The 88,569-nt window shown below is 73.5% G+C and carries 77 protein-coding genes, 2 pseudogenes and 1 riboswitch; of the genes and pseudogenes, 19 read left to right on the top strand and 60 right to left on the bottom strand.

Annotation, left to right across the window (positions count from 1 at the left end; translation table 11 throughout):
- From KM933_RS24640 to KM933_RS24625, 4 genes are all read right to left on the bottom strand, one after another.
- A partial coding sequence (locus KM933_RS24640) for a coiled-coil domain-containing protein (protein ID WP_488269386.1) occupies positions 1–2,853 on the bottom strand: 2,853 nt, incomplete at its 3' end.
- A 74-nt stretch (positions 2,854–2,927) separates the two neighbouring features.
- Positions 2,928–3,806, bottom strand: a complete 879-nt coding sequence (locus KM933_RS24635) for a hypothetical protein (protein WP_221355750.1) — start codon at positions 3,804–3,806, stop codon at positions 2,928–2,930.
- A 139-nt stretch (positions 3,807–3,945) separates the two neighbouring features.
- Positions 3,946–5,472: a hypothetical protein gene (locus KM933_RS24630; protein ID WP_221355748.1), complete on the bottom strand. Its 1,527-nt coding sequence runs from the start codon at positions 5,470–5,472 to the stop codon at positions 3,946–3,948.
- A 171-nt stretch (positions 5,473–5,643) separates the two neighbouring features.
- Positions 5,644–6,336 carry a GntR family transcriptional regulator gene (locus KM933_RS24625; protein ID WP_221355746.1) on the bottom strand — a complete coding sequence of 231 codons (693 nt, stop codon included), beginning with the start codon at positions 6,334–6,336 and terminating at the stop codon, positions 5,644–5,646.
- 254 nt (positions 6,337–6,590) lie between these two features.
- On the opposite strand from KM933_RS24625, the gene KM933_RS24620 reads away from it, so the two are divergent.
- Genes KM933_RS24620 through KM933_RS24600 form a run of 5 tightly spaced genes read left to right on the top strand, consistent with a single transcriptional unit; the run spans position 6,591 to position 11,066 of the window.
- Complete coding sequence (locus KM933_RS24620; RefSeq protein WP_221355744.1) at positions 6,591–7,910, top strand: MFS transporter; 1,320 nt, start codon at positions 6,591–6,593, stop codon at positions 7,908–7,910.
- A 35-nt stretch (positions 7,911–7,945) separates the two neighbouring features.
- Entirely contained in the window at positions 7,946–8,776 is an 831-nt protein-coding gene (locus tag KM933_RS24615) for a putative hydro-lyase (protein WP_221355765.1), read from the top strand.
- Positions 8,777–8,806: 30 nt separating this feature from the next.
- Positions 8,807–9,577, top strand: a complete 771-nt coding sequence (locus KM933_RS24610; RefSeq protein WP_221355742.1) for a LamB/YcsF family protein — start codon at positions 8,807–8,809, stop codon at positions 9,575–9,577.
- A complete protein-coding gene (locus KM933_RS24605) occupies positions 9,574–10,188 on the top strand; it encodes a 5-oxoprolinase subunit B family protein (RefSeq protein ID WP_221355741.1) in 615 nt (204 codons plus the stop codon). Before KM933_RS24610 ends, KM933_RS24605 begins: the two co-directional genes overlap by 4 nt.
- Complete coding sequence (locus tag KM933_RS24600) at positions 10,188–11,066, top strand: 5-oxoprolinase subunit C family protein (RefSeq protein ID WP_221355739.1); 879 nt, start codon at positions 10,188–10,190, stop codon at positions 11,064–11,066. Before KM933_RS24605 ends, KM933_RS24600 begins: the two co-directional genes overlap by 1 nt.
- 75 nt (positions 11,067–11,141) lie before the next feature.
- Here KM933_RS24600 and KM933_RS24595 read toward each other — a convergent pair whose 3' ends face one another.
- From KM933_RS24595 to KM933_RS24580, 4 genes are all read right to left on the bottom strand, one after another.
- Positions 11,142–12,425 (bottom strand): glycosyltransferase, encoded by a 1,284-nt coding sequence (locus KM933_RS24595; RefSeq protein ID WP_221355737.1) that lies wholly within the window; start codon positions 12,423–12,425, stop codon positions 11,142–11,144.
- Complete coding sequence (locus KM933_RS24590) at positions 12,422–13,546, bottom strand: glycosyltransferase family 4 protein (protein WP_221355735.1); 1,125 nt, start codon at positions 13,544–13,546, stop codon at positions 12,422–12,424. Before KM933_RS24590 ends, KM933_RS24595 begins: the two co-directional genes overlap by 4 nt.
- 252 nt (positions 13,547–13,798) lie before the next feature.
- Positions 13,799–15,217: a HEAT repeat domain-containing protein gene (locus tag KM933_RS24585; RefSeq protein WP_221355733.1), complete on the bottom strand. Its 1,419-nt coding sequence runs from the start codon at positions 15,215–15,217 to the stop codon at positions 13,799–13,801.
- Between the two features lie 311 nt (positions 15,218–15,528).
- Entirely contained in the window at positions 15,529–15,921 is a 393-nt protein-coding gene (locus KM933_RS24580; RefSeq protein WP_221355730.1) for an ankyrin repeat domain-containing protein, read from the bottom strand.
- Positions 15,922–16,263: 342 nt separating this feature from the next.
- Between KM933_RS24580 and KM933_RS24575 the strand changes: the two genes are divergently transcribed.
- Positions 16,264–16,458 carry a hypothetical protein gene (locus tag KM933_RS24575; RefSeq protein ID WP_221355728.1) on the top strand — a complete coding sequence of 65 codons (195 nt, stop codon included), beginning with the start codon at positions 16,264–16,266 and terminating at the stop codon, positions 16,456–16,458.
- A gap of 36 nt (positions 16,459–16,494) precedes the next feature.
- Complete coding sequence (locus tag KM933_RS24570; RefSeq protein ID WP_221355727.1) at positions 16,495–18,111, top strand: P-loop NTPase family protein; 1,617 nt, start codon at positions 16,495–16,497, stop codon at positions 18,109–18,111.
- A 70-nt stretch (positions 18,112–18,181) separates the two neighbouring features.
- Here the strand turns inward: KM933_RS24570 and KM933_RS24565 are convergent, their stop codons facing one another.
- Complete coding sequence (locus tag KM933_RS24565) at positions 18,182–19,681, bottom strand: SCO1417 family PLP biosynthesis transcription factor (RefSeq protein ID WP_221355725.1); 1,500 nt, start codon at positions 19,679–19,681, stop codon at positions 18,182–18,184.
- 107 nt (positions 19,682–19,788) lie between these two features.
- Here KM933_RS24565 and yczE point away from each other — a divergent pair, with 107 nt between their 5' ends.
- The 3 genes from yczE to KM933_RS24550 all read left to right on the top strand — a co-directional run bounded on the left by yczE (position 19,789) and on the right by KM933_RS24550 (position 22,029).
- Entirely contained in the window at positions 19,789–20,469 is a 681-nt protein-coding gene (gene yczE, locus KM933_RS24560; protein WP_221355723.1) for a membrane protein YczE, read from the top strand.
- The gene (locus KM933_RS24555; protein WP_221355721.1) at positions 20,466–21,233 is read left to right on the top strand and encodes a glycerophosphodiester phosphodiesterase family protein; all 768 of its coding nucleotides are present in this window, start codon (positions 20,466–20,468) and stop codon (positions 21,231–21,233) included. The genes yczE and KM933_RS24555 overlap by 4 nt, the downstream gene beginning before the upstream one ends.
- 421 nt (positions 21,234–21,654) lie before the next feature.
- Entirely contained in the window at positions 21,655–22,029 is a 375-nt protein-coding gene (locus KM933_RS24550; protein ID WP_003977404.1) for an RNA polymerase-binding protein RbpA, read from the top strand.
- A 180-nt stretch (positions 22,030–22,209) separates the two neighbouring features.
- Here KM933_RS24550 and fxsA read toward each other — a convergent pair whose 3' ends face one another.
- The 4 genes from fxsA to KM933_RS24530 all read right to left on the bottom strand — a co-directional run bounded on the left by fxsA (position 22,210) and on the right by KM933_RS24530 (position 26,354).
- The gene (gene fxsA / locus KM933_RS24545) at positions 22,210–22,794 is read right to left on the bottom strand and encodes an FxsA family membrane protein (RefSeq protein WP_221355719.1); all 585 of its coding nucleotides are present in this window, start codon (positions 22,792–22,794) and stop codon (positions 22,210–22,212) included.
- A gap of 56 nt (positions 22,795–22,850) precedes the next feature.
- Positions 22,851–23,618: a polyprenol monophosphomannose synthase gene (locus KM933_RS24540; RefSeq protein WP_221355717.1), complete on the bottom strand. Its 768-nt coding sequence runs from the start codon at positions 23,616–23,618 to the stop codon at positions 22,851–22,853.
- Positions 23,619–24,157: 539 nt separating this feature from the next.
- Positions 24,158–25,846: an amidohydrolase gene (locus KM933_RS24535; protein WP_221355715.1), complete on the bottom strand. Its 1,689-nt coding sequence runs from the start codon at positions 25,844–25,846 to the stop codon at positions 24,158–24,160.
- A gap of 67 nt (positions 25,847–25,913) precedes the next feature.
- Complete coding sequence (locus tag KM933_RS24530; protein ID WP_221355713.1) at positions 25,914–26,354, bottom strand: Lrp/AsnC family transcriptional regulator; 441 nt, start codon at positions 26,352–26,354, stop codon at positions 25,914–25,916.
- Between the two features lie 265 nt (positions 26,355–26,619).
- Here KM933_RS24530 and KM933_RS24525 point away from each other — a divergent pair, with 265 nt between their 5' ends.
- Both KM933_RS24525 and KM933_RS24520 read left to right on the top strand, forming a co-directional pair.
- Entirely contained in the window at positions 26,620–27,057 is a 438-nt protein-coding gene (locus KM933_RS24525) for a hypothetical protein (protein WP_221355711.1), read from the top strand.
- A gap of 292 nt (positions 27,058–27,349) precedes the next feature.
- On the top strand, positions 27,350–27,718 hold the full coding sequence (locus KM933_RS24520) for a hypothetical protein (RefSeq protein ID WP_221355767.1): 369 nt from the start codon (positions 27,350–27,352) through the stop codon (positions 27,716–27,718).
- Here the strand turns inward: KM933_RS24520 and KM933_RS24515 are convergent.
- The 3 genes from KM933_RS24515 to KM933_RS24505 all read right to left on the bottom strand — a co-directional run bounded on the left by KM933_RS24515 (position 27,681) and on the right by KM933_RS24505 (position 30,776).
- Positions 27,681–28,892, bottom strand: coding sequence for an acyl-CoA dehydrogenase family protein (locus tag KM933_RS24515; RefSeq protein ID WP_221355764.1), 1,212 nt, complete (start codon positions 28,890–28,892; stop codon positions 27,681–27,683). The genes KM933_RS24520 and KM933_RS24515 overlap by 38 nt on opposite strands.
- Before the next feature lie 224 nt (positions 28,893–29,116).
- Entirely contained in the window at positions 29,117–29,269 is a 153-nt protein-coding gene (locus KM933_RS24510) for an SCO1431 family membrane protein (protein ID WP_221355709.1), read from the bottom strand.
- A 106-nt stretch (positions 29,270–29,375) separates the two neighbouring features.
- A complete protein-coding gene (locus KM933_RS24505) occupies positions 29,376–30,776 on the bottom strand; it encodes a C39 family peptidase (protein WP_221355707.1) in 1,401 nt (466 codons plus the stop codon).
- A gap of 203 nt (positions 30,777–30,979) precedes the next feature.
- Here KM933_RS24505 and KM933_RS24500 point away from each other — a divergent pair, with 203 nt between their 5' ends.
- Together KM933_RS24500 and KM933_RS24495 are read left to right on the top strand one after the other, a co-directional pair.
- Positions 30,980–31,654: a uridine kinase family protein gene (locus KM933_RS24500; protein WP_308013531.1), complete on the top strand. Its 675-nt coding sequence runs from the start codon at positions 30,980–30,982 to the stop codon at positions 31,652–31,654.
- A 433-nt stretch (positions 31,655–32,087) separates the two neighbouring features.
- Positions 32,088–33,956, top strand: a complete 1,869-nt coding sequence (locus KM933_RS24495; protein WP_221355705.1) for an AAA family ATPase — start codon at positions 32,088–32,090, stop codon at positions 33,954–33,956.
- Positions 33,957–34,026: 70 nt separating this feature from the next.
- On the opposite strand, the gene KM933_RS24490 is transcribed toward KM933_RS24495, so the two are convergent.
- The 10 genes from KM933_RS24490 to KM933_RS24445 all read right to left on the bottom strand — a co-directional run bounded on the left by KM933_RS24490 (position 34,027) and on the right by KM933_RS24445 (position 43,466).
- Positions 34,027–35,118, bottom strand: coding sequence for a hemolysin family protein (locus KM933_RS24490; RefSeq protein ID WP_221355703.1), 1,092 nt, complete (start codon positions 35,116–35,118; stop codon positions 34,027–34,029).
- Positions 35,115–36,509, bottom strand: a complete 1,395-nt coding sequence (locus KM933_RS24485; protein WP_221355701.1) for a hemolysin family protein — start codon at positions 36,507–36,509, stop codon at positions 35,115–35,117. Before KM933_RS24485 ends, KM933_RS24490 begins: the two co-directional genes overlap by 4 nt.
- Before the next feature lie 196 nt (positions 36,510–36,705).
- Entirely contained in the window at positions 36,706–37,182 is a 477-nt protein-coding gene (locus KM933_RS24480) for a PH domain-containing protein (protein ID WP_221355699.1), read from the bottom strand.
- Between the two features lie 37 nt (positions 37,183–37,219).
- A complete protein-coding gene (gene hisG, locus KM933_RS24475) occupies positions 37,220–38,077 on the bottom strand; it encodes an ATP phosphoribosyltransferase (protein WP_221355697.1) in 858 nt (285 codons plus the stop codon).
- 116 nt (positions 38,078–38,193) lie between these two features.
- Positions 38,194–38,466, bottom strand: a complete 273-nt coding sequence (locus tag KM933_RS24470) for a phosphoribosyl-ATP diphosphatase (RefSeq protein WP_221355695.1) — start codon at positions 38,464–38,466, stop codon at positions 38,194–38,196.
- Between the two features lie 34 nt (positions 38,467–38,500).
- On the bottom strand, positions 38,501–38,986 hold the full coding sequence (gene ribH, locus KM933_RS24465) for a 6,7-dimethyl-8-ribityllumazine synthase (RefSeq protein WP_221355693.1): 486 nt from the start codon (positions 38,984–38,986) through the stop codon (positions 38,501–38,503).
- Between the two features lie 23 nt (positions 38,987–39,009).
- The gene (locus KM933_RS24460) at positions 39,010–40,308 is read right to left on the bottom strand and encodes a bifunctional 3,4-dihydroxy-2-butanone-4-phosphate synthase/GTP cyclohydrolase II (RefSeq protein ID WP_221355688.1); all 1,299 of its coding nucleotides are present in this window, start codon (positions 40,306–40,308) and stop codon (positions 39,010–39,012) included.
- A complete protein-coding gene (locus KM933_RS24455) occupies positions 40,305–40,949 on the bottom strand; it encodes a nicotinamide mononucleotide transporter family protein (RefSeq protein ID WP_221355686.1) in 645 nt (214 codons plus the stop codon). The genes KM933_RS24460 and KM933_RS24455 overlap by 4 nt, the downstream gene beginning before the upstream one ends.
- The gene (locus KM933_RS24450; protein WP_308013530.1) at positions 40,946–41,629 is read right to left on the bottom strand and encodes a riboflavin synthase; all 684 of its coding nucleotides are present in this window, start codon (positions 41,627–41,629) and stop codon (positions 40,946–40,948) included. The genes KM933_RS24455 and KM933_RS24450 overlap by 4 nt, the downstream gene beginning before the upstream one ends.
- Positions 41,630–41,782: 153 nt before the next feature.
- A riboswitch (FMN riboswitch) is annotated at positions 41,783–41,913 on the bottom strand.
- A 332-nt stretch (positions 41,914–42,245) separates the two neighbouring features.
- Entirely contained in the window at positions 42,246–43,466 is a 1,221-nt protein-coding gene (locus KM933_RS24445; protein WP_221355684.1) for an ROK family transcriptional regulator, read from the bottom strand.
- Positions 43,467–43,631: 165 nt separating this feature from the next.
- On the opposite strand from KM933_RS24445, the gene KM933_RS24440 reads away from it, so the two are divergent.
- The 3 genes and pseudogenes from KM933_RS24440 (at position 43,632) to KM933_RS24430 (ending at position 47,384) form a co-directional block, all read left to right on the top strand.
- Entirely contained in the window at positions 43,632–44,861 is a 1,230-nt protein-coding gene (locus KM933_RS24440; RefSeq protein WP_221355682.1) for an MFS transporter, read from the top strand.
- Positions 44,862–44,957: 96 nt separating this feature from the next.
- Positions 44,958–46,418 (top strand): uracil-xanthine permease family protein, encoded by a 1,461-nt coding sequence (locus KM933_RS24435; protein ID WP_221355680.1) that lies wholly within the window; start codon positions 44,958–44,960, stop codon positions 46,416–46,418.
- Positions 46,419–46,584: 166 nt separating this feature from the next.
- Positions 46,585–47,384, top strand: a pseudogene (locus KM933_RS24430) (DUF5995 family protein).
- 108 nt (positions 47,385–47,492) lie between these two features.
- On the opposite strand, the gene KM933_RS24425 reads toward KM933_RS24430, so the two are convergent.
- The 9 genes and pseudogenes from KM933_RS24425 to fmt all read right to left on the bottom strand — a co-directional run bounded on the left by KM933_RS24425 (position 47,493) and on the right by fmt (position 58,600).
- Positions 47,493–49,184, bottom strand: coding sequence for a flavin monoamine oxidase family protein (locus tag KM933_RS24425; protein WP_221355678.1), 1,692 nt, complete (start codon positions 49,182–49,184; stop codon positions 47,493–47,495).
- A gap of 74 nt (positions 49,185–49,258) precedes the next feature.
- A pseudogene (locus tag KM933_RS24420) lies at positions 49,259–50,044 on the bottom strand (carbon-nitrogen hydrolase family protein); the annotation flags it as partial.
- 157 nt (positions 50,045–50,201) lie between these two features.
- On the bottom strand, positions 50,202–51,449 hold the full coding sequence (locus tag KM933_RS24415; RefSeq protein ID WP_221355674.1) for an MFS transporter: 1,248 nt from the start codon (positions 51,447–51,449) through the stop codon (positions 50,202–50,204).
- A gap of 247 nt (positions 51,450–51,696) precedes the next feature.
- Complete coding sequence (locus KM933_RS24410; RefSeq protein ID WP_221355672.1) at positions 51,697–52,149, bottom strand: Lrp/AsnC family transcriptional regulator; 453 nt, start codon at positions 52,147–52,149, stop codon at positions 51,697–51,699.
- Between the two features lie 128 nt (positions 52,150–52,277).
- On the bottom strand, positions 52,278–53,720 hold the full coding sequence (locus KM933_RS24405) for a GuaB1 family IMP dehydrogenase-related protein (protein ID WP_221355760.1): 1,443 nt from the start codon (positions 53,718–53,720) through the stop codon (positions 52,278–52,280).
- A 252-nt stretch (positions 53,721–53,972) separates the two neighbouring features.
- Entirely contained in the window at positions 53,973–55,016 is a 1,044-nt protein-coding gene (locus KM933_RS24400; RefSeq protein WP_221355670.1) for a sugar-binding transcriptional regulator, read from the bottom strand.
- Between the two features lie 78 nt (positions 55,017–55,094).
- Positions 55,095–55,781: a ribulose-phosphate 3-epimerase gene (gene rpe / locus KM933_RS24395; RefSeq protein WP_221355668.1), complete on the bottom strand. Its 687-nt coding sequence runs from the start codon at positions 55,779–55,781 to the stop codon at positions 55,095–55,097.
- 348 nt (positions 55,782–56,129) lie between these two features.
- Positions 56,130–57,554 (bottom strand): RsmB/NOP family class I SAM-dependent RNA methyltransferase, encoded by a 1,425-nt coding sequence (locus KM933_RS24390; protein ID WP_221355666.1) that lies wholly within the window; start codon positions 57,552–57,554, stop codon positions 56,130–56,132.
- Positions 57,555–57,667: 113 nt separating this feature from the next.
- Positions 57,668–58,600, bottom strand: a complete 933-nt coding sequence (gene fmt, locus KM933_RS24385) for a methionyl-tRNA formyltransferase (RefSeq protein ID WP_221355664.1) — start codon at positions 58,598–58,600, stop codon at positions 57,668–57,670.
- 467 nt (positions 58,601–59,067) lie between these two features.
- On the opposite strand from fmt, the gene KM933_RS24380 reads away from it, so the two are divergent.
- Entirely contained in the window at positions 59,068–59,619 is a 552-nt protein-coding gene (locus tag KM933_RS24380) for a hypothetical protein (protein WP_221355662.1), read from the top strand.
- Positions 59,620–59,754: 135 nt separating this feature from the next.
- Here the strand turns inward: KM933_RS24380 and KM933_RS24375 are convergent, their stop codons facing one another.
- The 14 genes from KM933_RS24375 to pyrR all read right to left on the bottom strand — a co-directional run bounded on the left by KM933_RS24375 (position 59,755) and on the right by pyrR (position 76,590).
- Positions 59,755–61,965 carry a primosomal protein N' gene (locus tag KM933_RS24375; protein ID WP_221355660.1) on the bottom strand — a complete coding sequence of 737 codons (2,211 nt, stop codon included), beginning with the start codon at positions 61,963–61,965 and terminating at the stop codon, positions 59,755–59,757.
- A gap of 115 nt (positions 61,966–62,080) precedes the next feature.
- Positions 62,081–63,298, bottom strand: coding sequence for a methionine adenosyltransferase (metK, locus tag KM933_RS24370; RefSeq protein WP_221355658.1), 1,218 nt, complete (start codon positions 63,296–63,298; stop codon positions 62,081–62,083).
- A 250-nt stretch (positions 63,299–63,548) separates the two neighbouring features.
- Entirely contained in the window at positions 63,549–64,751 is a 1,203-nt protein-coding gene (gene coaBC / locus KM933_RS24365) for a bifunctional phosphopantothenoylcysteine decarboxylase/phosphopantothenate--cysteine ligase CoaBC (RefSeq protein ID WP_221355656.1), read from the bottom strand.
- A gap of 110 nt (positions 64,752–64,861) precedes the next feature.
- Positions 64,862–65,134 (bottom strand): DNA-directed RNA polymerase subunit omega, encoded by a 273-nt coding sequence (gene rpoZ / locus KM933_RS24360; RefSeq protein ID WP_005319902.1) that lies wholly within the window; start codon positions 65,132–65,134, stop codon positions 64,862–64,864.
- A gap of 85 nt (positions 65,135–65,219) precedes the next feature.
- On the bottom strand, positions 65,220–65,813 hold the full coding sequence (gene gmk, locus KM933_RS24355) for a guanylate kinase (RefSeq protein ID WP_221355654.1): 594 nt from the start codon (positions 65,811–65,813) through the stop codon (positions 65,220–65,222).
- Positions 65,814–65,851: 38 nt separating this feature from the next.
- Positions 65,852–66,175: an integration host factor gene (locus tag KM933_RS24350; protein WP_005319887.1), complete on the bottom strand. Its 324-nt coding sequence runs from the start codon at positions 66,173–66,175 to the stop codon at positions 65,852–65,854.
- A 255-nt stretch (positions 66,176–66,430) separates the two neighbouring features.
- Complete coding sequence (pyrF, locus tag KM933_RS24345) at positions 66,431–67,378, bottom strand: orotidine-5'-phosphate decarboxylase (protein ID WP_430727360.1); 948 nt, start codon at positions 67,376–67,378, stop codon at positions 66,431–66,433.
- Positions 67,375–68,484: a quinone-dependent dihydroorotate dehydrogenase gene (locus tag KM933_RS24340; RefSeq protein ID WP_221355756.1), complete on the bottom strand. Its 1,110-nt coding sequence runs from the start codon at positions 68,482–68,484 to the stop codon at positions 67,375–67,377. The genes pyrF and KM933_RS24340 overlap by 4 nt, the downstream gene beginning before the upstream one ends.
- Before the next feature lie 67 nt (positions 68,485–68,551).
- Positions 68,552–71,860 carry a carbamoyl-phosphate synthase large subunit gene (gene carB, locus KM933_RS24335; RefSeq protein ID WP_221355652.1) on the bottom strand — a complete coding sequence of 1,103 codons (3,309 nt, stop codon included), beginning with the start codon at positions 71,858–71,860 and terminating at the stop codon, positions 68,552–68,554.
- Complete coding sequence (gene carA, locus KM933_RS24330) at positions 71,853–73,010, bottom strand: glutamine-hydrolyzing carbamoyl-phosphate synthase small subunit (protein ID WP_221355650.1); 1,158 nt, start codon at positions 73,008–73,010, stop codon at positions 71,853–71,855. Before carA ends, carB begins: the two co-directional genes overlap by 8 nt.
- On the bottom strand, positions 73,007–73,612 hold the full coding sequence (locus tag KM933_RS24325; protein ID WP_308013529.1) for a PH-like domain-containing protein: 606 nt from the start codon (positions 73,610–73,612) through the stop codon (positions 73,007–73,009). Before KM933_RS24325 ends, carA begins: the two co-directional genes overlap by 4 nt.
- Positions 73,609–74,895 carry a dihydroorotase gene (locus KM933_RS24320; protein ID WP_221355648.1) on the bottom strand — a complete coding sequence of 429 codons (1,287 nt, stop codon included), beginning with the start codon at positions 74,893–74,895 and terminating at the stop codon, positions 73,609–73,611. The genes KM933_RS24325 and KM933_RS24320 overlap by 4 nt, the downstream gene beginning before the upstream one ends.
- Positions 74,896–74,900: 5 nt before the next feature.
- Positions 74,901–75,878: an aspartate carbamoyltransferase catalytic subunit gene (locus KM933_RS24315; RefSeq protein ID WP_221355646.1), complete on the bottom strand. Its 978-nt coding sequence runs from the start codon at positions 75,876–75,878 to the stop codon at positions 74,901–74,903.
- 121 nt (positions 75,879–75,999) lie between these two features.
- Complete coding sequence (pyrR, locus tag KM933_RS24310; RefSeq protein ID WP_221355644.1) at positions 76,000–76,590, bottom strand: bifunctional pyr operon transcriptional regulator/uracil phosphoribosyltransferase PyrR; 591 nt, start codon at positions 76,588–76,590, stop codon at positions 76,000–76,002.
- A 244-nt stretch (positions 76,591–76,834) separates the two neighbouring features.
- Between pyrR and bldD the strand changes: the two genes are divergently transcribed.
- Positions 76,835–77,335: a transcriptional regulator BldD gene (gene bldD, locus KM933_RS24305; RefSeq protein WP_006379429.1), complete on the top strand. Its 501-nt coding sequence runs from the start codon at positions 76,835–76,837 to the stop codon at positions 77,333–77,335.
- Between the two features lie 218 nt (positions 77,336–77,553).
- Here the strand turns inward: bldD and nusB are convergent, their stop codons facing one another.
- The 11 genes from nusB to KM933_RS24250 all read right to left on the bottom strand — a co-directional run.
- Positions 77,554–77,988, bottom strand: coding sequence for a transcription antitermination factor NusB (gene nusB / locus KM933_RS24300; protein WP_221355642.1), 435 nt, complete (start codon positions 77,986–77,988; stop codon positions 77,554–77,556).
- A gap of 2 nt (positions 77,989–77,990) precedes the next feature.
- On the bottom strand, positions 77,991–78,557 hold the full coding sequence (gene efp / locus KM933_RS24295) for an elongation factor P (RefSeq protein WP_149510572.1): 567 nt from the start codon (positions 78,555–78,557) through the stop codon (positions 77,991–77,993).
- A gap of 104 nt (positions 78,558–78,661) precedes the next feature.
- Positions 78,662–79,780: an aminopeptidase P family protein gene (locus tag KM933_RS24290; RefSeq protein ID WP_221355640.1), complete on the bottom strand. Its 1,119-nt coding sequence runs from the start codon at positions 79,778–79,780 to the stop codon at positions 78,662–78,664.
- 188 nt (positions 79,781–79,968) lie between these two features.
- Positions 79,969–80,841 (bottom strand): Pro-rich N-terminal domain-containing protein, encoded by an 873-nt coding sequence (locus KM933_RS24285; RefSeq protein ID WP_221355638.1) that lies wholly within the window; start codon positions 80,839–80,841, stop codon positions 79,969–79,971.
- Between the two features lie 165 nt (positions 80,842–81,006).
- The gene (gene aroB / locus KM933_RS24280; protein WP_221355636.1) at positions 81,007–82,137 is read right to left on the bottom strand and encodes a 3-dehydroquinate synthase; all 1,131 of its coding nucleotides are present in this window, start codon (positions 82,135–82,137) and stop codon (positions 81,007–81,009) included.
- Positions 82,122–82,658 (bottom strand): shikimate kinase, encoded by a 537-nt coding sequence (locus KM933_RS24275; RefSeq protein ID WP_221355753.1) that lies wholly within the window; start codon positions 82,656–82,658, stop codon positions 82,122–82,124. The genes aroB and KM933_RS24275 overlap by 16 nt, the downstream gene beginning before the upstream one ends.
- Before the next feature lie 29 nt (positions 82,659–82,687).
- Positions 82,688–83,872, bottom strand: a complete 1,185-nt coding sequence (gene aroC / locus KM933_RS24270) for a chorismate synthase (protein ID WP_221355634.1) — start codon at positions 83,870–83,872, stop codon at positions 82,688–82,690.
- Positions 83,873–84,088: 216 nt separating this feature from the next.
- The gene (locus KM933_RS24265; protein WP_221355632.1) at positions 84,089–84,961 is read right to left on the bottom strand and encodes a shikimate dehydrogenase; all 873 of its coding nucleotides are present in this window, start codon (positions 84,959–84,961) and stop codon (positions 84,089–84,091) included.
- A complete protein-coding gene (gene mltG / locus KM933_RS24260) occupies positions 84,939–86,759 on the bottom strand; it encodes an endolytic transglycosylase MltG (protein WP_221355630.1) in 1,821 nt (606 codons plus the stop codon). Before mltG ends, KM933_RS24265 begins: the two co-directional genes overlap by 23 nt.
- 121 nt (positions 86,760–86,880) lie before the next feature.
- Positions 86,881–87,345, bottom strand: a complete 465-nt coding sequence (ruvX, locus tag KM933_RS24255; protein WP_221355751.1) for a Holliday junction resolvase RuvX — start codon at positions 87,343–87,345, stop codon at positions 86,881–86,883.
- A gap of 17 nt (positions 87,346–87,362) precedes the next feature.
- Positions 87,363–88,569 (bottom strand): alanine--tRNA ligase-related protein (locus KM933_RS24250; protein ID WP_260334097.1); only part of this gene is annotated, 1,207 nt, incomplete at its 5' end.

Raw genomic sequence — 88,569 nt, 5'->3', positions numbered from 1 at the left:
CCGCTCCAGACAGGACTGGGCGCGGGCCTCCGACTCGGCGGCCTCGTCGGCGAGTTCGCGCAGCTTGACCTGCCAGCCGGCTCGTTCGCGCAGCCGGAAGGCGAGGCCGGCGAGCGCGTCGGCGGCCCGCCGGGCGCGCTGTGCGGCCTCCTGCCGCTCGTCCCGCACGAGGGCCGCCTCGGCCGCCGCCTCGTCGGCCTCGGCGCGCACCGCACGGGCCTCGGCGAGTTCGGCCTCGGTCTCCTCGGCGAACGCGCGCGCCTCCCCGGCCGCGGTCGCGAGCTCGGTGAGCCGTCCCGCGGGGCAGCCGGCCCGCCAGGAGGCGAGCCGTGCGGCGAGTTCCCGGTCCTTGGCGAGCCGGGCCGCCAGCGCGCGGATCTCGTCGTCCCGGTGGGCGGCCCGCGTGCGCAGCGCCTGCCGCTCCTCGTCGGCGGCGTGCTCGTCGTGCATGGCCGGGTTCGGCGGCACGAGGAACACATCGGTACGGCCCCCGCCGTCCGCGTCGGGGGCCGGGGTCGGGGCGAGGAGCGCGGCGGCCGTGCCGACGGCCACGGTGGAGCGCGGCAGCAGCGCGGCGTCGGTGAGGGCCTCCCGGGCCCGCGCGTGCGTGTCCGGGTCCGTGATGATCACGCCGTCGACCAGTTCGGGCCGGGCGGCCAGTACGCGTGCGTGGTCGACGGGGTCGACGGCCTGCGCGAGGTAGCGCCAGCCGGGCAGCGCGGGGATGCCGTGCTCGCCCAGGTACTCGACGGTGGCCAGCACGTCGGGGCCGGGCGGCAGCAGTCCGCCGTCGCCGAGGGCGCCGAGGATCCGGGCGTCGTCGGCCGCGGCGGTCCGCAGGTCGAAGAGGTGTCGTTCCGCGGCGGCGACCCCGTCGTCGAGCAGCTGCCGCAGCTCGTCCGCCCAGTGGTCCAGCTGCCGCGGGGTGAGGGGGGCGCCGGACCCGGAGTCGTCGGGGTCCGCGCCCTCCGGGGCACCCGTGCGGCCGGTGCCGTCCGGTGCGGCGGCCGCCGGCAGGCTCAGCAGTTCGGCCAGCCGCTCCTCCCCCGCCAGTGCCTGCGCGGTACGCCGTTCCGCGTCGTACGCGCGCTCGGCCGCCGTCGCCGCGTCGGCCGCGCGGGCCGCCGTGAGTTCGGCGCGGGACTCGGCGGACGCGGCCTCGCGGGCCTGGTCCGTGGTGCGGCGGGCTGCCTCGCGCGCGGTGTCCCAGGCGGCGACGGCGGTCTTCTCGGCGTCGCTGGCGGCGAGCGCGGCGCGGGCCGGGTCGGCGTCGGGGGCCGTGTCGTCGAGCCAGCCGGCGCGGACCGCCTCGGCCGTCTCCTGCTCGACCTCCCCCAGGCGCTGACGCAGATGGCCGATCTCGCTGCGGGCGCGCTGCGCCTCGGTGGCGGCGGACGTGGCGTCCCGGTGGGCGGCCTCGCCGACCTCCTGCAGTGCGGCGGAGCGCTCCTCCTCCTCGTTGGCCGCCGCCTCGGCCCCTTCGGCGGCCGCGTGCAGGGCCCGTACGAGGTCGGCGGCGGCCCGGGACCGGGCGGCGAGCGCGGGCGCGGCGTCCCGCTCGGCCTCCAGGATCGCGGCCGCCACGCGCGCGGAGCGGTCGGCTGCGGCACGGTGCCGCAGCACGGCCTCCGCCGCCTGCCACGCGGAGTGCAGGGTGCGCGCGTCGGCGAGTTCCCTCTTCTGCGCGGCCGCCTGCTTCTCCGCCCCGGCGAGCGCCAGCGAGGCGTGTCGGTAGGCCAGCTCGGCCGCGATCAGCGCGCTGCGCTCCCTGGCGTCCTCGGCCTCGGTGACCCGGTGGGCGGCGGCGGTGACCTGCCGGGTGAGGTCGCCGGTGCGGGCCCGCTCCAGCACGGCGCGCGCGGAGAGCCGCCGGGCCAGTGTGCGCGTACGCCGCTCGGCGGCCGTGTGGATCTCCCGTGCGCGCGAGCGCGCACCGGCGGCCTCGACGATCCGGCCGAGCAGGTCCGCCGATCCGGCGGTGAAGTCGCGCTCGGCCATGAGTTCGGCCCGCCGCCCGAGCTTGTTGCCGAATCCGCTCACCAGGTCGGCGAGGCCGTCGGTGTCCCGGGTGTCGGTGACCGCGCGCAGCAGCAGGTCGGTGAAGTCGGAGTCCTTCTTGACGGCGAAGAGACCGGCGGCCTCGCCCTCGTCGGCGTTCATCTCGCGCTGGTAGCGGAAGAGCTCGGGGTCCAGGCCCAGGTCACCGAGGTGTTCGATCCACCGGTCGTGGATCTCCTCCCAGTGCACCTCCAGGTGCGGGTATGCCTTGCCCGCCTCGGTGAGCGCGTCCCGGAAGCCCTTCATGGTGCGGCGCCGGCCCCGCGCGCCCGACACGCCCTCGACGGGCGGCCGTACGGCGGTGGCCTCGGCGACCGGCAGGTTGTCCAGACTCAGGCCGGGCCCGGGCCGGAAGGAGTACCAGGCTTCGGCGAACTTCCGGGGGTCGTTGGAGACCTGCCGTCCGCGCCACTCGCTGACCTTGCCGACCACGACGCACTCGCCGGTGAGCGTGTGCTGCCACTCCAGCGCCACGTGCCCGCAGTCGTCGGCGAGCAGGAACTTGCGCAGCACGCCGGAGCTCGCGCCGCCCAGGGTGTTGCGGTGGCCGGGCAGCATCACCGAGAAGATCAGTTTCAGCAGGACGGACTTGCCGCCGCCGTTCTCCAGGAAGAGCACCCCGGCGGGCGCCGGGCGGCGCGGCGGCCCGACGGGCTCCTCCGCGAAGAACTCCGCCTGCGTGGGCGCGGGGTCGGGCACGGGCCCGCCGACCCCCCGCAGGTCCAGCACGGTGTCGGCGTAGCGCGCACCGGCAGGCCCGATGGAGTAGAGGCGGACCCGGGACAGCTCGTACATGGCGGCGGACTCTCGTAGTCGTGAGGGAAGGGTCGTCGGTCAGCGGGGAGGGAGGGGGAGGTGGGACGGGCCGGTCACGAGTGGAACGGCAGCCCCGCGTCGGCGACCAGCTCCAGGTCGTCGGCATCCTCGGCGGGCAGCAGGCTCGCGGTGCCGTCGGTCACCGGTACGACGCCCAGCTCCAGCAGCTCGGTCAGGGCGGCACCGCCCGCCATGTCCCGGACCTGGAGCTGGTAGCGGGCGGTCGTGCGGTACGTCCCCCCGGCGTCGTCCCCGGTGCGCTGCAGGAAACCGGAGTCGGTGAGGAACGCGGCCGCCTTGCCGACGATGCCGGTGGTCGAACCGGCGAGTCTGCGGGCGTCCTTGGTGGCTCCGGCGGAGCTGCGCCGCGCCCAGATCCGCCAGGCCGCCTCCAGTCCCGGCGCGTCCGTCGCCGGGTCGGTGTTCTCCCCCTGCTCCTCGGCCCGCTCCTCCAGGCGCCGGCATGCCTGCCGGACGAACGCGTCGACGCCGTTGACCGACACGCGTCCGATGTACCCGTCGTCCGCGAGGTCCTCCGGCCGCGGGAAGGCCAGGGCGGCGATGGCGAGATGGGCGAGCCCGTGCAGGAACCGGTCGCCCGAGTCGGCGGACGCCCGCCGCGCGTAGTCGCCCATGCGCACGGCGAACACCGAGTCCTCGGCGGCGGTCACGGCCATCCCGGCCCGCGGGGACACCTCCAGCACGACCAGCCCGAGCCCGGTGGCCACGGCGTCGGCGAGCCGCGCGAAGGGCGGGTCCTCGCGGTAGCGCCGCAGCAGCTCGGTGTACTCCTGGTCCCGCGCGGGCTGCAGCTTGGGCTGCAGCCCGAACGCGACGAGCCGCGCGGCGTCGGCGGTGTCGGCGGGGGTGACGGGGGCGCTCACCGCCGCGGCGGCCGCCTCCGGCTCGGTCCACTCGACCTGCTCGCTCATCACCATGGCAACTCCTTCGATTCATCGGCGGGGCTGGGGACAAGCGCTCCCTCAGGGGCGCGAGGAACTGCGCGATCGGTCCCGACCGACCCGCAGGTCACGACCCACCCGCGCACCTCCGCCTCTGCCGAAGACCCGTTCACGCCACCTCCGTCCGGCCGGCCGCCATCCCGGCGACGTCCAGCAGGGCCATCCCCACGATCAGGTCGGCCCCGCCGAACTCCGGGTCGTCCAGCTCGACCCCGTCGTCCACGGCGAACAGCAGCCTCTCCTCCCCCTGCCGGTACGCGGTGCCGACCGGCGGACTGGCCGCGTGCACCGCCAGCAGGGCGATCAGGTACGGCAGCTCGGGGTCCTGCCGCCGGGCGTCCGCGAGCAGCCCGGACAGCCGCCGCGGCGCGTCGGCCGGCAGGTCGAGCAGCTCCATGGCCGCGGCGAGCTGCCCCTCGCTGAACCGGCTGTCGTCCGGTGTGGCGATCAGGTCGGGTTCGGGCATCTCCGCGCCCAGGTGCTCCCGCTCCACCGGCGGTGTCAGCAGCAGGTCGACCAGGTCGCCGACCCGGACGGACGCGGGGGTCCGAAGTCCCGTCCCGTGCGCGAAGAAGGCATCGGTCGCCCGCAGCGCCTGCTCCATCGGCAGGGGCAGCAGGGGGGCGAGGAGATGGCCGTAGAGGTCCGTGCCGGAGGTCGTCATCGGGGTCGCGAACGCCTGCCGGTCCTGCTCAGCGCGGAACAGCGGCCCGGCCTCCAGGAGCCGGGACTGCAGCTGGGTGTGGCGCCGGATGCAGTCCTTGACGATGTCGACGAGCTCGGCGGCCCGGCGCTTCTGCCCGGGGTCCTCCGACTCGTCGCGTGCCTTGCGGATGTTGGTCAGGATCGCGTTCTCGTGGCGGTAGCGGTCGGCCACGTGGTCGAGGGCCTCGGCGATCATGTCGGGCACGGCCCGCAGCCAGTCCACCGCGCGGACGTTGCGCCGGGTCGCGTCCAGGGCCCTGCGGAGGGTCTCCGAGTACTGCACGGTCCGGTAGCGGGCCTGCTCGGCGGCGAGCTGGGCGTCCGCGAGGCGACCCCGGCTGATCAGCACCTCCAGCTTGACCTCGGCGGCGATCTGCGCGCTGGTGACGTCGGTGTCGAGGGCGCCCACGAGGACGTTGACCGCCTCGTCCGTCGTACGGAGGTAGACGCTTCCCCCGTGCCCGGGCACCTCCTCGATCAGTTTGAAGTCGTAGTCGCGGCGCACGTACGAACCGTCGGGCGCGAACGTGCCGTACACGGCGCGGAAGCCGCGGTCGACGCTGCCGACGTTGATCAGGTTCTCCAGGACCCAGCGGGCCACCCGCTCGTGCTCGGCGACGGGCCGGCGCGGGGCCTGGGCCGCGATGCGCGGGATGAGTCTGGCCACTATCTGGTCGTGGTCCGCGCCCGTGTCGAAGTCCATGTTCAGGGTGATGAGGTCGATGGCGGCGAGGGCCACCTCCGCCATCCCGTACACCGAGTACTCGCCCGCGAGGTTCGCCTTGCGCACGTCGAGGTCGTGCAGGGGGGCGGTGCAGGCCAGCGCGCGCAGGCGGCGCGCCAGGCCCTCGTCGGCGGCCGGGCCCGGTGCGGGGCGCGGCGCCGCGCTGAGCTGGGGCGGAGCGGGGTCCGTCGGTGCGGGCGAAGTCACGGTGCACACATTAGGTGGTGGGTCCGACAACCGCCCAAATCGCTCCGCGGGGGGGGAAGGAGGGAGGGGGGAAGGGGGGAGGGGGGAGAGAGGGGGTGCTTGCGGTCGGATGTCCGGTGCGGGCCGGACGGGGCCGGTCGCGCGGTTCCCCGCGCCCCTGAAGGGGCTCCCCTAGAGGGGCTCCGTCACCTGGCGGCTGTACACCTCCACCACCCTTCTGCGGGAGTCGTCCAGGTAGACCGCGAGCAGGTTCTCCGCCTCTCCCCGGTCGCCGTTCCGGAGGGCCTGGAGGATCTGGCCGTTGCGGGCCAGGTAGGGCTCATGGAGGCGCTTCGGGTCGTCCACCAGGTGGAAGGCGAGCCGCAGCTCGGCGAAGACGCTGCGCATCAGCTCGTCGGTGCGGGCGCTGCCGGCGAGCGCCACCAGTTCCCGGTGGAAGTGGATGTTGGCCGTCCCCAGGCCCTTCCAGTCGCTCTCGCGGGTCGCCCGCCGCCCGCCCTCGACCGCCCCGGCCAGGCCGTCCACCGCGTAGGGCGGGTCGCCGAGGCCGCGGACGACGGCGCATTCGACGAGGGCGCGGGTGCGGTAGATGTCCTCGACGTCCTCGACGGTCAGGACCCGCACGAACACGCCCCGGTTGAGCTGGTGGACCAGCAGCCGTTCGTGCGTGAGCAGCCGGAACGCCTCGCGCAGCGTGTTGCGCGAGACCCCGAGCGCGCCGCCGATGCTGTCCTCGGACAGGCGTGTGCCGGGCGGGAAGAACCCCTCGGCTATCCGGCTCCTGAGGATGTCCGAGACCCGCTCGGCGGTGCTGGTGCGGCCCAGCAGCGCCCGGTCGTCCGCCAGTGCGTTCAGTTCGGCCACGCCCGGATTCAACCGCAGATACCAGAACGAGACAACACGGGTATTGAGGGATCGTTCAACGATCCTCTACCTTGCTAGTCAGGCACCGGCCGCTCCACCGGACCGGGGCCGACCGCTTCCGCACGGCACCGCACGGCGCGACACGAAACGGCACGGCACGGCACGGCACAGCACCGCTTAGCACGGCTCAGCACGGCTCAGCACGGCACGGTCAGGTCCGAAGCACCCTCCCGTCCCTCATCTGCGAGGTGCCCATGAGCACGACCCCTCCACCGCAGGCCCCGCCCGGCACGGCGCGCCCGGGAGCGGGTGAGCCCGTCGCCGACGAGGGCGCGTTCGCGTGGCTGCGCGCGCTCGGGCCGCGGGGCCGCCGCGCCTTCGGCGGCGCGTTCGGCGGCTACGCGCTGGACTCGTACGACTACTTCACGCTGCCGCTGAGCATGGTGGCCCTGGCGGCGTACTTCGGTCTCGACAGCGGCCAGACCGGGCTGTTCACGACCGTCACGCTGGTGGTGTCCGCGATCGGCGGCGCGGCCGCGGGGGTCATCGCGGACCGGATCGGGCGTGTCAAGGCGCTGATGATCACCGTAGTCACCTACGCGGTCTTCACCGTGGCCTGCGGTTTCGCGCCCAACTACGAGACCCTGCTGGTCTTCCGCGCCCTCCAGGGTCTCGGTTTCGGCGGCGAGTGGGCGGTCGGCGCGATCCTGGTCGCCGAGTACGCGAGCCCCAAGCACCGGGGGCGCACGCTCGGCGCGATCCAGAGCTCCTGGGCCGTCGGCTGGGGGCTCGCCGTGATCGTCTACACGCTGGTCTTCCAGTTCCTCGACGACGACATCGCCTGGCGCGTGATGTTCTGGACCGGTGCGCTGCCGGCCCTGCTGGTCGTCTGGGTGCGCCGGCGGGTGCAGGACGCCCCGGAGGCGGCCGAGCGCCGCAGGGAGAGCCCCGAGAAGGGCTCCTTCGCCGCGATCTTCAAGCCGGGCACGGCCGCCGCGCCCGGGCTGCTGAGGACGACGCTCTTCGCCGTGCTGCTCTCCACGGGCGTCCAGGGCGGCTACTACACACTGGCCACCTGGGTCCCCACGTACCTCAAGACGGACCGCGGGCTGTCCGTCGTCGGCACCGGCGGCTACCTCGCGTTCCTGATCTCGGGAGCCTTCGCCGGTTACCTGACCGGCGGCCTCCTCACCGACAAGCTGGGCCGCAAGCGCAACATCCTGCTCTTCGCGGTCCTCTCGGCGGTCTGCATCCTGGCCTACGCGAACATCCCCGGCGGCGCCGACACCCTCGTCCTGGTGCTCGGGTTCCCGCTCGGGTTCTGCATGTCGGCGATCTTCAGCGGCTTCGGCTCGTTCCTCAGCGAGCTGTACCCGACGGCCGTACGCGGCACGGGGCAGGGTTTCACGTACAACACCGGCCGTGCCGTGGGCGCGGTCTTCCCGACGCTGGTCGGTTTCCTGGCCGACAGCTGGGGCGTCGGCGGCGCGCTGGTCTTCGGCGCCATCGGATACGGTCTCGCGGCGCTGGCCCTGACCGGTCTGCCCGAGACCCGTGGGAAGGAGCTCCTGTGAACCGGTCACCGAGCACGCACCACCGCCCGGCCGTCCTGCCCGGCGGCCCCGAGCGCGGGCGGCGGCACCACGACGACACGCACGGGCACGCGCACGCGTGGAGCCCGGCGCAGGCGCGCGCCCGGTTCCGCGCGGGTCTTTCGGGTCCCACGGCGGGCTGCGCGGCGGGCCACACCCAGGCGAACCTGATCTCGGTGCCGGCCGACTGGGCGTACGACATGCTGCTGTTCTGCCAGCGCAACCCGAAGCCGTGCCCCGTGCTCGACGTCACCGACGCCGGTTCCTGGACGACCGTCCTGGCGGAGGGCGCCGATCTGCGCACCGATCTGCCGCGCTACCGGGTGTGGGCCGACGGCGAGCTGGTGGAGGAGCCCACGGACGTGGTGGCGCACTGGCGCGACGACCTGGTGTCGTTCCTCATCGGGTGCAGCTTCACCTTCGAGTGGGCGCTGGCCGAGGCGGGTGTGCCGATGCGCCACATCGAGCAGGGACGCAACGTCTCCATGTACGTGACCGGCCGCCGGTGCCGTCCCGCCGGGCGGCTGCACGGGCCCATGGTGGTGTCCATGCGCCCGGTGCCGCCCGAGCACCTGCCCGCGGCGATCCGGGAGACCAGCCTGCTGCCCTCGGTGCACGGCAGTCCGGTGTACTGCGGCGACCCGGCCGCCCTCGGCATCGAGGACCTGGGCCGTCCCGACTTCGGGGACCCGGTGGACGCCGCCCCGGACGACATCCCGGTGTTCTGGGCCTGCGGTGTGACGCCGCAGGCCGTGGTGATGGCCTCGCGCCCGCCGTTCGCGATCACCCACGCGCCGGGGCAGATGTTCGTCACCGACGCCCGCGACGAGCAGTACCGCGTCGCCTGACCCGGGACCCGACCCGAGAACGGACCCTTCATGACCCCGATCACGACCTCGATCGATCTCAACGCCGATCTCGGCGAGGGCTTCGGCCGCTGGCGGCTGACCGACGACGAACGGCTGCTGTCCGTCGTCACCAGTGCCAACGTGGCCTGCGGCTTCCACGCCGGGGACGCCTCCACGATGCGGCGGGTGTGCGACCTGGCCGCCGGGCGCGGCGTACGGATCGGCGCCCAGGTCTCCTACCGGGACCTGGCGGGCTTCGGGCGGCGCGCGATGGACGTGCCGCCGGACGAGCTGGCGGCCGAGGTGGCGTACCAGATCGGCGCCCTGGAGGTCTTCGCCCGTGCGGCGGGCGCGCGCGTGGCGTACGTGAAACCGCACGGCGCGCTCTACAACCGGATCGTGCACGACGAGGAGCAGGCCGGGGCGGTCGTGGCCGGGGTGCTTCTCGCCGGCGCCACGCTCCCGGTGCTCGGCCTGCCGGGTTCGCGGTTCCTCGGCGCGGCCGCGGAGGCGGGGCTGCCGGTCGTCACCGAGGCGTTCGCGGACCGGGCGTACACCGACGGGGGCACGCTCGTGCCGCGCGGCCGGGACGGCGCGGTGATCACGGAACCCGATGCCGTCGTGGAACGCTCGCTGGACCTCGCGCGTTCCGGTGTCGTGAGGGCGCATTCGGGGCGTGACATCCAGGTGCGGGCCCGTTCCCTGTGCCTGCACGGCGACACGCCCGGCGCGGTGGACCTGGCCCGCCGGGTCCGGGCACGGCTGGAGGAGTCGGGCGTGCGCGTGGAGGCGTTCGCATGAGGGCACTGCCGGTCGGCGACCGCGCCCTGCTCGTCGAGGTGGCCACGGACGAGGAGGCGCAGGCCCTGCACGCCGAGCTGCTGCGCCGGCGCGCGGAGGGTTCCCTCCGCGCGCGCGAGATCGTCCCCGCGGCCCGCACGGTCCTCCTCGACGGCCTGGACGAGCCGGCCCGGCTGGCCGCGTGGCTGGCCGGGGCGCGGCTGCCGCCCGTCCCGCCCCCTTCGAAGGACGTGGTGGAGATCCCCGTGCGCTACGACGGGCCGGACCTGGCGGACGTCGCCCGGCGCTGGGGCGTGTCCCCGGGCGAGGCGGCGCGCCTCCACGCGGCGGCCGGGTTCCGGGTCGCCTTCTGCGGCTTCGCGCCCGGCTTCGGCTATCTCACCGGCCTTCCGGGCCGCTACGCCGTGCCCCGGCACGCGACGCCCCGCACGGCCGTCCCGGCGGGTTCCGTGGGCCTGGCGGGCCCTTACACGGGCGTGTACCCGCGCTCCTCGCCGGGCGGCTGGCGGCTGATCGGCACGACGGACGCCGTCCTGTGGGACCACACGCGCGTACCGGCCGCGCTGCTGTCCCCGGGCACACCGGTGCGCTTCGTGCCGGTGGGCCCCTGATGACCGACCGCGCACTGGTCGTCGTACGGGCCGGGGCGCTGACCACGGTGCAGGACCGGGGGCGTCCGGGCCACGCCCACCTCGGCGTACCGCGCTCCGGCGCGCTGGACGGGCCCGCCGCCGCCCTGATGAACCGGCTCGTCGGCAACCCGCCCGACGCGGCCCTCCTGGAGACGACGCTCGACGGGTGCGACCTGCGGCCGCGTTCGGCGGTCACGGTGGCCGTGGGGGGCGCCCCCTGCCCCGTCTCGGTGAACGGCCGCCCGGCCGCCTGGGGGGCCCCGGTGCACGTGCCCGCCGGGGCCCTGCTGTCGGTGGGGGCGGCGGTCTCCGGAGTACGCGCCTACGTGGCCGTGTCCGGCGGTGTGACCGTCGAGCCGGTGCTGGGCAGCCGGTCGACGGACCTGCTGTCGGGTCTCGGCCCGCCGCCCCTGGCCGCCGGGGCGGTGCTCCCCCTGGGCAGGCCGGGCGGCGTCCACGCGCGCGTGGACGCCGCCCCGCAGCCGTCCCCGCCGGCGGAACTCGTCCTGCGGGTGACGCCCGGCCCGCGCGACGACTGGTTCACGGCGACGGCCCTGCGCACCTTCGCCACGCACACCTACCGGGTGTCCCCGGCGAGCAACCGCATCGGCCTGCGCACGGAGGGGCCCGCCCTGGAGCGGGCGGTCGAGGGCGAACTGCCGAGCGAGGGCATGGTCCTGGGCGCGGTCCAGGTCCCCCCGGACGGCAGCCCGGTGATCTTCCTGGCGGACCACCCGACCACGGGCGGCTACCCGGTGATCGCGGTGGTCCGCCCCGCCGACCTCCCGGCGGCGGCCCAGGCGGTCCCGGGCACACCGGTACGTTTCGTGCTTTCGGGCTCACGGAGGACGCCGTAGTCCTCCGGCCGTTCCAGGGCACGGGGAGCGCGCGCTCCTCCGGTCGCTCCGGGGCCTCCGGTCGCTCCGGGGCCGCTAGCCGCTCCGGGGCCGCGGCACACCGGGCAGAAGCCGCCGACCGGGAGGAAGGGGCGGGTCGGGAAGGAGAGGAAGGCCGGGAAGGAGGGTGCGGTCGGGCGCGGGCACCTGCGGCCGCTGCCCCGCGCGGGCGGGCGCGTCGTGCGCGGCGAGGAACGCCTCCACGGCGGCGGACCACCCGAAACACTCGGCACGCGCGCGTGCCGCCGCCCGCCGCTCGCCCTCGGGCCGGTCCATGAGCATCCGCACGGCCGCGCCGAACGCCTCCCCGGTGTCCGCCGCGGTGGCCCCGGCGGAGCCGACGACCTCGGGAAGCGCGGACGAAACACTGACCACGACGGGCGTGCCGCAGGCCATCGCCTCCAGGGCGGCCAGCCCGAAGGTCTCGGCGGGACCGGGCGCGAGGCACACGTCGGCGGATGCCTGCAGGACGCCGAGGTGCGCGCGGTCGGCGACGTGCCCGAGGAACGTGACGGGCAGCCCCCGCTCGCGCGCCCGCCGCACGAGACGGGCCCGCAGCGGCCCGTCCCCGGCCACCACGAGCGCCGCGCGCCGCCCGCCGCGCAGCAGCGCCTCCAGCGCGTCCAGGGCAGCACCGGGCCGCTTCTCGACCGACAGCCGGGAGCACATCACCAGCAGGACCTCGTCCGGACGCGCGTACCGGGCCCGGACCGCCGCATCCCGCAGCCCGGGACGCCGCCCGTCCAGGTCGACGCCCAGGGGGGCGCGTACGACGTTGCGGGCGCCGATGCGGACGAACTCGCGCTCCGCGAACTCCGTCGTGCACACCACGCGCGCGTAGTGGTGCGCGGTACGCAGGTTGAAGGCGTCGGAGGTCCGCCGGGCCAGACCCGGCGGCACGCCCCAGGTGCGCAGCACGCCGTCGGCGGTCTCGTGGGACACCATCACCGCGGGCACCCGGGCGCGCCGCGCCCAGACCCCGGTCCAGCGCAGCGTCGTACGGTCGGAGACCTCCAGCCGGTCGGGGACGAGCGTCTCCAGGAGCGCCGCCACCCGCCGTCTGTCGGTGAGGACGCGGTAGCCGCCGGTGCCGGGCAGCACCGGGCCCGGCAGGGTGATGACGCGTCCCTGCCCGGTCTCGCGGTCCGAGAAGCGCTCGCCGGGCACGATCAGTACGGGCCGGTGCCCGGCCGCGAGGTAGCCGGCGCCCAGTTCGCGCAGCGCGGTCCGCAGCCCCCCGGAGGCCGGGGCGACGAAGTTGGCGAGGCGAACGATGGTCAGGGGATTCAGGGGGTTCAGGGGGTTCAGGGGCTTGTTCATGCCGCCAGCACCGCCCGTCCGGCCAGGACGTCCGTGTAGTGCTCGACGAGCGCGTCCCCGACGACGGCCCAGGTGCGGCCCTCGACCCTGCGCCGCGCCTCGGCGCCGTACGCGGCCCGCAGCGCGGGGTCGGCGGCGAGCGACCACACGGCGTCGCGGACGGCGGCCCCGTCGCCCGGCGGGACGAGCAGCCCGGTGCGCCCGTGCGCGACCAGGTCCAGCGGGCCGCCCGCGGCGGGGGCGACGACCGGGACGCCGCTCGCCATGGCCTCCTGGACGGTCTGGCAGAAGGTCTCGAACGGGCCGGTGTGCGCGAAGACGTCCAGGGAGGCGAAGATCCGCGCGAGTTCGCCGCCGGTGCGGCGGCCCAGGAAGACGGCGCCCGGCAGCGCCTGCTCCAGGCCGGGCCGGCTCGGCCCGTCGCCCACGACGACCACGCGTACGCCGTCCAGGGCGCAGACCCCGGCGAGCAGTTCGACCTGCTTCTCGGGAGCGAGCCGGCCCACGTAGCCGACGATCAGCTCGCCGTTCGGCGCGAGTTCACGGCGGAGGGCGTCGTCCCGGTGCTCCGGCCGGAAGCGGACGGTGTCGACGCCGCGCGGCCACAGCCGCACCCGGGGCACCCCGTGCGCCTCCAGGTCGTGCAGGGCCGCGCCGGACGGGGCGAGCGTGCGGTCGGCGGCGGCGTGGACGGAGCGGATACGGCGCCAGGCGGCGGCCTCGCCCGCGCCCATGTACGTACGGGCGTAGCCGGCGAGGTCGGTCTGGTAGACGGCCACGGCGGGGATGCCGAGCCGGCCGGCGGCGGCCATGCCCCGGACGCCGAGGACGAAGGGGCCGGCCAGGTGGACGATGTCCGCGCGGTGGGCGGTGATCGCGGCGGCGACGCGGCGGCTGGGGAGGGCGACGCGGACCTGGGAGTAGCCGGGCAGCGGCAGGGAGGGGACGCGGACGACGGGGCAGGGGGCGGTGGCGTCGGTCCCGCTCCCGGGGGAGGTGGCCGGGGCGACGACGAGGGGGGTGTGACCGCGCTCGACGAGGTGCCGGGCGGTCTGGAGCGCGCAGTGGGCCACGCCGTTCACATCGGGTGGGAAGGACTCGGTCACGATGACGACACGCATACGGGTGTTGTCGTCGCGCCGGACGTGGACGCGTCGACGTGGATCTTTCCGGGCGGGGAACGTCCCGTGGCCGTTGCGCTCCGGGCCCCTCACGTCACGGACCGGTCACGCCCCGGCGTCCGGATCCGTACCGGCGGGCCACCGGCGGGGTACGGGCCGCCGACGGGACACACACGCCGCTCCCGCGCACGGACCCCGGCCGGCCGTCGGCCGGTCCCGCGCGACTGCTCCGCGCGACTGCTCCGGGCGGTCTCACACGGCGGACGCGTCCGGGCCGATCCGGCTGCGGACCGCGGTCTGCACATCGGCCTCCTCGGCCGGGTCGGCGGCGAGCCGGCGGAGCCGCTCGACCACCCGGGCGTCCCCGGTCTCGGCGTGCCGTGCGGCCACCTCGCGGGTGGTCTCCTCGCAGTCCCAGAGGCACTCGACGGCGAATCCGGCGGCGAAGGAGGGATCGGTGGCGGCCAGCGCGCGGGCCGCGCGCCCGCGCAGATGGGACGAGGCGGTCTCGCGGTAGACGTGCCGCAGGACGGGGGCGGCGCCCGCGATGCCGAGCCGTCCGGCGCCGTCGACGAGGGTCCACAGGGTCTGCGCGTCGGGCCCCTCGCCGCGTACGGCCTCGCGCAGGGCGTCCAGGACGAGTTCGCTGTCCTGTGTGCCGCCCCGGCAGGCCAGGACGCGTCCGGCGGCCTCGCCCAGGGCGTCGGGCCGACGGGCCCAGCGGCGGGCCCGCCGCACCGCGGCGACGCTGCGCATCCGTTCGAAGGCGTCCACGGCGGCGTCCACCACGAGCCGTGAACCGGAGCCCTGGGCGGCCTCGACCAGATCCAGTGCGTCGGGATCGTGGCTGTCGGCGAGATAGCGCAGGGCGGTGCACCGGGCGCCGTCGTCCCCGGCGCGGGCGGCTTCGAGGATCTCGGGGCGGTCCTCTGGCCCGGCGACGGCCGTGAGGCAGCGCGCGGCGGGCACGTGGAGGGCGGCCCCGCGCTCGATGCCCTGCTGCGCCCACTCGAAGACGGCCCGCACGCTCCATCCGGGGCGGGGTCCCGACGGGCGCATCTGCTGCTGCCACCGGTCGAAGGAACCGGCCTCCCGGGCACTGCGCACGCGCGCGGCGACGGACCCGCGGGGGTCGTCGGCCCACAGCCGCCAGGGCCGCGGCTCGAACGAGTCCCGTACGACCGCCGCCAGCTCGGCGTCCCCCTCGGGGCCGGCCGGGAACCGGGCGAGGACGGGGACCGCGAGGGCGCGCAGACCGGCGTCGTCGTCGCGCAGCGCGAGTTCGTCGAGGGCCCAGGTCCAGTTCGTGCCGTGGGCGGCGTAGCGGCGCAGCAGCTCCAGGGCGTCCCGCCTCCCGTACGAGGCGAGGTGTCCGAGGACGGCGAGCGCGAGGCCGGTACGGGACTCGTCGGTGTCGAGCGCGTCCGCGGCGTCGAAGAGGTGCGCCTCGATCTCGTCGAGGCATCCTCCCAGGTCGAGGTGGAGGCGGGCGTAGTACAGGGAGCGGTTCTCCACCTGCCAGTCGTGGCGGGGGTCGCTCAGCACACAGTGGTTGAGGGCCGCGAGCGCCTCGGCCCGCGGTGCGGTGAGCGCGTGCAGCGTGCCGTCGCCGCGGCCCCGCTGGAGCAGGCCGAGGAGCGTGCCGCTGGGCGCTATGACCGGATCGAACATGGGAAACAGCCTCACATCAAGCGTCGACGCAACCGGGATCCTGCTTCACCTGGCCGCGTGACAACACGTCGGGGCGCCCGCCGTTTCCTGCTTGCTGTAGACCATCTTCCTCTGCCTCTCGTAGGTGGCCCGTGCGGGCCGCGTCACGGGCCGCGCGGTGCGGCAACACCTGCCCAGCCGTCGCGTCCGTGAATCACGACGTCATGATGGCCCAGCCGTTCTCGCTGCCGCGACCGCATTTCCGGCGGCCCCGTCCCGCCTCATCCGAAAATCCCCCAAAAATCTTGTTCCGCCTGGTCAGGACGGACGGTTCAGTGCGCTCCGAACAGTTCGAGCAGTTCGGCCCTGGCGAACATCCGGGCCGTGTCGACGGCGGAGGGCGTCCCCGCCGAGGGGTCCGCCCCCGCGTCCAGGAGGACGCGGATGACGGCGTCCTCGCCCTTGAAGACGGCTCCGGCGAGCGGGGTCTGGCCCCGGTCGTTGACACGGTCCGCCTCCGCCCCGCGCTCCAGGAGGGCGCGCACCGCGTCGGCGTGACCGTGGTAGGCGGCGAGCATCACGAGGGAGTCGCCGCGGTCGTTGGTGAGGTTGGCCGGAACGCCCGCGTCGACGTACGCCACGAGCGCCTCGGTCCGTCCCTGCCGGGCCAGATCGAAGATCTTGGTCGCCAGCTCCACGACCTCGGGGTCGGGGGCTTCACTCATCGACGGGACCACCTCTCACTGCTCACTGCGGACTCATGCTGCGGATTCGTACTGCGGGCTCATGCTGCGGACTCTTGCCGCGGAAGCCCGTACGGCTGCCCGTGTGCGGCCGTACGGGTGAATCGCCAGCGTACTGGCTCGGACGGGCACATGACCCGGTCCGCCCCGGGCGAGAATCACCACCAATCCAGTGAAACCGGCCGGTCGGGCGGCGCCGCGGAGCAGGGCCATCGGGGTGAAATAAATGAATATTCACCCAGTTGCAGCTTTTATCATATGGACACATCCTGTGATCCTGGAAGTACTCATGGTGACTGTCCCCATCTACCAGGAGAAACTCTCATGATCCTGTCCATCTCAGGCGTGGTCCTGCTCGGCATCATCGTCTTCCTCTTCTTCCGCAAGGACGGCCTCAAGGCCTCCCACGCCCTGGTCTGCTCCCTCTTCGGGTTCTACCTCGCGGGCACGGCCATCGCACCGAGCATCACGGCCGGCGGCGCGAGCCTGGCCGGGCTGCTCGGCGGGATCAAGTTCTGACCCCGTCCCGTTCGCACGCATCTCCAGGAGACAGCAGTGGCACGGCGCCCCCTCCCCCGCCTTCTGAGTACCGGCAGCACGCAGCTCGCCCGCGGCCGGGACCTGGCCCGGACGGCCGCCGACAGCGCCACCGACGTGCTCCATCCGCTGATCACGATCGGTCGTGGACTGCGCCGGCTGGCGGCCGCCGGGCGGCGCAGGTGGGTGGAGACCCCCAAGGACCGGCGCGGTCCACTGCTGTTCCTGGCGGCCACGGTCGTCCTGACCGTGGCCCTCCTCCCGTACGGGCCGCTGCTGGCCGTCGCCACCCTGATGGCGGCGGCCGCGTGGTGGGGCAGGGACCGCGCCCCGTCCGCGCCGAGCGGGCCCGACGAGGCGCAGGGCAAGCGCCTGGAGGTCCTCTACGAGGCGCTCGTGCCGTACTTCTCGGTCCCCGAGGACCCGGCGCCGCTCTACGCCCACGGCGGCGAGTGGGACAAGGTCTTCGAGTCGTACGGGTTCGACGGGACCGGCCGCGTCTCGCACCTGTCCGTCCGCTACCCCGCCTGGTTCAGGGACGGGGAGCCGGACTCCCGGGCCCGGATCGAGCAGCTGCTGCACACCAAGTCGGGCCGCGGCCGGGAGTACCGCTTCGAGTGGGACGAGGAGGGCAACCGGCTCACGGTCGCCGTCCTGCCGCCCCTGCCCACCGGCATCGCCGCCCAGCGGTTCGTCACGGCCCCGGGCGAGACCGTCCTCGGCTTCACCGATCCGGCCGGTGTCCCGCGCACGCTCCCGCTCGTGCTCGGCGAGGAGCGGCAGGACGTGCCACCGGTGATCTGGCGCACCGGCGTACGTTCGACCGAGCCGCACCTGCTCGCGGTCGGCGGGCCCGGCAGCGGCACGACCACCTTCCTGCGCTCGCTCACGCTGCAGGCGCTCCAGCACGGTGACGTGATGATCGTCGAGGGCGGCGGTGCGGGTGAGTACGCGTGCCTGACGGGGCGCACCGGTGTCCTGGGCGTCGAGTGCGGCCCCACGGGCGCGCTGGCGAGCCTCGAATGGGCGGCGCACGAGACGGAGCGCCGTCTCATCGCCGCGAACCGGTCCCGGCAGGCGGGGCTGACCCCTCCGCAGGACACGAGGCGTCCCCTGTGGATCCTCCTGGACCGTCCGACCCTGCTCGGCCACCTCGCGGCGGCCGACGGCCGCAAGGACCTCGGGGCCCTCCTCCAGGTACCGCTGCGCCACGGCCGCGCGGCCGGTGTGACGGTCGTGGTGGCCGAGCAGTTCGACGCCCTGGAGTCGCTCGGCGACGCGGTGCCGGGCCACATGCGCGCGCGTGTCGTCCTCGGCGCGGCGCCGGCGGACCTGCTCGAAGCGGTGCTCGGGGCGCCGCCGCACACGACCCCCGTGCCCGAGGTGCCGCCCGGCCGCGGGTACGCCCGGCTGGGCACGGGCCCGGTCCACCGCCTCCAGGTGCCGGCGACCCCGGACCCGTACGACGAGGCGACCAGCGATTCCCACCGCGAGGCGGTACTGGCCCTGCTCCCGGGCCGCACCGCCCCGGCGGACGCCGCGGGGCCGGCCCCGGAACCCCTCGCGGCCGGCCCCCTGGTGAAGCCCGCGCGCGTCGCGGCACCGGGCCCTCTGGGCATGGCAGCGGAGGGCTGACCGCACCCGCACCCACACCCACATCCACACCCATGGGCCGGGGCCGGGACCGGGGGCACCCCGCGGGGCGTCACGCCACGAACGTGCGGGGTGTCTCCGCCACCCCGTTCGCGCCCGCCCCGACCAGACGGGCCGCCGCCGCCAGCCGCGCCGCGGCCTCGTCCGCGACCGCGCCGCCGACGGTGAACGGCAGCCGTACGTAGCCCTCGAAGGCGCCGTCCACCCCGAAGCGGGGCCCGGACGGCACGCGCACGCCCACCCGCTCCCCGACCTCGGCCAGCCGTGAACCGGACAGGCCCCCCGTGCGCACCCACAGCGTGAGCCCGCCGCCCGGCACGTCGAACTCCCAGCCGGGCAGCTCCCGGCGCACGGCCGCCACCAGCGCGTCGCGGTTCTCGCGGGCCTGGTCGCGCCGCACCCGCACGGCCTGCTCCCAGCCGCCCGTACCGAGCAGCCAGTTCACGGCGAGCTGTTCCAGGACGGGGGTGCCGAGGTCGGCGTACGCGCGGGCCGCGACCAGGCTGCGGATCACGTCGGGCGCGGCACGGACCCAGCCGATCCGCATACCGGCCCAGAACGCCTTGCTGGCCGAACCGACCGTGACGACCGTGGATCCGGCCGGGTCGAACCCGCAGACGGGGCGCGGCAGGACGAGCCCCTCGTCCAGGTGCAGCTCGCTCATGGTCTCGTCGACGACCAGCACCGTGCCGGCCGACCGCGCGGCGTCGACGAGTTGCCGCCGCTGGTCCTCGCCGGCCAGCGCGCCGGTCGGGTTGTGGAAGTCCGCGACGACGTAGGCGAGGCGGGGCGCCGCGTCGCGCAGCACCTGCCGCCAGCGGTCCAGGTCCCAGCCCGCGAGTCCCTCGGCCATCGCCACCGGCACCAGCCGGGCCCCGGTCTCGCGCATCAGCTGGAGGATGTTGGCGTACGAGGGCGACTCGACCGCGATCCGCTCCCCGCGCCCGGCGAAGAGGTGGCAGATGGCGTCGATGGCGCCCATGGCCCCGGTGGTCACCATGATCTGCTCGGGCATGGTCGGGATGCCGCGGGCGGTGTACCGGTCGGCGAGCGTCCGGCGCAGCGCGGGCAGTCCCGCCGGGTAGTCGCCGTGCGTGTGGGCGTACGGCGGCAGCTCCTCCAGGGCGCCGCGGACGGCGCGGGTGAGCCAGGGTTCGGGTGCGGGCAGGGCCGCGCACCCCAGGTCGATCATCGAACCGAGGGCCTCGGGCGGCAGTGGCTCCAGGCCGCGCGCGGGCAGCGGGTTGCCGGCCGGCACGGCCGTCCAGCTGCCCGCTCCCCTGCGGGACTCCAGGAAGCCCTCGGTCCGCAGTGCCTCGTAGGCGGCCGCCACGGTGGTGCGGCTGACGGACAGCGACAGGGCCAGCTCGCGCTCGGCGGGCAGCCGCGCGGCCACCGGGACGCGCCCTTCGAGGACGAGCAGCCGGATGCCGTCGGCGAGGGCCCGATAGGCGGGCGGGCGGCGGGTGCCGGGGCCCGCCGGACGTTCCTGCTGGGAGCCGAGGAGCCGGGCGAGCTGGGCGGCTCCCACCGCTGAAGTCCACTGCACCATGATTTCCGGTCCACCTTCCTCGGATTGGCCATGGAGGAGGCCGCTTCCCACCCCGAAGACTGCCACGGATCAGGCCACCGTCACCACTGCCACCACCGGGAGCACACTTGTCCACGCCCACGCCCACGCCCGCCCCCGTGTCGGGGCGCCGCGCCCGTCGGCTCCTCCAGCTCTACGGGGGTCTGGTCCTGTACGGGGTGAGTTCGGCCCTCCTCGTGGCGGCGGACCTGGGCCTGGAGCCCTGGGGTGTGCTGCACCAGGGGCTGGCCGGGCGCACGGGGCTGACGATCGGCGTCGTGTCGGTCATCGTGGGAGCCGTCGTCCTCCTCCTGTGGATCCCGCTGCGTCAGCGCCCGGGCCTCGGCACGGTGTCCAACGTGTTCGTGGTCGGCATCGCGATGGACGGCGCGCTCGCCCTCCTCCCGCAGGCGCACGCCCTCGCGGTCCGCGTCCCGCTGCTGCTGGCGGGCGTCCTGCTCAACGGCGTCGCGACCGGCCTCTACATAGCGGCCCGTTACGGCCCCGGGCCGCGCGACGGCCTGATGACGGGCCTCCACCGGCGCACCGGCCGCTCGGTCCGGCTGGTGCGCACGGCCATCGAAGCGGCGGTGGTCGCCACGGGCTTCGCCCTCGGCGGCACGGTCGGCGCGGGAACGGTGCTGTACGCGGTGTCCATCGGGCCGCTGGCCCAGCTCTTCCTGCGGCTGTCCGCCGTCGCCCCGTCCTCACCGCCCGGCGGCACGGCCGTTGCCGCGGGGTCGTCCGGAGGGGCGACACTGCGCGGATGATCCCGCGCACGCGCCACCCCTACCTCGACCATCCCGGCCCTCTCGCCTTCGCCCACCGGGGCGGGGCCGCCGACGGGCTGGAGAACACCGTGACCCAGTTCCGCCGCGCGGTCGGGGCCGGCTACCGGTACATCGAGACCGATGTGCACGCCACGGCGGACGGGCGGCTCGTCGCCTTCCACGACACGACCCTGGACCGGGTGACCGACGGTTCGGGCCGGATAGCGGACCTCCCCTGGGACGACGTGCGCCACGCGCGCGTGGCGGGCACCGAGCCGGTCCCCCTGTTCGAGGAACTCCTGGAGACCTTCCCCGGGGTCCGCTGGAACGTCGACGTCAAGGCGGAGCCCGCGCTGCGCCCGCTGCTCGACCTGATCCGCCGCACCGGTTCCTGGGACCGCGTCTGCGTCGGCTCCTTCTCCGAGGCGCGGGTCGCCAGGGCCCAGCGGCTGGCGGGTCCCCGGCTGGCCACCTCGTACGGCGTCCGCGGTGTCCTGGGACTGCGGCTGCGGTCGTGGGGCGTGCCCGCCGGGCCGCGCCGCCCGGCGGTCTGCGCCCAGGTCCCCGAGGCGCAGTCGGGCGTCCCGGTGGTCGACCGCCGCTTCGTGCGCGCCGCCCACGCGCGCGGGCTGCAGGTCCACGTGTGGACGGTCAACGACCCCGGGCGGATGCACCGGCTCCTGGACCTGGGGGTCGACGGCATCATGACCGATCACATCGGGACACTGCGCGAGGTCCTGCGGGACCGCGGCAGCTGGGTCTGACGGCCCGGCGCACCGCGCGGCGTACGGGACGGGCGACCGGGACGCGATCCTGTCGCCCACGGCCTTCTCCGCGCCGGGATCCGTGCCGGGATTCATGCCGCTCGCGCGGGTACCCGTACGCCGGGCGGTGCGCGACGCGGGCGATCCCGTTCCGGCGAGGATTTAGCGCGCGGCGCCAAAGGGCGGTAGTGTACGCGTTTGGCCTGCCAGGCGTACCGTTACTGCGCGTCAAAGATGCCGAAACGCTGGGTGACATCTGCCGCCAGATGTGACAAAGCGGGCGCAGGTGGGTACGAGAAGGGCAGCTACGACGGCGATGCATGACCCGGGAACGGGAATCTTTACCGCCGACCGGACGTTGACCGGATGACGACGACAGCGACACCTGTCCTGTGGGCGACAAGCCCGGGAGGCACGATTCATGAGTGAGCGAGCTCTTCGCGGCACGCGCCTCGTGGTGACTAGCTACGAGACGGACCGCGGCATCGACCTGGCTCCGCGCCAGGCCGTGGAGTACGCATGCGAGAAGGGGCATCGGTTCGAGATGCCCTTCTCGGTGGAGGCGGAGATCCCGCCGGAGTGGGAGTGCAAGGTCTGCGGGGCCCAGGCACTCCTGGTGGACGGCGACGGCCCTGAGGAGAAGAAGGCCAAGCCCGCGCGTACGCACTGGGACATGCTGATGGAGCGGCGTACGCGGGAGGAGCTCGAAGAGGTCCTCGAGGAGCGCTTGGCCGTGCTTCGATCCGGAGCCATGAACATCGCGGTTCACCCCCGGGACAGCCGCAAGTCCGCGTAGTCCCTCCGGGGGCTGGGCGGCATACAGCGCACGCACGCGACAGCGGGCGCCGTACCTTCGGGTACGGCGCCCGCTGTTCTGCGTGTACGCGCGCGCTGGCCGACGCCGGTTTTCGGGTGCGGGTGCGTCGTGGCCGGGCGAGCAGTTCCCCGCGCCCCTGACGGGGCTCTCGGATGGGGGTCAGTTCGTCAGGGGTGGGTGGGGGTTCAGGTTCTCGTGGGCCCGCGGGGTGTCCTCGTGGATCACCTCGCCCTGTACGACCTTGCCGTCGGGGCGGTGCATCCGCGCCTGCTGCGCCTGCTGGAAGGCGCCGCCGAACGTCCCGGTGGCCTCCCGCACCTTGCGCTCGAACGTACGCTCCGCGTACCGGCTCACCCCCTTCTGCACCGGCGGCACCAGCAACAGCAGCCCCAGTACGTCGGAGACCAGCCCCGGCAGCATCAGCAGCAGCCCGCCGAGCATCATCAGCCCGTTGCCCTCGGAGCTGCCCCTGCCCCGCGGCGGCGTCCCGTCCTGCTGCTGTTGCAGCGTCTCGCTCAGGGCGCGGAAGGCCCGCCGTCCCGCCCGCTTGATCACCACGGAGCCGAGGACGAACCCGCCGGCCAGCAGCAGGAGGACGGCGAAGCCGCTCACCGCGCCGGCCACCGCCGTCAGCAGCCAGATCTCCAGCACGAGCCACACGGCCACGCCCAGCGGCAGGAACCGCAGCAGCCGGGAGCGCCGGGGCCGGGCGGAGGGGGGCGAGGTCGAAGCGCCAGTCGTCATGCCCCCAGTGTGCCCGGCCGGGGCTCAGTACGGCATAAGCGGTCCGTCTGCCCGGCTCAGGGCCTCTTGCGGCCGAGGACCCGTCCGGTCCGCTCCCCCACGCCCCACGTGGTGACCCGCCACAGGGCCTCCACCAGGATGTCGCGGCTCATCTTGGAGTCGCCGAGTTCGCGCTCGACGAAGGTGATGGGCACCTCGACGACATGGCAGCCGGCCGCGACGGCCCGCCGGGCGAGGTCGACCTGGAAGCAGTAGCCCTGCGAGGCGACCTCGGCGAGGCCGAGGCGTTCCAGGGTCTCGCTCCGGAAGGCCCGGTAGCCACCGGTGACGTCACGGATGGGGACGTCCAGCAGGACGCGCGAGTACAGGCTCCCGCCGCGCGAGAGGAACTCACGGGACTTGGGCCAGTTCACCACCCGGCCGCCCGGCACCCAGCGGGACCCGAGCACCAGATCGGCGCCCTTGAGCGCGGTCAGCAGACGGGGCAGCTCCTCCGGCTGGTGCGAGCCGTCGGCGTCCATCTCGACCAGGACGCCGTACCCGTGCTCCAGGCCCCAGCCGAAGCCCGCGAGGTAGGCGGCGCCGAGCCCTTCCTTGCCCTTGCGGTGCAGCACGTGGACGTGGTCGTCCTCGACGGTCAGCTCGTCGGCGAGCTTGCCGGTGCCGTCGGGGCTGTTGTCGTCGGCGATCAGGACGTGCGCTGCGGGCACGGCGGCCCGCACCCGGCCGACGATCGCCTTGATGTTCTCCGCCTCGTTGAAGGTCGGGATGATCACCAAGGTCGTGCCGAGCGGACCGAACCGTCGCTCAACGCCGTCGTTCACAGCTTCCCCTTAAGACTTCCGTGCGAGAGGGGCACCACCTTAGCGAGCGCCGCTCTTCCCGCAGGTAGGGGCGGCGGATTGAAGGCCCCGCAAAGGGTTCCGCGGCAGGTTCCGCACGGGGTCCCGCGGGAGGGAGGGGACTGCGGATCGGGGCCCGGCGCCCTTCGGGCCGGCCCGGGACCCGCTGGCTGCGGGTCGGCCGAAGGCCGTTGTCTACTGAGCGGCCGGGCCCCACCCGGGTCGCACCATCCGGCCGGAACGTTCCCTCGCCCCGTGGCACGGTCGCTGGGCCTGGCTCCCAGTGGTGGTGCGCCGGTGCGGCGACCCACCCCTGACCCAACTGCGCCGCGGCGGCTGCGCGGACGTTCACCGGCCGGACGTCCGGTGGTGGACCCGGCCGAACCTACCGGCCACCCGCCGCTCACTGTCAACAGTCGCGCGGCCTGCGGGTCCGCCACCGAATGCCTGGTCGGCGGGCAGGGGGCACGGGGCGTACGACGGCCCGCCGCAACAGGACGGCACCGTGCCGCCCCGGGACATCACTCGTCCGGCCGTACGAACACGGTGCGGCCGGCCACCACGGTGCGCAGGCAGACGGGCAGGTCCGCGCCGGGGGAGAGGTCGGGCAGGCCCGGGGTGCCGGAGCGGGGGTCGGTGGACCAGCGGGCCACCCGGTCGTCCGGTGCCTGGACCACGAGTGCGTCGGTGCGCCACACGGCGTAGTCCGCGGGCGCGCCCGGCACCAGGACCCCGGCGTCGTCCCGTCCCGCCGCCCGCCAGCCGCCCCGCGTGTGCGCCGTGAAGGCGGCGCGCACGGACACCCGGTGCCCGGGCGTCCGGTGGAAGGCCGCGGCGCGGACGGTGCCCCACGGGTCGAGCGGTGTGACGGGGCTGTCGGAGCCGAAGGCCAGGGGTACGCCGGCGCGCAGCAGGGCAGCGAAGGGGTTGAGCGTACGGGCCCGTCCGGCGCCCAGGCGCTCGGCGTACATGCCGTCCTCGCCGCCCCACAGCGCGTCGAAGGCCGGCTGGACCGAGGCGGTGAGGCCGAGGTCGGCGAAGCCGGCGATCGTGCCGGGGGTGAGCATCTCGGCGTGCTCGACGCGGTGGCGGGCGGCGCGCACCCGGGCCGGGCCGACCTTCTCGGCGGCGGCGCGCACGCCGTCGACCACGGAGGCCACGGCGGCGTCCCCGATGGCGTGGAAGCCCGCCTGGAGCCCCGCCTCGGTGCACGCCACCACATGGGCGGCGACGGCGGCGGTGTCCAGGTAGGCGGTGCCCGTGTGGTCCGCGTCGGTGTACGGACCGTGCAGGCAGGCGGTGTGCGAACCGAGGGCGCCGTCCACGAAGAGGTCGCCCGCGGCGCCGGCCGCGCCCAGGGCGCGGGCCTTGTCGACGTCCCGCTCGGCCCAGTAGCCGACGACGCGGGGGCCCGCCTCCTCGGCGGCGAGCCGCAGCAGTCCGGTGAAGTCGTCCTCGGAGGAGATCTCGGGGCCCCCGCACTCGTGCACGGAGCCGATGCCGAGGGAGGCGGCGTGCCGCAGGGCCGCGCGCTGGGCCCGCGCGCGCTGCTCCGGGGTGACGGCGGCCAACGCGGCGGCGCGTACGGCGTGGTGGGCGTCGCGGGTGAGCGGTTCGCCGTCCTGGAACCCGGCCGCCCCGCGCACGTCCGGCGCCATGTCCAGCAGGGCCGTGGTGACGACGGCCGAGTGGACGTCGATCCGGCTGAGGTAGAGCGGGCGGCCGCCGGTGGCCGCGTCCAGCTCGTCGCGGCGCGGGGGCCGCCGCTCGGGCCAGCGGGAGGCGTCCCAGCCGTGGCCGAGCAGGACCCGGTCGGCGGGGCGGGAGGCCGCGAAGTCCCGTACCCGGGCCAGGGCGTCCCCGAGGGTGCGGACGTCCGACAGGTCGAGACCGGTGAGGGCGAGGCCGGTGGCCGTGGTGTGCACGTGCGCGTCGGTGAACGCCGGGGTGACGAGCGCCCCTTCGAGGTCCACCACCTCGTCGACGCCGTCCGCGAACGCGTCGGCCGCGCCCTCCGAACCGACCCAGGCGACCTGGCCGCGTTCGACGACCATCGCGGTGGCGAAGGGGTCCGCGGGGCTGTGGACCTCCCCGCCGCGCAGCAGCACGGTCGGAGCCGCGCCGGCCCGGCCGTCCCGGCCGGACGGTGTCGTGCGCGGGGTTCCCGCGGGGGTGGGGTGCGGCGCGGGGCCGGCGGGGCTGTCGCTCATGGGGAACAGTCTCGCCCCTCGGCGGGGCGGCCGCGCGCACGGGTCCCGGCGGCGGGCGGGGCGGCCGTCAGACCTTCGGCGGCCGTGCCTCGTACGGGGTCGAGAGGACCACCGTGGTCCGGGTGGACACCCCCGCCAGCGTGCGCAGGCGCGCGAGGAGCTCCTCCAGCTCGTGCGGTGTCGCGACGCGGACCTTGAGGATGTAGTTCTCGTCGCCGGCGACGCTGTGGCACGCCTCGATCTCGGGCACCCCCGCCAGGCGTTCGGCGATGTCGTCCGGGGCGCTGGGGTCGAACGGTTTCACCGAGATGAAGGCCGTCAGCGGCAGTCCCACGGCCTCCGGGTCGACGACCGCGGCGTAACCGCGGATGACGCCGCGCTGTTCCAGGCGGCGCACCCGCTGGTGCACCGCAGACGTGGACAGGCCCGTGGCCTTGCCCAGGTCGGTGTAGCTCATCCGCCCGTCTTCGACGAGCAGCTGCACGATGTGGCGGTCCAGCTCCTCCATGGCGCAGAACCTACAGGTCCCCTGATCCCGCCGGGTACTCGGCGACGCAGGTCATGCCCGCTCCACGGCGCGGACGTGGCCGGCCGGCGGGGTGCGCGGGGGACAAACCAGCCGGGTCGGGCACCCAGGGGCGGCATGTGACGAACGCCACATGACGCCGGTGGCTTCCGTGATGTTCTCGTGATTACCGCGCAGACCGGACGGGAAGTGCTTGCTGTGGCCGAGGTCGCAGTGCACCGCCGGCCCACCCGAGGGGGAGTAGCCCATGCAGAGTCTGAAGCGTCTTGGCCGTGCCGCGTCCAAGCGGCGGCAGCCGGTCGTCGAGCCCGAGCCGGAGGGCGTCGAACCGGACGCCCTGGACGGCGAGGAGCCCGACGCGTACGACACCTTCGAGATGTACCGGGTGATCTGCCCGGACTGCGCGCAGCCCATCGCGCTCCTGGCGGACGAGGAGAGCCTTCCGGAGCACGCGCTGTGCGCGTCGCCGTGGAACCCCTTCGGGCTCACGGTCTGCGCCGGTACGGGCCGTGCGGCGGCGGACGCCCGTCCCGCCGACGAGACGGCGGACCTCCAGGAGCAGGACACCGCCCTGCTGCTGACGCTCCCCCAGGGACTCGACTGGCGGACCCAGCCCTTCTCGCACGTCGGTGGGCCCGGCTCGCGGCCGATGCGGGTGCCGGCGATGCGGCGCCAGGCGGCCTGAGCGCTCCCGGCCCGGCCCCGGCGGCTCCCCGCCCGGTCTCCGCCGGGAGCCCCTCCCCCTGATTCCCGTACCCACCCCGCGCCACGGCCCACAGGTCGCCGTGGTGCGGGACCGGTGTGCACCCACAGGGGTCCGCCGCGAACGCACGGACGAATGGGTCGGTCGGTTACCTGCCCGCCCCGGGGCGCGTTGGCCCGGTATGACCCCTACATACGCACAGACGAGCCGTCGCCGCGGGTTTCCGCCCCCCTTCGCGGGAGCGGTTTCGCAGGGGACGCAGGGAACCCAGGGCATGCAGGGAACACAAGACATGCACGGCATGCGAGGGGCGCAGGAAGCGCAAGGGACGCAGATGCCCCGGGCGGACCGTGCGGCCCTGGGGGCCCGGACGGTCCGGAGTCCCCAGGAACCGCAGTGGACACGGGTGTCCCGGGTTCCGTACGAGCCCGACGGGCCGCACGGTCCCCAGGGATTCCACGGAGGGGTCCAGCAGACCCCGGATCCGCCCATCTACCACGACCTGATCCGCGCCTGGGCCGACCGCGGCCGGACCCTGCCCGGCCGCCACGACGCGGAGTGGGCGCAACTGGTGGCCCCCTCGGCGCTGTACGGGTACGACCGGTTCAGCGCGACTCGGGACCCGCGAGGTGACGGGCGATGACCATCCGCTGGATCTGGTTGGTCCCCTCGACGATCTGCAGCACCTTGGCCTCGCGCATGTACCGCTCGACCGGGAAGTCCGCGGTGTAGCCGTACCCGCCGAGCACCTGCACGGCGTCGACGGTGACCTGCATCGCCGCGTCGGTGCAGAACAGCTTGGCCATGGCGGCCTGCCGGGCGAAGGGGCGTCCCGCGTCCCGCAGCCGGGCCGCGGTGAGATACAGCGAGCGGCCCGCCTCGATCCGGGTCGCCATGTCCGCGAGCATGAAGCGCAGGCCCTGGAAGTCCGCGATCGGCCGGCCGAACTGCTTGCGGCCCGTGGCGTAGGCGACCGCCTCGTCCAGGGCGGCCTGGGCGACCCCGACGGCGCACGCCGCGATGCCGAGCCGCCCGGAGTCCAGCGCGGAGAGGGCGATCGCGAAGCCCTGCCCCTCCTCGCCCACGCGCCGGTCGTCGGGGATCCGCACCCCGTCGAAGTGGACCTGGGCGGTGGGCGAGCCCTTCATGCCCATCTTCCTCTCGGGCGCCGCGGCACTCAGCCCTTCGGCGTCACCGGGCACCAGGAACGCCGTGATGCCCCGCGGGCCCTCGCCGCCGGTCCGCGCGAGCACGGTGCAGAAGTCGGCGATCCCGCCGTGTGTGATCCATGCCTTGGTGCCGCTGAGCACCCAGCTCCCCCCGCCGCTCCCGGCCCCGTCCGGCCGTGCGGGGTCCCCGCCGTCCCGCACGGCCTTCGTACGCAGGGACGCCGCGTCCGAGCCGGACGAGGGCTCGGAGAGGCAGTAGGCGCCCAGGAGACCGCCGCCGAGCATCCCGGGCAGGTGCTCGGCCCGCTGCTCCTTGGTGCCGTAGGTGGCGAGGGCGTGGCAGGCGAGCGAGTGCACGCTGACCCCGAGGCCCACGGTGAGGCGGGCCGCGGCGAGTTCTTCCAGGACCTGGAGGTAGACCTCGTACGGCTGGTCCCCGCCGCCGTACTCGCCGTCGTAGGGGAGGCCGAGCAGTCCCGCCTCCGAGAGCAGGGTGAAGACCTCGCGGGGGAAGCGTCCGGCGTCCTCCTCCTCGGCCGCCTTCGGGGCGATCTCACGCTGCGCGATGTCGCGGACGAGCGAGATCAGGTCCCGGGCCTCGTCCGTGGGCAGTTGCCGGTCCACCGGCTGCGGGGCGCGGTCGGGCATGGCGACGCTCTCCTCCCTGTCGGGCACGACGGCGAACGCACACCTGGGTGGGGCTGCCCCGCCGGGCTCACTGAACACCGCCGACGCCCGCGCCCCCGGGTCTCGGAAGCGGCTGATCAGCGGCTGTGCGCTGTGAGTATGCCCGATCGGGGGCACCGCGTCACCAGTTAACGACCGCTTACTCAAGAGAGGCGCATTCCGGTGGCCGGCCCCGCCGGCGGCCGTCAGACCAGGCCGAGCCGCGTCACGAACATCGCGAGCACCAGGACGAACGTCCAGCCCATGACGTGCTCGAAGATCTTCGGCCCTCGGTCCTCGTCCTCGGGACCGCCCGTACGGGCACGGGCACGTCCGGCGGTGGCGGAGATCGTGGTCATGGCAGCTCGCTCACGGTCGACTTTCGATGGTTTTCCCCCGGTCCGTCTCACTGTGCCATCGGACCGGGCCCGTGCGGGGGAGAGCTTGGTCACGCGCCGCGCGCGCTCAGCGGACGCCGACCGCCGCCAGGGCCTCGCGCCGGCGGGCCGTGTGACGGGCCGGGAAGTAGAGGTAGCAGACCCCGCCGGTGCCGGAGACGACCTTCCCGGCGGCGTCGTACCTCTTCGTGCGGAGCCAGATGTTCTCGAACTCGCGCCGTTCGTAGACGCGCCGTACCGCGTCGTTGTCGGGCGAGGCGGGGTCGTTGGCGATCACGTCGCCGCCGGCGGTGAAGCCGACGACCGTCATCAGGTGTCCCGCCGTGCCGTACCCCGCGCCGGTCAGCTCGGACGCCAGGAACGACTGGGACGTGATGACCGGGATGCCGGCGGCGATCAGCGCCTCCAGGTCGGTGAGCGAGCCGAGCCGGGTCACCACGCCCCGCAGGTCCTCGTACGTGGCCGCGTACGCGGCGTTGAACGGCCAGTTGCCGCAGCCGTCGTACTGGTGGTCGAAGGTGAAGCGTGCCGCGTGGCACACCTGCGGGTCCGCGTACGCCGGATCGACCCAGGCCAGCGCCTCGGCCGTGGGCCTGCGCCCCCAGTACTCGACGACCATCTGGGAGGAGGTGGGGCTACACCATGCCTCACCGCCGTTGTCGTACTCGGGGTACTGGCCGACGTGGATCTCCTGCGAGTAGCGGGGCACCGGGAGTTCCCGCGCGAGGCCGGGGACCGACGCCGGGACGGTGAAGCGGTCCGGGACGTCGGAGCCCATGGCGCCGAGCCGCCACACGGTCGGCGTGGCCCCGGTCCCGGGCCTGCGGTACAGCGTCAGCCGCAACCGGTACGACACCAGGCGCAGCCCCGAGGCCGCGTCGTCGACGGCGAGCGTGTCCGTCCAGACACTGCTTTTCCCGTCGCCCTGGTCGTCCACCGAGGTGCGCCTGATGTCCTGGTCGCCGGCCGCCCAGCGGCCCATCACGTACCAGGGGGTGTCCGTGCCGTCGGAGTACGTGCCCGCCAGCTCGATCTGCAGCCAGGTACCCGCCGGGGTCCGCGCGTTCCAGGAGGCGACGACCTCGGTGGAGGGGACGGCCGGGCGGTGGACGGGCGAGGTCCAGCGCGCGTACTCCCAGGCGGCGGTCTCACCGGTGTGCGGGTCCGGGTAGTCGCTGCGGCCCTCCGGGGTCCCGATCTCCAGGCCCGGGAACCGTCCCGGTGCGGCGCGGGTGCCCTCCGCGGTGCCGGAGCGCCAGTCGGCGAGCGAGAGCCAGGCGTGGTTGTCCACGTGGCCGGCGCGTGCTCCCGACGGGGCCGGGACCCGCGCGGCGCGGTCCTGCGCGGCATGGTCCTGTGCGGCGCGGGACGGCACGTCTGCGGCGGCCGGACCCGCCGCTCCGGCGGCTGCGGCGGCCACCGCGGCGGCCAGGAGGCCCCTGCGGGACGGCTGTTCGTCTCTGGTCATGGACGGAGGACCCCCAGATGTCCGGGTGACGGGCCGGCCCGTCACCCGGACGCGATGCGTGGGCGACAGGTGGATGTGCGCCAACTATGGAACGCGATCAGGGCTTACGCCAGCACTTCGGGCCCCGCGGCGCCGACCAATACGGGGCGGGACCGCCGAAGGGCCCGGGAGCTGCCGTTCCACCCCGTACCGGCCTCGGTAGAGTGCCCCTCCGGAACGCGTACGCACCCCTCCGCCCCCAGGGACCCCTCATCCACCTCCGCGCCCTCGCCCGACGGCTGCACCGGCTGCCGCCCTCCTGCGGCCCCGTCCGGCTGGTCGCCGTCGACGGCCACGCGGGGTCCGGCAAGACCACGTTCTCGGCGGAGCTGGCCACGGCGCTGGGCGGCGCGCCCGTGCTGCACCTGGACGACATCGCCACGCACGAGGAGCTCTTCGCCTGGACGGGGCGGCTGCTCCGGGAGGTCGTCGAGCCGCTCGGCCGCGGGGAGACCGCCCGCTACCGCCCCTACGACTGGCACGCGCGCACCTTCGGGCCGGCCCGCCCGCTGCCGGTCGCGCCCGTGGTCCTCGTCGAGGGGGTCGGCGCCGGCCGGCGTGCGCTGCGGCCCCGTCTGGCGGGGCTGCTGTGGATGGAGATGAGCCACGAGGACGCGTGGGAGCGCGGACGCCGGCGGGACGGCCCGGAACAGAGCGATTTCTGGGAGAAGTGGGTCCCCGCGGAGCGCCGGCACTTCGCGCGGGACCCCTCGGAGCCCTTCGCCGACCTTCTGGTACGACGGTGTTCAGACGGATATGAGGTACGGCCAGGACCTGCCGGGACGCCGGTGAGGGAACCGTCCGTCACGGAACGTGACGGGCCCGCGCCCACGCGGTGAAGGGGTGGAGACCTCTGTCCGAAAGGTTGCCCGAGTGCTCCAACTCGGCTTGACCGAGGGGTCGTACAGGTCTTACGTTCTCAATGTGCGGCCCCTCCGGGCCGCCCCCACGGACGCGAGGCCCCCGGTTGTTCCCCCGTGATCGGGGGCTTCGTTCTGTCCCCGGGCGTTTTCCGGACGCTCCGAGACGCATTTCGCTCACCCTGAGTGACCGTCCTGAGTGCGTCCGTCCGCCCCCACCTGGAAGAACCCGTCGTGCGGCACCCTACGGCCCGGCGTGCCCCCGCAGGTACGATGCCTTTGGTACGACCTTCGGACGGCTGCTCGCCGCACCGCACGCAACTCCCGTCCGCGGCACAGCGGTTCGACGAAGACCGCCGGCGGGCACCGGCCCGCCCGGTGATCGACGGGGGCACGGTTTGTGGGGGACGTGATGGACTTCGGCACGCAGGGCCCCGAGGCCCCGGCCGACCTCGCCTGGCTGCGAGGTGTGGACGCCTACACCATGGGGGCCTATCCACAGGCGGAGGAGGAGTTCCGCGCCGCGGTCCGGATGGATCCGGGCATGGCGGACGGCTGGCTCGGACTGCACGCGCTGCGCATCGACACGACGACCGCGCTGCTCCGGATGTTCCGGCACCGCGACCGCTTCGGCGAGCAGCGCGCCCGCCACCGGCGCACCCTCAACTCCTGGTACTGGCTGGGCTGGTGGGTGCAACCGGTGCTGGAGTCGTCCCGGGACCTGCTGCTCGCGCACTCCTCGCACTGGCTCGACGGACGCCATGTCCCCGAGCTGGACCGGGCGCTGGCGGGCCTGCCCCCGGTGGACACGGATCCGCAGGTCCGCTTCCTGCACGCCTGCCGGGCCTATCTCGTCAAGGACTGGGAGCAGCTGGTCCGGCACACGGACCCGCTGACCGACGATCCGATGCTGGGCATCGAGGCGGGTCTGTTCGGCGGCATGGCCCGGGTACGCCTGGAGATGTTCGGACAGGCCGAGCCGCTGCTGTCGTCCGCGCTGATGCGCTGCCGCAGCGAGCAGCCGCAGCGCAAGGAACTGCGGTACTGGCTGGCGCGGGCGCACGAGGGCACGGGCCGCTCCGCGGCGGCGCTGCCCCTGTACCGGGCGGTGCACCGGGTCGACCCCGCGTTCATGGACACCTCGGCCCGGCTCGCCGCGATCTCCGAGGGCGACGGGTACGACGAGACGGCCGACCTCGCGGCGATCACGCTCACCGGGATCGGCCAGGACATCCTGGACGGCCCCGACGGGGTGGACCCGCTGTTCGGCGAGGGGAGCCGGGACCTGAAGCTGTCGGAGCCGGACCTGCCGCCGCCCGGCGCGCCGGCACCCGGGGCGGACCGGGTCCGCGAGAAGGCCGTCGTGCCGGTGCCGGCGCCGCATCTGCCGACCGGGCCCACCGACCCCGCGCTGCTGGAGGAGGCGCTCTCCGAACTGGAGCGCATGGTGGGTCTCGAACCGGTGAAGCGGCAGGTGAAGGCGCTCTCCGCCCAGCTGAACATGGCACGGCTGCGGGCCGGCCAGGGACTGCCGGTCCAGCCGCCGAAGCGGCACTTCGTGTTCTCGGGCCCCTCCGGCACCGGCAAGACCACCGTGGCCCGCATCCTCGGCCGGGTCTTCTACGCGCTCGGCCTGCTCGGCGGCGACCACCTCGTCGAGGCGCAGCGGGCCGACCTGGTGGGCGAGTACCTCGGCCAGACCGCCGTGAAGGCCAACGAGCTGATCGACTCGGCGATCGGCGGGGTGCTCTTCGTCGACGAGGCGTACTCGCTCTCCAACTCGGGGTACGGCAAGGGCGACGCGTACGGGGACGAGGCGCTGCAGGTGCTGCTCAAGCGCGCCGAGGACAACCGGGACCACCTCGTGGTGATCCTCGCGGGCTATCCGGAGGGGATGGACCGGCTGCTGGCCGCGAACCCCGGGCTGTCCTCCCGGTTCACGACCCGCGTCGACTTCCCGTCGTACCGGCCGCTCGAACTCACCTCGATCGGTGAGGTGCTGGCCGCCGAGAACGGGGACGTGTGGGACGAGGAGGCCCTCGACGAGCTGCGCTCCATCAGCGGGCACGTCGTGGACCAGGGGTGGATCGACGAGCTCGGGAACGGGCGCTTCCTGCGCACGCTGTACGAGAAGAGCTGTGCGTACCGGGATCTGCGGCTGTCGGGGTACCCGGGGCACCTCACACGGGACGACCTGTCCACGCTCCGGCTGGCCGATCTGATGCAGGCGTACGGAGAGGTGCTGTCGGGGCGGGGCCCCCAGGATCCGTCCGACGGCTGAGCCGCGCCCCGCGGCCGAGCCGCACCCGCCACGGCCCCGCGCCCCCGGCAGCAGGGGCGCGGGGCCCGGGTCAGCTGGCCAGTGCCTGCTCCGCCGTCCCGGGTGACGCCGTGCGGGGCTCTCCCAGCCGTACCGCCGGGGGCTCCCGGTGGGCCGGGTCCCGGACCTCGCCGACCAGGAGTTCCAGGACGTCCTCCAGCGCCACCAGGCCGAGGACCCGGCCCGACGCGTCGGCCACCTGGGCGAGGTGGGTCGCGGCGCGGCGCATCACCGTCAGGGCGTCGTCCAGCGGGAGCTCGGCGCTGAGGGTCGTCATGGGGCGCCACACCTGCTGCGGCACGGCCCGCTCGGACTCCTCCAGGTCGAGTACGTCCTTGACGTGCAGATAGCCCATGACGGCGCCGTTCTCCGCGACCACCGGGAAGCGCGAGTACCCGGTGCGGGCGGTGAGCGCGACGACCTGGCCCGGGGTGACCGAGGGGCCCACGCAGACCAGCGACTCACGGTCCAGGAGGACGTCGGTGACCGGACGGGAGCCCAGCTCCAGCGCGTCCTCCAGGCGTTCCTGCTCCCCGGGGTCGAGCAGACCGGCCTGGCCGGCGTCCTCCACGAGCCGGTTGAGCTGCTCGCTGGTGAAGACGGCCTCCACCTCGTCCCTGGGCTCGACGCGGAAGAGCCTGAGGACGACGCGGGCGCACGCGCCGAGGCCGGCGGTGACCGGCCTGCACAGCCGGGCGAAGGCGACCAGCCCCGGGCTGAGCCACAGCGCGGTCCTCTCGGGGGCGGCCATGGCCAGGTTCTTCGGCAGCATCTCGCCGACCACCAGGTGCAGGAAGACGACCGCGGCGAGGGCTATGACGTACCCGAGCGGGTGGATCACCCCTTCGGGGAGGTGCACGGCGTGGAAGACCGGCTCCAGGAGGTGCGCCACGGTGGGCTCGGCGACGGCGCCGAGCGTGAGCGAGCAGACGGTGATGCCGAACTGCGCGGCGGCCATCATCTGCGGCAGGTTCTCCAGGCCGTACATGACCTGGCGGGCGCGTGCCGTGCCGAGCGGTTCGATCTGGCTGCGCCGTACGGAGACCAGCGCGAACTCGGCACCGACGAAGAACCCGTTGGCGAGCACCAGCAGACCGGCGAGGAGGAGTTGGAGCACGCTCATCGGACGGCCTCCGCCGCGGAGACGGATGCGGATACGGGGACGGAGACGGGTACGGGGACGAAGCCCGGGCCGGTGGTGGTCCCCGCGTCGGCGGTCCTGACGAACCGGACGCGCTCGGCGCGGTAGTGCCCGACCTGGCGCACCGAAAGACGCCAGCCGGGCAGCTCGGCCCTGTCACCGGGCGCCGGGATGCGGCCGAGCAGATCGGCGACGAGGCCCGCGACCGTCTCGTACGGGCCCTCGGGGACCGTCAGGCCGATGCGCAGGAGGAGGTCGACGCGGCAGCTGCCGTCGGCGTCCCAGGCGGGCCGGCCGTCCTCGGGCGGCGCCGCGGCGAGCTCCGGCACGTCGTGCTCGTCGTGCTCGTCGCGGACCTCGCCGACGAGTTCCTCGACGATGTCCTCCAGGGTGACGACACCGGCCGTGCCGCCGTACTCGTCGACGACGACCGCGATGGGCTGCTCGTTGCGCAGGCGCTCCAGGAGGGGCTGCACGGGCAGCGTCTCCGGGACGAGCAGCGGGGTCTGGGCGATCCTGGTGACCGGGGTGCGCAGCCGGTCGTGCGCGGGCACCGCGAGGGCGTCCTTCAGGTGCGCCATGCCGACGATCTCGTCGATCCGCTCCCGGTAGACGGGGAAGCGGGAGAGGCCGGTCGCGCGGGTGAGGTTCACGACGTCCTCGGCGGTCGCGGACGACTGGAGGGCGCTGACCCTCACCCGGGGGGTCATGACGTGCTGCGCGGTGAGGCCGGCCAGGGAGAGCGTACGGACGAACAGGTCCGCGGTGTCCTGCTCCAGCGCGCCGGCCCGCGCCGAGTGCCGTGCCAGCGAGACGAGCTCGCCGGGCGTGCGGGCGGAGGCCAGCTCCGCGGTCGGCTCGACGCCGAGGGTCCGCACGAGCCGGTTGGCGACGGAGTTCAGTCCGGCGATCACCGGCCGGAACAGGGTCGAGAAGGCGTGCTGCGGGCCCGCGACGAACCGCGCGACCTGCAGGGGCCTGGAGACCGCCCAGTTCTTGGGCACGAGCTCGCCGATCACCATCTGCACGGCCGAGGCCAGCAGCATGCCGACGACCACGGCGACGCCGGACACGGCGCCCCCGGGGACGCCGGCGGCGGTGAACGGGCCGCGCAGCAGCTCGGCGAGCGCCGGTTCGGCGAGCATGCCGACGACCAGCGAGGTGATGGTGATGCCGAGCTGGGTGCCGGAGAGCTGGAAGGAGAGTTCCTTGAGGGAGTCGACGACGGTGCGGGCCCGCCGGTCGCCCTCCGCCGCCGCCTTCTCGGCGTCGGGGCGCTCCACCGTGACGAGGCCGAACTCGGCGGCCACGAAGAAGCCGTTGGCGAGGATCAGCAGGAAAGCCGCTCCGAGGAGCAGCAGGGGGATGGTCATGCCGCCGCCCCGGAAGGTCGGGAGGGGGCGGCGCAGGTACTACAGGACGATCCGTCCATCGCTGGAGGGAGTCACTCCTCGAATAGCAGGGGGCCTCCGGGGTCCGATGGGACGCCCAGGGCGGAGGCGCAACGAAAACGCCTCCGCCGACAGGTTAGTCAAGACAGGGGCCGGCGCGGCAGGGTGAGGGCCGGGATCAGGCGTGATGTTCGTCGTGCGGCCCGTCCTGCCCGCCGCGGGAGTGCACCTCGGCGAGGGCGCGCAGCGCGCGGGCGTCCCTGACGGCGTGCTGCTTGGCGATGCCCGGCTGGATGCCGAGCACCGGCAGGCTGGTGCCGTCGCTGAGGTCCAGGAAGACCCAGGGGTCCCCCGGACGCAGGTTGACCCGCAGGATCTCCGCCCAGGCCAGCCGCCGTCTGCCGGCGATGTTGACGACGGTGACCCCGGCCTCGTCGGCGACGACCTTCGGGCGGGCCAGCAGGACGAGCACCCCGCAGAGCAGCGCCGCGGTGAGGACGAAGCTCATCCGCTCCCCCGGACTGAGCTTCTCCAGCAGCAGCGCGATCGTGGTGATGACCACGAACATCGCGGCACCGGCGGTCAGCAGCACGGCCCGGGTGCGCCCGGGCCGGAAGGTGACGGGGAGGGCGGGCGGTTCTGGTGTGTCCGGCATGGGGGTCGGTTCCTCGGAGGCGGCGCGGACGGGGGTGTCAGAGGCGGCAGGCGTGGATCGCCGTGGTCAGGATGGCCCGTGCGCCGATGTCGTACAGGTCGTCCATGATCCGCTGGGCCTCCTTGGACGGGACCATCGCGCGTACCGCGACCCAGCCCTCGTTGTGGAGCGGCGAGACGGTCGGGGACTCCAGGCCGGGGGTGAGCGCGACGGCCTTCTCCAGCTGCTCGACGCGGCAGTCGTAGTCCATCATCACGTAGGTCCGCGCGACGAGCACGCCCTGGAGGCGGCGCAGGAACTGCTGGACCTTGGGCTCGGCGTCCCCTGCGGTCTGCGCGCCGGTGCGGCGGATCACGACCGCCTCGGACTTCATGATCGGCTCGCCGAAGACCTCCAGGCCCGCGTTGCGCAGCGAGGTGCCGGTCTCGACGACGTCCGCGATGACCTCTGCGACACCGAGTTCGATGGCCGTCTCCACGGCGCCGTCGAGGTGCACGACGGAGGCGTCCACGCCCTGGTCGGCGAGGTACTTGGCGACGATGCCCTCGTACGAGGTGGCGACGGTCCGGCCCGCCAGGTCCTGGAGGGAGGCGGCCGTGCCGGGCTTGGTCGCGAAGCGGAAGGTGGAGCGGGCGAAGCCGAGCGACAGGATCTCCTCCGCGTCGGCCGCGGAGTCGACGAGCAGGTCGCGGCCGGTGATGCCGATGTCGAGACGGCCGGCGGAGACGTAGATCGCGATGTCGCGGGGGCGGAGGTAGAAGAACTCGACCTCGTTCTCCGGGTCGACGATCCTGAGCTCCTTGGCCTCCCGGCGCTGCTGGTAGCCGGCCTCATGCAGCATCTCCCCCGCGGGACCTGACAGGGAACCCTTGTTGGGGACGGCGATGCGCAGCATGAGGTCGGCTTCCTTCGTTCGTGCGTGAGCGGATGTGTACGTGCGTTCGTACGTGAACGTGTGTGTACGTGCTTGCGTGCATGGGCACGCAGGTCGGGCGGTGGGGCGGGCGGGGCTCAGAGGTGGGCGTACACGTCGTCCAGGGAGATGCCGCGGGCGACCATCATCACCTGGACGTGGTAGAGCAGCTGCGAGATCTCCTCGGCGGCCGCCTCCTTGCCCTCGTGCTCCGCGGCCATCCAGACCTCGGCGGCCTCTTCGACGACCTTCTTGCCGATGGCATGGACCCCCTTCCCGACCAGCTCGGCGGTGCGGGAGGTGGCGGGGTCGCCGGTGGCTGCCTTGTGCTGGAGCTCGGTGAAGAGCTCCTCGAACGTCTTGTTGGCCATGGTGGTCCTCACCCTACGCGCTCGGGCACCCGCGTCAGCGCCAGGGTTCGGATACCGAGCGCAGGGTGGCCGCGGTCGCGACGGCGGCCGTCACCGCCTCGTGCCCCTTGTCCTCGTTCGAGCCCTCGATGCCGGCGCGGTCCAGGGCCTGCTCCTCGGTGTCACAGGTCAGCACCCCGAAACCGACGGGCACGCCGGTGTCGACCGAGACCTGGACGAGGCCCTGGGTGACGCCCTGGCACACGTACTCGAAGTGCGGGGTGCCGCCGCGGATCACGACGCCGAGCGCGACGACCGCGTCGTAGCCGCGGCCCGCGAGGACCTTCGCGACGACCGGCAGCTCGAAGCTGCCGGGGACCCGCAGGAGGGTCGGCTCGTCGATGCCCAGCTCGTGCAGGGCGCGCAGCGCGCCGTCGACGAGTCCGTCCATGACCTTCTCGTGCCACTGCGCCGCGACGACGGCGACCCGCAGGTCACCGCAGTTGCGTACGGACAGTTCGGGTGCGCCCTTGCCACTCACGTGTGTCTCCTCGTGCCGTCGCGTCACTGGTTGCCGCAGGCGGACACGGCGGTCGTGTCCAGCCAGGGCAGGTCGTGCCCCATCCGGTCCCGCTTGGTGCGCAGGTACCGCAGATTGTGCTCGCCCGCGGTCACCGGCATCGGCTCGCGGTCGGTGACCCGCAGTCCGTGGCGGACGAGCGCGTCGGTCTTGTCGGGGTTGTTGGTCATCAGCCGCAGGCTGCGGACACCGAGGTCCTGGAGGATCTGCGCGCCGGCCGCGTAGTCGCGGGCGTCGGCGGGCAGGCCGAGTTCGAGGTTGGCGTCGAGGGTGTCGCGGCCGCGCTCCTGGAGCTCGTACGCGCGCAGCTTGGACAGCAGCCCGATACCGCGCCCCTCGTGGCCGCGGAGGTAGACGACGACGCCGCGGCCCTCGGCCTGGATGCGCTCCAGGGAGGTTTCGAGCTGGGGGCCGCAGTCGCAGCGCAGGGAGTGCAGGACGTCGCCGGTGAGGCATTCGGAGTGGACGCGCACGAGGACGTCCTCGCCGTCGCCGATCTCGCCGTGCACCAGGGCGACGTGCTCGACGCCGTCGACGGTGGAGCGGTAGCCGTAGGCCGTGAACTCGCCGAAGGCGGTGGGCAGGTGCGTTCTGGCCTCGCGGCGGACGGTGGGTTCGGCGGTGCGGCGGTAGGCGATCAGGTCCTCGATGGAGATGATCGTCAGCCCGTGCTTGCGGGCGAACGGGATCAGCTCCGGCAGGCGGAGCATACGGCCGTCCTCCCCCGCGATCTCGACGATGGCACCGGCCGGCCGCAGGCCCGCGAGCCGGGCGAGGTCGACGGCGGCCTCGGTGTGGCCGTCGCGCACGAGCACGCCGCCGGGCTTGGCGCGCAGCGGGAAGATGTGGCCGGGGCGCACGAAGTCGGCCGCCCCGGCCCGGCCGCCGGCGAGCAGCCGCAGCGTGGCGGCGCGGTCGGCGGCGGAGATGCCGGTGGTCACGCCGTGGGCGGGCCCGGCGTCGACGGAGACCGTGAAGGCCGTGCGCATCGACTCGGTGTTGTCCTCGACCATCTGCGGGAGCCGGAGGCGGTCGAGCTCGTCGCCCTCCATGGGCGCGCAGATCAGACCGCGGCACTCGCTCATCATGAAGGCGACGATCTCGGGGGTCGCCTTCTCGGCGGCGATGACGAGGTCGCCCTCGTTCTCCCGGTCCTCGTCGTCGACGACCACGACCGGGCGGCCCGCGGCGATGTCCGCGACGGCCCTCTCGACCGGGTCGAGCGCGAAGTCCGAGGTGTCCTGGTCGTGTCCGGTGCTGTACCAGACGGGTGCGCTTGTCATGCCGGGGCTCCTTCCATGAAGGGCTGCCCGGCCTCACGGGAGCGCAGCCACCAGTCGCGCATGCCCCACAGGACGAGCGCGCCGTAGACGATGTAGACGAATCCGGAGAACGCGAAGCCGTTGGCGAAGTTGAGCGGCACGCCCACGAGGTCGACGAGCAGCCAGGCGAACCAGAACTCGACCATGCCGCGGGCCTGGGCGTACATCGCGACGACCGTGCCGACGAAGATGTACGCGTCGGGCCAGGGGTCCCAGGAGAGCGACGGGTACGCCGTGAACAGGCCGCCCACCGCGAGGGTGCCGGCGGCCGCGGCGCCGAGCAGGTACCCGCGCTCGCGCCAGGTGGCGAACCGGACGGCGATGGAGCCGTCCTGGGCGCCGCCCCTGCCGCGGTTCCACTGCCACCAGCCCCACAGCGCGACGGTCATGACCACCAGCTGCTTGCCCGCGCTGCCCGAGAGATGGGCGGTGGCGAAGGCCGCGAGGAGGATGGCGCCGGAGAGGAACTGGACGGGCCAGGTCCACAGGGAGCGCCGCCAGCCGAGGGCGAGGCCGATCAGCCCGATCACGTTGCCGATCATGTCGGCCCACTTGATGTGCTGGTCGAAGAGCGTGAACGCCTCCGAGTTGAGCCAGTTCACCGTGTCGCCCCCTGAGTCGCCGTTCGGGTGCCGGCGTCGGTGCCGGTGCTCGTGCTGTCGCCGGTGCCGGGCGGGGTGGCCGGCTGCTCCCCCCGCGGGCCGAGCAGCCGCTCGACGTACTTGGCGATCACGTCGACCTCCAGGTTGACCGGGTCGCCGGGCTGCTTGCGGCCGAGCGTGGTCAGGTCGAGCGTGGTCGGGATGAGGCTGACGGTGAAGAAGTCGGGACCGGCCTCGACGACGGTCAGGCTGATGCCGTCGACGGTGATGGAGCCCTTCTCGACGACGTAGCGCGAGAGGTCCGCGGGCAGGGAGACCTTCACGATCTCCCAGTTCTCGGACGGCCTGCGCTCGACGATCTCGCCCGTGCCGTCCACATGGCCCTGCACGATGTGCCCGCCGAGGCGCCCGCCCACGGCCATCGGCCGTTCCAGGTTGACGCGGGAGCCGACGGTGAGGGCGCCGAGACTGGAGCGGTCCAGGGTCTCCGCCATCACGTCGGCGGTGAACTCGCCGTCCTCGTGGTCGACGACCGTCAGACAGACGCCGTTGACGGCGATGGAGTCCCCGTGGCGGGCGCCTTCGGTGACGACGGGGCCACGGAGCCGGAACCGGGAGGCGTCGCCGAGGTTCTCGACGGCGGTGACCTCACCCAGCTCTTCGACGATTCCGGTGAACACTTCCCGGGTCCTCCTGCCTCTTCGGGCACGGACTCCGGGGCCTGTCGATGACGACAGAGGTGAACGAGCGGGTGCACCGAGGGCGACGCCGCGTAGGACGTGCCCCCGCGGGACACGTCGAAACAGACGGCGGCGCGCACGAATGCCCGCCCGCCGCGCACTGCCTCCCATCCGGACTTTAACCGTCGGTCCAGGAATTTCACCTGGTCAACCGGCCGCTGGAAGCGGTCGGGTCGCGGACTGTAACCGCCGGTTCGGACTTTCACCGACCCCGGAGTGCGCTGCTTCTGGTACAGACTCAGTGTGCCACGCCCGGTGGACACCGATGCAAGTGCATGTTGTGGGGTGGCTCACAGAGTGTACGGGCGGGGCTTCCGGGACACCCGTCAAGCAGGGGCACGCCCGTGGCGGACGGAGTCCCCCTGTAATGGTCCGAACCTATTGACGCTTTGGTCTAGTCCTCTCTAGGGTCGCGTTCACCGGCGCCTTTCCGGGTCCGCGTAGCCGACCCGCCCAGATCGACCCGGCGGCGGTGACGGAGGCCCTTGCCCCGCCGCCGGGTCTCCGCCCTCCGGTACGGCTCCGGGGGCGCCCCCGGTTCACCGCGCGCCGTCCGTCAGCGTTCGGGGGGCGCGAACAGCTCGTCCTGGGCCCCGTCCCGCGCCGTCAGCAGCGCACCGCGCAGGACGGCACCGCCGCCCAGGGTGCCGGCCCGCACCTCGGTGGGCAGCGGCGTCAGCCGGGCGAGCCGGTCCCGCACCCGGGCCGCCAGCACCTCGCCGCCCGCTCCGCCGACCTCACCGGCGAGGACCACGCACCCCGGGTCCAGCACGGCGATGACGGACGCGGCACCCAGGGCGACACGGTCGGCCAGCTCGTCGAGGAACCCCGCCGCGGCGGCGGACCCGGAAGCCGAAACGGAAGCATCGGCGGGTGCGGAGGTCCGCGCGACCGCCGCCCGCACCAGCGCGGCCGCGTGCGGTTCGTGCGGCACGGCGGGCGCCACGACCCCGTGCCGTCGCGCCAGTCCGGCGATCGCGGCGGCCCCGGCGAGGGAATGGAAGCCGCCTCCGCAGTCCGTCGCGGACGGCAGGCCGCCCGTACCCGGCACCGGCAGGAAGCCGATCTCCCCGGTACCGCCGGAGGCACCCCGGCGCAGCACGCCGTCGAGGACCACGGCGGCACCGATCCCATGGCCGAACCAGAGCAGCGCGAAGGTGTCGCGGTCGCGCGCGGCACCTTCGCGCTGCTCGGCCAGGGCGGCCAGGTTGGTCTCGTTCTCGACCACGACGCGGGCCGGCAGCCGTTCCTGGAGGGCCGCGACGAGACGGCGGTGCCACTCGGGCAGACCGGAGGAGTCACGCAGTTCACCCGTGCCGGGGTCGATCAGTCCGGGCGCCCCCACCCCGATGGTGTGCAGCCGTTCGACGCCCGCCTTCCCGGCCGTCCGTTCGACCAGCGCGACCGCCTGCTCGACGGCGGGCGCGGTGGCCGTCCCGCCCCCGATCGGTACCGCCGCCTCGGCCAGCACCGAGCCCAGCAGGTCCGCGACGACCACGGTCACGCCCTCGGTGCGGACGTCGAGGGCCGCGAGGTGCGCCCGGTCGGCGACGATGCCGTACAGGCGGGCGTTCGGGCCGCGCCGCTGCTCGCCCGACTCCCCCACCACGCCGATCAGCCCGGCCGCGGCGAGGCGTTCCACCAGGTCGGCGACCGAGGGACGGGAGAGTCCGGTGAGTTGTTTCAACTGCCCTGCCGTCAGCGGGCCTTCCTGCTGCAGCAGCCGCAGGGCGAGCCGGTCGTTGATGGCCCGGGCGGTGCTCGGTGATGCGGGCATGCCGGGATCCTCCCAGATCGGCCGCCGAGGTCGGCGGCTCGTGGACCACCTATCTATCAGGCAGGCTGCCTGATAGTTTACGGCGGCGACGCGAGGCGACACGTCAGGCACAGCAGGCGCCACGGACACGGCAGGCACGGCAGGCGGACGAGGAGGGCCCGGGAAATGAGTGAAGTGGTCTACGAGCGGCGCGAGGTGAGGCGCTCCCGGTACGCCGTGGCGGCGGTGTTCGCCGTGCACGGGGCCGTCACCGGCTCGTTCGCGACGCGCGTGCCGTGGATCCAGGACCACGCGTCGGTGAGCGCGGGCCAGCTCGGCCTGGCGCTGGCCTTCCCCGCGATCGGCGCCTCCGTGGCCATGCCGCTCGCGAGCGGCGTCAGCCACCGCTTCGGAGCCCGTCCGGCCCTGCGCGGGCTCATGGCGCTGTGGACCCTGGCGCTCGTCCTCCCGGCGCTCGCGCCGAACCTGCTCACCCTCTGCCTGGCCCTCTTCGTGTACGGCGCGACGGCGGGCATGGCCGACGTCGCGATGAACGCCCTGGGCGTCGAGGTCGAGAACCGGCTGGACAAGTCGATCATGTCGGGGCTGCACGGCATGTGGAGCGCGGGCGCCCTGGCCGGCTCGGCCGGCGGCACACTCGCCGCGCACCTGGGCACCGACGCCCGGGTGCACCACGCCCTCGCGGCGCTGGCCCTCACCGTGCTCGGCACGATCGCCTGCCAGGGCGTACTGGACCTGCGGGCCACCGAGGACGAGGAGGCGCCCCCGCGGTTCGCGCTGCCGCCGAGGTCGGCCCTGCTGATCGGTGCGATCGGCTTCTGCGCGGTGTTCGCGGAGGGGGCCAGCCTGGACTGGTCCGCGGTCTATCTGCGGGACGTCCTCGGCAGTTCGGCGGGGCTCGCCGCCGCGTGCACGACGGGCTTCACCCTCACCATGGCGCTCGCGCGGTTCGCCGGGGACGCGGTGGTGGACAGGTTCGGCCCGGTGCGCACCGTGCGCGTCAGCGGTCTGCTGGCCGGCGCCGGTGCCCTGCTCGTGGTGCTCGCGCAGAACGCCGCCCTGGCGATGGCCGGCTTCGCGCTGCTGGGCCTCGGCATCGCCGTGGTCGTACCGCTCTGCTTCGCCGCCGCCGGCCGCAGCGGCCCCAACCCTGCCCAGGCCATAGCGGGCGTCGCCACCATCACGTACACCTCGGGGCTGATCGCGCCGTCCGCGATCGGGACCGTCGCGGACGCGACGAGCCTGGTGACCTCCTTCGTCCTGGTGACCGTGCTGGCCTTCGGGCTGGCCGCGTTCGCGGGCGTCCTGCGCGCCAGCGGCCGGACGACGGCCGCCGAGGCCGCCGCCGCGCGCGGCGGGGTGACGGACGTGAAGGTTCCGGATTCCCGGCCCTGAACCGGCCGCTCCCCCGGCCCCGCCCTACCATGGCGCTGATCTTGACGTGCGGAAACCCGTACGGGAACCCAGGTACAGAGAAGGCGGATACCCACCATGGACCTCGGCGTGCGCTGGAAGCTGCACGGTGACGGGCGCACGCCCGCGCCCGGGGCGGTCGTCCGCCCCGACGAACGGCTCTCGTGGCCCCGCACCGCCGGGCTCGGCGCCCAGCACGTGGTCGCCATGTTCGGGGCGTCCTTCGTCGCGCCGGTCCTGATGGGCCTGGACCCGAACCTCGCGATCATGATGTCGGGCGTCGCGACGATGATCTTCCTGCTCGCGACCCGCGGCCGGGTGCCCAGCTATCTGGGCTGTTCCCTGTCCTTCGTGGGCGTGGCCGCGGTGATCCGGGCGCAGGGCGGCTCCGGCGCGACCGTGACCGGCGCCGTGTTCGTCGTGGCCGTCGTGCTGTTCCTGGTCGGTCTGGTGGTGCGGCGGTTCGGGGCGCGGATCATCCACGCCGCGATGCCGCCGGTCGTCACCGGCGCGGTCGTCATGCTGATCGGCTTCAACCTGGCACCGGTGACCGCCGCCACCTACTGGCCGCAGGACCAGTGGACGGCCCTGCTCGTGATGCTGTTCACCGGTCTGGCCGTGGTGTGCCTGCGCGGGTTCTGGTCGCGGATCGCGATCTTCCTCGGCCTGGTCTTCGGGTACGGCCTCTCGTGGGTCCTCGACCTGGTCCTCGGACGCATCCACTCGGCCGACGCGAGCGGCGAGGTCACCGACCACTGGCGGCTGGACCTCTCCGGCGTCGGCACGGCGGACTGGATCGGGCTGCCGGACTTCCACGGCCCGTCCTTCGAGTGGTCGGCGATCCTCGTGGCGCTGCCCGTCGTGATCGCACTGGTCGCCGAGAACGCCGGCCATGTGAAGGCCGTGGGCGAGATGACCGGCGACCCGCTGGACGACAGGCTGGGCACCGCGATCTCCGCGGACGGGGTCGGCTCGATGCTCTCCACCGCCGTGGGCGGCCCGCCCAACACGACGTACTCCGAGAACATCGGTGTCATGGCGGCGACCCGCGTCTACTCCACGGCCGCCTACTGGGCCGCCGCCTGCTTCGCGCTGCTCTTCGGCCTCTGCCCGAAGTTCGGCGCGGTCGTGGCCGCGATCCCGGGCGGCGTGCTCGGCGGGATCACCGTCATCCTGTACGGCATGATCGGCCTGCTCGGCGCGCAGATCTGGCTGAACGCCGGGGTCGACCTGCGCAACCCGCTGAACCTGGTGCCGGCCGCGGCGGGCATCATCATCGGCGTCGGCAACGTCACGATGGAGTTCACGGACACCTTCTCGCTGAGCGGGATCGCGCTCGGCACGCTCGTCGTCATCACCGGCTACCACGCGCTGCGGGCACTGGCTCCCGCGCACCTCAGGACGCAGGAACCACTGCTGGACGAGGGCACGTCCTCGTACGACTCCGGAGGCGGTCCGGCCGGGGACACCGGCAGGAACACCGGTGGGGACACCGACGGCGGCACCGGTCCGGCAACCGGTCGGCCTGCCAAGTCGTAGGCACAGCCGGATCCGGTGACCGGTCGGCGCGCCGGGTCGCGAACGCGGCCGAGCCGGACGTGAACGTCCCCGGTGCTCCCTCCACCGGGTCCCGCGTGTCCCCCGTTCCGGGGAAGCGCTCGGCCCGGCGGCCCCGTGCGCGGCCCGGGACTGAGACCCTGCCCCCATGGCGCGGTGGGAATGTTTCGGGGAAGACGCGGTCCGTGTGCCCGGCCTCGGTCCGGTGGTGCGCCGGATGCGCGCGCTCGGCGCGGGCTGGCCGGAGCGGGACGGCGTCGCGGTCTTCAACCGGGTCTACCTCGCCGTCACCGAGGAGGTCGGCAGACGTCTGGACGCCGGGCACTTCGCCGACCCGCGGGCCGCGCTCACCCTGGACGTGCGGTTCGCGGAGCGTTACCTGGCGGCCGTCGAGGCGGTCGCGCAGGGACGCCGCCCGCCCGCCTGCTGGCGGCCGCTGTTCCAGTTGCGGGCCCATCCCGGCGTACGGCCGCTGCAGTTCGCCCTCGCCGGTGTCAACGCGCACATCGGGCACGATCTCGCACTCGCGGTGGTGGACACCTGTCACACGCTCGGCTGCGGACCGGCCGACCTGGAGGACGAGTTCGACCGGGTGGGCGAGGTCCTCGTCGCCCTGGAGGAGCACGTCCGGGAGGATCTGATGCCGGGGCCCGACCTCCTGCAGCTCGCCGATCCGCTGACGCACCTGGTGGGGGCGTGGAGCCTGGAGCGGGCCCGGGACGCGGCGTGGTCCGCCGCGCGGGGCCTGTGNACCTGGTGGGGGCGTGGAGCCTGGAGCGGGCCCGGGACGCGGCGTGGTCCGCCGCGCGGGGCCTGTGGGCGCTGCGCGGACTCCCCGAGCTGGCCGGGGAGTTCGTCGAGCGGCTGGACGCGGGGGTCGGCCTGGTCGGCCGTTGTCTGCTCACCCCGCTGGAGGCCGGGCCGTACACCGCGCCGTCCGGACGGTGACCCGGCCGCGGGCCGGGAGGACCGGGGAGAGCCGGGGAGAGCCGGGGAGGACCGGGGAGGACCGGTGAGAGCCGGCCGCCGGTTCCCCGCGCCCTCCCGGCGGCGCCGTCAGTCCTCGGGGAGTTCCACCGGCGCTATGTCGTCGTAGACGTCGCCGGGGCCCGGGTTGGTGGGGTCCGTCGCGCCGCCGAAGTGGTGCATGACGCCCCAGACGGCGTTCAGCGCGGTCTGCACGGCGCCCTCGGCCCAGCCGGCCGTCCAGGAGATGTCGTCGCCCGCGAGGAAGATGCCCCGCTTGTCCTCGGGCAGCCGGTCCTGCATGAAGTGCGTGAACAGGCGCCGCTGGTAGCGGTAGTGGCCCGGCAGGTTGGCCTTGAACGCGCCCATGAAGTAGGGCTCGTCCTCCCAGGACACGGTGACGGGGTTGCCGATGACGTGCTTCCTGATGTCGACCTTCGGGTAGATCGCGCCGAGCGACTTCAGCATGACCTCCATCCGCTCGTTCGCGGACAGCGGCAGCCATTTGAGGCTGTCGTCGCACCAGGTGTAGGAGAGGCAGATGACGGCGGGCCGGTCCGGGCCGTCGTCGAGGAGGTAGGTCCCGCGGGTCATCCGGTCGGTGAGCGTCATCGACATCACGTCCCGGCCCGTGTGCTCGTCCTTGTCGAGCCAGAACGGCCGGTCGACCGGGACGAACAGCTTGGAGCTCTCCATGTAGTGGGTGCGCTCGATCGCGGTCCAGTGGTCGGTCGGGAACAGCGCGTCGTCGCATTCGATCTTGGAGAGCAGCATCCAGGACTGGGCGGTGAAGACCGCCGCCCGGTACGTGCGGATGTCGCCGGAGGCGTCGGTGACGGTGATCCGGTTGCCCGCGGTGCGGCTCAGCCGGGTCACCGCGGGCCGGGGCCCGCCGTCGTGCAGCGAGGCCAGCGAGGTCCCGTACGGCCAGTGCACGGCCTTGCGCGGCTCGCGCTCCCACAGGCGCAGCGGCAGCTGCTGGCTGCCGCCGACGATGCCGCGGTGGTGGTCGTCGGCCTCGGTGTAGACGACGCGCAGGATCTCCAGGATGGAGTTCGGGAAGTCGGTGTCCCAGCCGCCCGTGCCGAAGCCAACCTGGCCGAAGATCTCGCGGTGCCGGAAGGACCTGAACGCCTCGGAGCCGCAGAGGAAGCCGTAGAAGGTCTGGTCGTCGAGCTTCTCGACGAGCTTCGCCCAGATCTCGCGGATGCGGGGGACGTCGCGCTCGCGCATCGCCCGGTTCATGCCGGAGAAGTCGGCGCCCTCCTCCAGACAGGTGTTCCAGGCCGCCGCCACGTCGCGGTAGACCTGCGGCAGGTCGGCGAGGGTCCTCGCGTAGTGCGACTCGCCCTTGAGGTCGACGACGGTCGAGGGCGCGGCCTCGGACAGGGGGTTGGGGAACGGCTCGGTCCGCAGTCCCACCAGGTCGATGTAGTGCTGGAGCGCCGTGGAGGAGGGCGGGAAGCGCATCGCGCCCAGCTCGGCGGTGAGGGAGGGGTCGCACCCGTCGAAGCCCACCGTGCGCAGCCGTCCGCCGATCCTGTCGGCCTCGTACACGACGGGCCTGAGGCCCATCTTCATCAGCTCGTACGCGGCCACGATGCCGGAGAGGCCGCCGCCGACGACCGCCACCTCGGTGCCGAACTCGGTCGCGGGTATCCCGCCGAGACCGGCGGGGTGCCCGAGGAAGTCGTCGTAGGCGTACGGGAAGTCCGGGCCGAACATGGTGATCGGCGGCTGCCCGTCGGTGTGCGGGACGGCGGTGGGCACCGTGGACGTCATGGGGTGCGGACTCCTTGCGCGGGAACTTCGGTGGGGCCGGTGGGGCCGGTGGAACCGGGGGTACGGAGGTGCGGGACGAGGGACCCGTAGAGGTCGGGGCGGCGGTCCTTCAGGTACGGGTTGCCCAGGCGCGAGGCGGCGAGGAACGCGGGGTCCACCTCGCCGAGGACGAGTTCCTCCGCGCGGCCCGCGCGGGCCCGGGCGCCGCCGTCGGGGCCGGCCAGGACGGAGAGCCCGACGAACTCGAACTCCCCCTCCGCGCCGACCCGGTTGACGTAGGCGACGTACATCTGGTTCTCGAAGGCCCGTACCGGTACGAGGGACTCGGCGACGAAGTGGAACGGGTGCATCTGGGCCGTCGGCACCACGAGGAGGTCGGTGCCGGCGAGGGCGTGCGCGCGGACGTTCTCCGGGAACTCCACGTCGTAGCAGATCATGAGGCCGATGCGGAGGCCGTCCAGTTCGGCCTGGACCACCGGTTCGTCACCGGGGGTGAACCACTCCCGCTCGAAGCGGCCGAAGAGGTGGGTCTTGCGGTAGTTCGCCAGGCGCGCGCCCTCGCGGGAGATCAGCTGCGCCGAGTTGTGCACCAGACCGCCGGAGCGTTCCGGATAGCCGTAGGCGACGGCCAGTCCGTGCCGGCCGGCGATCTCGGCGACCTCGTCCGCGGACTCCCCGTCGGCGGGCTCGGCGAGCCGGTGCACGTCGGCGCCGATCGCGTAACCGGTGAGGAACAGTTCCGGGGCGACCAGGAGCCCGGCACCCGCGGCGGCGGCACGGCCCGCGGCCTCGTCGAGGACCTTGAGGTTCCCGACGAGGGATCCGGGGCGGCCGGAGCTCTGGAGCAGGGCGGTGCGCATGCGTGTTCCTCACCGGAGGCGAAGGGGCTGGGGGAGGCCGGACGGGCGGCCAGATAGACGGTACGGGCGGCGGTTCGCACCGACAAGGAGCAGCCGTTGCGTGCCGGTGGACGAATCGTTGCGTCCGCCGGCGCCCCGGCGGCGATTCGTTGCGCGGCTACGGGGCCGGGGCCCCCGTCCCGCCCGTCCTCGCCCCGCCCGCCTTCCTCCCGCCCGTCCCCCTCCCGGCGGCCACGAGCAGTGCCGTCAGGAGATAGGGCACCGCGCACAGCACGAAGGCGGCGGCGTGCGTGGTCGCCGACCCGACCGCCGCGTAGACGCCGAACACGGCGACGGTGGCCAGGTCGGTGCCCACTCCGGCCACCGAGGTCAGGGTGGCCCGCCCGGTCGCGCCGATGCGTTCCTGGAGCCGGGCGTCGGCCAGGACACTCGCCAGCTGGAACCCGCCGAAGGCCAGGGCCACGAGGACGATCCCGGCCGGGGTGCGCGCCGCCGCCCCCGCGGCGAGCGCCAGCGCCGAGCCCGCCAGGAGCCCGGCGAACCCGCCCCCGCCCAGCCGCTCCCCCGCACCGGCCAGCAGCCCGCCGGCCGTGGCCCCGGCCCAGACCAGCAGGAGCCAGTACGGCACGGCGTGCCCGGCGACCCCGGTGTCCCGGACGAGCAGGGGCGTGTACTCGTCGAGCGCGCCCCACACCGCGGTGACGGCCGGGACGAGCAGCAGGGCCGCGCGTACGGACCGGTCGGCGCGGGCCTCGGCGAGTCCGGACCGCAGCGGCCGGACCCGTCCCTCGCCGGGTCCGGTGCGGGCGGGCGGTTCCCGGTGCTCGGGGAACCGCGCCGCGGTGGCCGCCGTGAGCAGGCAGGCCAGCACGCTCGCGAGTCCGACGGCCGGGTGGCCGCCGGCCGTGAGGACCGGCCCGGCCAGGCCCATCGCCGCCATCACGGCGACGAGCCCCGCCGCGCGGGCCCGGCCCAGGACGCGTCCGTAGCGGCCTGCCGCGCCCAGCCGGTCGAGCTCCTCGTACACCAGCGCCTCCAGCGCGCCGGAGCCGAGCGCCCCCTTGGCGCCCCACAGCACGAACCCGAGGGCGAAGGCCCAGTACGACGGGGCGAGCACCCACAGCGCGAAGCCGGCGGCGGTGAGCAGCGGCCCGAACCAGAGGAGCGTCCGCCGCGAGAAGGTGTCGGCCCAGACGCCGGAGGGGACCTCCAGCAGGACGCCGGTCAGCGACCACAGGGCGAAGAGCGAGGAGATCTGCCAGACCGTGAGCCCGTGCTCGGCGAACAGCAGCGCGTACAGGGGGTAGAGCAGGACGAAGTCGTCGAGGAACGCGTAGGCGTACAGCGTGCCGGTCAGCCGCCGGACGCCGGTGCCGGGCGCACGTGCGGAAGAGAAGAGTGTCATGGGGCCTTCCCGAAGGAACCGCGCGGAGATGTCGGACACCGGAGGTACGGCGTCCGAGGCGGCCCTCGGGAGGCACGACCACGAAATCAATGTCGCCAGATCACACCGGGCAGAGTACCCGGCACCCGGCCCGTGAGGGGCGTCTTTCAGGGGCGCGGGGAACTGCGCGGCCGGCCCTCACCGGCCCGCGGGCACCCGGCGACCCGCCCTCCGCCGCCCCGCTTCCCGCTCTCCGCCCCGCGGAGCACTACGCCGGCGACCCGGAGGAAAACCTCCGCAACAGCGGCGAGAGCACCAGCACGGACTTCGTCCGTTCGACGAACGGCTCTCCGGCGATCCGCTCCAGCACCCGCTCGAAGTGCCGCATGTCGGAGGCGAAGACCTGCACGACCGCGTCCGCCTCCCCCGTGACCGTGGACGCGGCGACGACCTCCTGGTACCGCTCCAGGCCCCGCTGAATGGTCTCCGGCGAGGTGTTCCGGCGGCAGTAGATCTCGACGAACCCCTCGGTCTCCCACCCGAGCGCCACCGGATCCACCCGCACCGTGAACCCGGTGATCGCGCCGCTGGACCGCAGCCGGTCCACCCGCCGCTTCACGGCGGGCGCGGACAGTCCGACCTCCTGCCCGATGTCGGCGTAGGAGCGCCGGGCGTCCTCGGCGAGGGCGTGCACGATGCGTTCGTCGAGATCGTTCAGCACTGCGGGTGGATCACTTCTCTTCGCTGGCCGCGGGACACGGCCGCCGGCGGCCGCACCTGAAGTAGAACACGGACCCGACGGCCGTCAGGGGCAGGGGAACCGCGGGCGAACCGCGGGCGTCCCCCGGGTCAGTTCCAGCTGGCGTGCAACGGCTTGCCCTCCGCGTACCCCGCCGCGCTCTGCACCCCGACGACGGCCCGCTCGGCGAACTCCTCCAGCGAGTTCGCCCCGGCGTACGTGCAGGAGGACCGCACGCCCGCGATGATCGAGTCGATCAGGTCCTCGACCCCCGGCCGCGACGGGTCGAGGAACATCCGGGAGGTCGAGATGCCCTCCTCGAACAGCGCCTTGCGGGCCCGGTCGTACGCCGACTCCTCCGACGTCCGGTTGCGCACCGCGCGCGCCGACGCCATGCCGAACGACTCCTTGTAGAGCCGTCCGCCGGCATCCTGCTGGAGGTCGCCCGGCGACTCGTAGGTGCCGGCGAACCACGAGCCGACCATGACGTTCGACGCGCCCGCGGCCAGCGCCATGGCGACATCGCGGGGGTGCCGCACCCCGCCGTCGGCCCACACGTGCTTGCCGTACTTCTTCGCCTCGGCCGCGCACTCCAGCACCGCCGAGAACTGCGGGCGCCCCACCCCGGTCATCATGCGCGTGGTGCACATGGCGCCGGGCCCGACACCGACCTTGACGATGTCCGCGCCGGCCTCGATCAGGTCGCGTACGCCCTCGGCGGCGACGATGTTGCCCGCGACGATCGGCACCTGGGGGTCGAGTCCCCGGACGGCCCGGACCGCGGAGATCATCGACTCCTGGTGCCCGTGGGCGGTGTCCACGACGAGCGTGTCGACCCCCGCCGCGAGCAGCTGCTTGGCCTTGCCCGCGACATCGCCGTTGATGCCGACGGCGGCCGCGATGCGCAGCCTGCCGTCCGCGTCGGTGGCCGGCGTGTAGAGGGTGGCACGCAGGGCGCCCTTGCGGGTCAGGATGCCGGCGAGCCGGCCCTCCCGGTCGACGGCGGGCGCGTACCGGCGGTTGGCCTGGTCGAGCCTGGTGAACGCCTCGCCCGGCTCGATGTCCGCGTCGAGCAGCAGCAGGTCGCGGGACATGACCTCGGACAGCTGGGTGAAGCGGTCGACACCGCTGAGGTCGGTGTCGGTGACGACACCGACGGGCCGGCTGCCGCTGTCCACCACGACGCCGGCGTTGTGCGCGCGCTTGGGCAGCAGGGACAGCGCGTCGGCGACGGTCTGGTGCGGGGCCAGGATGATCGGGGTGTCCAGGACCAGGTGACGGCTCTTGACCCAGGAGACGACCTCGGTGACGACCTCGATCGGGATGTCCTGCGGGATGACGACGAGTCCGCCGCGGCGGGCCACCGTCTCGGCCATCCGGCGGCCCGCGATCGCCGTCATGTTGGCGACCACCAGCGGGATCGTGGTGCCGGTGCCGTCCGGCGAGGCCAGGTCGACCGCCTGCCGCGAGCCGACCGCGGAACGGCTCGGCACCATGAAGACGTCGTCGTACGTCAGGTCGTACGGGGGCTGGATGTCGTTCAGGAAACGCACGTGCTGCACATCCCAGTCGATCAGAGGTGGCCCCCGGACAGGTCAGCCCGGGGGAAGAGCACGTACTTCATTGTCCCACGTCGGGGGGTGTGCACGTCCTGGGACGATCATCCAGGCCGGTCGGGGGGCTGCTGGTGGGATCCTCCGAACCGCTCCGGTTGCTCCGTGGCGGCACCGGAGCCGCACACGTCGCCGGCACCGCCACGGCCGCCACCTCACGCCGCGCTCCCGGACCACCGGGGCCGCGCCGGATCAGGCCCCGTCGGGGTCCGCCCGTTCGAGGGCCGGGCGCGGGGCCGGGCCCGCCGTCATCAGGGCGTCCGCGGCCGCCGTGTCCGTCACCAGGCTGGTGACGAGACCGGACCGCAGCACCGCGTCGATGGCGGCCGCCTTGCGCTGTCCGCCCGCGATCGCGACGACCTCGGGGATCCGCCGCAGCCGGTCGGCCTCGACGGTGATGCACCGCTCCCCCAGGTCCCGCCCGACGCGGCGGCCCTCCGAGTCGAAGAGGTGCGCGGACATCTCCGCGGCCACCCCGAGGGTCGCGTAGTGGGCCCGCTCCTCCTCGGTGAGCATGTCGTGCACCGTCGAGATCCCGGCCTCCCAGGACCCGATGGACACACAGGCCACGGTGACCTTGTCGAAGTACTCGAAGGCCCGGGCGATCCCCGTCTGGCTGCGCAGCGCGGCCGCGGTGGCCGCGTCCGGCAGCAGCATCGGCGCGTAGACGGGGTGGGCGTCGCCGCCGGAGACCTGGGCGGCCCGGCGGACGGCCTCGACCGAGCCGCGCTCGGCCGTCCCGGCGTCGTAGACACCCGTCAGCTGCACCACCGTGCACGGCGGCAGCCGGTCGAGCGCCGCGGCCATGTGGATGGTGGAGCGGCCCCAGGCCAGACCGAGCACATCGCCCTCGGCGACCAGCTCACCGAGCAGGTCGGCGGCCACCTCGCCGAGGTTCTCCGGGTCGGGCGACTCCTCGGCCTCGGCCGGGGACTCGACGACGACGGCGTGCCGCAGGCCGTAGCGGGCGCGCAGCGCGTCGGAGCGGTCCGCGTCCAGCTCGGCGGGGACACGGATCTCGATCCTCACGAGGTCCCGTTCGAGGGCGGTCTCCAGGACCCGGGCCACCTTGAAGCGGCTGACGCCGAACTCCTCGGCGATCTGGATCTTGGACTTGCCCTCGAGGTAGAAGCGGCGGGCCATGGCCGCCGCCTGCACCAGCTCTGCGGGTCCCATCCGCATGGCCGACCGGCCCGCCGACATACCCGACACGGCGATCTCCTCACTGCTGTTCACACTCTGGATTCGCCGTTCATCCTCGCAGATCCGGCGTACTTGATCAGCCCTGAGGGGCGGCGTTCACGTTCCCTTGGTTCAGTGGTCGCATGCCCATGCCGCTTGGGCCGTCGCCGCCTCCGCCTGCGTGCGCAATGCACGTACCGCCTGGGCGGGGTCGTCGGCCCCGTAGACGGCCGAGCCCGCGACGAACACGTCGGCCCCCGCCTCGGCGCAGCGCTCGATGGTGGAAGCCGAGACCCCGCCGTCGACCTGCAGCCACAGGTCGAGACCGTGCTTGCCGATCAGCTCGCGGGTGCGGCGGATCTTCGGCAGCATGATGTCGAGGAACGCCTGGCCCCCGAAGCCCGGCTCGACGGTCATGATCAGCAGCATGTCGAGCTCGGGGAGCAGGTCCTCGTACGGCTCGACGGGGGTGGCCGGCCTGAGCGCCATGGAGGCGCGGGCGCCCTTGGCCCGGATCTCGCGGGCGAGCCGCACGGGTGCGGCGGCGGCCTCGGCGTGGAAGGTGACGGAACCGGCACCCGCCTCGACGTACTGAGGCGCCCACCGATCGGCGTCCTCGATCATCAGATGGCAGTCCAGCGGAGTGTCCGTCGCACGGGCCAGTGCTTCTACGACCGGTACCCCGAGCGTGAGGTTCGGGACGAAATGGTTGTCCATCACGTCGACATGCAGCCAGTCGGCCCCTTCCACCGCCCTCGCCTCCTCGGCGAGACGGGCGAAGTCGGCGGACAGGATGCTGGGGTTGATCTGCGCGGCCATGCCACAAGCCTGCCATGCCCGGCGCCGGTTGCCCTCCCCGGTCCCGGCCCGGACCGCCCGGTGGGCGCGTCCGGTGTCCGTCGGGGCGCGGGCCGGGCCGGTGCGCACCGGCCCGGTCGCGGTGTGCCGGTCCGATCGCGCCGGAGGGCTGCACCGGCCGGACGGGCCGTGCCATCCTTTCGGCCCACCGGCTCCACAAGCGGCTACGGGGACGGCCATGACGGACGCACAGCGGGAGCCTCGTGACGACCCATGAGCTTCCCCCATGAGCCGCAACGGCTCATGGGGGAAGCCGGGTGGACGGGGCGACCGGCCGGGCGGACCGGCCGGCCCGGTCAGCCGGTGCGGTCAGCCGGTGCGACGGATCAGCGCCAGGTACATCGCGTCCGTGCCGTGCAGGTGCGGCCACAGCTGGACGTCCGGGCCGTCGCCCAGCGCCGGGACGCCCGGGAGGAGCGGCCGGGCGTCGACGAGTTCGGCGTCCTGCTGCTTGAGCACGTCGTCGACCACGACCCGGGTCTCGGCGAGGTGCGGCGAGCAGGTGGCGTACCCGACGACACCGCCGACCCGCACGGAGTCGAGCGCGGTGCGCAGCAGCCCGCGCTGCAGCGGCGCGAACCCGTCCAGGTCGGACGGCCGCCGCCGCCAGCGGGCCTCGGGGCGCCGCCGCAGGGCACCGAGCCCGGTGCAGGGCACGTCCACGAGGACGCGGTCGAAGGTGCCCGGACGCCACGGCGGCCGTGTCCCGTCGGCGGCGACGACCTGGTACGGCCCGGGATTGCCGGCGAGTGCCTTCGCGACCAGTCCGGCCCGGTGCGGCTGCTTCTCGGAGGCGAGCAGCACGGCTCCGCGCGCGGCGGCGAGCCCGGCGAGCATCGCCGCCTTGCCGCCCGGCCCCGCGCACCCGTCGAGCCAGGCCCTGTCCGGCCCGTCCAGGGGCGCGTTGGCGAGGGCGAGGGCCACCAGCTGGCTGCCCTCGTCCTGCACACCGGCCCGCCCTTCCCGTACGGCGTCGACGGCACCCGGTTCGCCGCCCTCGGACAACCGCACGGCGTACGGCGACCAGCGCCCCGGCAGCGCGGTCCCCTCGCCGAGCGCGCCGAGGATCTCGTCCGCGGTGGCGCGCCCGGGCCGGGCGACCAGGGTCACCTCGGGCCGCTCGTTGTCGGCCTCCAGCAGGTCCTCGATCCCGGCACGGCCGCCGCCGAGCGAGTCCCACAGCGCGGAGACGATCCACCGCGGATGCGAGTGCACGACGGCGAGGTGGTCCTCGGCGTCCTCGTCGTAGGGCGGCGCGACCTGCTCGATCCAGGTGTCCAGATCGTGCCGGGAGATCTTCCGCAGCACGGCGTTGACGAACTTCGCGCGCCCGTCCCCGAGCACGATCCGCGCGAGGTCGACGGTCGCGGACACGGCGGCGTGCGTCGGGATCCGCGTCCCGAGCAGCTGGTGCGCGCCCAGGTTCAGTACGTCCAGCACGGGCGGGTCGACCTCGCGCAGCGGCCGGTCCACGCAGGCGGCGACGATCGCGTCGTACGTCCCCTGCCGGCGCAGTGTCCCGTACACCAGTTCCGTCGCCAGGGCGGCGTCCCGACCGTCGAAGTCGCCCTTCTCGCGCGCCTTCCGCAGCAGGGGCGGCAGCACGAGATTGGCGTACGCGTCCCTCTCGTCCACCGCCCGCAGCGCGTCGAAGGCGAGCATCCGCACGGGATCCTTCTTCGGACGACGGTACGGCTTGCCCTGCTGACGACCCCGACGAGGCTGCTCACTCACGAAAAAGGTGCTCCGGCTCAGTGGAAGGGATACCTCCCCAGATTACGTCGCCCCGCCGGGACGGCCCCGCGGGGGCGCCCCGGCGGGAGCACGGGGTCGTTCACCCGGGGTGGTCATCCCCCCACCACCTCGCCGGAGGCGATCCGCACCCCCCGGGCCCAGTCGGCGGCCCGCATCGGCTTCTTCCCCTGCGCCTGCACCCACACCAGCTCGACCGCGTGCGACCCGGTCCCGGCGTACACGTTGTTCTTCCCGACCGCCAGCGCCCCCGGCGCCAGATCCGTCCGCCCGGGCACCGGCACCACCTGGACCAGCTTCAGCCGCTCCCCCCGGAACACGGTCCACGCCCCGGGCGACGGCGTGCACCCCCGTACGACCCGGTCGACCCGGAGCGCGGGCGCGGTCCAGTCCACGCGGGCGTCCTCGACGGTGATCTTCGGGGCCAGGGTGACCCCGTCCGCGGGCTGCGGCACGGCCTTCAGCGTGCCGTCCTCGATCCCGTCCACGGTCGCCGCGAGCAGCCCGGACCCGGCGAGGGCGAGCCGCGTCAGCAGGTCCCCGCTGGTGTCGGCGGGCCGCACCTCCTCGGTGACGGTCCCGTAGACCGGTCCGGAGTCGAGCCCCTCCTCGATGAGGAACGTGGACGCGCCGGTGATCTCGTCGCCGGCCATGACCGCGTGCTGGACAGGCGCGGCCCCCCGCCAGGCGGGCAGCAGCGAGAAGTGCAGGTTGACCCAGCCGTGCGCGGGGATGTCGAGCGCGACGCGGGGCAGCAGCGCGCCGTAGGCGACGACGGGGCAGCAGTCCGGGGCGATCTCCCGCAGTCGCGCGAGGAACTCCTCGTCCCGGGGCCGACCCGGCTTGAGCACCTCGATCCCGGCCTCCTCGGCGCGCTGCGCGACGGGGCTCGCGACGAGCCTGCGCCCCCGTCCGGCCGGCGCGTCGGGCCGCGTGACGACGGCGGCCACCTCGTGCCGCCCGGAGGCGATCAGGGCGTCCAGGGCGGGAACGGCGACCTCGGGGGTACCGGCGAAGACGAGCTTCATGGGTGGCAGTCGGCCTCTCGGGCGGATTCACAGCGGGCAGCGCACCAGTCTATGGGCCGCACCGCCGGCGGACCCTTCGTCCACCGCCCGGATCGAACCGGCCGGGGCGGACCGGACCGGTCGAGGCGGACCTGACCGGACCGGTTCCCGGCGGGACCGGGCGTACGGACCGGGCGTACGGGCCGGGCCCGTCCGCCCCGCGCGCCCGCGCATCCGCCCCCTCCTCCGCCCATCCCTCCGCCCATCCCTCCGGCAAGACCGCCGCACGGCTGACCCGGGCGGCGAACGTCCTCGTCAGGACGGTGCCGCCGCGAGCGCCCGGCCGAACGCCGGGGGCGTACGAACACGCCTCCGCGCCCCTGATGCGTGACCACTCACCGTGATACGCGTTGGTCAAGAAAGAGTTGACCAAAACGGGCCGTAATCGCGGCCCGGACCTTTTCAACGCCGGTTCGAGAGGCTTGTTCATGGCCGACCACGCAACCCACGACGCCCAGGCTCGGGCCAGCCTGCACTTGCTGGTGCGGGACATCGAGCGGGTCCGCCGGCAGGTGGACGCACTGCGCACACTGACAGCCCAGTTGGGCAACGTCTACCGCCCGCGCCGCTCCGGCCCCTCCACGGGCTTCGTCGTCTACGGACGCGCCCCCGCCCCGACCGTCCGCCTCGCCCAGGAGCTGCGGGACAGCGTCGAGACCCTGGTCACGGCCGCCGTGGACTTCGACCGCTCACTGGGCTTCTCGTGGGACGCGGTGGGCTCGGCCCTCGGAGTCACCAAGCAGGCCGTGCACCGCCGTTACGGCGCCCGCCGGGCGACCACCCAGGCCGCCGCCGAGGCCGAGCGCGCGACCGAGCCGTCGGGAGCCCGCACGGTCTCCGTCAACACCGGTATGCCCACGATCCCGGCCGCCCGCTCCATGTCGATGCCCATGCCCCTGCCGACCCAGCCGACGGCGGGCAGCCCCACCCTCCGCGAGGAGGTCAGGCCGAACGCTTTCCCGGGCCTGCGCAACGGCTGACGTACGGCGGTCGCCGTACACCACCGTCGTGTGCCGCCGCCGTCGGCCCGGCGCACCCCTCGTCCGCCCCCGGGACTCCCGGGGGCGGACGCGTGTCCCGGCCGGTCGGTCGATGCCAGGCGGTGCCGGACGATGTCAACCGATGTCCGACGGATCGATCCGGATCCGGACCATCCCGTTCTCCCCACCGCCTCCGCTTCCCCCGTTCGCCCCGCCCCCGCTCCCTCTGCCGCCCCCGCTCCCCCTGCCGCCGCCGCGAGCCGTCCGGGCCGCCTGCGCGCTCTTCAGCGCGGCGGCCAGCGCGGCGCCCTTCCCCGGCGGCACCCGGATCAGCGCGCGCTCCCACGACTCGCCCGCGGGCGGCGCCCCCGCCCGTCCCGGCCGCCCCGGGTCCGCCGCGGGCACCGGCACCGGTCCCAGCAGCTCGGCCTCACGCGGCAGTTCGACCGCGGCGAGGAACCCGGCGAGCGCCTCCGGGGGCCCGGACACGGAGGCCATCCGCGACACCGGCGGGAACCCCAGCTCGGCCCGCTCGGCCAGTTCGCGGACGGCGTGCCCGACCGGGTCCCACCGCACCAGCGCCTGCACGGGCCGCAGGGTCGGCTCGGCGACGACCACCACGGTCCCGCCGTCCCGCTGCCCCCGCACCAGCGCCGCCGCCTCGATCCAGCGCCGCAGGGCCTCCTCGCCGGCCCGCAGGTCCGGCCGCCCGAGCATCGCCCAGCCGTCGAGCAGCAGCGCCGCCGCGTAGCCGCCCTCGGCCACGGGCTCCGCGCCGGGCGTGCTCACGACGAGCGCGGGCGACCCCGGCACCGTGTCCAGCACCTGCTCGCGTCCCGAGGTCCGCACCGGTACGGCGGGGAAAGCACGTCCCAGCTCCTCGGCGGTCCGCCGCGCCCCCACGACCTGCGCCCGCAGCCGGGACCCGCCGCACTCGGGACAGCGCCAGCCGCTCTCCTCCCGCCCGCACCACCCGCACCGCAGGCTCCCGGTGTCCTGCCCCTCCAGCGGCCCCGCGCAGTGCCGGCACCGCGCGGGTGCCCGGCACCGCGCACAGGCCATCCGCGGTACGTAACCCCGCCGGGGGACCTGCACCAGGACGGGCCCCTGCTTCAGCCCTTCCCGCACGGCCTGCCAGGCGAGGGTCGGCAGCCGCGCCGCACGGGCCGCCTCGTCCCGCGCGAGGTCCCCGTCCCCGACGGTCCGTACCAGCGGGGCCGCCGCCCGCACCCGGTCCCGCTCGGCGACGACCGGAGCCGCCCAGCCGCTCTCGACGAGCTGCGCGGCCTCGACGGTGCAGCTGCGGCTCCCCAGCAGGAAGGCGCACCTGTCGTGGGCGGCCCGCAGCAGCAGCACCTCGCGGGCGTGCGGCTGCGGGGCGTGCGGCTCGCTGTGGCTGCCGTCCCCGTCCTCCCAGACGGCCACCAGGCCCAGGTCCCGGACCGGTGCGAACATGGCGGCCCTGGTCCCCACCACGGCCCGTACGGACCCGCGCCGCACCGCCAGCCACTGCCGGTAGCGCTTCTCGGGCCCGGCCTCGGCGGTGAGCACGGCATGGCGGCCCTCCCCCAGCACCGCGGTGAGCGCCGCGTCGACCCGGCTGACGGCCCGCCCGTCCGGCACGACGACGAGCGCGCCGCGCCCCGAGGCGAGCGTCGCCGCCGCGGCCCGCGCCAGTTCCTCGGCCCAGCCGGGCCCCGGCAGCGCGTTCCACACCGCTCTGGGCGATCCGCCGGCCGCGAGCGACTCGATGAGGGCGGGCCCGCGCGCGTACCTGGTCCAGGGCCCCGGGGCGGGCGCCCCGGGGGCGGGCAGCGGCTCGGGCGACGGCTGCGCCTCGGCCTTGGCGCTGCGCGGCGGGACGGCCAGCTGGAGCACGTCGGCGAGGCTTCCGGCGTACCGGTCGGCGACGGCCCGCGCGAGGCCGAGCAGTTCCCCGCTCAGCACCGGCTCGGGCGACACGACGTGGGCCAGGGCCGCGAGGGGGCCCGCGTAGTCGGACTCGGCCAGCCGCTCGACGAGGTATCCGTCGATCAGCCCGCCGCCCTCGCGCCGCCCCTCCCGCACCCGGTGGCGCCCGGCCCCGAACCGCACCCGCACCCGCACCCCCGGCTGCGCGGCGGCGTCGAGCTCCTCGGGCACGGCGTAGTCGAAGTAGCGGTCGAGGTGCAGCACGCCCTTGTCGACGAGGACCCGGGCGACGGGCAGGTTCTTGGCGACGGCGGCTCCGCGCCAGGTCCGCGGCTTGGCCCGCGGTGCCTTGCGCACGGCGTCCCGGATCAGCGCGAGCTGCTCGGGCGGCGCCCCGTCGCCCCCGCCGTCCGTCCGCCCGTCCTCGCTGCTCACACCGGCATTCCTACCAGACCGCACCGACAGCGCCGCGTGCCCGGATACGCCGGGGCCCGGCACCCCTCCGGGATGCCGGGCCCACAGGCAGGGAGAACCGCCGGGGACGGAAGGGCTACAGCCCCGCCGCCCTCCGCAGGGCGTCCACCCGGTCCGTCCGCTCCCAGGTGAAGTCGGGGAGCGCGCGCCCGAAGTGACCGTACGCGGCGGTCTGCGAGTAGATCGGCCGCAGCAGGTCGAGGTCGCGGATGATCGCGGCCGGCCGGAGGTCGAAGACCTCGGAGATGGCCGTCTCGATCTTCTCCGCGTCGACCTTCGCGGTGCCGAAGGTCTCGATGAAGAGACCGACGGGCTCGGCCTTGCCGATCGCGTAGGCGACCTGGACCTCGCAGCGGGAGGCGAGGCCCGCGGCGACGACGTTCTTGGCGACCCAGCGCATGGCGTAGGCGGCGGAGCGGTCGACCTTGGACGGGTCCTTGCCGGAGAACGCGCCGCCGCCGTGGCGGGCCATGCCGCCGTACGTGTCGATGATGATCTTGCGGCCGGTCAGGCCGGCGTCGCCCATCGGGCCGCCGATCTCGAAGCGGCCGGTGGGGTTGACCAGGAGCCGGTAGCCCTCGGTCTCCAGCTTGATGCCGTCGTCCAGGAGCGCCTTCAGCTCGGGCTCCACCACGAACTCGCGGATGTCGGGCGCGAGCAGCGAGTCCAGGTCGATGTCCGAGGCGTGCTGCGAGGAGACGACGACCGTGTCCAGGCGGACCGCCTTGTCACCGTCGTACTCGATGGTGACCTGGGTCTTCCCGTCGGGACGCAGGTAGGGGATCGTGCCGTTCTTGCGGACCTCGGACAGCCGCCGCGAGAGCCGGTGCGCGAGGTGGATCGGGAGCGGCATGAGCTCCGGGGTCTCGTCCGTCGCGTAGCCGAACATCAGGCCCTGGTCGCCGGCGCCCTGCTTGTCGAGCTCGTCCTCCTCGCCCGCGGCGCCCTCGACCCGCGCCTCGTACGCGGTGTCGACGCCCTGCGCGATGTCGGGCGACTGGGAGCCGATGGACACGGACACACCACAGGAGGCGCCGTCGAAGCCCTTCTTCGACGAGTCGTAGCCGATCTCCAGGATCTTGTCGCGCACGAGCTGGGCGATCGGCGCGTACGCCTTGGTCGTGACCTCGCCGGCCACGTGCACGAGGCCGGTCGTGATCAGGGTCTCGACGGCGACCCGGGACGTCGGGTCCTCACGCAGGAGCGCGTCGAGGATGGTGTCGCTGATCTGGTCAGCGATCTTGTCGGGGTGACCCTCGGTCACGGATTCCGAGGTGAACAGGCGACGGGACACAACGCTCCCTGTGGTTGCAGCGGCTGCTGGCTGATCATTGGCGGACGGCCGGGAGCTGCGCCCGGCGTCGTCCGGTAACAGCTTATCGGTCGCGCCCCGCCACAGGGTCACTGTCTCGCCTCTCGGAAGCGCTGTGACCTGCGGCACGGGCATTCTGCGACACGGACAACCGTCTCCGCCAGGCTCCTGCACCGTTGTGCGCCGGAATTCGGGTGGCGCCGCAGACGGCGGTGCCCCTTGGGCCGAGCGGCTAGGCCAGGCGGCTTGCCACGAGGTCCCACACCGTTTCGGCCAGTGCTTCCTTCGGTCCGTGCGGCACCGGGGTCTCGCTGCCGTCGGCGCCCAGCACGACCGCCTCGTTCTCCTCGGAGCCGAAGGTCCTGCGCTCCCCGACCTCGTTGACGACCAGGAGGTCACAGCCCTTGCGCTGGAGTTTCGCGCGGCCGTTGGCCAGGACGTCGTCCGTCTCGGCGGCGAAACCGACGACCACCTGTCCCTCACGGGCGCGGTCCGCCGAGATCTCCGCGAGGATGTCCGGATTACGTACAAGAACAATCGGCTCCGGTTCCTGTCCGTCCTTCTTCTTGATTTTTCCCGCCGCGTAGGCGGCGGGTCGGAAGTCCGCCACCGCCGCCGCCATCACCACGGCGTCGGCCTCCGGGACCGCCTTCAGCACGGCCTCGCGCAGCTGCACGGCGGTGCCGACCCGGACGACGTCGACGCCCGCCGGGTCCGGCAGCCCGGTGTTCGCGGCGATCAGCGTGACGCGGGCGCCCCGGGCGGCGGCGGTGCGCGCGAGGGCGTACCCCTGCTTGCCGGAGGAGCGGTTGCCGAGGAAGCGGACCGGGTCGAGCGGCTCGCGCGTGCCGCCCGCGCTGACGACGACGTGCCGGCCGGCGAGGTCCGGTGCGGCCACGCCCCGCGCGAGCACGCGGCGGCAGGTCTCGAAGATCTCGGCGGGGTCGGGCAGCCGCCCCTTGCCCGTGTCCACACCGGTCAGCCGGCCCACGGCGGGCTCGATGACGACGGCGCCCCGGCGGCGCAGCGTCGCCACGTTCTCCCGGGTGGCCGGGTGCTCCCACATCTCGGTGTGCATGGCGGGCGCGAAGACGACCGGGCAGCGTGCGGTGAGCAGGGTGTTCGTGAGGAGGTCGTCGGCGAGGCCGTGGGCCGCCCTCGCCAGCAGGTCCGCGGTGGCGGGCGCGACGACGACCAGGTCGGCCTCCTGGCCGATCCGCACGTGCGGCACCTCGTGCACGTCCGACCAGACCTCGGTCCGGACGGGATGCCCGGAGAGGGCGGACCAGGTGGCGGCACCGACGAAGTGCAGCGCGGACCCGGTGGGCACGACGCGCACGTCGTGCCCCGACTCGGTCAGTCGGCGCAGCAGCTCGCACGCCTTGTAGGCGGCGATACCACCGCTGACCCCCAGCACGACCTTCGGCTTGTCCACGTCTGTCCGTCTCTCCTCGGGTGTCGGAACGTCATGTGCCCCCATCACACACCACAGGCCCGGCAGTGGTGCTGCCGGGCCTGGGACGAGTGGGCCGAAAGACGAGGATGCTACTGGGCCGGGCCCTCGATGGCCTCCGAGGTCAGCAGGCCCGCGTTGATCTCCCGGAGGGCGATCGACAGCGGCTTCTCGTGGACGTGGGTGTCGACGAGGGGACCGACGTACTCCAGAAGGCCCTCACCGAGCTGCGAGTAGTACGCGTTGATCTGGCGGGCACGCTTGGCCGCGTAGATCACCAGGCTGTACTTCGAGTCGGTTGCCTCGAGGAGCTCGTCGATCGGAGGGTTGATGATGCCCTCGGGCGCGGTGATGGAAGAGGACACGCTCTGCCTTCCGAAAGGTGGAAATTGACCTTGGATTTGACCTTGAAGTTGACTTGGAAGGTGACCTGGGAGGTGACCTGGAAGATCAGACAACTTCCATCAAGGCTAGCAGCTCGCGCGCCACGTCCTCGACGGAGGTGTTGACCAGGGTGGTGTCGAACTCCGGCTCGGCCGCCAGTTCGATCCTGGCGGCCTCCAGCCGGCGTTCGATGACCTCGGGCGGCTCGGTGCCCCGCCCGGTGAGCCTGCGCACGAGCTCCTCCCAGGAGGGAGGGGCCAGGAACACCAGCAGCGCCTCGGGCATCGACCCGCGGACCTGCCGGGCTCCCTGGAGGTCGATCTCCAGGAGGACCGGCTCGCCCGAATCCAGCCGCTGCAGCACGGCGTCGCGGGGCGTCCCGTAGCGATTGCCCGCGAACTCCGCCCATTCGAGGAGCTCGCCGTTGGCGATCAGCTTGTCCATCTCCTCGTCGCTGACGAAGAAGTAGTGGACACCGTGCTTCTCCCCGGGGCGCGGCCTGCGGGTCGTCGCCGACACCGAGAGCCAGACCTCGGGGTGTTCCTTGCGCATATGAGCGACGACCGTGCTCTTGCCGACCCCGGAGGGGCCGGAGAGCACGGTCAGCCGCGGACGTGCGTCCGGGGGTACGGGGGACGTCCCCCGGGGTGTTGCAGCCATGCGGCGATTATCCAGGTTCTCAGGGGTGCCTGAGAACGTCAGGCGGCACCGCCGCCGAACTCGCGCTCCAAGGAGGCGATCTGGTTGGAGCCGAGACCCCGCACACGCCGGCTCTCGGAGATCCCGAGACGCTCCATGATCTGCTTGGCGCGGACCTTGCCCACGCCCGGCAGGGACTCGAGAAGAGCGGAGACCTTCATCTTGCCGATGACGTCGTTCTCCTGACCCTGCTTGATGACCTCGTGGAGGGAGGCGCCGGAGTGCTTGAGTCGATTTTTGACCTCGGCCCGCTCCCGGCGAGCCGCGGCGGCCTTTTCGAGCGCGGCTGCGCGCTGTTCAGGGGTAAGGGGCGGAAGAGCCACGCCTACGTCACCTCGGATGTCGAACTGTCGGATACGGACCGGTGAGGAACCTGATCGCCCCACACCTGGTGAGCGACGAGCAACAGTCTTGCCCGTCGGCTCTCGTCGGAGACTAGCGGGCAAGTCCGCCCGAGTCAGCGAGAACAGCGGAAAAGTCCTGGTCAGCCTCCGTCGAGTCCGACATTCCCGGCAAAACTCCCCGGATTTGAGCATGTATTCAGACGCGGGACGCCGGGAAGACGTACGCCGAGGGCGTCACGCGGCGTCCACCGCTGCCCTGATCTCCTCCGCGAAGCGGTCCGATGACGCGCGTAGCGCGCCGGTGTCGGGCCCGTGCCGCAGGATCCCCCGGCTGACGTTCGGCACCACGTGGCGGACCGCCGCCCCGAAGACCCGGGGAAGGTCCGCCGGGGTGGCGCCCTGGGCGCCGATCCCGGGGGCGAGGAGGGGGCCGTTGATGCCGAGGTCGTACGAGGAGAGATCGCCGAGCGTGGCTCCGACGACGGCCCCGAAGGAGCCCATCGGGGTCTGCCCCGCGTTCTCCTCGGCGAGATGCTCCAGCATGACCGCGCCCACGTTCCGCGGGGCCGTGCCGGTGTCCCCGGGGCGCACCGCGTGCTGCACCTCGGCGCCCTCCGGGTTGGAGGTCAGCGCGAGCACGAACAGCCCCGAGCCGCTCTTCCGGGCGAGGTCGACCGCCGGCTCCAGCGCCCCGTAGCCGAGGTACGGCGAGACGGTCAGCGCGTCCGAGAACAGCGGTGCGCCCTCCTCCAGGAAGGCGGCGGCGTACGCGGCCATGGTCGAGCCGATGTCACCGCGCTTGGCGTCCATGACGACCAGCGCCCCGGCCGCCCGCGCCTCCTCGACCGACCTCTCCAGCACGGCGACGCCGCGCGACCCGAAGCGCTCGAAGAACGCGCTCTGCGGCTTCAGTACGGCGACCCGGTCGGCCAGCGCCTCCACGACGGTGCGGCTGAAGCGCTCCAGGCCCGCGATGTCGTCGTCCAGACCCCAGTCGGCGAGCAGGGAGGCGTGCGGGTCGATGCCGACGCACAGCGGGCCCCGTTCGTCCATGGCGCGGCGCAGGCGGGCACCGAAGGGTTCCGGGCCGATGCCGCCGTGGCTCGTACCGCTGTGACTCGTGCCGTCGTGACTCGTACCGCCGTGACTCGTGCCGTCGTGACTCATGCCGTCGTGACTCATGCCGCCGTGCTCCTCACGTCGGCGCCGACCGCGTCGGCGAGGGTGGCGTACGGGCTCGTGCGCAGGCGGGCGGCGAGGCCCTTGTGGATGCCACGCGCCCAGAAGGGACCTTCGTAGACGAAGGCGCTGTAGCCCTGGACCAGGGTGGCGCCGGCCAGGATGCGCTGCCAGGCGTCCTCGGCGTTCTCCACGCCGCCGACGCCCACCAGGGTGATCCGGTCCCCCACGCGCGCGTAGAGGCGACGCAGCACCTCCAGGGAGCGTGCCTTGAGGGGGGCGCCGGAGAGTCCGCCCGTCTCCGCGACGAGGGAGGCGCCGGACCGCAGGCCCAGCTCCTCGCGCGCGATCGTGGTGTTCGTGGCGATGATGCCGTCCAGGCCGAGTTCGACCGCGAGGTCGGCCACGGCGTCGACGTCCTCGTCGGCGAGATCCGGTGCGATCTTCACGAGGAGCGGCACACGGCGGGTGGTCACGGTCCGGTCGGCGGCCTCGCGGACGGCGGTCAGCAGGGGCCGCAGCGACCCGGTCGCCTGGAGGTCGCGCAGCCCCGGGGTGTTCGGGGAGCTGACGTTGACGACGAGGTAGTCGGCGTACGCGGCGAGCCGCTCGGTGGACTTCACGTAGTCGGCGGCGGCCTCGTCCTCCGGGACGGCCTTGGTCTTGCCGATGTTGACGCCCACGACGGTCCTGAGGACGGGCGTACGGGCCCTCAGGCGCTCGGCGACGGCCGCGGAGCCCTCGTTGTTGAACCCCATGCGGTTGATCAGCGCGCGGTCCGGCACGAGGCGGAAGAGCCGCTTGCGGGGGTTGCCCGGCTGCGCCTCCCCCGTGATCGTGCCGATCTCGACGTGGTCGAAGCCGAGCATCGACAGCCCGTCGACGGCGACCGCGTTCTTGTCGAAGCCGGCCGCGAGCCCGAACGGGCCGTGCATCCGCAGTCCGAACGCCTCGGTCCGCAGTTCCTCGTGGCGGGGCGCGAGCACGGCGGCGGCGAAGGTCCGCAGGACGGGCACGCGGACGGCGAGCCGGATCCAGCGGAAGGCGAGGTGGTGCGCCCGCTCGGGATCCATGCGCCGGAACACGAGCCGGAAGAACAGCTTGTACATGGTCGGTGTCCTCATCAGGAAACTCATGAAGAGGGGGACACCGTTTCCGGTGTCCCCCGGGGGACTGCTAGCCGCGGGACGCGGTCAGATGCTCCGCGTGTTCCTGGAGGGAGCGCACCCCCACGTCGCCGCCGTTGAGCGCGTCGATGCCCTGGACGGCCGCGGCGAGCGCCTGGACGGTCGTCAGGCAGGGTACGGAGCGGGCCACCGCCGCCGTACGGATGTCGTAGCCGTCGAGGCGGCCCCCCGTGCCGTACGGCGTGTTGACGATGAGGTCGACACCGCCCTCGTGGATGAGCTGGACGATCGTCTTCTCGCCGTTCGGGCCCTCGCCCTCGGACTGCTTGCGCACGACGGTGGCGTTGATGCCGTTGCGCCGGAGCACCTCGGCCGTGCCGGACGTGGCGAACAGCTCGAAGCCGTGGGCGACGAGCTCGCGCGCCGGGAAGATCATCGAGCGCTTGTCGCGGTTGGCGACGGAGATGAAGGCGCGGCCCTTGGTCGGCAGCGGCCCGTACGCGCCGGCCTGGGACTTGGCGTACGCCGTGCCGAACACCGAGTCGATGCCCATGACCTCGCCCGTGGAGCGCATCTCCGGGCCGAGGATGGTGTCGACGCCGCGGCCGTGGATGTCGCGGAAGCGCGACCACGGCATGACGGCCTCCTTGACGGAGATCGGCGCGTCCAGCGGCAGCTCCCCGCCGTCGCCGACGGCCGGCAGCAGCCCCTCGGCGCGCAGCTCGGCGACGGTCGCGCCCAGCGAGATCCGGGCGGCGGCCTTGGCGAGCGGCACCGCGGTCGCCTTGGAGGTGAAGGGGACCGTGCGCGAGGCGCGCGGGTTGGCCTCCAGGACGTAGAGGATGTCGCCGGCCAGCGCGAACTGGATGTTGATCAGTCCGCGTACGCCGACACCCTCGGCGATGGCCTCGGTGGAGGTCCGCAGGCGCTTGATGTCGAACCCGCCGAGCGTGATCGGCGGCAGCGCGCACGCCGAGTCGCCGGAGTGGATGCCCGCCTCCTCGATGTGCTCCATGACACCGCCGAGGTACAGCTCGTGGCCGTCGTACAGGGCGTCCACGTCGATCTCGATCGCGTCGTCCAGGAAGCGGTCCACCAGGACCGGCCGGGAGGGGCTGATCTCGGTCGACTCGGCGATGTAGGAGGCCAGCCGCGTCTCGTCGTACACGATCTCCATGCCGCGTCCGCCGAGGACGTACGACGGGCGTACGAGGACGGGGTAGCCGATCTCGTCCGCGATGGCCTTGGCCCCGGCGAAGGTGGTGGCGGTGCCGTGCTTGGGCGCGGGCAGTCCGGCCTCGGCCAGGACCCGGCCGAAGGCGCCGCGGTCCTCGGCGGCGTGGATGGCCTCGGGCGGGGTGCCCACGATCGGGACGCCGTTGTCCTTGAGCGCCTGCGACAGGCCGAGCGGGGTCTGTCCGCCGAGCTGGACGATGACGCCCGCGACCGGTCCGGCCAGGGTCTCGGCGTGCACGATCTCCAGCACGTCCTCCAGCGTGAGCGGCTCGAAGTACAGCCGGTCGGAGGTGTCGTAGTCCGTGGAGACGGTCTCGGGGTTGCAGTTGACCATCACGGTCTCGTAGCCGGCGTCGCTGAGCGCGAAGGAGGCGTGGACGCAGGAGTAGTCGAACTCGATGCCCTGGCCGATGCGGTTCGGGCCGGAGCCGAGGATGATCACCGCGGGCTTCTCGCGCGGGGCGACCTCGCTCTCCTCGTCGTACGAGGAGTAGAAGTACGGCGTCCTCGCGGCGAACTCGGCGGCGCAGGTGTCGACCGTCTTGTAGACCGGCCGCACGCCCAGCGCGTGCCGCACCTCGCGCACGACGTCCTCGCGCAGCCCGCGGATCTCGCCGATCTGGACGTCGGAGAAGCCGTGGCGCTTGGCCTCGGCGAGCAGCTCCGGCTCCAGCTTGTCCGCGGCGCCCAGCTCGTCCGCGATCTCCTTGAGCAGGAAGAGCTGGTCGACGAACCAGGGGTCGATCCTGGTCGCGTCGAAGACCTCCTCGGGCGTGGCGCCCGCGCGGATCGCCTGCATGACGGTGTTGATGCGTCCGTCGGTCGGCCGCACGGCCTGTGCCAGCAGCTCCGCCTTGTCGCCGGGCTCGCCGACGAAGGTGAACTGGCTGCCCTTCTTCTCCAGCGACCGCAGGGCCTTCTGGAGCGCCTCGGTGAAGTTGCGGCCGATCGCCATGGCCTCGCCGACGGACTTCATGGTCGTGGTCAGCGTGGAGTCGGCGGACGGGAACTTCTCGAAGGCGAACCGCGGCGCCTTGACGACCACGTAGTCGAGGGTCGGCTCGAAGGACGCCGGCGTCTTCTCGGTGATGTCGTTCGGGATCTCGTCGAGCGTGTAGCCGACGGCCAGCTTGGCGGCGATCTTGGCGATCGGGAAGCCGGTGGCCTTCGACGCGAGGGCCGAGGAGCGCGAGACGCGCGGGTTCATCTCGATGACGATGATGCGGCCGTCGGCCGGATCCACCGCGAACTGGATGTTGCAGCCGCCGGTGTCGACACCGACCTCGCGGATGATCGCGATGCCGATGTCGCGCAGCCGCTGGTACTCGCGGTCGGTCAGCGTCATCGCGGGCGCCACGGTGATCGAGTCGCCGGTGTGGACGCCCATCGGGTCGAAGTTCTCGATGGAGCAGACGACCACGACGTTGTCGTGCTTGTCGCGCATCAGCTCCAGCTCGTACTCCTTCCAGCCGAGGATGGACTCCTCCAGGAGCACCTCGGTGGTCGGGGAGAGCGTGAGTCCCTGGCCGGCGATGCGGCGCAGCTCCTCCTCGTCGTGGGCGAAGCCGGAGCCGGCGCCGCCCATGGTGAAGGAGGGGCGCACGACGACGGGGTAGCCGCCGAGCGTGTCGACACCCTTGAGCACGTCGTCCATGGAGTGGCAGATGACCGAGCGGGCGGACTCGCCGTGCCCGGTCCTCTCGCGGACGGCCTCGACGACCCCCTTGAAGAGGTCGCGGTCCTCGCCCTTGTTGATGGCCTCGACGTTGGCGCCGATCAGCTCGACGCCGTACTTCTCCAGCACCCCCTGCTCGTGCATGGAGATCGCGGTGTTGAGGGCGGTCTGGCCGCCGAGCGTGGGGAGCAGGGCGTCGGGCCGCTCCTTGGCGATGATCTTCTCGACGAACTCCGGGGTGATCGGCTCGACGTACGTGGCGTCGGCGATCTCCGGGTCGGTCATGATCGTCGCGGGGTTGGAGTTGACCAGGATCACCCGCAGGCCCTCGGCCTTGAGGACGCGGCACGCCTGGGTACCGGAGTAGTCGAACTCGGCGGCCTGGCCGATGACGATCGGGCCGGAGCCGATGACCAGGACGGACCGGATATCGGAGCGCTTAGGCACGCTGGCCCTCCATCAGGGATACGAAGCGGTCGAACAGGTAGGCGGCGTCGTGCGGGCCCGCCGCCGCTTCGGGGTGGTACTGGACGCTGAACGCGGGCTGGTCGAGCAGCTGGAGCCCCTCGACGACCTGGTCGTTCAGGCAGACGTGGCTGACCTCGGCGCGCCCGTAGGGGGTCTCGGAGACCCGGTCGAGCGGCGCGTCGACGGCGAAGCCGTGGTTGTGCGCCGTGACCTCGACCTTGCCGGTCGTACGGTCCTGCACGGGCTGGTTGATGCCCCGGTGCCCGTACTTGAGCTTGTAGGTGCCGAAGCCGAGGGCGCGGCCGAAGATCTGGTTCCCGAAGCAGATGCCGAAGACCGGCGTCCTGCGCTCCAGCACCGAACGCATCAGGGCGACCGGGTGCTCGGCCCGCTCCGGGTCGCCGGGGCCGTTGGAGAAGAACACGCCGTCGGGGGCGACCGCGTAGATCTCCTCGGCGGTCGCGGTGGCGGGCAGCACGTGCACCTCTATGCCGCGCTCGGCCATGCAGTGCGGGGTCATGCCCTTGATGCCGAGGTCCACGGCGGCGACGGTGAACCGCTTCTCGCCGACGGCCGGGACGACGTACGCCTCCTCGGTGGCGACCTCCTCGTAGAGGCTGGCGCCCTTCATCTCGGGGGCCTCGCGCACCTGGTCCAGCAGGGTGGCCTCGTCGGCCGGCACGTCGCCGGAGAAGATGCCGACGCGCATGGCGCCGCGCTCGCGCAGATGGCGGGTGAGCGCGCGCGTGTCGATGCCGCTGATGCCGACGACACCCTGGGCGGCGAGTTCGTCGTCCAGCGTGCGCCGGGAGCGCCAGCTGGAGGGCACGCGCGCGGGGTCGCGCACGACGTAGCCGGAGACCCAGATCCTCCTGGACTCCATGTCCTCGTCGTTGATGCCGGTGTTGCCGACGTGCGGGGAGGTCATGACGACGACCTGGCGGTGGTACGACGGGTCGGTGAGGGTCTCCTGGTAGCCGGTCATGCCGGTGGAGAACACCGCTTCGCCGAAGGTCACCCCCACGGCCCCGTAGGCGCGGCCGCGGAAGGTCCGGCCGTCCTCCAGGACGAGCACGGCGGGTGCCGCCTTCTGCCTCTGCGAGGCGGTCCCCTGGTCGGAGGTGGTCATCGTGCGCCTTCCGTGTCGTTGCTCTGGTCGGTCATGCGGTTCAGGGTGGCGACCCATTCGCGGTGCTCCGCCGCGCGGTCGGAGCGGAACCCGGAGTCGAGCAGCTTTCCGCCGTGCTCCCAGGTGACGACGAGCAGTCCGCCCTCGGTGAGGACCTTGCCCGCGATGCCCTTGTCGAGCCGGGCCTCGCGCAGCTGCGCGCGGGGGACGAAGAAGTCGGCCGCGCCGGGCCGTACGACGTCGAGGCCCGCGTCCGTCAGGGTGAGCTCCGCCCGGCTGCGGGTGCCCAGGCCGTGCGCCACGATGCGGTCGAGCCAGTGCCCGGCGGTGGTGGAGCCGTGGTAGCGCCCGGTCATGCTCAGTCTCGCCGCACCCGGTTCGGCGGGCGCGGTGGGCAGCCCGGGCAGGTCGCCCTGGAGGGTGCCGCGCCACTTCCAGCCCTCGCGCATCAGCCAGTAGACGAGCGCGACGAACAGGGTGAGGCCGACGAGCCAGCCGATGCGGGCGGCCCAGTCGGTCACCTCGGCGGACTCCTGTTCCGCCGCGAGGCGGGACACGAGGTCCGTTGCGGTCCGTGCTGCGGTGGGGGTGAGTGATGTCACGCGAGCTTCCCGTCGACGAGCGTGGCCCTGCCCCGCAGCCATGTGTGGGTGACACGGCCCGGCAGCTCACGACCCTCGTACGGAGTGTTGCGGCTGCGCGACGCGAAGCCGGCGGGGTCCACCTCACCACGGTAAGCCGTGTCGACCAGCGTGAGGTTGGCGGGCTCACCTGCCGAGACGGGGCGGCCGTGGCCGTGCGCGCGGCCGATCTCGGCGGGCTTGTGCGACATGCGGTCGGCGACGCCGGCCCAGTCGAGCAGCCCGGTCTCGACCATCGTCTGCTGGACCACCGACAGGGCGGTCTCCAGGCCCACCATGCCCATGGCGGCGGCGGCCCACTCGCAGTCCTTGTCCTCGTGCGGGTGCGGGGCGTGGTCGGTGGCGACGATGTCGATCGTGCCGTCGGCGAGCGCCTCGCGCAGGGCCAGCACGTCGCGCTCGGTGCGCAGCGGCGGGTTGACCTTGTAGACCGGGTCGTACGAGCGCACCAGCTCGTCGGTGAGGAGCAGGTGGTGGGGGGTGACCTCGGCTGTGACGTCGATGCCGCGGGACTTGGCCCAGCGGACGATCTCGACGGAGCCGGCGGTCGAGAGGTGGCAGATGTGGACGCGGGAGCCGACGTGCTCGGCGAGCAGGACGTCCCGGGCGATGATCGACTCCTCGGCGACCGCGGGCCAGCCGCCCAGTCCCAGCTCGGCGGAGACGACGCCCTCGTTCATCTGGGCCCCCTCGGTGAGGCGGGGCTCCTGGGCGTGCTGGGCGACGACGCCGCCGAACGCCTTCACGTACTCCAGGGCCCGCCGCATGATCACGGCGTCGTCGACGCACTTGCCGTCGTCCGAGAAGACGGTGACACCGGCGGCGGACTCGTGCATCGCGCCCAGCTCGGCGAGTTTCCTGCCCTCCAGGCCGACGGTGACGGCCCCGACGGGCTGCACGTCGCAGTAGCCGTGCTCCCGGCCCAGCCGGTAGACCTGCTCGACGACGCCGGCGGTGTCGGCGACCGGGAAGGTGTTGGCCATGGCGAACACGGCGGTGTAGCCGCCGCTCGCGGCGGCGCGCGTACCGGTCAGGACCGTCTCGGAGTCCTCCCGGCCGGGCTCGCGCAGATGGGTGTGCAGGTCGACGAGTCCCGGCAGGAGCACCCGGCCGGCCGCCTCGACGACCTCGGCGCCCTCGGCGGGGAGCCCGTCGCCGACCTCCTCGATCGTCCCGCCGTCGATCAGCACGTCCTGCCGCTCGCCGCCCAGCACCTTCGCACCACGGATAAGGATCTTGCCCATGTGACTTACTTCTCCTCGGTACGCGGGTGGGTGACGGCGGGTTCGTTGCCGCCCAGGAGCAGGTACAGGACGGCCATCCGGATCGAGACGCCGTTGGCGACCTGCTCGACGACGGTGCAGCGGTCGGAGTCGGCGACCTCGGCGGTGATCTCCATCCCGCGGACCATCGGGCCGGGGTGCATCACGATGGCGTGCTCGGGCATCTTCGCCATGCGGTCGCCGTCGAGGCCGTAGCGCCGCGAGTACTCGCGCTCGGTGGGGAAGAACGCCGCGTTCATCCGCTCGCGCTGGACGCGCAGCAGCATCACCGCGTCGGACTTGGAGAGCGTGCGGTCCAGGTCGTACGAGACCTCGCAGGGCCAGGCCCCCACGCCGACGGGCACCAGGGTCGGCGGGGCCACCAGCGTGACCTCGGCGCCGAGGGTGTGGAGCAGGTCGACGTTCGAGCGGGCCACGCGGCTGTGCAGGATGTCGCCGACGAGCGTGACGCGCCTGCCGGACAGGTCCCGGCCGAGTCCCGCGTCCCGGCCGACGAGCCGGCGCCGCATGGTGAAGGCGTCGAGCAGTGCCTGGGTGGGGTGCTGGTGGGTGCCGTCCCCGGCGTTGATGACGGCGGCGTCGATCCAGCCGGAGGTGGCGAGCCGGTAGGGGGCCCCGGAGGCGCCGTGCCGGATGACGACGGCGTCGACGCCCATCGCCTCCAGGGTCTGCGCGGTGTCCTTCAGGGACTCGCCCTTGGAGACGCTGGACCCCTTGGCGGTGAAGTTGATGACGTCCGCGGACAGGCGCTTCTCGGCGGCCTCGAAGGAGATCCGGGTCCGGGTGGAGTCCTCGAAGAAGAGATTGACGACGGTACGGCCGCGCAGGGTCGGCAGTTTCTTGATCGGCCGGTCGGCGACCCGGGCCATCTCCTCGGCGGTGTCGAGGATCAGGACGGCGTCGTCGCGGGTGAGGTCGGCGGCCGAGATGAGATGACGCTGCATCTTTCAGGCTCCGTAAGGCAGTTCAGGTCGGGGAGCGGGCACCGGGCGTGTCCTTGCGGCACGGCCGGGCGGACGGGGGCGCGAGCGGGCGCGGCGGACGGCGGTGCCGTGCGCCGGAGGGCTACCGCGGCCCGTCCGGGGAGGTCTGCTTCACACCGAGCAGCACGGTGTCGCGGCCGTCCTCCTCGGCGAGCTGGACCTTGACCGTCTCCCGCAGCGACGTGGGGAGGTTCTTGCCGACGTAGTCGGCGCGGATCGGGAGTTCGCGGTGGCCGCGGTCGACGAGGACCGCGAGCTGCACGGCGCGGGGGCGGCCGATGTCGTTCAGCGCGTCGAGGGCGGCGCGGATGGTGCGGCCGGAGAAGAGCACGTCGTCGACGAGGACCACCAGGCGGCCGTCGATGCCGTCGGCGGGGATGTCGGTGCGGGCCAGCGCGCGCGGCGGGTGCATGCGCAGGTCGTCGCGGTACATGGTGATGTCGAGGGAGCCGACCGGGATCGCGCGGTCGGTGATCTCCTGGAGCTTGGCGGCGAGCCGCCGGGCCAGGTGGACGCCCCGGGTCGGGATGCCGAGGAGGACGACGTCCTCGGCGCCCCTGGCGCGCTCGACGATCTCGTGGGCGATGCGGGTCAGGACCCGTGCGATGTCGGGGGCCTCCAGGACGGGCCGCGCATCGGACGCGTACTGCTGCTTCTGCTGTTCGGTGTCCATACGAAACGGACCTCCTTCTCCGCCTCACGGGACGGATCATTAAAGGACGTCGGAATTGCGCCAGCCACGGTACCAGCCCGGCAATGTCCCTGATCACCCCCCTGGTAACGGCCGTGCACTCCTTGCACGGAGGGGTCGGTCCGGACCATTCGGCTTGACGAGCCAGAGTCACGCTGCGTAACCTCACAGTGAGTCACCAGCCGCGCGGCCGAGCCGCACGTCGACACAGTGTCCGGGGAGCCATATGTCCAGCGAATACGCCAAACAGCTCGGGGCCAAGCTCCGCGCCATCCGTACCCAGCAGGGCCTTTCCCTCCACGGCGTCGAGGAGAAGTCCCAGGGCCGCTGGAAGGCGGTCGTGGTCGGTTCGTACGAGCGCGGCGACCGCGCCGTGACCGTACAGCGCCTCGCGGAGCTGGCGGACTTCTACGGGGTCCCCGTGCAGGAGCTGCTGCCGGGCACCACGCCGGGCGGGGCCGCCGAGCCGCCGCCGAAGCTGGTCCTCGACCTGGAGCGGCTGGCCCACGTGCCGGCCGAGAAGGCGGGCCCCCTGCAGCGCTACGCGGCGACGATCCAGTCCCAGCGCGGCGACTACAACGGCAAGGTGCTGTCGATCCGCCAGGACGACCTGCGCACCCTCGCCGTCATCTACGACCAGTCGCCCTCGGTCCTCACCGAGCAGCTGATCAGCTGGGGCGTCCTGGACGCGGACGCGCGCCGCGCGGTCTCCCACGAAGAGGGCTGACCCGCACCGCCGCTGAGCAGAAACGTGCCCTCGGGGTGGCCGGAACCGATCGGTTCCGGCCACCCCGAGGGCGTTGCGCGGCCTTGAGGGCCGTACGGGTACGCCGGAGGGCCCCAGTGATGCACTGGGGCCCTCCGGCGTACCCGAGGGGCGCGGGGACTGCGCGACCGGCCCCACCGGCCGGCACACGGCCACTGGACCGCGCGGCGAGGCGAGGCTCAGGCCCCGTCGCGCCGCAGCGACGGCTTGAGCTCCTTGAACCGGCCCAGCAGACCGTTCACGAACGCGGGCGACTCGTCCGTGGAGAACTCCTTGGCGAGCTGTACCGCCTCGTCGAGCACGACCGCGTCCGGGGTCTCGTCCACCCAGATCAGCTCGTACGCGCCGAGCCGCAGGATGTTGCGGTCGACGACCGGCATCCTGTCGAGCGTCCAGCCGACGGCGTACTGCGAGATCAGCTCGTCGATGCGCTTCGCGTGGCCCGCGTAGCCCTCGACCAGCTGCATCGTGAACTCGCTCACGGGCGGCTGCCGGGTGTCGGTCCGGGAGTGCCGGATCCAGTCCGCGAGGACCGTCACGACGTCCGTGCCGCGCTGGTCACCCTCGAAGAGGATCTGGAAGGCGCGCTTGCGGGCCGTATTGCGGGCAGCCACGGTTAGCTGTTCACCCGGCCGAGGTAGTCGCTCGTGCGGGTGTCGACCTTGATCTTCTCACCGGTGGTGATGAAGAGCGGGACGTTGATCTGGTGGCCGGTCTCCAGGGTGGCGGGCTTGGTGCCGCCGGTGGAGCGGTCGCCCTGGACGCCCGGCTCGGTCTCCTGGACGACGAGCTCGACGGCGGCCGGCAGCTCGACGAAGAGCACCTCGCCCTCGTGCTGCGCCACGGTGGCGGTGAAGCCCTCGATCAGGAAGTTGGCGGCGTCGCCGACCGCCTTGCGGTCGACCATGAGCTGGTCGTAGGTCTCCATGTCCATGAAGACGAAGTACTCGCCGTCCATGTACGAGAACTGCATGTCGCGCTTGTCGACAGTGGCCGTCTCGACCTTGACGCCGGCGTTGAACGTCTTGTCGACGACCTTGCCGGAGAGCACGTTCTTCAGCTTGGTGCGCACGAAGGCCGGGCCCTTGCCGGGCTTGACGTGCTGGAACTCGACGACGGACCAGAGCTGGCCGCCTTCGAGCTTGAGCACCAGGCCGTTCTTGAGGTCGTTCGTGGAAGCCACGGTTGCGGAATCTCCTGGACTGACGTGGACGACCCCGGTGGCACGCGCACGGTCCGGGGCGGCCGGGGCGTTCGACGGTGTCGAGGCTCCCGGAGCCTTCGGAACTAGAGCGCGAGCAGTTCCTTGGTCGTGATGGTGAGTAGCTCGGGTCCGCCGTCCGCCTCGGGGCGCACGACGAGCGTGTCATCGATCCGGACACCGCCCCGGCCCGGGAGGTGGACCCCCGGTTCGACGGTGACCGGCACGCAAGCGTCCAGTTTACCCATGGCCGCGGGGGCCAACTGCGGCTCCTCGTCGATTTCGAGCCCCACACCGTGTCCGGTCGTTCCCGGAAGGCCCTCCGTGTACCCCGCGGAGTCCAGCACCTGGCGGGCCGCGCGGTCCACGTCACGGTAGGCGGCGCCGGGCACCAGGGCCTCGCGGCCGGCCCGCTGGGAGGCGAAGACGAGGTCGTACAGCGCGATCTGCCAGTCGGCGGGCGAGGTGCCGATGACGAAGGTGCGGCCGATCTCGCAGCGGTAGCCGTGGTAGGTCGCGCCGAGGCGGACGGAGAGGAAGTCCCCCTCCTCCACCCGGCGGTCGGTGGGCCGGTGCCTGCGGCGGCCGGAGTGCGGTCCGGTGCCGACGGACGTCCTGAAGGCGGGTCCGTCGGCGCCGTGGTCGACGAGGCGGCGTTCCAGCTCCAGCGCGAGGTGCCGTTCGGTGCGGCCGACGAGGATCGATTCGAGGAGTTCGCCCAGGGCCTGGTCGGTGATCTCCGCGCCGACGCGCAGGCAGGAGATCTCCTCCTCGTCCTTGACGACGCGGAGCTGCTCGACCGCTCCGGCGACGTCCGCGAGGCGCAGGTGCGGCGCCACCGAGCCGATGGCCCGGTGGCGGCTCACGGTCAGGTGGTGCTCCTCCACGGCGAGGGAGTCGGCGCCCTGGGCCGCCGCGCACTCCGCGGCGGCGACGGCGGGGTCGCCGCCGGGGGCGCTCAGTGTGTGGATCCGCAGGGCGTCGTCCGGACGGGCCGTGCCGGACGGGGTGTCGGGCGGGGGTTCGGCCGGGGCGGCGTACATGAGGAGGTCCTCCGTCGCGCCCAGCAGGAGGGCCGCGCCGTGCGGCGCGGCGCCCGTGAGGTAGCGGACGTTGGCCGGGCGGGTGACCAGTGCGGATGCGCTGCCGCTTGCGTTGCAGCGGTCCCGTAGGCGTGCTCGGCGAGTGGCGTACACCTCTGACATTCTCCGAGCGTATGGGCTTTGCCCGGTTTGTGCCGGTTCGAGGGGGCCAGGTGAGGTGGGGAGCGGGGGCGGCTGAGGTTCTGTGCCGGGTGCGGGACGGTGGGGGCCGGTCGCGCGGTTCCCCGCGCCCCTCGAAGGCGGGCCGGTGCCCACCCCGGGAGGAGCGGGCGATGCCTGTCAGGGTGTGGTCACCACTGGGGCGGGCTCGCCAGGGAGCGGGACAGGACGTCGTTCAGGACCTGGGCCGTCTGGACCACGTCCAGCTGGGAGTTGTCGATGATCGGCAGGCCCGAGCCGTACCAGCCCGCCATCCGGCCGTGGATGCGGGCCACTTCCTCGTCGCTGAGGCGGCGGTTTCCGGAGCGCTCGGCGTTGCGCTCCAGGACTATCTCCAGGCCGGGCAGGAGCACCACCGGCAGCAGGCCCGGCCCGACGTGCCGTTTCCAGCCGCCGAGGCCCACCACGGGCCGGTCGGGGAAGACGGCGTCGTCGAGGATGCACGAGATGTTGTTGGCCAGGAAGTTGCGGGCCGCGAAGCCGCAGGTGCGGCGGGCGAGCCGGTACTGCGCCTCCGACATGTCGTTCCACCCCGACTGCGGGTCGGCGAAGCCCGAGCGCACCCACTCGCGGACGTCGTCCAGGCTGATGTGGGCCGTGGGCACCCGGCGGTGGTCCGCCCAGTACTTGGCGACGCTGGTCTTGCCCGCGCCCGCGGGCCCGATGAGCAGCACGGCGAGCGTCGTGGACGTCGGATCGGGCACACCGGCCGCGGGCGGCGCGCTCGGCATGGGCACGGGACCGCCCGGCGGCAGCCGGACGTGACCCGTGGTGTCCGGCGCCGGCGGTACGGGGGCGTGCTGCGGGACCGCGTGGTGCGGCGCGGGCGGGTGCCCCGGCGGGTGCGGGGCGGCAGGCCCGGTCTGCGCTCCGGCGAAGAGCGGCGGACCCGCGGGCGGATGCGCCGCCGGTCCCGGGTGTGGTGCGGCCCCCGACCAGCCGGCGGCCGGTCCGTGCCCCTGCTGGTGGGGCGGCGGCAGCGGAGACCCCACTGCGTGATGCATCCGGTGCCACTCCGTCTCGTACAGGCGATGGGCGCTGGCGGCGGGGCATCCGGCCCCGCCTCCCACCGAACGGTACCGTCCCCGGCCGCCCCTTGGTGAACGGCCGGGAGCGGCACGAAGTGCCCGCCGGCGCACGGCACATCGGCCCGGGTGCCGCCCGCGGGGCTATTCGCCCACTTCTCCGTAGGCGGCGAGGAGCACCGCCGGGTCGGGACCCTCCAGGACGGTCGGCTTGGCCAGTCCGTCGAGGACGATGAAGCGGAGCAGGTCGCCGCGGGACTTCTTGTCGACCTTCATGTTCTCCAGGAGCCTCGGCCACTGGTCGTAGCGGTAGCTCAGCGGCAGCCCGACGGACTCCAGGATCGTGCGGTGCCGGTCCGCGGTCGCGTCGTCCAGCCGCCCGGCGAGCCGGCCCAGTTCGGCCGCGAAGTGCATGCCGACCGCGACCGCCGCCCCGTGCCGCCACTCGTAGCGCTCGTTCTTCTCGATGGCGTGGGCGAGGGTGTGCCCGTAGTTGAGGATCTCGCGCAGCCCCGACTCCTTCAGGTCGGACGAGACGACCTCGGCCTTGACCCTGATGGAGCGCTCGATGAGTTCGGCGGTGTGCGGCCCGGCGGGCGTACGGGCGCCCTGCGGGTCTGCCTCGATGAGTTCGAGGATCTTTGGGTCGGCGATGAAACCGGCCTTGATGATCTCGGCGAGTCCAGACACGAAGTCGTGGACGGGCAGCGAGTCGAGCGCGGCGAGGTCGCACAGCACACCGGCGGGCGGGTGGAAGGCTCCGACGAGGTTCTTGCCCTCGGCGGTGTTGATGCCGGTCTTGCCGCCGACCGCCGCGTCCACCATGGCCAGCACGGTGGTGGGGACGGCGATCCAGCGCACCCCGCGCAGCCAGCTCGCCGCGACGAATCCCGCGAGGTCGGTGGTGGACCCGCCGCCGACGCCGACGATCACGTCGGTGCGGGTGAAGCCGGACTGCCCGAGCGCCTTCCAGCAGTAGGCGGCGACCTCGGCGGTCTTGGCCTCCTCCGCGTTGGGCACCTGGATGACGACGGCCTCGAAGCCCTGCTCCGCCAGGTCGGCGCGGAGCGCGTCACCGGTCTCGGCGAGTGCCTCGGGGTGGATGACCGCGACCCGCTTGGCCCTCCCCCGGCCTCCGGCCGAGGGGACCCCCGCCTCGCTGCGCCCGCCCACCAGCGCGCCCAGCTCACCGAGCAGCCGGCGGCCGACCAGGACCTCGTACGGCTCGCTGCCCGCCGTGCCGCCGACGTGGATCCTTGTCACCTGGTCCGCCATGTGTCCTCCTGCCGGGGGTCCGGGGGCTGCCCCCCGGACGATGCGGTCTTCGACTCCAGTGCGTCGAGGACCGCTCGGGTGACTTCTTCGGGGGTGCGGCCGTCGGTGGCGACCACGACGCTCGCGACCTGCTGGTACAGGGGACGGCGGGCGTCCATCAGCTCGCGCCACTGCCGGCGCGGGTTGACGGCGAGCAGCGGCCGGGCCGCGTTCAGGCCGGTGCGCTGCACCGCCTCCTCGACGTCCATCGAGAGGTAGACGACGGGCCGGCCGGCGAGCAGTGCCCGGGTGTCCGCGTCCAGGACCGAGCCGCCGCCGAGCGCGAGGACGCCCTCGTGCTGCGCGAGCGCGCGCCGCACGGCCTCCTTCTCGGCGGCGCGGAAGACCGCTTCGCCCTCGTCCAGGAAGATGTCGGCGATGGTGCGGCCCTGCTCGGCGACGATGTCGTCGTCGGTGTCCCGGTAGCGGCAGCCGAGCCGCTGCGCGAGCAGCGCGCCGACCGTGGACTTGCCCACACCCATCGGGCCGACCAGGACGACCACCGGGCCGGTCACCGTACGGCCAGGTTGTCGAGGTAGCCAGTGACGTTGCGGCGGGTCTCCGGCACGCTGTCGCCGCCGAACTTCTCCGCCACCGCGTCCGCCAGGACCAGCGCCACCATGGCCTCGGCGACGATGCCCGCCGCCGGTACCGCGCACACGTCCGAGCGCTGGTGGTGCGCCGTGGTGGCCTCACCGGTGGCGACGTCGACGGTGGCCAGCGCCCGCGGCACCGTGGCGATGGGCTTCATCGCCGCCCGCACCCGCAGCAGCTCACCCGTCGTCAGACCGCCCTCGGTGCCGCCGGAGCGGCCCGAGGCGCGCCGGATGCCCCCGTCGGTGCGCACGATCTCGTCGTGCGCCCGGGAGCCGGGCACCCGGGCGAGCTCGAAGCCGTCACCGACCTCGACACCCTTGATCGCCTGGATGCCCATCAGCGCGGCCGCGAGCCGGGCGTCCAGGCGCCGGTCCCAGTGCACGTGCGAACCCAGACCCACGGGCACCCCGTACGCCAGGACCTCGACGACCCCGCCGAGGGTGTCGCCGTCCTTGTGGGCCTGGTCGATCTGCGCGACCATCGCCGCCGAGGCGTCCGGGTCCAGGCAGCGCACCGGGTCGGCGTCCAGCCGGCCGACGTCGGCGGGGACCGGGAGCACGCCGTAGGGGGCCTTCGCCGCCGCCAGCTCCACCACGTGCGAGACCACCTCGATACCGGCGGTCTCCTTCAGGTACGAGCGGGCCACCGCGCCGAGCGCCACCCGGGCCGCCGTCTCCCGCGCGGACGCCCGCTCCAGGATCGGCCTGGCCTCCTCGAACCCGTACTTCTGCATACCGGCGAGATCTGCGTGGCCCGGCCGCGGCCGGGTCAGCGGGGCGTTGCGGGCGAGGTCGGCGAGGACCTGCGGGTCGACCGGATCGGCCGCCATGACCTGCTCCCACTTGGGCCACTCGGTGTTGCCCACCATCACCGCGACCGGCGACCCGAGCGTGAACCCGTGCCGCACCCCGCCCAGGAAGGTGACCTCGTCGCGCTCGAACTTCATCCGCGCGCCGCGTCCATAGCCCAGACGCCGCCGGGCCAGGTGGTCCGCCACCATCTCCGTGGTGATCGGCACACCGGCGGGAAGGCCCTCCAGCGTCGCCACGAGTGCGGGACCGTGGGACTCCCCGGCGGTCAGCCAGCGCAACCTGCTCAACGGTGTTCCTCCTGCTCGCGCCCTGGTGCTGTTTCCTGCTCCTGCGTGCACGCTTGTGCGTACACGCGTCCTCGCGTACGGCGACGGCGCGACCGGGTGCGCGGCCCCGGCCCGCCGCCTTCGATCCTCCCATGTCCGCGGCCCGCGTCCGGCCCCAGGTCCATCAGGCGGACGCGGTCCCGTCATGCCGTGGTGGCGTCCGGATCCCGGCGGCCCTCACCGGCGGGCGGCGAGGGACTTCTCCCCCGCCGCCCGCATGGCGCCGGCCGGAGCCGGAGCGAGACCCGTCATCTGCTCGACCTGGAGGACCGCCTGGTGCACGAGCAGGTCCAGTCCGCCGACGACCGCGCCGCCGCGGGCGGACCAGCGGGCCGCGAGGCCGGTCGGCCACGGGTCGTACAGGACGTCGAAGAGGGTGCCGGGCCGATCGGGGACGGACGCGGCGAGCAGGTCGGTGGCGCCCGCGGGGGTCGTCGCGATCACCAGGGGCGCGTGCAGCGCCCGGCCGGCGTCCGCCCAGTCCGCCGTGCGCACCTCGATGCCGAGCCGCTCGCCCCACTGCCGCATCTCGGCGGCGCGGGCCGCACTGCGGACGTACACGACGACCTCGCCCGTGCAGACCCGGGCGAGCGCGGCCAGCGCGGAGGAGGCGGTGGCGCCCGCGCCGAGGATCGCCGCGGATTCCACTTGTCGGACACCCCGCTCGCGCAGGGCGGCGACGATGCCCGGGATGTCGGTGTTGTCGCCGACGCGGCGCCCGTCCGGGGTGAACAGCACCGTGTTCACGGCCTCCACCGAGGCCGCGGTGTCGCCGACCCCGTCGAGCAGCGGGATGACCGACCGCTTCAGCGGCATGGTCAGCGAGAGGCCGGCCCACTCGGGACCGAGTTCCGCGAGGAATCCCGGCAGCGCCGCCTCGTCGACCTCGAAACGGCCGTACGACCAGCCCTGCAGTCCCAGCTCCCCGTACGCGGCGCGGTGCAGCACCGGGGAGAGGGAGTGGCCGATCGGGTACCCGAGGACGGCGGCCCGGCACCGCCGGTCCCCGCCGGTCCCCGCCGCGCCGTCAGCCCTTGTTGCGCCGCTCATTGAATTTCTTGACCAACTTCTCGTGCTCGGCCAGTGTCCTGGTGAAGTCCGTCTTCTTGCCGTCGATGGAGATGAAGAACATCCACGCGCCGCCGTCCGGGTCGACCGCCGCCTTCAGCGCGTCCTTGCCCGGATTCCCGATCGGCCCGGGCGGAAGGCCCTTGTAGAAGTACGTGTTGTACGGGTCGTCGAAATTGCGGATCTCGTCGACGGAGATGTCGATCTCGCTCTGACCCTTGAGGTAGTTGTAGGTCGAGTCGAACTCGAGTTTCTGGTTGGTGACGTCGTTCGTCGGCTTCAGACGGTTGTAGACGACGGACGCCATCTTCCTGAAGTCGTCGTGCGTGATGCCCTCGGCCTGCACGAGGCTCGCCACCGTGACGACCTGCAGCGGGTTCTCCAGACCCAGCTCCTCGGCCTTGCCCTCCAGGTCGTACTCGGCGTACTCCTTGTTGGCCTGCGCCACCATGTCCTTCAGGAGGGCCTCGGGCTTCATGTCCTTGGCCGCGGGATAGGTCGCCGGGTAGAGGAATCCTTCCAGCGGATCCTTGATGTCGCTGTCGTCGTTCGCCCAGTCCGGAAGCCCGAGGCTGCGGTACTCCTTCTCGGCGACCTCCGCGGTGGTCCCCTTGTCGAGCCCCAGCTGCTTGTCGATCGCCTCGTACACCGTGACGTTGCGCTGCCCCTCGCGCACGACCAGGTTGTTCTGGCTCTTGGGGTTGAGCATCAGTTCGACGGCGCTTTCCGCGGACATCTGCTTCTTCAGCAGATAGGAACCCGCCTGGATCTTGTCCCCGTCGGAGTTCCGCGCCTGGGCCGACACGAACGCGTCGACGCTCTTGACGACGCCGGCCGCCTTCAGCCGCTGGCCGATCACCGAACCGAAGGCGCCCTTGGGAATGACGACGGTCACCTGTTCGCCCGTGCCCTCGCCGGAATAGTCGGGGGCCGAGCCGAAACGGCTTTGGTAGAACTGGTAGCCGAAGTACCCGGCCCCGCCGACCACCGAGGTGAGGACCAGCGAGACCACCAGGCAGGCGCAGCCGCTCCGGCTTTTCTTCCCGTCCTCGTCCTTGCTCCCCTTGCCGCCCTTGCCGCGCCGGCGGTCCTGCGGGTCGTCGGCGCCGTCGTCGTCGGCCTCGTCGTCGCCCGCGAAGAAGGCGTGCTCCCCCTGGTCCGGGCCCGGGTCCCAGTCGGTCCGCTGCGACTCCTGCCGCGGTTCCGGTTCCGGTTCCGCGCGGCGGCGGCCCGGCGGTTCCGGCGGCGGATACGCGTCGGGGGTCCCGTAGTAGTCGGACTGCTGCCCGGCGTACGTCGCGGCCTGGCCGTCGTAGGGGTCGTTCGGGTCTCCGCCGTAGGGGACCTGGTGCTGCTGGTGCTGGTGCTGGTGCTGCTGGTGCTGCTGTCCGCCCGGGTTCCAGCCGCCGTCGTACGGCCGACCGTCCTGGTCGTACTGTTGACCGTTCTGGTCGTACTGCGGGCCGCCCTGGCCGGGGTAGCCCTGACCGTCCTGGCCGGCGTACTGCTGAGGAGGCTGACCGCCGTACTGCTGGTGCTGCTCCTGGGCGTACTGCTGCCCCTGCGCGTACTGCTGCTGTCCCTGCTCGTAGCCCGGCTGCGGGCCGTTGCCCCATTCGCCGTACTGCGGCTGCTGCGGCTGCTGCGGATGCTGCTGCGGCTGGCCGCCGTAGGGGGACCGGGCCGCCTGGGCCTCCTGTCCTTCCCATCCGCCGTCCCCGTACAACGGGTCCTCGGGATGCCACGGTTCGGAGCCCGGGCCCCGGCCATACTCAGTCATCGATCCCCTAGAGCCGCGAGGCGACGGTCGCGCGGTGCTGGGCTCGGCTACCGTGTGCCTCTCTGTTGTGCGGAGGCTATTCGAACACCACCGCATCGCGCGGAACGTTACCGTACCGCGATCAGATGACCACTTCGACGCCCTCGCCGGGGGATGTACCAGACGCCCGTTCGGACTCCAGCGCCTGCTGGAGGATGATCACGGCTGCCACCTGGTCGATGACCGATCTGCCCTTCTTGGACTTCACGCCCGAGGCGCGCAGTCCCTGGCCGGCCGTCACTGTGGTCATCCTCTCGTCCACGAGCCGCACCGGGACGGGTGCGATACCGCGTGCGAGTTCCTGTGCGAAAGCGCGGACCTTGACCGCGGCGGGGCCCTCGCCCCCCTTGAGGGAGCGAGGGAGACCGACGACGACCTCGATCGGTTCGTACTCCTCGACCAGCTGCCGCAGACGCCGGTGGGCGGCCGGGACGTCACGTCCCGGCACGGTCTCCACCGGGGTGGCGAGGATCCCGTCGGGGTCGCACGAGGCGACCCCGATCCGGGCGTCCCCGACGTCGACGGCGAGCCGGCGGCCGCGGCGCATGACCCGCTCGCCCTCGCTCACCCGGCGGACTCGGCCACGAGGCGCTCGACGGCGTCGACGGCCTCACCGATGGCGGCCGGGTTCTGGCCACCGCCCTGGGCCACGTCGGGCTTGCCGCCGCCGCCTCCGCCGAGGGTCTTGGCGGCGGCGCGCACCAGGTCACCGGCCTTGAGACCGCGCTCGCGGGCGGCCTCGTTGGTGGCGATGACCGTCAGCGGCCTGCCGTTCACCGTGGTGAAGAGGGCGACCACGACGGCCCGTCCGCCCTGGATGCGGCCGCGCACGTCGAGGACCAGCCTGCGCAGGTCGTCGGCGGTCGTGCCGTCCGGGACCTGTCCGGTGACAAGTGCGATGCCCTGCACGTCCTTGGCGGACCCGGCGAGCCCGGCGGCGGCCTGGAGGACCTTCTCCGCGCGGAACTTCTCGATCTCCTTCTCGGCATCCTTCAGCTTGCCGAGCATGGCCGAGACCTTCTCCGGCAGCTCCTCCGGACGGCCCTTGATCAGCTCCTGGAGCTGGGCGACGACCGTGTGCTCGCGGGCGAGGAAGTTGTAGGCGTCGACACCCACCAGGGCCTCGATACGCCGTACGCCCGAGCCGATCGACGACTCGCCGAGCAGCTTCACCAGGCCGAGCTGGGCGGTGTTGTGCACGTGCGTGCCGCCGCACAGCTCCTTGGAGAAGTCGCCGATGGTGACGACCCGGACGCGCTCGCCGTACTTCTCGCCGAACTCGGCGATGGCGCCCTGCTTCTTGGCCTCGTCGATGCTGAGGATCTCGGCGTGCACGTCCAGGTCGCGGGCGAGCACCTCGTTGATCTTCTGCTCGACGTCGGTCATCACGGCCGTCGGCACGGCGGCCGGGGAGCCGAAGTCGAAGCGGAAGCGGCCGGGCTGGTTCTCGGAGCCGGCCTGGGCGGCCGTCGGGCCGAGGGCGTCGCGCAGGGCCTGGTGGGTGAGGTGCGTGGCCGAGTGGGCGCGGGCGATGGCCGTGCGGCGGCGCACGTCGATGACGGCCTGGGCCCTGGCGCCGACGGTCACCTCGCCGACCTGGACGACGCCCTTGTGGACGTACACCCCGGGGACCGGCTTCTGGCAGTCGCGGACCTCGATCACGGCGCCGGTGTCGATCCTGATGCGGCCGGTGTCGCCGATCTGGCCGCCGCCCTCGGCGTAGAAGGGGGTGCGGTCCAGGACGATCTCGACCTCGTCGCCCTCGGTGGCG

The organism is Streptomyces beigongshangae, assembly GCF_019710745.1.
GTDB classification, from domain to species: Bacteria; Actinomycetota; Actinomycetes; order Streptomycetales; family Streptomycetaceae; genus Streptomyces; species Streptomyces beigongshangae.
The sequence above is the reverse complement of the archived record's forward strand: the minus strand, read 5'-3'. Positions and strand labels throughout refer to the sequence as shown.

Excerpts from the sequence above, each read along its gene's own strand:
- KM933_RS24635 (WP_221355750.1), bottom strand. The coding sequence starts at position 3,806 with ATGAGCGAGCAGGTCGAGTGGACCGAGCCGGAGGCGGCCGCCGCGGCG.
- KM933_RS24620 (WP_221355744.1), top strand. The coding sequence starts at position 6,591 with ATGAGCACGACCCCTCCACCGCAGGCCCCGCCCGGCACGGCGCGCCCG.
- KM933_RS24610 (WP_221355742.1), top strand. The coding sequence starts at position 8,807 with ATGACCCCGATCACGACCTCGATCGATCTCAACGCCGATCTCGGCGAG.
- KM933_RS24605 (WP_221355741.1), top strand. The coding sequence starts at position 9,574 with ATGAGGGCACTGCCGGTCGGCGACCGCGCCCTGCTCGTCGAGGTGGCC.
- KM933_RS24600 (WP_221355739.1), top strand. The coding sequence starts at position 10,188 with ATGACCGACCGCGCACTGGTCGTCGTACGGGCCGGGGCGCTGACCACG.
- KM933_RS24595 (WP_221355737.1), bottom strand. The coding sequence starts at position 12,425 with ATGAACAAGCCCCTGAACCCCCTGAACCCCCTGAATCCCCTGACCATC.
- KM933_RS24590 (WP_221355735.1), bottom strand. The coding sequence starts at position 13,546 with ATGCGTGTCGTCATCGTGACCGAGTCCTTCCCACCCGATGTGAACGGC.
- KM933_RS24585 (WP_221355733.1), bottom strand. The coding sequence starts at position 15,217 with ATGTTCGATCCGGTCATAGCGCCCAGCGGCACGCTCCTCGGCCTGCTC.
- KM933_RS24580 (WP_221355730.1), bottom strand. The coding sequence starts at position 15,921 with ATGAGTGAAGCCCCCGACCCCGAGGTCGTGGAGCTGGCGACCAAGATC.
- KM933_RS24575 (WP_221355728.1), top strand. The coding sequence starts at position 16,264 with ATGATCCTGTCCATCTCAGGCGTGGTCCTGCTCGGCATCATCGTCTTC.
- KM933_RS24565 (WP_221355725.1), bottom strand. The coding sequence starts at position 19,681 with ATGGTGCAGTGGACTTCAGCGGTGGGAGCCGCCCAGCTCGCCCGGCTC.
- KM933_RS24555 (WP_221355721.1), top strand. The coding sequence starts at position 20,466 with ATGATCCCGCGCACGCGCCACCCCTACCTCGACCATCCCGGCCCTCTC.
- KM933_RS24550 (WP_003977404.1), top strand. The coding sequence starts at position 21,655 with ATGAGTGAGCGAGCTCTTCGCGGCACGCGCCTCGTGGTGACTAGCTAC.
- fxsA (WP_221355719.1), bottom strand. The coding sequence starts at position 22,794 with ATGACGACTGGCGCTTCGACCTCGCCCCCCTCCGCCCGGCCCCGGCGC.
- KM933_RS24535 (WP_221355715.1), bottom strand. The coding sequence starts at position 25,846 with ATGAGCGACAGCCCCGCCGGCCCCGCGCCGCACCCCACCCCCGCGGGA.
- KM933_RS24530 (WP_221355713.1), bottom strand. The coding sequence starts at position 26,354 with ATGGAGGAGCTGGACCGCCACATCGTGCAGCTGCTCGTCGAAGACGGG.
- KM933_RS24525 (WP_221355711.1), top strand. The coding sequence starts at position 26,620 with ATGCAGAGTCTGAAGCGTCTTGGCCGTGCCGCGTCCAAGCGGCGGCAG.
- KM933_RS24520 (WP_221355767.1), top strand. The coding sequence starts at position 27,350 with ATGCAGGGAACACAAGACATGCACGGCATGCGAGGGGCGCAGGAAGCG.
- KM933_RS24515 (WP_221355764.1), bottom strand. The coding sequence starts at position 28,892 with ATGCCCGACCGCGCCCCGCAGCCGGTGGACCGGCAACTGCCCACGGAC.
- KM933_RS24510 (WP_221355709.1), bottom strand. The coding sequence starts at position 29,269 with ATGACCACGATCTCCGCCACCGCCGGACGTGCCCGTGCCCGTACGGGC.
- KM933_RS24505 (WP_221355707.1), bottom strand. The coding sequence starts at position 30,776 with ATGACCAGAGACGAACAGCCGTCCCGCAGGGGCCTCCTGGCCGCCGCG.
- KM933_RS24495 (WP_221355705.1), top strand. The coding sequence starts at position 32,088 with ATGGACTTCGGCACGCAGGGCCCCGAGGCCCCGGCCGACCTCGCCTGG.
- KM933_RS24490 (WP_221355703.1), bottom strand. The coding sequence starts at position 35,118 with ATGAGCGTGCTCCAACTCCTCCTCGCCGGTCTGCTGGTGCTCGCCAAC.
- KM933_RS24485 (WP_221355701.1), bottom strand. The coding sequence starts at position 36,509 with ATGACCATCCCCCTGCTGCTCCTCGGAGCGGCTTTCCTGCTGATCCTC.
- KM933_RS24480 (WP_221355699.1), bottom strand. The coding sequence starts at position 37,182 with ATGCCGGACACACCAGAACCGCCCGCCCTCCCCGTCACCTTCCGGCCC.
- hisG (WP_221355697.1), bottom strand. The coding sequence starts at position 38,077 with ATGCTGCGCATCGCCGTCCCCAACAAGGGTTCCCTGTCAGGTCCCGCG.
- KM933_RS24470 (WP_221355695.1), bottom strand. The coding sequence starts at position 38,466 with ATGGCCAACAAGACGTTCGAGGAGCTCTTCACCGAGCTCCAGCACAAG.
- KM933_RS24460 (WP_221355688.1), bottom strand. The coding sequence starts at position 40,308 with ATGACAAGCGCACCCGTCTGGTACAGCACCGGACACGACCAGGACACC.
- KM933_RS24445 (WP_221355684.1), bottom strand. The coding sequence starts at position 43,466 with ATGCCCGCATCACCGAGCACCGCCCGGGCCATCAACGACCGGCTCGCC.
- KM933_RS24440 (WP_221355682.1), top strand. The coding sequence starts at position 43,632 with ATGAGTGAAGTGGTCTACGAGCGGCGCGAGGTGAGGCGCTCCCGGTAC.
- KM933_RS24435 (WP_221355680.1), top strand. The coding sequence starts at position 44,958 with ATGGACCTCGGCGTGCGCTGGAAGCTGCACGGTGACGGGCGCACGCCC.
- KM933_RS24425 (WP_221355678.1), bottom strand. The coding sequence starts at position 49,184 with ATGACGTCCACGGTGCCCACCGCCGTCCCGCACACCGACGGGCAGCCG.
- KM933_RS24415 (WP_221355674.1), bottom strand. The coding sequence starts at position 51,449 with ATGACACTCTTCTCTTCCGCACGTGCGCCCGGCACCGGCGTCCGGCGG.
- rpe (WP_221355668.1), bottom strand. The coding sequence starts at position 55,781 with ATGGCCGCGCAGATCAACCCCAGCATCCTGTCCGCCGACTTCGCCCGT.
- fmt (WP_221355664.1), bottom strand. The coding sequence starts at position 58,600 with ATGAAGCTCGTCTTCGCCGGTACCCCCGAGGTCGCCGTTCCCGCCCTG.
- KM933_RS24380 (WP_221355662.1), top strand. The coding sequence starts at position 59,068 with ATGGCCGACCACGCAACCCACGACGCCCAGGCTCGGGCCAGCCTGCAC.
- gmk (WP_221355654.1), bottom strand. The coding sequence starts at position 65,813 with ATGGCTGCAACACCCCGGGGGACGTCCCCCGTACCCCCGGACGCACGT.
- pyrF (WP_430727360.1), bottom strand. The coding sequence starts at position 67,378 with ATGAGTCACGACGGCATGAGTCACGACGGCACGAGTCACGGCGGTACG.
- KM933_RS24340 (WP_221355756.1), bottom strand. The coding sequence starts at position 68,484 with ATGTACAAGCTGTTCTTCCGGCTCGTGTTCCGGCGCATGGATCCCGAG.
- carA (WP_221355650.1), bottom strand. The coding sequence starts at position 73,010 with ATGACCACCTCCGACCAGGGGACCGCCTCGCAGAGGCAGAAGGCGGCA.
- KM933_RS24320 (WP_221355648.1), bottom strand. The coding sequence starts at position 74,895 with ATGGGCAAGATCCTTATCCGTGGTGCGAAGGTGCTGGGCGGCGAGCGG.
- KM933_RS24315 (WP_221355646.1), bottom strand. The coding sequence starts at position 75,878 with ATGCAGCGTCATCTCATCTCGGCCGCCGACCTCACCCGCGACGACGCC.
- pyrR (WP_221355644.1), bottom strand. The coding sequence starts at position 76,590 with ATGGACACCGAACAGCAGAAGCAGCAGTACGCGTCCGATGCGCGGCCC.
- bldD (WP_006379429.1), top strand. The coding sequence starts at position 76,835 with ATGTCCAGCGAATACGCCAAACAGCTCGGGGCCAAGCTCCGCGCCATC.
- KM933_RS24290 (WP_221355640.1), bottom strand. The coding sequence starts at position 79,780 with ATGTCAGAGGTGTACGCCACTCGCCGAGCACGCCTACGGGACCGCTGC.
- KM933_RS24285 (WP_221355638.1), bottom strand. The coding sequence starts at position 80,841 with ATGCATCACGCAGTGGGGTCTCCGCTGCCGCCGCCCCACCAGCAGGGG.
- aroB (WP_221355636.1), bottom strand. The coding sequence starts at position 82,137 with ATGGCGGACCAGGTGACAAGGATCCACGTCGGCGGCACGGCGGGCAGC.
- KM933_RS24275 (WP_221355753.1), bottom strand. The coding sequence starts at position 82,658 with ATGGGTGTGGGCAAGTCCACGGTCGGCGCGCTGCTCGCGCAGCGGCTC.
- KM933_RS24265 (WP_221355632.1), bottom strand. The coding sequence starts at position 84,961 with ATGAGCGGCGCAACAAGGGCTGACGGCGCGGCGGGGACCGGCGGGGAC.
- mltG (WP_221355630.1), bottom strand. The coding sequence starts at position 86,759 with ATGACTGAGTATGGCCGGGGCCCGGGCTCCGAACCGTGGCATCCCGAG.
- ruvX (WP_221355751.1), bottom strand. The coding sequence starts at position 87,345 with ATGCGCCGCGGCCGCCGGCTCGCCGTCGACGTCGGGGACGCCCGGATC.